We start from the raw sequence: 112816 nt of genomic DNA, 5'->3' as shown, positions 1-112816 counted from the left end.
TGTCTCCCGTGCGGAGCGATATGGAGCAACATTCATCGCCGATGGTCGTGATGAGGTCCTGACGGCAGTACGAGAGAATCTGCGATTCGGGGCAAGTCAAATTAAACTCATGGCAGGAGGAGGAACTTCTTCAGCATATGATCCTGTGGATGTTACTCAATATACGTTAGACGAAATGAAAGCAGCGGTAGAGGCAGCCGAAGACTGGGGAACTTATGTGACCGTACACGCGTATACGCCAAGAGCAATTCGAAGAGCGATCGAAGCTGGTGTAAAATGTATAGAACATGGACAATTGCTCGACGAAGAAACTTTGCAGCTAATCGCAGAAAAGAATATCTGGCTTAGTTTACAAAACCTAGTGGAAGATACACCCGATATGGATCCACAACGAAGAATCAAGCGTAAACCTGTTATTGAAGGTCAGGAAAGAGTATGGCCTATGGCTAAAAAATATGGAGTAAAGCTGGCTTGGGGGACAGACTTCCTTTTTGAACCGGAACTGAACAAAATGCAGAATGCTTTTATTTTGCGCCTTCAAAAGTGGTTTACAAATGCTGAGATCATTAAAATGATTACCCAAGACAACGGTGAACTTCTGCAGCTTTCGGGGTTAAGAAGTCCTTATCCTGGCAAGCTGGGAACAGTAGAAGAAGGAGCATTAGCAGATCTGATCCTCGTAGACGGAGATCCGCTTAAGAATTTAAAACTATTGGCAGATCCGGAAAAAAACTTCTTGTTAATCATGAAAGACGGTCAGATTCATAAAAATAGCCTCCAGAAGCATTAATATTTACATGGCTAAATTTATTGTATCTCGAAAATACCGCATCTTAAGATGATAAAATGTATTTTCGATGACATCAGTTAAAACGGTCTATTTTGGCTCGTCAAGGTGAAAAAGGAATCAAACAATTTTACCATCACATGGTGCAGGCGGTTGCATTACGGTATAATTTATTTGAAGAGTAAACACCTTTGCATTTAATTGATTAGTTTTGCGTTTAAACGATAAATCAAAGCATTCGGTGGCATTATTATTCAACGACGGGCGTCCAGTAGTAAGACTAAGAGCATTTCGGGCTATCGACGATCCCCAAACCTGTGAACGTTTCATAGAAGGACACGCGCATGTGTTAACTGCTATAGGCGTAAAAAAAGTAACTTCTTCCAAAAATGACTGGATGTACAATCCGGCATCATTTGTCCTGATCGTAGAATCCCTTGATGGTGATAAAGTCTATGGTGGAGTACGTATACACGTATCTGGAGGAAGCGAACCACTTCCGATTGAACAGGCCACGGGAGCGATGGATGCCAAAGTCTTAGATCTTGTTTATGATTATGCGCAACAGGGGACCGGTGAAGGTTGTGGCCTTTGGAACTCCAGGGAAATTGCTGGATATGGCATTGGCAGCATATTTTTGACGAGGGCTGGTGCTGCTATCAGCACACAGATTGGCATTAAATCACTCTTTGCGTTATGTGCTCCTTATACAGTGAAATTAGCAGAGAGTGTTGGCTATCGCATTGATACAAGCGTTGGAAATAATGGCACATTCTATTATCCGAAGCTGGATCTGCTGGCTACGGTAATGATTATGCGCAATCTAGACACCTTGACTGAGGCCGATGAAGAAAACAAAGATGCAATTTTGTCGCTTCGCAATAATTCCAATATTGTCCGCATAGAAACTTTGCGGAATAAGGAGATTGAAATTCACTATCAAATCGATATTCCGAATCTCAATCAATGGGATTTAAATGAAATTATTAAAAACCTGAAACATACATCATTAGATCACAAACCAGATGATCGTAATTTAAATATCTTGTAATGGACACTAAACATTATGGCGCCGGCTATTTAATGGATACCGGTGATTTTCTTAAACAATTAAAAATACATTCATATACTCCTTTTAATACGATTAAAGAAGGCGTTGTCGTCGATCTTGGTTGTGGAACTGGAATGGATGCCATCAATTTGGCCAATATGCTTGGCCATAACGTTCTTGTCGTTGGATTGGATCATGATAAGGCTTTAATCGAACATGCCAAAACAAGCAGTGTGGAGGTAAAGAACGTCGACTTTGTTCAGGGTGAAGTTAATCAACTCAGCTTTACAGATGATTCCATTGCTGGCATCAGAATGGAACGTGTTGTACAACATCTGCCGGAAGCACCGAAAATGTTTGCTGAGGTTCACCGTGTTTTGCGTGAAGGTCAACCCCTAGTCATCGTCGAGACGATCTGGAATAGCCTGACATTTTACAGCAAGCATGTGGGTATTGAGGCTAAGATATGCCATTATTTGACCGAAGAAAAAGTCAACAATGGCTGGGCTGGGAATAAATTAACTTCAGACCTATTGACTCAAGGCTTTAAACAAGTTCAATTGCAAACATTCTGTATGGTAGCCCGCTCGAAAGAAGAAGCCAACCGCTATCTTTTCTTAGATAAAATTCTTTTGGAGATGGTCGAAAAAGGGAAGTTGAGCACAGCCGAAATGGAGGAATTTCAAAACACATTGGACCAAGCTGATGAAGCGGGTTGTTTCCTTGTTTCTATGAATTTAGTTATTGCCGAAGCAAAAAAATAGCATATAGTGATGAAATGCTGGCTTAACTTGATCTTCTTATTTATTTTTACCTGCAGCTCAACTTGTTTTGGAGAGGTTATTATCGATCAACCAACGCAGCGTGTATTGATCGGATATGGTCTCGAGCGTTATATGGGGAGAGGAGAGCCTAACTTTGCGGATACTTCAGCTTCCTCCTTCCAGCCGTTAGGAAGCAAGGTACCCAATTTGGGCATATCACCCACTGACATCTGGTTCCGATTGCCTGTGACAAATAAGGGCAAAGAGAAACTTGAACTCTTGCTCGAAATTGCCTACCCTCTCTTGGATGAAGTCGAACTTTTTGTACCATCATCAAATGGGCATTATAAATCGGTCAAGCTGGGCGAACATCAATCTTTTTCGGCTAGAAAATATAAGGTTCCTAATTACGCATTCGACATCCAATTACCCGGAAATGAGAAGACCATCTTTTTTCTTCGCGTAAAAAGTACGGAACAGATTATTCTTCCGATCTATTTAAGTAACGAACGCAGTTTCTTAAAAGAGATGAATGACGACAGTTTGTTAAGTGGCATCTATATTGGTATTGTCGGTATTATGGCGATATACAATTTGTTCCTATTTTTTTCTGTCCGTGAAAGGGGGTATCTGTATTATGTCCTTTATGTTCTTTGTGCAGGAATAACACAAATGGGTATTAAAGGTTACAGTTTTCAATATTTATGGCCAAATTGGACTTATTTTGCGACAAAAGGTCCTATTATCTTCGGATGTTTATCAGGCTTATGCGCCCTGCTTTTTGCAGATTCATTTCTTCAATTACCGAAAAATGCTCCTCGGTCAAGGCGTGTGATTACTGTTTTTATCATCCTTTTTGTCGCGGGTAGCCTTCTTACACTGCTCAATCTCACACAACCAGCGTTCATGGTTATGCAGCTAACAACAGGAGCAGGGTCTTTATTTGTCCTTTACTTATCCTATCGGGTAATGATAAATGGCTATAAACCGGCTAAATATTTTGTTTACGGTTGGACAATTTTACTATTAGGTTCTGTCGTCTTTTTATTGAAAGATTATGGCATCTTGAAATATAACGATTTTACGAGTAACGCCGTACAAATTGCATCTGTCGTGGAGATGGCTTTATTGTCCTTCGGTCTAGCTTATAGTATCAATATCTTAAAAGAAGAGAAAGAAGCATCACAAGTCAGGGAATTAGCGATCTCATTAGAAAACGAAAAGTTGATACGCGAGCAAAATATCGTATTGGAACAAAAAGTAGATGAGCGGACACGTGAATTAACAGAATCCAATGAGTCTCTACAAACCACTCTTACTCACTTGAAGGAAACACAATCTCAACTTGTCGAAGCCGAAAAGATGGCCTCTCTTGGTCAACTGACTGCGGGGGTTGCGCACGAGATCAACAACCCAATCAACTTTGTTACATCCAATGTCGCTCCATTAAAGCGTGATATCAAGATGATCTGGGAAACGCTGGAGGAGGTAGAACGTATAGCTTTTAAAGAGGGGATATCCGATACGGAAAAGCAATTGCAGATCAAAAAATTCAAAGATGACCTGGATATTGATTATCTGAAAACAGAGGTAGATTTTCTTTTAAAAGGGATGCATGATGGGGCCCATAGGACTGCCGAAATAGTAAAGAGTTTGCGGATCTTCTCGCGCGTAGACGAGGATACATTAAAATTTGCAGATCTAAACGAGGGGTTGGAGTCAACAATGGTTATCCTCAATAGTTTATTAAATAACACGATTGAAGTTGATAAGATCTATGGTGATATGCCAAAGGTCGAATGTCATGCCGGCAAACTCAATCAGGTCTTTTTGAATATTGTGACAAATGCTATTTACGCCGTGAATAAGAAGTTTAATCACGATGTTGGTGGTAAAATCTGGATTGAGACCGGAGTTCATGCGGATAATACCTCCGTCTTTATCAAAATCGCAGACAATGGTATAGGTATTCCAAAAGAAATCCATGAGCGGATATTCGAACCATTTTTTACAACAAAAGACGTTGGCGAAGGTACTGGTTTGGGAATGTCCATAGCCTATAATACCATCGCGAAACATCATGGTAAAATTATTGTGGACTCAGAAGTGGGACAGGGTACAAGCTTTACACTCCTCATTCCAATTCAACAAAACAATTAATACCACTATAAACTTAAAATAGTTCAATTAACTATTATTTTTTCATATCTTTTGTAAGGGATAAAACCATATAATAAAATTATGCAGAGGGAGCTTGAAATATTATATATCGATGACGAAGTAAACAATTTGGTTAGCTTTAAAGCGAACTTTAGATACGATTATGCTATCCATACGGCATCCAATACGAGTGAGGCCGAAACGATCCTTCATGCTCATCCTGATATTCGTATTATCTTCTGTGACCAACGTATGCCGGATGAGATGGGCATCGATTTTTTGCACCGCATTAAAAAAGATTTTCCAAAACCAATCCGTATTCTTTTAACGGCTTATGCCAATATGGAAACTGTAATCGACGCCGTTAATAAGGGGCATATTTTTAGGTTTGTCCGAAAACCCTGGATGAATGAAGAGATCGTTTCCGCAATAGAAGAAGCCAATAAGTTTTATGTTGCAAACTCTATGCTAGAGGTTAAGAATCAAGAGCTACAAAAAGCTTATGATGAATTAGATAAGTTCGCTTATAGCGTTAGCCATGATCTTCGTGATCCATTGACTGGGGTTCTTTCTGCGGTGAAACTTGGATTAGAGTTTGACAGCATAGATCGTATCCATGAGTTGTTATCACTAATGGATAGTTCCTTGGTCAGCTTAGATGCTTATATTGACAGTCTGCGCGACTATTATCTTTTACGCAGAGGGGAACTCATGTTGTCAGCGATAAATTTCGAAGAGCTCTTTGGCAACATACGTCAGTTTTACAGCATGTATACGCAAAATAAAGATGTTGCTTTTGAAATTTCAGTGGAACAAAAAGAAATCTTTAGCGGAGACAAAGCGCTTCTAGAACTAATATTGCACAATCTTCTTTCTAATGCTTTTAAATACCAACGTAAAGGACAGGAAAACCAATACGTCAAACTTTCTGTATCCGTATCAGAACGCAAAGCTAAGATTATGGTGAGTGACAACGGAATAGGCATATCTCCAGAGTATGTTGAAGATATCTTTAAATTATTCTTTAGAGCCAGTGATCAAGCGAAGGGCATGGGATTTGGGCTCTATAATGTTCAGAATGCACTCCTAAAACTACAAGGGAAAATTGAGGTACAATCACAACCAAATCAGGGCACAACCTTTACCGTCGTCATACCGAGCAAATAAGCACCTCTCTTTCGGCAACCCTATACGATTGTAGCGAAGAGTATCACTAACAAACAGACATTTTAAATAAAAGTCGACTTTCCTAAAATGATAATCTTTTAGGAAAGTAGCTTTTGCCGAAGCAGAAACTCCAACTGATCATTTGAAGTCTCAAGTTGAGAATTAGTCTCCACAATCTTTTGACGCTCAGCATAGACATCATAAGCGCGTTGAATCGTTTGATCGAGCTCTTCTTCACTCCAAGGCTTATTGAGGTAATGAAAGATCTTTCCTTTATTGACCGCATCAACAACAGCCGCCATGTCTGTATATCCCGTCAAAAGGATACGCATTGGGGCTGCATTGATCTTAATAATCTCTTCCAAAAACTCTACTCCGGTCATTTCCGGCATCCGTTGATCAGTAATGATAATATGTATCTGGTTGTTTTTGACAATATCGATCGCATCGGCACCACTAATTGCCGTAAACACTTTATACTTTAGTCGAAATGTCGCTTTAAAAGAAAACAGATTGTTTTCTTCGTCGTCAACGTACAATATCGAAATCTTCTTGTCTTCCATAAGCTTATCGTATGAAATACAAATTTACATAATAAATTCGCTGAATTAATAACAGATTAAAGAGTTTTATGTTTTCCTAGCAGAAATAATACGTGACAGCTGATAAAAATAATGGATTAGTTGTCCGACAATTTTAGCATTCGACACTGAAAAACCATTTCAATTTGATACCTGCAAAACGGAAATAATTCAATTTGCATTAAGAATAAAAAAAGCCATCCTACTTACGTAAAATAGCTTTTTGCAAGTGACCCCGCTGAGGTTTGAACCGAAAATATCTTTAAAAATCTGTTACAATCTTTTTAGTGAAAAAATAGCTTATCAATATTCCAAATCAATTTAGCTAAAATATTTAGTAAATCTAATTGTATCAATTTGTATCTTTATAGTCCTTAAAAACTGTGTGCATTAACTGTGTGCAGTTAAAAATTTGATTATAACGTATGGCAATTCCGAAGATATATTTTAAGCAGAAAAAAAATGAACGAGATGGGCAATTGTATCTTTATTATTCTTTTTTTGGTGACCGTCTTGAATACTATACTGGCTTTCGAATTGAGGAAAAGTTTTACAATAACCAATACTTTAAAAACAATCAGAAAAAACCAATCAAAAATAATTACGGTTTTGCGATCCAGGTCAATGATACTCTAGAAGAAATGATGACTTTCTGCATGACTCAGGTCAATACAAATAAAGTTAGATCAAAGGATATTCTTCGAAGCTTACTAGATGAGGAGTTTAAGGATAAGATTATTGTTCTGGATTCTGAAACTATCGAAGTTCAGCACGATCTCATATCATATTTTGAATTGGTAATCAAAGAAAGAAGGGATGGTACCAGGGTAATAATTAAGGGGCCACGAAAAGGACAACGGTATAAGGCATCTTCAATCAAAAACCAAGACACTACTTTGTATAATCTAAAAAAATATATTGAGCTGCATAAGCTCAAGAATATTCCTTTTAATGAAGTAAATCTTACATTCTATAACAAATTCAAAAAAATGTGTTTTGATATTGAAAAGATGACAACAAGTACCTTCGCCACTAGAATTCGCGATATCAAAGCTATCATGAATGAAGCTGGAGAGTTTTTTGTAACAGAAGAGATCGGTCACAAGTCGAGCCGATTTATCAAGCCTGATTATGAATCCGACACGATATCGATCAGTATGCAAGATATTGAAAAACTACATAATCATGAATTTGTCGGAAAATACAATCGGGTGAAGGATCTATTTTTGATTGGGTGCTACAGCGCAATGAGATTCGAAGATTTTAGCAATTTCCAGATACTTAGCCTGGACGAACGTTTCCTTCGGATGAAGCAAAATAAAACCGAGGAACGGGTCACAATCCCTATCATGAAAAAACTTCGGGAAATATTGGAAAAATATGATAACAATTGGCCAAAGCCCGTTAGCAATCAGGAGTTCAATAGAACAATAAAAGAAATTTTCAGATCAAAGGCTTTAAAGATAGATAAGGAAATAACCATTAAGGTCGAAGGGGTATCTAAAAAAGTTATGATGAGTGATCTTGTAGGTAGTCACACCGGCCGCAGGTCCTATGCAACCAATATGTTCATGTTAGGCGTTCCAAATCTTTTGATTATGACAGCTACTGGTCACAAGACGGAAAAGTCATTTTTAAAATATATACGAGCAACTAACGAAGACAAAGCGCGGTTGCTCGCTGAGTGGATGGATAAGCTAGGTATATAGCTTACTCATCCTTTGCATAAACATCTTGCACAAGCTTATAGACGATTTTCTTTAATTGATCGTATTGCTTGGAAAGATCTTCGTAGTCTTTTTGAATAGTGCTCACATCGGATATTAGTGTACTTTTATTTTCGTCCGTAAACTGCATTGCGCCCATACCGGTACAATACCAATTAATATTGAAATTGAATTTTTTACGCAATATCCGTAGATGAGCAAATGTTAATGGCCGCTCTCCTTTTTCCATAAAAGAGATTACAGGCTGCGATGTCCCTAGGATTTTTGACATTTCCTTTTGGGACAAATTCATTTTAAGCCTGAATTTCATTAGCCTAGCGCCTTCACTTTTAAAACCTAATCCTTCTTTTTCTTCCTCCATTATTTTGAAAATTTGAATTTAAGGTTTTTGAAAAACAGTTCTTCAGAAACTTTAAATAGATGCTCGGTAGTATATTCAATTTTAAACCCATCAACTAACGATTGATCTAAAAATAAATTTATCAGCTCACTTAGGTACTCGATCCATAAGTTATCGGTATCTTGAATGTTGACGTTTAGATATCCATCAATATCGCCTGTATCATCATCTTTCATGGCAAATAAAGTATTTACCAAAATTAGCTTTGTGTTTGATGGCCTTTGATCCTTTCCCGATACAAAGAAAATTTCGTCCTCCTGGTCCGCGAAAAATTGTTTAGATTTTAAATAGTTGATAACACTTTCAGTAATGTTCAATTGCTCTTTAATGCTAGTAATGCTCATTATATTTCTACTTCTCTTTTGACTACGTTAAAAATGTATTCCACATCATCCAAACTTAATTCAAAATCAGGGTAAGTATCCTTATCCTCATTAAGAGAATGGAGCTTCACAATTCCGGTATCCACATCATGGGCCGTCAGCTCCTTAAATATAATTCCGTCCGACTTTGTTACAAATACATAAAATGGATATTTATGTGTATGAAACCTGGACTTCCAAAAATCTTTTTTTATTTCACGGGCGATCAATATATCGCCATGTACAAAGGTTACTCTCCGATCGACATCCATGCTATCGCCAATTACCTTAAAAGCTCGGTAATTACCTTTATGATATTTATAGACTGTGGTAAAAATGTATTCCTGATCTTCGATAAATTCAGCGTCCGCATATCCAGTTAGAGAGCCCGCTTTTGCCGTTTCAGCCATTAGGGGAACCTTCATGCGGTAAACTCCAGGAGAAATCTCGTAAAATTTTGTGTTACCTTCTTCGTCAAAAATCTGCATCTCATCATCTGGAAGGTAGCCTAAGGTATTGCCATTTGATTTACTTGGAGTGTATTGGGTTACGCCTTCTCGATACTTATGTTCATCGCCAACTTTTTCAGCTAACCAATCCATGTTATACTCACTAAACACAGCATTAATTTTTTCGTACCGCCCCTTCCGCATTCTATCAAAATAATTAGGCTCTTCTTTTAACATGCTTGAAAGATTGCCTTTATCCATTCCGAGAGCTGTTGCAGCTAAAGCGTCAAATACGAATTTTTCCTTAATTGCCTGTTTGAGATTTTTTAACATCTAATTATCAAATATGTACACATTAACAGTTGTAGTTTAGTTGTATTATTGTTATATTTACAATACTGTTATACAACTACTTATAACATTGTATAACATAAATATAACAAAATTAATACCGTTTTACAACATTCACTACTATGCATATTGTAGAAAAACCCATTAAGGAAAGCGCTAAAGACCTTCTTTTGCGTCTAGAGCTTAATAATCAGGCTTTGGAAGCTGATTTAAGTAAAAAAAATTATTTAAGAAATGTTATAGGTAAAATTAAAAAAGACTATCCTGATTACTATTTTACAACTAAAACAACTGACAAAAAGGTATATGTTTGGCGCACGGACCCAAAGCCGAAGAAAAAAAAGATAAAATAAAAGTTGTATTATAGTTGTATCTTTAAATATCAAGTTGTAACTTTGTGTATCAAATAACAACAAAGCCCCGTTAGAGCGGGGCTTCAAAAGTAACACACACCCTAAAGGATGTGGTTTAAACACAAATCAAAGGTATGAAAAATACAACAATTGTAGAAGGAATCAACGAGAACTTTGTTCTAATTGACCAAGAATCTGACAAAGCGTCATTAAAAGCCTATTATGTCATGCAATCTAAATATAATGACGGCTTCTTTGAAGAGGAAGACATTATATGTGTTGGTGTTGATTTCGTAACCCAAGGTGCAGATGTTATAACAGGTGGATGGGAATCGCCGAACATCGAAGAGAGAAAATTAAGACCAGGCGACGAAGCTTTTAATTATGACGAAGCGGAACAATCGGCTCTTGAAGTAGCAAACCAACTTATCTTAAATTATGAGTTCGCCAAAGTATGATGGAATGGTCTTTAAGACTGTTCCCCACGGTACCGAAGTGATATTTTTCAATATCGTTGATGGACACGAAATTATTTATGAAGATTTCTTTCCTCACCATGATACCGAACAGATCAAATTAGAGTATATCAAAATAGTTTAAACACACAAAAAGTAACACACACAAACATGAAAAAGGTAATCATTTTATTACGGTCAATTCGACTGAATCTTTCGGATGCTTGGATATCTGACATTAAAGAAGGCACTAATTTCCTTCTGCAAATATTCATTGTTGCAGCCTTCTTTACGGTAGTAATTCTTTTCACCATTATTCACTTTTAACCCATGTCAATCATGTCAAATTTAAATATCTATGATAACCTTAAAGAGGTTCCTGAAGAATACTTAAAGCCAATAACTGGCGGAAGACTCAAAGGCATGAGTGACATAAAACCGCAATGGCGAATTATGCGTCTAACAGAACAGTTCGGCCCTTGCGGAATTGGTTGGAAAATACAAAACGTCAATTTCACCTATCAAACTAAAGGTGAAGAGATCGTTTGTAATTGTTCCTTAGAATTCCTTTTCAAGCACGAAAATGAATGGTCTGAGCCAATTTTAGGCTTCGGCGGATCAATGTTTTCAACTGTCGAAAAGAATGGTATTTATGTTTCAGATGAAGCACAAAAGATGGCTTATACAGATGCTATTTCTGTTGCAACTAAAATGATCGGAATGGCATCCGATGTATACATGGGACACAGTGGAAAATACGAAGGCAGTTCGAACGAGTCGCAAAAATCAGAAGAAGTAGTGCCTATCGGTATTGCGCCAACTCTTAAGAAAGTTATTGACAAGACTACTGATTTAGAATCGCTAAATACTATTTGGAACAACAACACGTCATTACATGACAATTTGGATTTCATAAAATTAGTAGCCCTTAAACGAGCGGATTTAACAACCACCGTGGAAGGTCTTGCTAAAATTTTCAACTCTGTGCAAAAGCTTCACACAGATGGTGATTTCGTTTCTCAATTTACTGCGAAAAAGAAGTCATTAGTTGATGCTAAAAACCAAAAACAGACAGCGTAATGGACGAAAATTTAAAGAAAGTATGTGAAGGCGTAGAAGCTGCGCTTTCACTTAAACAATCGGATTTTGGTCTTGTTGCGACTCATTATTTTGAGCTGTTAGATGAGGGCATGATCGACGAGATTGATTTTTTTATCGCGTTCAAAAAAATGGAAAAATTCGTCGAAACTATCATACCTTATTTTAAAGAAAGGATCGATGAAACCAAACTAAAGCATGGTTATGAAAAACATTTTATTACCCTTGCTACGCGAGCTGGCCGACCGTCTTGGGATTTCAGCACTTGTGGCGACACAGAGTACGATTTATTGGTAAAGCAAAAACGCGAGGTTGACGAACTGCTAAAAGGTAAAGAAGCTTTCCTAAAATCAATAACAAAAGAGTTTACAGATGAGGAAACTGGAGAGATTATTAAAGCACCAGTCAAGCATCAGGGTGTTAATATAGTAATAACATACAATAAAAATGCATAATTTCTATATAACCCCGACATTGATCGACAGCTTTCTATACTTGAAAGATGGCGGTTTCCCCCAAGATAAGGTAAAGGAATTGTTCGATAAGATCAATAAGGTTAAAACTGTACAGGATGATTCTGCAAAACGAGGTGTTGCTTTTGAGTCTTGTGTAAATTTAACGCTTACAGGGAATCCAACATATCAATTTAATGATCTTGAATTTAATGGTGATTTGGTAAATAAAGTAGTCAGCAAACTGGTAGCCTATACCGGCATTCAAGTTTGGATTGAAAAAATTGTATCATTTTCTCATGGTAGTTTTAAAGTTGGCGGATTTGCTGATTTTACCTTGGATAAAAAGATCATTGACCTAAAGACTACCTTACATTATAAGCTTGGTAAATACCAAGACTATTCTCAGCATAAAGCATTTGGTTTGATGCTTCCAGAAAATGAGAGATTCGACTATTTAATTACTGATTTTGAGAATGTCTATTTAGAGCCTTACATGAACAAAAAATCTCTTCATGAAGAATTCATTTCAAATGTCGAACTGTTTTGGGACTACTGCCAAGAAAATAAACACTTAATTATTGATACTAAAATTTGGGGAAATGGCTAAGATACTATTTTACGATTTGGAAACAACAGGTGTCATGTACTGGAAGAACGGTATACACCAAATTTCAGGAATCATCGATATTGATGGGGAAATAAAAGAGACTTTCAACTTTAAAATGCAGCCAAATCCAAATGCTGTTATTGATGATAAAGCATTGGCTATCGCAGGCATTACACGCAAAGACCTTGAAAGTTACGATATTGGAATGAATCAAGGTTATAAAAAGTTCTATGATATCCTGGCGAAATATGTTGATAAATTCAATAAGGAAGATAAGTTTTTCCTTTGTGGTTACCGAAATACTGGCTTTGACGATCCATTCGCAAACGCCTGGTTTAAACAATGTGGCGATGATTATTTTTTCTCTTGGTTTTGGGGCAATAGCTTAGATGTAAGCGTCATCGCTTCCGACAAATTCAAAGATGACAGGTCGAAAATGAAAGATTTTAAACTTTCTACTATCGCTGAAAAACTTGGTATTGTCGTTGATCCCTCAAAATTGCATGATGCTTTGTATGACGTGGAATTAACTAGGGAAAGCTATTATAGATTATGTCAGATCAAATAACCGCCAGTACCTCCAGCTTATTAGATAATGCTGTTAGGCTTTCGGAAAAGGTCGAACGTGGCGCCATGGAAAACCTTTTACGTGGTGGTACCGACAAAGTAATTCACCTGGCTAACGTAAGGCAACTATCAAATATTGTTAAGCAATTAAATCACCAATACGATGGACAATCACAAAAAGGAACTAGAGAGACTGACCATAATGGTTACCCAGATTGGTGAAGCGATCAAGGAGCAGGTCGATAGAGATAATCCCGACGAACTAACTGGAAAACTTCAAGAACTAGCTTCGCTTCAAGGTACAGCATCTTGGTGCCTAGCGACAGCGAAAGCACTATATAACTCAAAAATCGCTTCTTTACTCGTTAGTGATTTATACAAAGGATATACGGCTACTGACCGAAAAACCATATTCCTAGAACTAGCAAAAGAGGAGCTTTTTATGCTGAACATTGTCGAAAGGTATGTTGCAAATATTAGTCACTCAATAGAAAGTTTTCGAAGCATACTTTCATACAAAAAGCTCGAATTTGAACAAAGTAAATATCAAACAACATAAAGTAACACACACATGGAAATTAGAGGAAAAGTACACGAAATCGGAGTTATTCAACAAGTAACTGAAAGCTTTAAAAAACGGGAAATGGTTGTCGCTTATGCAGAGAATCCCCAATTTGTCGAATACATTACGTTTCAGGCCACTCAGGATCGAACTACTATATTCGATAATTTACAGATCGGTCAAGAAGTATCTGTTGACTTTAATCTTCGCGGCCGTCCGTGGACAAATAGAGAGGGTACAACAACCTATTTCAATTCTTTAGTAGCCTGGAGAGTTACTCCATTAACCTCGCAAACTTCAGGTGGAAGCACTCAGCCGAACTATAACGACTATCCGGCCCCTGTCGATTTAACTGGTAGCGATGATGACGATTTACCTTTCTAAATATGGCAAAATTCAGGAGACACGTTTCTGTCAACCTGGTAGGGTTGATCGAAAACTACAAAGGTAGAAAGATCACTTTTTTTGAAGATGACGAAGGGAATAAGTTATCTGATAAAGAAGCAAGAGAGGAAATACAAAGGCACCTAGATTTGGGACATAAAATGTTACCAATTGAAGAATGTGAAGGTTTTGATCCCTTTGGCCGCGGATGTCCAGGACACTTAATTGAAGACTAAAATGAACGAAATAAATCATAACAATTTGCCGGAAGCTGTCGAAGCTATTTATAAAGAGCTGTTAGATACTAGAAAGTTACTCGGAGAGGTAATGATAAAGCTCGATAGCTATTCTTCAGCTCCACCTTTACCTGAGTATATCGACGAACTATTGACTATTTCACAAGTCTGCGAATATTTAAAGGTGAAGCCAAATACCATCCATAGATGGAAAAGAAATATGTCGATCCCATATCAAAAAATCGGAACAAAAACATATTTCAGAAAGTCCGATGTGGTAAACTATAATAAAATTGAAACCAAAAAACCGAGAGGATTGAGAAGATGATAAAAATACCGAAACCTGCAGCTAAGCAACAACTATCACCCGAAAGAAAGCATTCTCTTCTATGTGATGTACAGTTCATGGGATCAATTGCTCAAATGCTTGAAAATCGTTGGAGAAACAATCTATTCGACACAAACTTAGAAAGTGCAGCTTTAAGAAATTTTAGTGTACAGATTTATCGATCGGTCCAAGGAATGAAGATCGAAATGGCTAAAAAATTCAATGTTATAAATCAAGACGAATTGGAATATGATATGATCCCTGTATTAGATCGTGTTGTTTCCTTCTTTTGCCTTTTAGATGCTGAATTAGCTAACAAGATTATGGACGGTTTGGAGCAAGGACAAGTGGAACTTATAAAGGAATTAGGTTTAGCGCCAACGGAAGCATAACTTTTCGAGCAAATGTATATCGCATTTTTATAAATGATATATATTACTATTTGCATATATTAAAAATGATTTATACATTTGCTTTATATAAAAACACATACAGGTTCTTTTTGGACTAATTACCTGGAAAGGCAGTAGCATTGTCTTTACAGCACATTTTATTATAAAAGATAATACTATATCCCTTGCCCCTAGATGATGCTACCATCGTGGGTACAGGGATTTGTATTTAAAAAAAGTAACACACACATGGAAATTAAATCAAAATTATCATTAATCCTCAAAAGGATAAAACTGGTCCTGAAAAAGGACATCAAAACCAATTACAGCGATGATTACGCTAAAGGATTTCAACATGCTGCTCTCTTGTTTCAGGTAGCAATGGATAAAGAATTTGGTAAGTACGTCCAGATTGAAGAAAACAAATCATTGATCATTCGCGAAAAAGAATCCGAGATCGAGCAACTATCGGTTTTACTGTTATCAAAACAGCGGCATATTGACCACCTCGAAACTATTTTAGAAAAAGCTTCATTTGATAGCTTAAGCGCATCGAAAATGACTAAAGTGATAAATTTAATTGCTTTTGCCACTGGGCAGTCAACTAAAGTCGTAAGAGGAAAATTGTCGGACATTTTAGAAGGAAAGGTGGTGAAAAATGGATAAGCTCACACACTTCCGTATTGATTATACGGATGTAATCCTTCAAGATTACGAGGATGGAAAAGGTAAGATCATTATTTCAAATGATGACCGGGATATTAACCTGTCATATTATTGGAGTAGTATGGGCCAGGGGTATAACCTTTCAAAATTCATTCTGAAAACTAATGACGAATATTTGATTAGAAAATTGGGCGAAAGTGATGACGATGGCCCTATAAACATGAAAAAGACAATGGCCAGTGTCCGTAGTTTTATTAAGAATGAAACATCTTGGCGTTTTTACATGAACTTGGAAGCTGATAAAAGTCTTCGAACAGAATTAAATGATGTACAAGAATCATCCTTTGATAAAAATGATTTTGTTCGACGGATGCAAGACTTAGATCCCGATTTTCCAAAAAATACTAGATGGCATGAGTTTCAGTCAGAGTGGGATGAAATGCTTCAAGGAATAACTATTGAACCTTGGTATTTTATCGTAAATGATCCGCCAGAAACAAACGTTTGGCTATCTAAATTTCTTCCGAAAATTCGCGAACACTTAAAAAAAGAAAGCGAGGGAGCGAATGGGATATAGATACGGACACCCAGCAACAGCTTTGAACGGAATACTGAATTATATCCAAAATAAGTACCCTTCAAGCTACATTGTAGATTCGTTGAAGGAAAATGTACCGAAAGATCAAAGGCACGCTGTAATGAGCTTAAAAGGGCTAAATAAGTTTATGCAAGAATATCGCTCAAGTAGGGGAAGTAATCCCTCAAACAATTTGGATAAAAACGCTAAGTATATCCAAAAAGATTTCAAACCATTTGCAGAGTACTGCAAAGAAAAGTTAAGCAAAATAGATTGATATGAAAATATTGAAAACTGTGTTTCACTTAGTTGGAACAATTTTAATCTTAGGGCTATTTTGGGGAATTGCTATTGATAACATCTTCAAAAATGGAGATTTAAGCTTTTCAGCTTTCTTATTTATTTGGGGATTTATATGGACAGCATTTTATAATGCGGCGATAGATTAAAGAAGGAAATATAATGTCAAATTCACAGGGCTGGATCAAGCTACACAGAAGTATTTTAGATTGGGAATGGTACGACGATCCGAACACAAAAATTGTGTTCCTTCATCTCCTTCTTAAGGCTAATCATAAAGATAAAGCCTATAAAGGTGTATTGGTAAAACGTGGTGAAGTTGTTACCGGAAGGCTTGTTTTGTCTGCTGAATTACGCTTATCAGAACAACAGATTAGAACGTCGTTAAATAGGTTAAAATCAACCAATGAGATAACCATCAAAACAACCAACAAAAACAGTGTTATTACTATAGTTAACTATGATTTATACCAAGAAGCAGAAAACGATCAACCAGCAAATGAACCAACTGTCAACCAACAAACAACCAACAGTCAACCAACGGTTAACCAACAAGTAACCACAAACAAGAATGTAAAGAATAATAAGAATGAAAAAAATGTAAGAATGAAAGAAGATTTTTCTTTTAGCGCTGGCGCGCAAGAAAATATTTTCGATGCCACTTTAGGATTAAATGAAGATTTCGAAAAAGAAAAAAGTTCCGCTAAAAAAGAAAAGGAATTTGGGAAGCCTGAATTCCGTCAGACATTGATAGATCTTGGTTCGAATCCTCAACATGTTGAAGACTGGATTAAGGTACGCACAGCCAAGAGAGCTACATTCACTCAAACGGTGCTTCAAGCTTTCTTCAACGAATGCGCTAAAAACAACTTTCCAATTCCAGAAGCAGTCAAGATTTGCGCAGAAAGGAGCTGGCAGGGATTTAAATACGATTGGGTTTTAAGAGATATTAACAATGGAAAACAAGCAACAGTTACAGCAAGTAAAGACCGACAAGAACGAATTAGTAGCGTCAAGAGAATGGGGGAAATGGCTCGGGCAATTATCGCAGATGCAATTAACAACGGTTCGTCAAGCGATTAATTCAAATTTGCCTTCAATTGGTATTCTTGGTGAATCGGATCCAATTGTCACTAAATCGACGATAGCAATGGAATTTGAGAACCTTCTCGACTTTCTTAATATCGGAAAGGTTATGAACGACAGCCAAATTGCCCAAACTATTGAGATGATTTTGGCATGCTATCCCGACCTCAACTTGGCAGACATTAAACTATTCTTCATGTGGCTTAAAAGAGGGCAATATGGAAAGTTTTACGACCGTATTGATGGCAGCATCATCTTGGAAGCTTTAGAAGCTTACAACATCGCTAAGATTGAGGAAATAGAGAATATTCACAACGAAAGGAAATATCAATCCCAAGGCTCATTTCATCCAAAAGTAATCGAAGTGATGAACGCGGCAGTAAATGATCACAGAAAAAGGAAATTAGAGGAAAAAAAGTCTGAGCCACCAAGGATTTTATCAGAAGCTGAAAAATTCTATCAGCGTTCAATGAAACAATTTGATAACCTATTCCGAGGTAGCAAATTGCGGAAATTCAAACTGGAAGCAGGACTAAGAGCTTTGAAAATAGGCGAAACCATCTTCACTATAGACACATTTGTCGAAAGAAAAATAAATAACAAAATCAATTCACAACAATACTAAAATAGACATCATGGCAAACTTAAAAGAAAGATTAGTAAAAAGACTTCCTAGCATTATCACCACTAAGACTGGTTTTTTGAAATTGAACCAGGAGCAAAAGGAAGCCTTAGCCGAGCGTATGGAAATTTTCTTGAAACTCGAATCCGGTGTATTAATCGAATCCCAGGGCGAACATATAGGCCTTCGTGAAATTCCTTCCATCTCAATGAACTAGGAGATGATAAAGGCAAAGGAAGGTAAATGCTCCGACTGCCAAAATAAAACACGATTAATCGCCGGACGGTGCCAATTCTGTTATTGGAAAAATCGTAAAAAAGTCAAGGAGTCGGAAGCCAAAGAATTAGAACCGACGGAAGAAATAAAAGAAAAAAAGGTAATAACGGTTTCCCGTAATAAAAAGAAATATATTATTCCGAAGCAAAGTGCAAAAAGGAGGTCTCAAAATGTTTTGTATCTAAAAAAAAGGCGTATCTTTATGGAGCAATACAATACATGTCAAGCGAGATTATCTAATTGTACTATTCTGTCCACTGATTTACATCATAAAAGGGGACGAGTAGGCAACTTACTTACGAATGAGCGATATTTTTTAGCCGTATGCAGATCATGTCACAATTATATCGAAGCTCATCCAATATTTGCCAAGGAGAAAGGTTTTTCATTAAATAGGTTATAGATGGGAGCGGAGGGAACATTACAGAAAGCCTGCGTCGATTGGTTCAAGTACAAGTACGAAAATCGAGGATTGGGAGCTATTGTCTCTATTCCAAATGAGGGAAGGCGAAATTCCAGGACTGGAGGACATTTGAAAAAGATGGGCCTGAAAGCTGGGTTTCCAGATCTACAGGTTATAAAAAGGTCAGATATCCTTTTCATTGAAATGAAAACACTGAATAAAAGAAGTAAGACATCAGACAAACAAGATGCTGTACATTGTATTTTGCGTTATTTAAAACACAAGGTAGTTGTATGCCGGACAATTGATGAATTCATACAAATGGTGGATAAATTCATGGCCGGAGTATAGCGATATTTTATCACTGATATATTTTATTTTATGGAGTTCGTAAAGCTAATGAAACTTAAAGTTTTGGAAAAGATATCGCCAGAACTTTCCCAGCACATCGATAATGAAATCAAACGCCTTATTGACGAACGGAATAGGGAATATGATGTTTATAAGATCATTGACCAATATTCATTGCTTGAAAATACTCCTATTTCAATACTAAAGTCAAATGATATAAAAACGTCTGTTGTAGAGTCAAAAAGGGAGATATGTATTATTTTCTATCTGCTTAATTGTCCATTTTATCGCTTCTATGGTATAAATGAGAAGATGCAAAAAGAGGAAGTAAAGCAGCTTTGTGACGCACTTAATATATCCAAAGGGAAGTACTGCACCTATATAAGCAGCGCCAAACACTATTATCGTATCTATGCTGATTTCCGTAGAAGGATTGACAATTATTTGCTGACCGAAAATATATCACATTTTTATAAATGATATATATTATTATTTGCATATATCAAATATAGTACATACCTTTGAATTAAAGTAACACACACATTTTAATTTAAACACTCATGGAAAGAGATCACAGATTAGCAGTAGTCTATGCTGGTATGCCGATTTTTAAAAAATCCTATCGTCCTGTTTTAGCCAAAGACAGGCTTCCGGCCAACAAAGACAAAAAAGTTTTATGGTTTGATTCATCGGCTGTTATTACAGAAGAAGAATATGCTTCATACAATCAGGTGAAAGATATGATTGGATTTTTGTTCGATTCCTGGATGGAACTAGATATATCTATCGCAAATCCATTCAATTTAAAGTAAAGTAGGCCATGAAAACAAAGCAAGAAGTAATACAGGAAGCCAAAAACTGGGCTATGTGTATTGATTGTGATTGGGAAGGATATAGAAGCGAGTGCGAACAAGATGGTGAATATTCAGAATGGCATGGAAGAAGTTTCGAATATGATATATGCCCTATATGTGGTGGTGGCGTAGAATTACATCGAGTCAACGAACAACAACAGCAATTTAAATCTTAAAACAAATGAATAACGAAATTCAACAGCGAGCAAAAGAACTTTTGGAACAAGGCGCTGAAAGAAATAAAAAGCGATTTGAGGAAATAAATCGTGAAGAAGAAAAACAGCTTCGTGACCAATTTGCTATACAGGCGCTTAACGCTCTTATTATAGCTCATAAAGGAACCTACGCAGAAATATATGAAGAGTCATATAGCATCGCTGAAAAGATGCTAAAAGCAAGAAAGGAGGTATACGGTGAATAACGAAATGCCTCTACAATGGATCAATAACCACTATGGCCTAAATGCCCAAATCGGACAGGACATATTGCATGGCAACCGTAAAGGGACTATATCAAAAGATATGGGCAATTATATCGGTGTGGTTTTCCATGACGATACAGATAACACCTACCCATGTCATCCTACTAGCGGAATAACCTATTTGGAATCGCGCACCGATTTGAAAAAGTTTAGAAAAAAGAACTGGCGATCTAAGCAACGGTACCAAGATTATATAACGGCTTCCGAATGGTATGGTGGGACATTCTTCGATTATTTGAAGGATGAGAAATTAATCAAGAGCGGCAAATATTTCGATTAGGTATAAGATAAGCTATTTACCAATCGACTTTCCTAATTCTTCAATTAGGTAGGGAACTAAAAAGAGTGCGTTCGCAATCATAATAATAGTTCCAAGTAGGTAAATAATTGTATGCCTTTTCATAACACCAAAATAAGAAAAAGAAATGAACACTGAGGAACTAGGACAACTAATCGAGCTTGTTATCAGCGAGACTATGACATTGGAAGAAGCTGCATCGATAGAGCGTGTCGATCCTCGCGAACTATCCCGTGTGATAGATGAGGTGATGACTTTTCGGTCTCGCCACTCGCGCAGTAATGAGATTGTTGTCCGTATTTCCGACTTTAAAAGACTAGACAATGAGTAAACAAGAATTAACAGTGCTGTCATTCGGAGCTGGGCAGGATAGCTCTTTTATCCTCTATATGATAATTACTTTTAAGTGGTTCAGGGAAAAGTATGTAAAGGGACGTTTGATCGTGGTTTTCAGCGATACTGGTGATGAATTTAACCACACTTATGAACATATCTTATATATCCAACGACTTTGTAAAGAAAATAATATTGAGTTCTATTTTCTTAGCAAGTCTCCATACCACCCTAGAACTTGGAAATCTCTAACTGCACAATTTGAAAGAAATCAAAATATCATGTCAATGACTGGGTCGAGGTCATGCACAGATAACCTTAAGATAAAGGTTATATACAATTTCCTAGACCATTACATTGCGCAGGAATATTATGGGTACAGAGGCTCTAAGATTCCTAAGGGAAAACACTACATCAAAAAATTTGCAGAAGATCAGGGCAAGATACGAGTCATTATTGGAATTGCCTATGGCGAAGAAAAACGAGTAATGAAAGCATCGAAGAAACAACTTAAGAAGATGCAGCGCGTATTTGATAAAAAGTGGAGTCATCCGATACCATTATGGTTCAGAATGGGTATTGAGAAATGCTACTGTCTTATCGACGAAGCAATCGCTCGATGGGATATCCACGATCGTACTGAAGCTATGGGGTTTCAATTGCCTTTCCCCTCAAATTGCAAGAAATGTCCATATATAACAAAACAGGAATTGCTTTGGCTATACAGGTTCATGCCGCTAGATTATTATTTATGGGTCTTTTATGAAAAGAAGAAGATGGTTAAGTGGGAATGTAAAGGCGATAAAAACCATGGCGTTAAAGGCGAAGGCAAAACACTGGAAGATATCCTTGAAGAAGCAATTAAAGAATTTGGACACTGGACGGACGAGCAATTAACAGAATACAAAATGTCGCACGGCCACTGTGTGATGTCAACTTATTGAATTAACAAATATAAAACAAACCAATGGTACTATATAAAAGTAAAACACGCGGGAAGATCCGGCCAATGATACACCCAAGGTCGGTTCTAAATCCTGAACAAGTAAAGTTCTTGCTGGGAGACTTTTTTTGCGGCTTTGGTGGAGTCGGTTACGGTGCAAGGTCTGCAAAAAATACTATTGTTGTCAGTGGTGCAAACCATGACTCAGTAGCGATTGATTGCCATTCTCTAAACATGCCTGATACAGTTCATTTCAATGAAGATATCACAGAATTATATGGTCAGGTAATTCATGGAATCCTATTTAAGTCACCACAACTTCAACGTCTAATCAGATTATTCGACTTATATCGTGCATTCTACCCAAATGCAAAGGTTGTCATGCACTTTAGTCATGAATGTACTAATTATAGCATTGCTAAAGGTGGTCAACCCCGCGATGCAGACAGTAGATCCTTGCCAGAGCATTCAGATAGATATATCTATGCAATAGATCCAGACATTATCACAATTGAGAATGTTAAGGAGTTTATGTCCTGGGGGCCAATGAAAATAAAAGCAGTAAAGGAACATAAAGAGGATTTATCTAAAGGACAGTATGCCCACACCGAGTTGAAATGGATTTATAACAAGAAAAAGGATCGAGAAGAGCCCGCATATATTCCTATCTCCTCTCGTAAAGGTGAAGACTATCTCAGGTGGGTTGAAAGTATAAAAGAGATGGGGTACTCGTATGATTATAGAATCCTAAACGCAGCTGACTTTGGTGCATATACTTCTAGGAATAGATTATTCATTAATTTCTCAAAACCAAACATCCCTGTTGCATGGCCAAAACCGACACATTCAAAATATGGCTCAACTCAACCTGATCTATTTGGAGAATCACTAAAACCTTGGCGCGCCGTCCGAGATTTGATTGATTTCACTGACGAGGGTGAGAGCATCTTTACAAGAGAAAAGCGGTTAGCAGATAATACCCTCGACACTATAATAGCCGGTATTTTAAAATTTGCTCCAAAGAATGAAAACGATTTTATGTATAAGTATTATGGTAACGGGCACAACCTGAACTCAATGGATGAGCCTGCTGGCACAATACCGACTAAAGATCGTTTTGGCAAAATATGCTGTATTCTTCGTAATTACCGTACTGGTTTCACCACCTCAATAGATACAGCAATGGGAACACTTCCGACGGTGCCAAAGGCTAATTTATTGTCATTCATCCGCAATCCGTCGCATTTTGGACATACAACAAGCATAGACACCGCATGTCCAACTGTAGTAGCAAGTCAGCATAAGGCTCCTTTGTTAATTGTAAATACGATTGAAGGGAAAATTAATCCTGCTATTGTTGACTTTCTAGACAAAAAAGACTGGTCATATATTAATCAGGAACCAGGCGCTAAAAAAACGAAAGCAATCGAGCTTATCGAAGTAATGTTTGAATATGGCCTTTCGGACATCTTAATGCGTATGCTCAGAGTGGATGAGCTTTTAGTAATTCAAGGCTTTCCAGAAGATTACATTATGATTGGCCCTGAAACTAAACAAAAGAAGTTCATCGGAAATTCAGTCGTACCATTAGCTTATAAAGTTATTCTACAAGCTCTTGAACAGGAGATATTCTCATACCACGACGATTTCCATAATCATATAAAATTAGCGGCATAATGTTTAACCCCACCCCTATCATATTAGGCGTATAAAGAAGAAGAGAGATGGAAGATAAACAAATACCAAAAGTACAAGGTAGCGTACATATCAGCTATGACATTACATGTCCCCACTGTGGAAAAGAAATAGACGATTACTATGACAGAGAATGGTGGTGTAATAATATAGACCTTGGAGAAGGTTGGAATGTATCACATGATGTCCGATGTCCAAAATGTGAAAAGGAATTTGAAATAGAATGTTTTATACATTAACATGCCTAATATGACAACAGTAAGACAACAAGCCTACGACTTAGTTCATAAGTTCTACATTCAGCTTATTGACTATAAATTCGACGAAGACAGGCACCGATATGGACAAAAGAACCTTACCAAAGCTCGGCAATGTGCTTTAGTGCATTTGGAAGAAATAGGGCAAAGAGATTCAGAATTAGCCGGAGAAATTTCAGATAATAAAAACTGGATATGATTCAAGCAAACGAACTACGCGTCGGAAACTACGTAGCATCCGACCATTTCAAAGACCGTGATGTTATTGTCAAAGTAAGGTTGATAGGCCAAGAACAGGCTATCGTTGAGCATCCTAACGGATTAACAGAGCCTATGCTTTATCAATGTGAAATGCGGGCTATCAAGCTGACAGAGGAAATATTATTGAATTGTGGGTTTGAAGATGTTTCGACATACAAAGACTTTAGGTTAGTGATCAATGAAGATTTATACATTGAAGTATCTCTTCGGAAAAATATTAATGCGTATGTCAGCATATTCGATATTGATATCCTAAATGTAATATACCTCCATCAACTCCAAAACCTATACTTTGCACTTACTGGAAAAGAATTGGAGGTAAAGATATGAATCCATTAGATGACTACGGTTTCTTACTATTCATCTACCACACCAATGATGGTAGATGCCACCATGTCCAAGGTACTACAATAGAATATGAAGCTCGATTTATACTAAAAAGTTGGACTAACGAACAAATTGAAGCAGAATACAAACGCTATAAATTAAAGCGATGAACCTCACCAAACAACAAAGAGAAGCGCTCCGACTAAAGTATTCGGGGAAATTTTTTATTTCGCCACACTTTTGTGTAGAATTAACCAATAAGAACAGAAAATATACTTTAAATTAGTAAGCTTGCAAACTTATAAAGAAATGAAAAGATATTTAATGTTTATTGCGCTACTAGGGCTAGGCTTTAGTGCGTGTAAGAAAGAGCAGGCTGCTGAGCCTGAAAAGCCAACTGTTGAAACTATCAAAATTGCAGGCCACGATTATCCAAAAGATTCAACCTTTACAGTGTTTGCCCAATACTCTGGCTTACCAAAAGAAGATCTTAAATTTATCCAAGATGAGGAGGTCTTCATTTACAAGGACTATTTAAAAGTATTACCATCTGATTACCTAACACTTAAAAAATAATGAGGAAAATATTATTATCCGCTATCTATCTATTTGCTTCCGTTTTGACATTTGCGCAGACTAATCCTGTGAAAGTAACAGATTTTTTTGATGACTTCGAAATAAAACCATACAATGGGAATGTTATGGATACTGTATACAACACAGGTAATGATGTTGTTCTGCCAGTTTTTATGCGGTTTAAATTAAAAGGCCCATTCGGAAGTGGAAATTTCACGATGGTTCCACAAAAAAGTTTTGCACGTATTTTATTTGAGCTCACAAATGGATTCGATTATACACCTCATAGTAATGCTATCGATCTTAGTGGAAATGAATGGCGCCCAATGACAGGTAGTTTGTATTCTCCTTACGTAGTTGTTAATCTAACTTTATATAAAGAATATCTAGGATCAGGAAAATTAAAAACTCATTTTAAGTCTGATTATGATGCAGTGAACAATTCATGGAATCCAGGAATTGTTGCTGTCGCTAAATCAACAAGAAATATAACAGTTATAAATGTTCCTAATTTTATAGGCCCATCTCAATTATGTGGAGAAGCTACATATACCATTGAACGTCCAAGCGCTATAACACTTGAAAACGCGACTGGAATTGCTACTTTAACCGCCTTAGGCAACAATCAGTGGAAAGTAACTAAAATTGGATCAAATTCGGGTACCGTACAACTTGTTTCAACTTCCGGAGGTAAAAGGTATACAAAATCAATTACAGTTGGCACCCTTCCACCAAGAATATCGGGACCCCAAACTGTTACAAGCAACAACTCATACACTTATTCAGTATATAAGAGCGACCCCAACTCTACTCTTAGTATAGAGGCATATGCTGGTCCGGGAATGCCTTATACACTTAATGTCGTAGGTAATCAGATTACATTAAACACGAATTCTATAGGAGGAAATGTAAGGGATTATTATATTCAACTTAAAGCAACAGAAACTAACAGTTGTGGAACTTCTATCCAAACCGTATACAGCGTTCGCTTTAGAGGAGGAGACGGTCCTATAAATTAACATATTGTATCATTATTATAAACAAAGCCTAGACTAACAATCTAGGCTTTTTTGTCTCTAATGGTAATAATTAGTTCTTCTAAGGTGGAAGGGTTATAAGTTGAATTAGTTAAAACAAATGACTTCTCTAAAATTTCATTTCGTTCTATTTTCAATGCTATATCAAGGGCTTCATAATCAGTTAATCCGTATAACTCTTTTAATCCAGCGACTAAATATGAAATCTTACTCTTTACATAAGGGTTGTCTTGCATGAGAAATATAATTTGGTGAATAACTAATATAACGAAAATAATATCAATCTAGGCTTTTACTATTGGATCAACCCAATAAACAGAGTGATTAGTTAGTTTTAAAACGTCGTTTGGAGACACATTACATTGGATTAGATCCTCTATACCATCTCCAATAATAAACTGTAGATCTCCAGGTGGGACAACCGATCCGGTCAATATCGCACCCTCGTCTAATACATAAAGGTCGGAAGTGAGCATATTAACCCGATTCTTAGTAATCCATTCTCGAAACTCCTGCTTTGACATTTGTTTTATTCCCTTAGCTAATTCGCGCGATTCCTCCAATTCGGCATCTGCAATATCTGGGAACTCTTCCTTTACAGTAGATTCATACATATCCCATTTTCCGGTTCGAATAGCTTCATTTCTCAAATATAGCTTGCGCCCGTATTCTCCAGCTTCATTATAGTATTGCTGTAATGTTTTCATAATCTATTCCTCAATAAATACGCTTCCATAAAGATATGCTTCGTCAGCATTATCTAACACATCCTGAATAACCCAAATATTAGGCTCTTTGAACGGTATGTTCGTCCATCCCTCACAATCTAAAGCAACTAACCAGTCCATTACATTTGGCACCGTGATAGCCTTCCATGTTACATTTTCGTTGTCCTCGCAATCGCTTGGAGCTATAAGGACATTATAGCCCTGACTCTGCAATTTTCTCAATACGCCATGAGTAACCTTTTCAAATCGCATTTTATTTGTTACTTTTAATTAAATATACAAAATTATGTGTTACCATACTTCCACTCCGAGCACCAAGCAATTAGTAGACGCTTTACAAGGAAAAAACGTTCATTATCAAAATGAAGAGATTTTTCATGTGAGTGGCTTTACTCGGCCATACCTCCCAGTTACTTTAAACGAGGACCAGGACAGCGTGGTTCCGGCTCGGTGGAAGCTTATACCTTTCTGGGTAAAGACGGAGGACGATGCATCCAAATATGCTAACACATTGAACGCCGAATCTGAATCAATTTTTGAAAAGGCATCATACAAGAATTCCATCCTGAAAACACGTGGATTACTTTACGTCAATGGCTTTTACGAGCCGCACAAAGTCGCTGGCCAAAAAGACACTGAAAACTATTACATATACACTCCTACAAAGGAAATTTTCACTATAGGAGTTGTATACGCTAATTTCAAGGACTACGAGACGAATAACGTCTACCCTACTTTTTCGGTCATTACAACAGCCGCCAATCCTTTACTCGAGGAGATCCACAATGAGAAAAAACGTATGCCTTTAATCATTCCTCCCGATCGTCGCGATGCGTGGCTCAATGCTTCCAGTAAAGAAGATGTTCAGCAACTGATGATCCCTTATGAGGGTGAACTTGGCGCGCATAAAGTTTTCCGTGTTACAGGAGCCAAAGGTGACACTAACCGCCCAGATATACAAGACGCTATTTAAGTTTCTTCCTTTCCATAACAACCCATTTTATGGCGGCTTCCAGTTCGTCTGGCCACGCTTTTAATCCTTCTTCAAGTATCTTTGCACCTGTCTCAATTCCAACATTTTGAGCAGCAAGTAAAGCCGATTCTCTGACATGATTTACATAACCTTCCGGTGGTTGTTTGCTTAGTTTCATAAATCAAATTTAAAATAAATCTTGACATTTTGCTAATATTGTTAGTAATTTTGAAAAATGAAACCGTTAGAAGTCCACTGTCGAAATCGTGTATTGTATGTTCAAATCAGCATACACGATAAGAGTATGGGCATGAAAGACTACTACCTATACAATAAAAACGGTCATACGTTTTATATTTTCCGTAAGTCTGCCGGAGAATGGGAACTAGCATATGGTCAACTTGCCGACGATATAAAGGAGGCCTGTATTGATGCGTTGATAATCAAGTTTGATCACGATGTGCCCGAGCTATTTTATCACCAAGGCAAGCGCCAGGTAGTCGAAGTTCGCGCGAAGAAATATAGCCTTTGGCATATCTATCTTAACAACGCTTATGTTGGCAGCATTGAGCATGACAAGTATTCAAAGACTTTCGATTATCATATTGAAGATAATAGCCTTTTGACCGACGATCACGTGCAAAAATACATAGGCATGATCAAACGAGGCGAACTAAAATGGATAAAGGATGATATTCGATGAAAAAGTTTGCGACATTCGAATGTATGGTGGATGGTCAAAAGCAAGTTGTTCAGCTTTCAGTATTACATGGAGGTGGCACACTTCAAATTTTGATTGATAGATTTTTTATAATGGACGTAGATTTTCGTGGTGGTCAATGGGTAATGCTTTGCAATAACGATAGCTGGCTAACAACAGATGAGCTTACAATATTTCTTGAAGAATTGGGTTGGGAGGAATAAAAAAGCCTTGAGTGGGGAACACAAGGCTTTAGCCATTATTAACCTATATTTTTGAAAAGTATCTATAGTACAAATGCAATTCCACTTTAGTTTGAAAAAAAAAGGCCGAGACTAATCTCGACCTTGACATGTTTTATAGTTACCTAATAGTGGAGAACTTATATAACAAATGTATTTACATATTGTTTTCTGATTTTAGCTTTTTTGGTCTTATACCGAAATATAAAAGCAATCCAATCACGAAGACTAAAGCGCCTATTCCTAACCAAATCATCATTGAACCTTTTGGCTCCTTTTGGATATCCTCTATTTTAGTCGATTCCTTTTGCCGATGTTCCTGAGATGTGGCTACTTGCTTTTCAATATGTTTAGATCCTTTATTTTCGTGGGACTCATTCTTATTATTATATTCAGATTTTCTTTCCTTTTTGTTTTCGGTTTTTTCTTCCTGTGGAGCTTCTGACTTTATGGAAAGACGATTATTGACACTGTCCAATATCGCTGATATACGGAAGCCAGCGGAATCCTTCAATAGCATCTCCTCACCTGATTTCAATTTGTCTAAATCAACAGATGCGTTTAATTTACCACCAGGTTTCTTTGTTATGGTAGTCGTTTCTGTTTCAGTAATAGTTATGCCTTGATCAGTCTTAATCGTTCTTTGTAGACTGTCTTTTTGCGTTTTCTCAGACAAAGAGCTATCGCGCTTACTGACAACTTCCAAAGAATGTTTTTCTACATGTTTAGTTGACTTTCGAAACAACCCACAGGAAGCAAAGGCGGTCACTATGACCACCATTGCCAAAACCTTACTTAACCTTCCCATCCAATACAGCATTAACACTATCCAAATGATTGTTCCACTTCACAACGAACTCAGGCGGTAATGTCTTTTTCTTGCCCTGGTTGTAGCTTGATGCTATTACACCGAATAACAACAGCAATATCATAATAAGTCTTTTCATAGCGACTATTCTTTGTTTATCACTTTATTCAATACGGTATCCAGTTTTTGCATACCCTGTTCAACTCCTTCTTTCATTGGCTGCACAGCATCTTCAACGGCCTTTGGCAGAGCAGTTGAAACCTTAGAATCTACCGCCGGGTTAACCTGCTTGCGGACTTCTTCTGTAATTCTTGCATTCAAATCATTATTTTGTTTGATATATGCATAAAGCAACAATCCTGTTGTTACCATAAAAAACACAGCTACCATAGCAAGAATATCCCTATTGGCCCAGCCAGCAAGTTTACCAACATCATTTACTCGTTTGCCAACGAAATCGTCTTCTTTTCCCTCTGCCATTATTTTAAATACTGATTAGATACCCATCCTTTTAATCCTCCTACTTCAACATTTGACCATGATCCAGACTCCGACAATACATTAACTCGGGTACCACGCGGAAGCTCTTCCACTATGGAAAAGTTGGTTCCTGGACCTGATCGTAAATTCAAACCACTGGTGGTAACTTTCGTCACCACACCAAACACCTCGCGTCTCACTCGATCCATCGGGAACTTTGGCCCCGGATCATCTTTTCGGCCGGCTGGCGTTGCTACTTCTGAATGTGCAAGTATTTCAGTGATTGAAGGATATGCAGCCACCAATGCTTTGCAAACCTCAATACATTTTAGGATCTGTGTTTCCGTCCATTCACTTCTCGCATCTACGTTCTGCTGCTCGATACCAATCGCATACTTGTTCAATCCGGTCAAACCCTTCCAAGCACTAGCCCCAACGTGCCACGTGATCTGGTTGAATCTAGCCATCTGAATAACTTTCCCTGACTTAGCGATATGAAGATCACAGCTGACTTTCGATCGAGGGTCTGTGAGCCAATTTACCGCTGAGGTCTCATTACTCGCTCCATCGTAATGCAGGACAATAAAACGAATATCCTTTTTCCCTGAACTGACATTTGGAGATTGACGGAACTCCACCTGAGTCCCGTCGTTATTGTATAATAAATTGTTTCTTACTTGCATGATATTACCTTTCTAAATTTTACGATTCCCAAAATCTTTCTACCAACCATCCTTTTTTATATGTTAACCTGAGCGTTCTAAAATCTCCAACATCCTGTTTCCAAGCATTTACTTGAATAACCGTATCCAACCCAAGATCTCCACCTACTTGAACATTTCCCTGCGGCACCCTTAATGCTATATCATCGTCACTATTTGGAGAACCAAAAGCTTCAGTTGAGAACCCAACATTAGGAGCCCTTACTCCAGGATCGGTATTCACCGATTGGGACCTAAGCTGCATAGCAAGCTGCGAAGTTGGACTAACATTTACTAATACGCTTTTCCTTGATTTTACTGCTGTCGACCCTGCTTCATCAGCCATATTTGTGCGATAATAAAGAGACCGAGGTGTGAAATATAAATTTGCATCCATCTCATTTGTCGAACCAAAGTAGATTGCGTTTGACATCACATTGAATGCTCCTATTATACCTGCCAATGCTTTAAATGTACCGTCGTCCAATACTTGAAAAGGAGCTGTATATCTATCTTCCTCGTTAGCCCCTGCCCAAAAGCGAATAGACTTTTCATCTCTGTCGGTAACTCCACTTATACCAGCATTTACAAACCCATCAGAACCTACAGTAATGATCTGCGCAAACAATCCTATTACATCAATGAATTCAGCCCCAATCTTCCCTGTGCGAATCGTATCGCCGTTAATATAGGTCATACCATTGGTGAAAGCGTAATCCCTTCGTCCTTCCAAAACGTTATAAAGCAAGCCACAATTGAAGTGATAAAACCCAGCTTCTGCTTCTGTTTTGATAGGTGTTTCAGAAAGTACCCATTGGCCTGTGAGCTGTGTGCGTGAGCATTTCGCGGAGAGGTAATACGACTTCAGTGGGTCCAACCCTGACTGATTCAGTCCTCCCATCTCCCAGATATACCCCAATCCTTCGATTTGTACCTCACGATGAATCAATTTTCCTGCTGTTATCTGAATAGCATTCGGATCGTTGCCTACATTGGGTATTATACGAATGCCATCCAAATAGAAGTTTTGCGACTTGGCTCCAACCGATAACATTAGCGTTTCGATACTTAACGGTTTAATATTAGCAGGGTCGAAATAGTCTCCTTCCGGATCGAAAATCTTGCCTTGTAACTGGCGCATACGCAATGCCTGGCGACGTTGTTCCTCTGCCTTTTGACGGTTAATCGTTTTCACTTCTTCCTTCACCTTACCTGTATCGATCACGTTCTGTGTTTCCTGGGTATAAGTGATCTGATCAGATATTACAACTGTACATTGGTTCGGATTGACAAGCGGGAACGAGACGGATGTAACACGAATCATGTCGTCTATTCCCAACTTATCATCCTTTAAACGCACACGGTCTCCCGATTTTAAAGTAAAAGCATTTTCACGCATATACTTTTCATCAATTTCAACCCGGTATGGAGGTCGTGTGAGCGTTTTAAAGCTTTTCTCAACTTCTTTGAACAATCTGTTTTCAGCATCGGTGATATAAGATTGGGGCTGCTTAATTCCAACAAGCGTGTACTTATCTCCAACTTTTGGAGAAAAGGTCGCATTCGGAGTTTTATACCCATCCTGTTCGGTATTCGTTTTAATTCGGATTGTCTTAGTAGTGTTGTTGTAAGAGGAAATTTCAAATTCCTTTCCGCCCAGCTCACCTGTTTTGAAAACTACCTTTGCAGTTTCCCCTTCGATCAGATTACCGTTAAGGTCGAAATCAAGTGATGTATCAGTAAGGGAAAGCCAATCCGCAGAAACAGCGGTTAAGGTACCTGTACGCTCCGGATAGATATCATCAAACACGACGCTTGTTTCCCGACGGCGTTCACCAGGAGCCAAAGGCCGCTCTATCTTGCCTGTGTTGAATGTTAACCGTTTTGCTTTATTTCGATAGTCCGCAGGAATATTCTTGGTTCCACCAAATCCATAAATCCGATTGTACAACGGAGTCTCCAAGATACCACGCTCTACGGAATACAATCCTTTTGTGCGTCCATAGGAGAATCCGATTTTCGTTTGCTGGCCCGCCTGCTTGGTAAGGTTGATGGTTTTTCCATCACCGGAAAACCAAAACTCCAGCTCAAAATCCTCAGCAAATTTCTGTAGGGCTCCCTTACATGAATAGCCCTGACTATCGGCAAAGAAATCTATCAACTTTTCGTCGGCAACATCACATGCCCCAACCATCCAGCCACTATCGTCAACATTCATACAATCAACAACCAACTGTACAAACTGCACTGGCGTTCCGAAAAAAGAAAACTCTATTGCACCAAGATGCTTGAAAGTAATATCTTTCAGCCAGTATGAAGGATGCTCAAAAGTAATATTGTACTGAATTACCGCCGACCTTGTTACTTGGTAAGGAACATTGATCGTGTACCTTACGCCTTCATAATTGATATAATCGTCAACTTTAATATCCAACACAGTTGGCGAAAAGAATTGACATTGAATATCAAAACGGCCCATACACTCATCTAAGTAGACTGTGTTTTCGTCTATCGGAATGATTACTGTGGCAGCTCCACACCTATATAATTGAAGTGTATTCATAGCCTAGCAGTCCTCGCAGCCTTCAAATTCAGGCAAGGTTTTTAAGTATTCGTAACCCTGTTCAATGAAATTTTGCCCCTGCAGATCTGGAGAAAAACTATAGTTGCTCACAGGTACACGGATATTACGTGTATTATAAATCGGGATTTCCTCTTCCATTACTTCTGTTATAACACTCGCCATCAACGCCAATGTTATACTATCAGCATTTCCTGATATGTAATCTATTTTCAAATAGAGATACTCGTCTGTCTCTCTGATATCTATCAATTTTAATAACAACTTGGGTAAATTGATATTTCCAATATTTAGTTTTAAAGCCATATTATTTAGTTTTTTAAGAAGCAAGTATTCCTGCTGTTCTAAGCTTCGTTTTAAGGTCTCTTAGTTCATTTAGGATAGATTGGACTTCTGATTGCGTGTACGTTGCACTTGGCGAAGGTGCAGAATCTGTTGAGGCCAATGATTGGTTCACAATGCCTTTTAAGGCTGGTGTCGCTGTAACTGGAATGATATCAACCCAAGCTGTACCATTCCAGAAAATCCATTTATTATCGGTCTTATTAAACCAAGGGAGAGTTCCAGAGGTAATAGCTGGGCGGTTTGGCCATGTCGAAGCCCTCATAAAGTTGCCACCAATTAATTGCCAACCATCCTTTGTGGCTAGTAATCGAACACTTTGCCTAGGCTCCATTAGAACCAAGTGATTAGTTTTCGCACCATCAATTAAAATGGAGTCTCCGGCCTGACAAGCTACGCTTGTGGTATTAGCAATATTCTGTTCGAATTCCAATATATTTCCTATCCATTTTTGTGAACTAGGAATATTTTGTGGACCCGCAGTATTCATAAAAACCTTTCCCCCAAAGGTCCTTGAGACTTCTGCAAGGCTCATTAAGGCATTCACAGTGTAATCAGGCTGTTTTTTAAACGAAATACTTCCTGTTGTTGATCCGTTGTGGGAAAAAAGATCAAAATTGGAATATCGGCGCTGATCTGTATCTATTTCTATCTTAGTGTTCAGAATGGCACGAACATCGTTTGCCAGATAGACTCCAGTATAGTGAAGTGGTGTGGCCCTTGTATCTCTAATTTTCGCTTTAATATTATAATTACCAATATCAAATGTTGCATCATAACTAGCAAAAATAACAATAGGACTCCTTCTTAAATCTTGAGGAGCACCATCACCCTCTACATTATTGCCAGCGTCCTCTACATACACGTCGATATCTATTGTTGGAGCCTTATTCACGTCCCATGCCGCCAAATACATCCCCATCGTCTTCGACCTGACAATAGATCCTTGATATTTGATATAACCTGTTAATTTATTTACCCACGGATTAGCAGATCCAAAGCCGTTTAAATAAGCTCCAATGTCATCTTTAATTGATTGGTGGCCAGTTATGATAATATCAGCAGTTTTAGCTTTTAGTTTTGTAAAATTCCCCATTGTGAACAATAAACCAACAGAATTATCTTCAGTGATAGGATCAATGATCCTTAAGCCTGAAATCTCTTCGACAATTTCTTTATTTGCTTCAATGTCAATACCCGCCTTAGGTAACGTTCCTCGCGCGCTCTTGCATGTTGGTCTTATTATCGATACATCATGTCCATTTATGAAACTGATCCCATTTCTATAATTGCGAGTCGCTTTAACATCGGTTAATGTTACTTTAGTTGGTAATTGCCCAGCAACATCATTCCCTATATTCCATCCGTCTCCACCTCCACCTATACATTCTATACCTGATATTGATACATTAGTGCAATAAAGTAATGTTACAACATGCCTCCATTCTCCGGTCGTATAGTCCTCTGGTGAAACAAATTTCGCTCCCATTCCACTGATCGTAATATTAGATGCGCCACCTGATATTCTGAGTGACCTGTCTTGGGTATTGGTATATGACGGTTTGAAAATCAGGAAGCTACTTGCTGTAATAAAGATGTTCAGGTCGCTTTGAGTAATGGTAAATGATGATGAAAAAAACTTGCCATTTATATTTAGATCACCTTTTTTTCGGGAAATGTAATCCAGCGCACTCAATATTACCTGACGATTGTCTGTGCCTGAATAGGTGATTTCATTGCCATCGCTAACAGCGCCAAAATGAAAGAGATCAACTGATTTATCAACCATTTCTAACTTGATATCACCAACCTGAATGATACTAATTGCGTCAACTGGTAATGTTGTTGTACTAAGAAGATAAGTTACAGCGTATGGCGTATCTCCTTTGCTATAAAATCCATTCAATCGAACCCCTTTAAAGTATCCAATTTTTACGAGCAATTGATTATACTCAGAAAGATTACGTAAATCATTAATTGTATCAACCTCCAAAAATAGTTCCCCCCATTGAGGTTTATTTTCTCTTAGATACTCACCAGTAGGCTTATACTTCGAATATACACCCCATTGATCAATCTTTGAATCATCCATAGTGGTACCATCATACCAATTGAGTACAACTGTGTATGAAGTTGTTGAGTTATCAATAATGCTCTTAACATTACTTATTACTACTAATCCGTCTTTGTAAACCGACCGTATCGGTTGTTGTGATAATACTTCCTCCATTTTTACAATCCAAAAAAATCACCATATTCAGCTGGCGCGACCATTGAGTGAGGAGCAATAGTATTTCCCAAAACATCAAGATCAACTTGTTGCACCTCTTTTGTCGTTTCATTTACCAGCAGTAACTTGTCGTTAATGGACATATCAGTCCTTACCTCTGCCTGACTTACGTCCTTCGTTCCTTCTCCTAGTTCTGCCATATTAAAACCCTTTCAATAATTCGGTCAATGGTTGACCATGTTTGTCTACTAAAATTAAATTCGTGCTATCCGTAAGCTTATTCCAATTCTCAAGCATCCTTATTTCTGCAACTGCTAGGGAAAGGAATGCTGTCACCCTATTAGGTGTTACACGAACGTTCGTCACCTTGAACCCATCCTTTACAAAAAACTCACGTGTCGTATTATCATCCAATCTCAACGTCCTCGCATTGGGACGGGAAAACAAATATTGCAGGTTGTTAATACACGACTTAAAGCTGTTGTAGCTGGGATGATCTAAAAAGAAATCAATTGTAAACTCCCTCATGTTTCTACGAACTGGACCAATACGTTCTACTCCATACGCTGTTGTTTCCCATTGCTTAGACGCCGGACGGTTTGCCTGATCCTTAGTCAGCATCTTTGTAATCCCTAATTGAGCAAAACTGAAATTATCAATTCCAACACCGCTGGAAGCTGTAGCTGGTACTGTCCCTGTCATCTCCACGACCGGCTGACGAAATTTCAATTCAATATTACCATAGCCTTGATTGAGATATGAAACAGACGACGCTTCGATCAACTGTACATTCCAGGTTCCAAATTCACTTGACAATGGGAATACCGATCCTTGCAAAGTGTCTATGTAATCGTAAAGAGATTGGACTGTACCAATGAAGTTCCCACGGTCGCCTTGAGATAGCCAACAATACAGTGATATATCCCTACCGCCGAAGAAGATCTCATCCGCTCGCAAATATGGCTCTACTCCATTCTCATCCTGCCAATCGTGAAATACTTTACCTATACGAGAAGGCATATCCCAGCAACCAGCAATAGCGATGTTGCTATTACTTTGGCGGCCGGCTATAAGGCCAAGTTCTTCTATCGGTTTATTGTTGATTTTGTATTCCATACTATCCTCCGTATGCTCTATTTGATTGTGGAGATGTATTCTTCACTAAACTTGAAAGATGGCTAACAGCATTTTTCAATTCTTTTACTGTTTCCTCCGTATTCAGCTGAATAGCATTCAACGCATTATTGCTGTTTTGAGCAATAATGATATGTTTTGCAGCAAGGTCAGTACGCTTTAGACCATCTTCAAAAGTTCTCTTCTGATATTCGAATGTTGATCGATAAAGTCCAGTCAGTTCACTGGCAGTAGATTCGGTTAATTCCTTTTTAACAGAGCTATTGAGACCAGAAGAACTATCGTTGCCTATAATAATGCCTAATTCGTCAACACGCTTTTGACCATCCTTCTGAATCTTTTCCCAAGCATCCTTCAAACTTTTGCGTTCAGAACTAGTAATACCCCCTTCGGCCAAATTATCAAACAGATCATACCATTCTTGTGCAGCTTTTTCAAGGTAATCGCGAGAGAATTTTTGAATAGCATAATTTTTCATTACACTATCAAATCCCTTAGACCACGCATCTGCTGAATCCAAGCCTGAATTAAAAAATAGATCACTAAGATTCCCTAGAATAGACTTAAAAGAATTACCCGTGGTTTCTTCCTTAAGCTTATTTACAGTATCGGTATATAGATCGATTTGATTCTGGAGTTGATCAATTAATTTTTTTGTGTAATCGTCAACGTTACCTAAATCCGCCTGATATTGAAGTTTAGCAAGCTCTTCTTTTGCCTTATTGATATCTTTTGATAAATCAGCGATACTTGATGTTTTTGAAAAACGATCGAGGTGTTCAAGGACAGATAAGGCCTTAGCCAAACCAACGGCATCTCCACGGAAAGATTTTCTTATCTGCTTTTCAGTTTCTCCGTTGTTTAAGCGAGTAAGTATTTCGTCTTTTTCTTTATTGCCAGTCATTAGATAACGACCTTCCAATTGCCGATTGAGATCCTTATAATTATCCTCAATTTCTTTTAGGGTTTTACCGTATTTCTCTAAACGTTCCGCTCCGTAAATCTTATCCATAAGCTCCAATTGTCTTTCAAGCATCTTGGTTATGGCTTCTGTAGATTTTAATTGCCGATCATTCTGATAATCTAACTGATCCCGCAATTCCTTACTATTTCTCTGTGCTGATTCCCTAGAGGCATTTGTGATACTGGAAAGAACAGATACAGCAGATCCAAATATCGAAAAGTAGGGGCCAATGCTAGCAAGGGCATCTTTCATTTTTTTGTTATCGACTAGGTTTGATAAAGTGCTCGATAACTGTCCTGCAGAAAGAACCATACTGTTAAGGATATCCATTCCATTAGCTAATCCATTAGCCAGCTCTACGGCTGATTTAGCTAAATCAGCAAATCCCTTAGATGCTTGTGCTACATTTTCAAGTTGTCCCAAATCTGCACTCTTGGCACCGTCATCGAAGAATTTCCCAAATATCCGGCGCAGTTCTTCCTTTTGAGACTCGGTTGCTCCTTGGATGCCGTCTATTAATCCTAAAACAACGTTTTTCCCATGGCGGTAGGCACTTCCAACCATAGTTCCAACAGCTGTATCAATGTTTTTTAGGGCTTTTTGAAATTCAGGAGATGATTCAATTTCATTGGAATATTTTTGGGTCATCTCCAATCTTAATTGATCGTCTTTTTCCGAAGTAAATTTTCCGTTTTCACGGAGAGCAGCAACCTTCTCTTGGTAATCTTTTTCTACGTCAAAGAGTTTATCAGATAATGTTTTTGCTGACTTTAATGCTTCTGAAAACCTATCAGATTCTTTTTTCCTGATTTCGTCATAGTAGGCAATTTGCTTTTTATAATATCCATCTAGAGCCTCATTTTCGGCAGCTGTACGTAATGAAGGATCAATGGTTGCAAGCACTCCCATTTTTGATTCAAGTTCCTGGATATATGATGAATCGAGATTGATCAGATTTCGGTACCGATCCTTTGCTTTAGCTTCTCCTACTTGTTTCTTATATTCCTCATAGTCATCATATAGGGATTTTTGCCTATCCAATAAATCAACGTCGTAACGGGTTTGAATACGAATATTTGTCTCTGCTAACTCTTTTTGCTCAACACTTGATAAGGACGATGCATCTATTTTACTTTTATTACGTGGATCACGATTGAATTTATCAATCTCCATCCGCAAAGTACGATACTTGTCTTTGACGGACTCTATTTCCTGTTGATCTCGGTTCATCTGCGATCTCAAATAAGCATCTCCAGCCTTTTCGATATCATTCATCATAGACGTGTACCGCTCAGCTCTTTGGAAATCAGCGTTTGTCGTATCTTTATTATCAAGAGAATATTGCTTTTCAACCTCCGCAAGCTGTTTAAGCTTTGCCTTGTACTTGGCTATATCCTTATCACCTGGAGCTAGCGCTTCCATTTTTTCAGTCAATGCCTTTTTAAGGCTATCTAAGTCGGCTTTGCTTTTGGCTGACTTCAATATATCATTAAAGTTTTTGAATGGCTCAGCAAGTTTATCCACTACCTGTACATTTCCATCACTAGAAGATTGTCCGGTAATTATTTCTTGCCACTTATCATTATATTCTTTCTTTAGCTCATCCATTGCAGTAGATAAGGCGGCCTTTTCCTGATTGACTATTTGTTGGCTAGCAAAATCTCCATTAAAGAGCGATTTACCCCAATCAGAAAAATTAATGCCTTGAGATGTTGGCGCAAATGTGTTTTTTAAAGATCGTCCGAGCCTTGTCCAAACACCTATGCCATCAATGCCCTTTCGATTCAGTTCGTCCATCTTCTCTGCCATTGCATTGAACTCATCGAAAGACTTACGCGCTGAAGCAGCCTGTTGAATTTTTAAAATATATTCATCAAGTGTTTTAGTAGCCTTCCCAACGGCAATGTCCTCTTGGGAAAATGAAGCAAGTATACCTTTAGTTTGAGCTTGTAACTTATCATATGCAGCTTTCTTTTGCTCAACCGAAGCCGTATGGCTTTTTATTACCTCAACGAGTTGTTGAACGGATCTCTTTTCACTATCAGCTTTTGCCGCGCCAGCATCTTGAGCCTGATTTAATTTATCTTGCGCCACAGTTGCAGCATCAGTGACCTGCGTTAAACTGTATATGGCAGCTACGGATGCAGCTATTAGGGCAGTAAAAGCAACGATAGGGGAAGCTAACATAACAGCATTCAACACACGTAGTGCGGCTGTTTTTGCAACTATAGCACCATAGTGAATCATTTCAACGGCAGTCATACCAACGGTTGCAGCTGCAGATATTTGCTGAACAGCAGCAGTAACCAATAGTGCCGCTCGATAGGATCCATAAATGACAATTAAGGAGCCGATGACGTCAAGTACTTTTTCGTAATTATCTATGATAACAGTAGCGCCCGCAATTACTTCGTTAATAGTTCCTTCGGATTTTTTGCCCAGGTTGTTAAACATTACGTCAATCGCATCTCCTAAACGTTCCAAATTACCTTGGATTGTTTTTGACTGAGCATCCATCAACCCGCCAAACATCGACCCGGCGGCAGTCATATTTTTAAAAGCTTGTTCAACTTCGGCAAATCCAACTTTACCTGCACTTACAAGATCATTAACTTGGTTTTTATTAACTCCTAATACTTTCGCCAATTCTTGGTAAATAGGAATACCACGCCCTGCAAATTGACGGATATCAACTGCATAAGCTCTGCCCTGGGTTCTAAGCGTACCATAAAGATAAACCAACTCACCAATTGGCTGACTGGTACCGGCCGCTACGTCTCCAAGCATTCTTAATTCACTGGTTACTGTATTCGCACTTGAGCCATATGCAAGAAGCTGTTTGGCTGCATTAGCAGCTTCTTTCATTCCGAAAGGGGTTGTTGCAGCAAATTGAATTAAGTCCTTTGTTAATTGGTCCGCTTTTTCCTTGCTGGCCAACATCGTTGTGAATGATATTTCCAGTTGTTGGAATTCTGATCTAACCTGAATTAGTTTCTGTATGAACCCTTCTGCAGCATTAAGCGATAGAAATCCTCCTGCCACCTTCGCAAGTCTTCCAAAAACGTCCTCCATATCCCGGCCACGATTATTAACGTTTCTGGCAAGATCGTTTACACGTTGCTCTATTCGACGGATTGTTGCCATGAACTCCGTATCCCTAATGTATGCGTCCCAATCTAATCTCATTTCCTGCTTTTCTTTAAGGGTATGTCTATTGCATTATTTGCTTGATGAATTCATCTTCTTCCTCCTGAGTCTCCACTTGGTTGTTTTCTTTTTTCATTTCTGGGATGGCCATTAGCTCCATGTACATGTTGTCCCAGGATAATTCCCACAAAACGTATTCGCGGCTCTCACGATAATATTTTCGATAACTATGTATTCTAATCCACGGGCTATTATCTCCCGGGCTTCTAGGCTCATCTTCTATTGGTTCTCCGTCCGAATCAACTTCGCTGTTCCCGATATCAGGATGATAGATTTTAAGAAATTTTCAATATCGATAGAGCCGATCGACTTTTCTAAAATGTAGGAGAACTGCTCGTCATCAAGCCATTTAACGGCATCTAAAAGCTCCATTGTCGGCTCATTTCGATCGTTTTGAAGGGCAACAGCAACTACATAATTTAAACTTGCTTGCTGATCGACGGTTAACTCAAAAACTCTCTTAAGGATATATGTTTCATCCCGAACAAATTCAGGAAATTCGTATAGTTTCGGAGCAATGCGTTCACGGTTTCCGGTTCGCATTTTCCGTAATGTAAAAATGAGCTCCTTTTTCTTGAGCCCAACCTTTTGTAATATTTTATGAAACCAGTTCTTTGGCAAAAGAGGAATAATGATCTCCTCACTTTTGTCAATGAACGTTTCAATAGCCTTTTTCTTGATTTCTTCCATAAGAATGAAATAAAACGGCTAGACTAGCTAGCCGTTGTATTATGCTGCAGCATCAGTTTTCTTTATTGTTGCTACTCCTGCCTTGGTTGGTTTCAACGGCGTACCGGTGATAATAACCTTACCGTATTGTGCTTTCATGAAGTCGAATTGAGGTTTAATACGAACTTTCATACGAGGAATATCGAATTTAGCACCATTTCTAGTTTCGATTTGTACAGACAATTCGATTGCTTCTGGTACATCAATATCGATGCTATCTCCAGCGCCGGAAGCACCTGCTGTAAATTCACCACCTCCAAGATCACTTAGCGCTTTTGCGGAAACATTGTAAGATTCCAACTGGAAGGCCCATTTAGCAGGGGCGGTATCTACTTCGTCGAATGCTTCGTCGTATTCTTCAACCTCAACGGTTTCGGTAGTACCTTCATTTAATACCAATGAAGCGGAACCTTTTACTGTATCGCCTAGGATCTCTGTAAGAGCTGTACCCATACCGCCATCTTCCGCGATGGCACCCATCAACACGACTTTTAGGCCTAAAACATTTTTCTTTCTAGCCATCTTTTCTTTATTTAATTGTTGTAAACTCTATTTTAAAACTTGCATAATGTTGGTCGCCATCTTCTTCAATTGCATCAGATTCGACCTCAAAGCACACATCTTGTCCTAGCCATAATTCACCGTTATCTCCCTCAAGGACCTTCTGTGCGAGTTTTGATAAATATTTTAATCTTGCTGTATCACGGACATTTTTGCCTGTTCCGATGTCGGGAACTTTCAATGGATCTAAGTTGCTTACGTAGATATTGAGATAGATATATCCACTTTGAACAGGATTTCTATTAAGCCCCAAAATATTGATAACAACATCTTCAAGATTAGAATTTTCTTTCCTATCGCCTTTACACAGTTCTCCCGTAGGCCTCTTAGAGTCACTGAACAACTCTGAAGATTTCAGGTACACGTAAAGAATATCAACTGCTTCGCTACTTGTAATCATTTTTTAGTTTGTCTATAGCTTTCCTTAGCATTTCTTCAACAATGAGAGAAGATCCGGAGATCACGTCTTTACCTTTGCTTTCAACTTTCGTAGCGTAATCCATACCAGCGACACAGAGTAGGGCATATCCTTGGGAATATTGGCGTTTCATTTCATTGATCAGCTGCCTTGCTTGAGCTTTTCCGGTAGCGGTTCCATTGTTAGTATAATTACTATCCATGATTTTGCCACGGTAAACGACAGCATAGGCTATTGAGCTTCTAAGGTTGCGAGTAACGTCGTTGAATCCACCATCACTTGCCGTTTTACCTCTTGCGAGCTTTACGAACTCTTTGCCAGCTTTAGTTAATTCCTTCACAACAACACGATGGAATTTCATCTTTTCCATCTCTATCGCTTCCTTAATCTGGCTTTTAGTAAATCTAGCTCTCACACCCAAATCCTCCCATGGTGTTGAAATTCAAAAGGCATTATAACCTCTGCTGTCAAAATCACCTTTTCTCCTTTTAAAATTTCCACCTCCATACGCCTTTTCATAGTGTCTGGAATATGGTCAAGAAATATCTCAAATGAATACACAAAATCTTGCCCATCATGATTCTTGACTGTTTTCCCTGCACTGTTCACATCGGCCCGACAACTCAATGTAACTGTCGTCTCAATGGTTTCTCCTTCAATCCAATCCCCAAACTCATCACGATAACCATCGGTTGAAACAACTTCTTTGTATCTAAGCTTATGAACTCTCTTGCGTATCATTACCTTAATCGGCTAATGTTCGTAATTTTCGCTACTGTTGACAACTCCGAGACTATGTCCTTGAATCCGTATTTTTTAGCTAAAAAAAGAAGCCTTATTTTAATTCCTTCTCGATCTAGGCTCCATGAAGCAGCTCCTTCGCTTTGGGAATCAACTGCTAAAAGAGAATGGAGACACGGAACAGCACATTTTTCCAATTCAGCCAAATCACCCGTGTATTCATCATCGCCATTGATGTTCGAAGAAAGTAGGTACAGGAGGGCAGTGCTTTCATCTACTGTCCCAACCTGCACTACATTCAAAAAGGCTTCTTTTTTATTCATATCAAGTATAAAATATTGATATACTAAAGAGGAAAATTAAGCCCCTTTAGTGTTAAGGATTCCTATCTTCTTAGCTTGCTCCAAACCTGGGAAAGCATTGTACACACCTTCTGTAATCTCAGCTACTGGTTTACGAGTTCTCCAACGAGAAAGATGGACTCCATCGGCCAATAGATACTGAACACCATCAACAGGTGAGATTTGCTCATCTGCTAAAGCATTGTGAATTACACCAAGGTCTCCTGAAGGGATGAATACTGCACTATCAGGATTCCATCCAGCTGTATCAAGTTTTTCTTTCTTACCATCGTTTTCTACATAAGCTAAGTCGGATATAATCTCAAAAGTTGGGAATCGCTCTGCAGTAAGAGCAGCATTCACGTTTTCAAAATTCGTAGCAAAACGGGCATTGGATCCTGGATTAAAATAGCCTTTCAAGAAGTCACGCATTGACTTGTTCTTGATCAGTTTAAACCATAGTGTTTCATCGATTAGGACTTTATCGAAGCTTGTGCCTAAAGTTTGAGCTTTATTGCGCATAGTTTCGAAATCAGCAATAATATCGGTGTCTACATTACCCCAATCTCCACTAGAAACTGCTTTATTATCCGCTGTAACGATGGGCACATCAAAGAAAATACCTTTAGCATTATTCTCTACTGTCACGGTTACATTACCTGTAGATGTTACCTGTTTACACATAAAGTCTAAACGGCGTAACACAGAGTTACGACAATAAATATAATCCTCAAGTTCACGGCCCATAACCTCCAATAGTCGCTCAGGCAATCCTAATGCATTTGACCCAATAAGAATTTCGAGATTTCTCAGTTCTTGTGCATTAAATTTACGACCCACAAAAATAGGAGGGACCTCTCCCAATAGCTTTTCAAGACCTTCGCGTGTGTGTAATGGAACTTCAGATTCACGAGAACCCACAGTCGCCATAGCTTCTAAAGTTTCTGACTTTAAAATAGTCTTATACTCTAATGAAACCGTCGGATTAAGCGTTCTAAAGTATCGAGGGAACCATAACGGAGCGAAACGAGCTTCCGCTTGTTCAAGCATAACTTCTGGCGTGATTCCCTCATTCGCCAAAAATGCTAATAGAGCTGATCTTTGTAATTCCATCCCCTCAATTATTTAGTTTGTGAAAAAATAACGTTTGGCAAGTTGCTCTTAGTAGTCGCTGAAATAAATCCAATACGACGAGCATATACCAAACCTCCGACTACAGCATCAACAGGATGGGTATTACCTGTAATAACTTTGATTGAGTTATAAAGCAAAGCATTACCATCACCTGATCCGATAACAGCTCCGTTAGCTTCTGCTTTACCATATCCGGCAGCTAAAGTGATAACGTCATGTGTTGGATCGGTGGTAACGATATCAGAGATCGTTTTACCATTCAATTTATCTCCAACAACCAAGAAGTGTCCTTTTGCGACTTCGATAGAAGTATCTGCAGTAGCCACAGCTTTAGTCAATGTTGCTGATTTAACAGGGGTAGCGGTGCGCGCTAATTCATCAACTAAAATGGCTGTTCCCATTCGGATGATTGCACCATTTGGAAAACCTGTCACTTTCAATACGAAACCTCCAGTTAATAACTGAAGAGTTTTGTCGTGTTGAAACACTGGCGGCTCCGAGTTGTATGACTCTCTACGAATGTTCATTGTTTAAAAATTTAAATTACTACGCCTTTTTCGCATGGCGTTCTTGCGATTTTTTAAAACCCTCTAGAGCTGCTTTACCATTCGAGGTAAGCTCTTTAGGTTTTTTAGGATCAGGATCTGTAGGCGTTCCACTTCCAGGTCTGCCAGGCGATTTGTCATTTGCTGCCTTTTTCACGAATTCCGTGCTAAACGCTTTCAACTCCTCCATTGCGCTGTCAAAGTCTTCTTCTTTTGATGGCTGCCATTTTGAGATAAGAGTCTCGTTATTGATCCCGTTTGCTTCAGCAAGCTTGTTCCATTTCTCTTTCAATGAAAGTGATTGGTTTTGCTCCAAAAGCTTTTTGTAATTATTTTCCAACTCCGCAAGCTTAGCTTCAACGCTATTAGGCGCCGGCTCAGTATTTGTAGGATTTGGATTAGTTGGTTGTGGTGCAGGAGTTGGATTCGCTGGCGTAGGGTTCTTTTTCTTCCATTCATTTACGTATCGGGTGTTTTCCGATTGCATAATGTTGAATAAAGGCATAGCACCATTGATTGCCGTTGTGATATCCTCGTCCGTGCTTTCTTCTGACAGGCTTGCGCTGAGGTTTGTAGCCAACCCTTCTACTGTCGTTGCTCCGAACCCCTTACTTGCAACCAAGGGTTTCAAAGCTGTTAAAACTCGCTCTTGAATATTCATGCGTTACTTTTTTGTGTTTTTTCTGAGTTAACACAAAGGTCTCACATACAATTTTTCGTGACGATTATTTGAGTATGAATGAATAATAGAAAATATTTTCCTGTTCTATTTGTAATGAAGAAATGTAGGATAAAAAGAAAGCCCTCGTATGAGAGGGCCTTATATTATTTTTTTAGTTGCTTCACGATCTTACTTGTATAGACTTGGATCGGTATAGTCTTTTCGAGTTTTTTTCCATCCTGTTCAAAGACTAGGATTAGTTTATCCTCCCGTGGTTTACCATTTTGTTTGAAATAATCGTTAGCATCCCGATAGTCCCAGAACATTCCTTTCTTGGATCCGATTTTAAGATCAATCTTTGACCCATTTGCTATTTTAGCATTCGGAGCAACGGAATTCACTTCCTTGGTAGCCAATCCAAATGCAGCGGCACTACCGGCAGCATTATCAACAACGGGAACAGTTTCCTCATTCAGGATAAAGTAACTTTCGGACCAGTTGAAATAAATAGGGGAGCTAGACACATTCTTTGCCTGGACAGTAATTTCAGATATACTTTCTTTTGGTATAGAAAGCTCTACAAGGTCATCAGTATATTTGAATGTTTTACTTCCAGATCCATTATAGGTTACGCTAACCGCTCCCAAATTACGTCCGTAATCCTGGGCCTTTAAGGTTCCGACGGTGGCCAAGGCAAAAAATATGTAAATCAATCTCTTCATAATAATTCATTTTATAAACAAACTTAATCAAAAGCTGGGAGAAAGAAAAAGGCCCTCGTTTAAAGGGCCTAAACTATTAGTAACATCCATGCTGAATTGCCAACCTTCTGACAATTTCACAATTAATACTAAGCCTTGCCCAATACATTGTTTCCTCATGGGTATCTGACCATATCATCTTTTCTAAAAGGATGTGATCAAGTTTTTTCAATTCTTTTCTCATAATAAACAAAATAAAAGCTTTCATGAGAATGTATTTAAACGATAATTGCTTTTTTAATTGATAAGTCGCCTTTATCAAATTAATCAAGAATTAGTTCAACTAAATATTCGTTTTCAATTTCCCAAGCTTCTTTTAAAATTTTTAATAAGTGGTCTTTATAGGTCTCCCCAGCAAATGCTACCGCATGATTAAATTCGTTTGCATCTAAATATACTTCCAAAGTTCCTTTGTGATCATTTAAGCTATTGATAAGCTTTAGATCATATGGTGAAAGTTTTGCCGCTAAGTACCCTAAAACAGGTCTCAATCTTGTGGCTTCAAAATTGGTTGATGATAATTCAATGTGATCAAATCTTTCCATAAAATATTTGTTTAACACAAACGTAATGAAAATTAATATTGTTTAAAAATTCAGATTAAACTTGCTGTGTTTTAAATTTCCAATTCATTATATTTGAATTTAACCTATTTGATTAACGAAATTCCAGGAATATTATGAATGAATATGAATGTATTACAACTGTTCTAGCAACAGGAACACTTTTAACTGGTATTGGTACTATTGCTCTAGCTATAATTACTAATAAGAATAATAAGAAGATCGCGGAGCGCCAGCGTCAAACTGACATAAACATTGCTAAGAGACAAGGAGTTATAGATTTACATAATGCATGGGCAGTTGTAAATGATATTAATACCGCAAACTATATTGTACCTGATGTTATTAAAGCTATAAATGCTTTAAGTTTAACAGCATCACTTTGGATACATGATGTTATAGAAAGAGATTTGCTTTATCAATCATATTGGCAAGCGTACAAGGACCTATATGATAAATTAATCGGAATGAACGATGTGCTGAGAGGATTAAATTATACCCCAAAAAGTAAAATAACTGCTGATATAAAAAAGGCGTATCTAGAAATGAACCAAAAAGAATTATCACACATTAACTCAACTACTATTTAATTATGACAGAATTTGAATTATACAACAAACTCCAAGAAATGTCTAAATTATTGGATGACTATCAAAAAGGTAAAATTGAAAAATCAAAACATGATTGGGGCAAAGAAATTTTGAAAGAATCTCAAGAAATTCTAAGAAAAAGTCATGTAGTTGGGGCTATGGGCACACCATGTCCATGTTGCCAAGGAAGTGGACGATCATAACAAAAAAATTCCCCAAACATTACACGATGCTTGGGGATTTAAAAAAACAGGGCAAGGGTTTCACCTGCAAATGCCTTTCGCTGTATCGACCGATCAGGTGCAGGGCATGGCATTCGCCCACTCCGATTTCCTGAAAACAACTAAGCTATTTTCTAGCTTCCTGTTCCTTAATTGTCTTCCGAACTCAATTCATTGATCAAATCAATTTCTTTAATCACCTCCTGCCAATACTCGGAATTTTCAGAAATCATCCTAATTGATTCTTTTGCATTATCCTTTGCTGCATTAGTCGGATTCCAATAAATATCAGTTTCAGCCCAATAGTCAAAATAGTACTTTACTAGTTCAAAAGCTTTTTCCTTTGGTGTCTTTGCCATACTTCAAATATAATTAAATAAATGTTGGTGTAAACCCACCCTGATAAGTACCAGGCACTGGAAGCATAATATCTCCTGCATTATCGTGATCATCACTGTACTTATTTAGTATTTCCCTCATAGACTGGTACCAATTCTTTGAAAGGTCGCTTACAACTAAAGAAGGTCTAACAATAACATGGAAACCACCTCTAGTTTGGACAATGGATAATGCTTCTTGATTTACAACCCGATTTATTTCACCTTTGGCATATAAAAAATCATCAGGATGGCAATCAAAGTCAAAAGATACGAATTCAGATCGACTCTTAGCTTTTTGTATTTCGCTCATAACCTCCTGATATGGATGGAATCCATTATAAGGCTGCAAAGCCAAATCTAACAATTTACGAACGCTAGCCGTATTTGCCTTTGTAAAACTTCTAGGGTTTATTGTTATGTATAGCGCCAATGCTTCCTGCGGCACTACAATGTCCTTTTGCATATAAGCTCCGACAGGGCATTCCAATTGTCTGATTTTTGACAATAATCTTTCTTTATTGGATGTAAACCTTTTTAGCTGGGCCTTATCACTCCTAATATGCGGCAAATGTGTCGAATCCTTCACGTATTTACTTCTCGCGAAAAGACAACAATAAAATGTCTCGTCGGACTTTAGATCTGGCAACCAATCAATGAATTGTTTTAATACCGATTCATCAGTAATGACTTTGTAGTTTTTCATTTTATCAAGTATTATTAATCTTCCAATACTCCATCCGTATAACCAAAGATAAAACCATAGCTTTGATAGCTTTCCGTAATTATGGCCCGGTAAACAATAGATCCAAGACGTGCGTCAAACCCTTCTTCCTGAAATTTAACTTTTGCTCCTCTTAGCGCTAGTATTGCCCCTGACTTCAAAGCGATATTCAAAATATCCTTTTTGCTAGATACTTGGGTCATTGTATCCATGCTCTCCTTGAACGTCGCACGGTGTTCCCGAAAATTGACTGTTGTGATAGGCTTGGCGACTCCTTTGCCTTTGATCAATAGATCAAGAGAGGTATCTAGGACATTTGAAATTTTACACAAGGTCAAAGGGTTAGGGAATGCCCGACATTCTTCATAAGCTGCCAATGTAGCCCTCTTTATTCCCAGTTGGATAGATAGATCGTTTTGACTTAAATCTTTCTTCTTACGAAAGGATTTGAGGTTATTTGATAATCTTGTTAATATAGCACCTTCAGCGGTGTCTCTTGGTTTTGTACTCATGATTTTTACTAATTTAAAATTCAGCGAAACTGTATTCTATGTAATTCATATCATCTCTCCTTTCTATCACTGTTGCTTTTAATTTTCCTTTTATTAACAACATATGAACCCAATCATCATTCTTATTAATAGACTCATATTCGGTGAATGTGCTTGGATGCTTAGGGTCAATCTCAAGTCTTTTAATGATATCTTGAAAAAAATCCATCACGATATTTCCTTTATTGTGACCTGTAATTTCCCGTTGCTTTCTAGTGTCAAAAGAAACTCGACAAGTGCAATTATCTATACCTCTTGCAGCGCCTCCCATACATCCAGGTATATAGACTTTTCCGGCAATAGGGTCATTGACAAAGTGACAATACATATCTATTTACTCCTATCGGTGATTGTTACTTGTTTATATTCAGCTCTGCCTTGTTTATTGATATATTCAGTTCTGCCGCTGCAATCGCTCCAATAAACATATCTCTCGTCTTTGAATCGATACATCTTACACCCATTCTTTTCAAATAGAAGCTCTAACGTGATGTTATTAGAACGTGTCACCTCGGTTTGAATTGGATCAGACACACAAGAACTAAAGACAGTAAGTGCGACAGTTATAAATAATATTGATTTCATTTTTATTTTCTCCTATAATGCCGTTGGGCAAGTTTATGTTGTTGACGAATGTATTTAGGCTTCTTTTCTTTAGCTGGTTGATAGAAGGGAGCAAATGATTTGCCGGCCGCACTTATGACACTTTGTAAGTCTTCTTTTTCAATGATGGTCTTTTGAGCTACCCGCTGTAGACCTTCCATAGCATCAAATAGATCAAGCCCTATATTGTTTAAAACAATAATGTAATCTTGCAATTGTATTAGCTGGCATCCCGTTAGCCTAAGATTAGCACCTATAATCATTAACCTTCTCACAGCTATTTAATTTTATGCCAAAAATTGATCATAAAACTGCCCAGGAAAACATGTATTAAAATGAACATGATCTTTTCTAAGATGGATTTGCAGTCCTGTAAGCAGTCCAACATCAAATCTTTATGCATGGCCATTGAAGCCAAATTAAGTGCAATAGTGACTAATGAATAGACCATTGCAAAGATTCCCAAGGTTTCTTTAATTAATTCCATATCGTTTATACTTAATTGATTCAAAATTTTATTCCATAAGAGGTTTAAAAAAGATCCGCGAGAAGCTGGGAGAATCCCGCGGATAATAACCAATTACAAACCTAAATATGAAAAGGAGTGGAGAAGGGCGGACTTGAACCACCGACCCTAGGCTCTAACCAACTGAGCTACTTCCCCAAAAAACAGTATCGCAGGTAAAAAGGACGATGAAGTGGGACAAATTGTACAAAACCCGTGCGCCCTTGGGAAAGCATTTATTCCCCCCTTTTTGTTTCATTATTTACTCACCCCAGCCCGTGGGGAATACTGTTTTTTAATTCTTTCTTTCAAAAAACCGAAGGGGACCGGGCGATCCCCTCGGCTAGCCATATATTAACCTATTTTATGAAAAGAGTGGAGCGAGCAGGAATCGAACCTACCGGAAGTCCGCTGGTCTATGCATCAACCATCAGGCGCATCCTTCCTAAAACCTGACATTTAGTGTTCCTAACACTTTCGCCCCAGGTTCCCACGATCCAACCTCACGGCTGTAAGTGGGCTTTTCCCAATAAATGGGAGATTTAATGAAAACATCTTTAAAAGCAAGGGCAGGGTTTTACCTGCATATCTTCGTCACCACTTTACATCGGGTGCTGTCTCCGGTTTGTCGTATTTACCTCCAATAACCACAAATACGTTGCGTGCGTTTAATTCCGCCACCTTGCTTTATGTTTTTAAAAACCATCGGTTGGACTCCTACTCTGCATCTCGGAATCATTACCTATCACCAACCGATGGTTATATTTTCAAAGAACAATCTTTAGCGGTCTATACGGGATTCGAACCCGTGATCTCTCGGCTGACAACCGAGCACTCTAACCAACTGAGCCAATAGACCGTTTGCATTTTTATTATTACTCTGGAATGCTAACCACGAGGATTCGTACAATGTACCAGAATCGAACTGGTGTTTTTAGGCTGAAAACCTAACGTCCTAACCCCTAGACGAACATTGCGTTTGGCATACTTTACAGATTTCAAAGCCGATTACTGGAAGGCTCGCCGCCTGGTCCAGATCTTACATCAGAACGTTCTTCACGTTGTGGTATGCCAGCACTTTAGATTTCAAAGAAAAACGACTGTCGCAGGCTAAGAGGATGATGTGGTCACCCTTGACCGAGCATTTACGGTCGCCTTATCGTGTTTTGATTCACTCACCATGTTTCAGGAACAGTCGTTTTAATATCTTACCCAAACCGATTACGTATCGTTAATCTTCTCGAACATTTGGTTATCGTTTCAGTATTTCAAAGGTAAAAACAATATTTCATATATGCAAATAAAACTATATATCATTTATAAAATTATGATATATTTTTTTCGACACGTTGATTAGGTAGCTCTAAATCCTGTTTGGACTCTTCCAGGATCTGCGCCATTTCAGCATCTACATCGGCAACCTCACCTAATAAGGTCATGGCTGTCTTACGGCTCATAAGCTTTGCAGCTACTTGTTTCGTGATATTACCGATCACCTCGCCTTTATCAACTGGTAGAGCATCTTTAAATTTAACATTGGGACGCACATTTATCATATCCGCCAATTCTTCCGGGCTAAACTCGATCAACATCTTTTTGATTACGTTTAATCGGCGAATGATCATTTCTTTGAAACGCTTTTGGGCTTTATTACCTTTCATCTGTGGCCCCATAAACAGGAGACGTAAAGCAATGCCGCTCGTACCGTTGCTCATAAGCTTAGACATGGTGTTAAAACCAATATCCGGAGTGTTGGTAATGTCGAACTGCTCCTGCTTGATACGATCGAATTCAAGTGTTTTAGATTCGACCATGGATTCGGGCTGAGCAAAGGAGATACTACCTCGGCCACCGTTTTCGCCTTTGACCTGGATAACCTTTGCAACTTCTCCTTTAGAAGGAAGACTATCGGCATCACCTTCAACAACCATGGCAGGATCGCCGTAATAATCATTTGTATCGGAGAGGTTGGAGAGGTTATTCTCTTCCCGATCAGAAAGCGGCTGCACATCGGCCCATTCTGGACGCTTTTGGCTGTGATAAACGATTGAGACAAACTTATATCCCTCTTTCGTTTCAACCTCCCATTTACCGCCGTCCGGCTGTTTACCAAGAATAATCGAGTCAGCTGTATAAAGTTCAAAATGAAGCGTATTAATATCGGTAATAGGATCTTTTGATGAATATTTTCGTCCAAGGCCGATGAAGTCGTCATGTTCATCCCAAATCGGGTAAATATCGTCTCCATTCTCTTTACAAAGCAACATCATACCAGGCCGGCGGGTACTTCCTTCAAGTATGGTACCGTTCCAGTAGTTTTCATCAGGATAATCATACCAAAGCTCTGCACAATGAGTCTCAACCATACGGCGCTCAACAATATCCTCATTTTTAAAGGATAGCTTATTGTCGTCCCAAACCTTTTTTATAAGATCAAAGAATTCATTTTCCTGATCATTCTCACTTGTGTATTCTATAGCGATATCAGCCCCGCATTCGAAAAAGATCGCAGATTGGACTATCTGTTTTTGTCGGGCAAGCTGAAGCCTGTTGACCTGGACTTCATCATATTGAATACTTGTCTTAATTTGACCAGTAATTTCATCAGTATATTCTTCTCCCTCAAGCTCCAATTTACGATTCTCGCGCTTGGTTGGATCGTTTACATCGTGGAGAAACGGATCATATTGCATTAGGGCCTGATCAACACTTATTATGCTGCTTCCTAATTTAATTCTTCGCTCTGACTTACTGATAACCTCATACGTTTTCGTGAAATCACCGCTGTCGATCAATGTTTTTAACTGTTCTCTTGTCATCGTTTTACTCTTCTTTTTGCTGGTCCAGTCTTAAGTTTTGATACTGCATTTGTTGTCTTTCTCAATGCGTCAGGATCTTTGCTTGTAAGGCGATCAAACGCATATCGTATTGCATCTATTGTATGGTTCCATTTATCAATGGGTATACCTGCTTTTTTATCATTCCAGATGTAGTTCTTGAGTTCCGTTCTAACGTTATTGCTCCGCGAGGTGTAGACTATGGTATAATCCTTCATTTTCAAGAGGGATGCCGCAACCGATCCGGGAGCCTTCCAACATTCGATTATGTTTAATTTACCAAGCTTCTTTATATCTGCGATTAACCTGTCTTCCGAGCTATCCCCAACGATCAAATCATTAGGATGCTTAATCCTAGATTTGTTTATTTCGATAAGCTCATTGGTTCCAAGGTCCTTTTTATCGCAATACTCCTCGTCTACATAAATTCGCATCTTCTTTCTATCGACGGCAACACGTATGAGTGTATCCGGATCGACAGAGAAACCGTAATCCTGTCCATAACAATAGGGGAGGTATTCATCAAATTCACCTTCCTCAGTTTTAGGAAGAATAACACCTTCTTTGATATCTGCCCAGCGACCAATAACGACGTTTGCATACTTCGTCATTTGGAACTTCGCCCTATCAAATTTACCCAACGCATCAGTGGCTTGTCTAATCGACTCCTGCTTTATCTGCTCGATACGCTCAAGGAAGTTGTCCGCAAGATTCTCCAAGTTATCCAAATAACTTGTATGTATATGCAGCACATTTGGGTGAGTCGAAATCTGAACATCTACTCCGTCAATCGTTACAATCTTGTGGGTGTCCTTGATATACTGCTCATAAACGAAATGGGAGTCGTCCGTAGGGTTCATGATCAGAATTATTCTGTTTTGAATACCCTTTTGACGAATGGAGAGCATTAGCTTTTCGTAGCTATCGAAATCGGTCCACTCCTCCATCTCATCACCGACAAATGTCGTAAGCCCTTGTATTGACTTTAGCTTTGCTGTTTGATTGCCGGATCCTGTCTTGATACCACGGAACATGATCGGCACCTTGGAGAACTTATTTATGATATTGTTCTTCTTGACTTCAAAGAAATTCGAGGTACCCTCAAGGTCGATTTTCTCCTGGAATTCTGGAATAACAGAATCGGCAGCAGATGACATCGTATAACGCGAAAAAAGTATACTATGACCTTTTTCAAAACTCAATCTTTCAAGGAACAAGGAGCCGTTAAAGGATTTACCCGAACCACGGCCACCGGTTATGAGGATAATGAACTTATCCGTGTTTTCGTACAATGGTATGTACGGAGGAGCAATTTTGATCTTAGGACGTGTCCTAGTTATCTTCTTCCTCTTCGTTGTCGAGATCTTCGGTGTTATCTTCTCCCTCGTTACCGTCATCTTCATTATTTGCTTGTAACCACGACATAATATTGATACTACCATTAAGCTCCTTACCGTTCGACGTTACATCTAGCTTCTTACCGTCAATAACTTTTTTACGCCATTCCTCATCGTAATTGAAAAGGAGGGTAGCTAAAGCTTGAGCATTCGGGGCCAGTTCCTCGGTAGTTTCTAAAACGATCATCCCATCTGGGTGAATGTCAGATTCATCATCGAAGCGACTAGGGATCTTTCTTGTAACTGTTTTACGCTTTAGACCTCCCAAGGCAACGCCAATGTACTTTTGACGAACTGCTGAAATGATCTTGGATCTTCCGCGCGCTAAGGCTTCGGATATGTTATCATACTTTGATTTAAGTTCACAGAAGTAAGTAACATTCAATCCCAATTCGATTGCAATCTCTTTATCCGTCAATCCCTTCAAAGCATAATTCTCGCAGGCATTGGAAAAACTCTCGCTTTCATATTCGTACTTGCAATCTGCCATGGGAATTAATCTAACTGATACCAAATAGTTGCTGAGATTCCAGCTTCTTTTAAAACTTTCTCTGCAGCACTTTGTGCCGCTGTTCTAGCATTTGCGTTCACTGAGTCTGTTTGAAAAAACGCGAACCGATATCCTGAAAAGACACCTTTCATAGGTTCGCCGAAAGAGACTTGACTATGTAATTGAAGCCATCTGTATTCTCGTCTTCGCCATCCATCCACTTTAAAGACAACAGTATCCATATTGATCGGGCCAACATCTTTTGTTTGCTCTGCGGCTTCATTTGCTGCCAATTTTGCACTTTTAAAAGCTTCTAAAATTTGTTCTCTATCCATATCACTTTCTATATTTTAAACGGTTAGTCTTTTTGTTCCTACTGGCACCGGTCCCGAAACGTTCGCCGTATTCTTTGGGAGTCAATGTCCGAGCAATGATCTTAACTGGCTCGGGATATTGAAAGTGAGTATTTTTAATTTCAAATACCGGATTAGTTGAAAATTCAGGCGATTGGCCATTATCGTCGACAGCCTTACTTAGCCTTGACGAAAGCATATAGCCCACAATGATAAAAGCTATTGCTAATAGATTAAATCCTGTTACCACCATACTATACCTAGGTAAATAAGCCATAAGATGATTAGGATTGCCAAGCCAAGGCAGCTGCTGAAGAAGTCTCCTATATCCCCAGAACCTTTAAATAGTGCAGCGATGATGAATATCGAAATAAATATCATTATCACTAGGTGCCATGTTAGAGTTATAACCATAATTTAATATCTTTTAGTAACTAATTATATCATTATCAGATAGTGAGTGTATCACAATCCAAGTTTTTTGCTTTCATTTGGTAGCGTGGACAATTCGAAGTCATAACCGGTGTATGTTGAACTTCCGCATGCAACCGTGTAAATACATACGCCATTTGGTCTGAGCTCTATATCGGTAACTATCCACTGTTCCTGATTGACATCCGTTTTCAAGTAAACAAAATCCCCAAATGTGAATGCGGTATAGTGAACGTGTTTTTTATGTATATCATTCATAAATTTTTGATATATATCTAGCCAAATTTTTAACTAAAAATGCGCTCTGCAACCTCTTCACCCTTGATTATCTTGTCGTATAGATCTTTTCCAAGGGCTTCCATAAATTCAGCTTTGTTCTGGAAACTATCAAACGATAGTATGACGGTTGGTTCGCCTTCCCATTTTTCATCAACTTCCTGGCTGTATTTTTCCTTTTTTGCCTTAACTTCTTCTTTTGTCAGCGGGGCAGAAGGCGGCGTTAGCATATCAGCTTTCTTAATGATGTCAGTGAAGTCAACACTAGGCGTATCAAGCGATAGCATTGTCAAATCATATTCATCCAATCCAGCCAAAATAGGATCGATGTCTGTGATGATATTGGCCATTAGATCGCTATCGAATTCACCTTGAACAGATTTAGAGTTGAGAAATATGTTTTGCTCTTTTTCTTCTTTGTCTGTTAAATTTACTTTTTCTACAGTGATATCGTAATCGTTTGCCGGATATTTATTGATCTCATCCAGGATTGAAACCTTTTGATGACCACCAACGAGATTGCCTGTTGCTTCATTCCAAATTACACCGCCCATCATTCCGAGTCGTTTGATATTAGCCTTTAGCTGCTTTCTAGCTTCAGCTGATATTTTCCTTGGATTATAATGCGCTAGTGTGATCTGTGATCTTTTTAGCGTTATTGGTTCCGATGATTTATGCTTGTTCGTACTCATATTCAAATACTATTGCTTCCGCTTCCGGATATTCATTTAAGACCTTTCTATAATCTTCTGGGGAATGCCGTTTACACCAAAGGAGAAAATTGATATCCCCCGGGGTTACACCTTGAGATTGATGCCTAGGATCATATACAGTCGGTCTCGGCAATTTCATTTTATCAATGTAAGCCAGTACATGTCCGTTCTTCCAATTTTCAATCGGGTAGACATTTTTTGTTTTTGCATTATATCCAGGGGCGCCCTCTTTTTCCAACCCCATCATCATCAATCGGCGCTGCAGACCGTCGGTTCGCTTAAAGCCGAAACACGCCCATTCAATACCAGTTTCCTTTTTTACATCTTTGGCGATCTGTGACAGAGTGCGTCGCTTCAATTGCTCACCACCAGTATAACCCAAATAGTTTTGCTTTTGATATCCATACAAGGCAAAGTGCGGCCGATCAATGAAAGTTATATTTTTATAACGCGCTTTATGGGCTTTCTTGAAAGCTTCTATATGAGAAAGGTCTTTGACCGTGTAGAGGTAAACGCTTACCACTCGATCAAAGACCTTACAACACAAATCAGTAAGCAAAATAGAGTCTTTCCCATTCAAAGAGCTGAATAGGATAATCTCGCTTGTTACTGAACGAATTTGTTTCAATATGGTGATAGGCGAACTCATGCAAATTATCTACGCACTCGCCTAAAACCACTGTCTTGAGATCTAGAATCTCGTCTTGCCGCTGCATTTGATGGTGTGACAGTTGTAACACCACTGTTGGACCTACGAATTTGATACCTAGGCCTTGCGCTTCGTCTTCGTTGTTCTGCTGTTTCTGCCATGTTCGGAAGTATTAAAATTAGTTTCTAATACCTCGCCTAATTCCAGAACAAAACATTCATCACCTTTTTGAAATCCTTCAGGAATATCATTCCAAAATTCAACAATATAGATGTCTTTGAGTTGTATTCTCATCGTCTTTCTATTTGTCGAATATCCAACCGCTAAAATGATTTCTTTGATCTCTTTCAAATGGGCATATTCACCCTGTTCATTTTTAGTGCTGAACATTTTGAAATAATGCTCACTCAGACTTCTGTATTCCTCTTTCTTAGTACCAGCAAGTATTTCATTGAAATATTCTTCCTTGATAATGAGGATAGGTATTTTTTGCGTTTTTGCCATCATAAAAATTAAGCAAGGCTTTAAAGTCCAAATTTACCCTAAAGCCTCTTTTATATTGGATTTATAAAGATCAATGAATGATCGAAAATATTTTCTATCGCTATTATAGCCGTTGTCTAAATGTAACTAGAGATTGCAAATTCGTAAGATACGCGCGCAAGAGGGGATAGGCATTTTGATTAAATTTTAGTTGCCTGGAACTAAATGGCCGATCAGCCAAAAAATAAGGGCTGCTTATAATTTGTGTTTTCATACTTTGTGTGTGTTACCTTCACGAAAGTACAAATCAATATTTATATATGCAAATTATAATATATAACTATTCTTCAATGAATTCATTAATGTTATTCCGTAACTCTCGAAGAACATTCTTAGCGGATTCTAAATCGCTATCCAAAATTCGTTGTGTACCGGTCCCGGACTCTACGCCCCCAAGTTTATTTTGAAGTTTGTTCCGAGCAACGTTAGTCGAAAGATTTGGATACATCTGTTTCGCTAATTCCGATTTTACTAAGATTGGATTGTTATTCAAAAATTCTTTTAACTCCATAAGACAAATATATGCATTTATAAATATATAGTACAATGTTCTTGCTAACACTGTGTGCAAAAACGTGTGCAGTTATTTTCAACTAAATAAAAAAGCGCTGAAATTCAAGTATTTAAACTTAATTTTTCAACGCTTTTGTGACCCCGCTGAGGCTCGAACTCAGGACCCACAGATTAAGAGTCTGTTGCTCTACCAACTGAGCTACGAAGTCATTCGATAAATCAAATGTAAGATTCACCAAAGAGAAAGTCAAGTGGAAAAGAATATTTTTTTGACTTTTATGACATTCAAGCGAGATTTTTGGCAGCTGCTTTATAAAAAAACAGACTCAAATAAGTCATTTAAACTAATTATTTTTTCGCTCTATAATGTCTTGTTTCCTTGCCACAGCAATCTTTCCCATAATCATTGGTTTAACTTCCATTTTTATTGGTTTATCCAGTTGTATTTTACTCCCCTTTTTGATTGGAATCACAACAGTTTTATAGCCTAACATCTGTGCACGGAGCTCTTGATCTACCCGAAACAGAGCTTGCGGTACCCAAAGTTGAAAATTTCCATTTTCATCCACTTGCGTACGGTAATTTCCTAAGGACACCTCTGTTCCCATCATACTTACATCGCTTCCAGCACAAACTACTTTTCCTTTTATGCTTACTTTTGTGCTATCGGGGCTTCCTTTTAATGTTGAATTATCATTTGTTGATGAGCTAATCTGCCCCTGCTGCTTTATCTGATCATTTTCTGTTTTTGTTTGGACAACGACAACTTCTCCAGTCAATTTGTTTTGTGCTTGAGCAGCATGAAAGTTCAAGGATCCAACCAACAAGAGTCCCGCAGCGATCCCCGGCCATCTTCCTTGCCAAATAGGGTTTTTAGAAAAAGAAAAAGGGACATCCAATTCACGCATCAACTGATCTTCATAAAATCGACCACATAGCCCTCTACCGGCTTTTTTTATTTGATCCACAATTTCCTGATCATCCATCTGTGAAAAATCTACAACCATCTTCTCACATTGACCACAAAAACGCCCTTGTTCTTGTGGCGTCATCTTATCCCAATCTGCAGAGCAAGAGTCCTTCACTTGTAATATAATCTTTTCCATGTTGCCTCCTTTTTATATTTTGAGAAGGGATGCAGGAAAATCTACAATTGCATAATGAAACAGCAAAAAAAATCACTACATACTGATAAACAGGCAATTAATAATACAACTTGAAATTATATGTTGACTCTTTAGGGAAAGGATGTCCCGAATGAAGTACATCATACGCTGAAGGGCAATGTGGCGGAAATCGGAAGATCAGGTTCATAAAAATGCCCCCAGAAAGTATCTAACTTTTTGGGGGCACTGCAACTTTGGACAGTTTATTTAAAGTAAGTAATGCTAGCGCAAACTTCTTTATTTTATAGTGTCAAGAATTTCTTTTATAGCTCTTTCCAACTGCGGATCTTTATTTTCCATCCGATCTTGCACGGTATTTTTTACAAGAATATCTGGGGCAACTCCAGTTTGTTCGAGATCCTGACCATCAAGCGTATAACATCCCCAAGACGGAAGTCGATAGTTTGATCCATCGACTAAGCCTTTAGCAGAAGTAAAAATAATCCAGCGATAGGTCTCATTACCGATGATTTTCCCCAACTTAAGTGCTTTAAAGCCCGCTGCAGTCATTTCAGCATCACTCAGCGATTGCTCATTAATCAATAAAACAATAGGCTTGGCAGATGGTGCAAAATTACTTTGTGGCGCACGTTTACCACCTCGGTATTGCCATTGTAAGTAAGGGCGTTGTGACAGGAATCGTAAAACTTCATCGTGTACATTTCCGCCTGTATTATAACGTAAATCTAAAATAATCCCTTGTTTGTTATTCTCCTGTTCGGCCATGTCGATCAAGAACCGCTGTAACTCAGTATCCGACATATTTTTCATATGTGAATATGCTATCTTATTGCTACTCAACTGATCAACTCGACTTCGGTTTTCTCTAATCCATTGGTCGTAGAGGAGGTCTCTAAACATGGCGCTTGATACCGGACGAATGTTTGTCTGAATTTCCTTGCCATTACGATTCAAGGTCAATTGAATTTCTTCTTCCAGTGAAGGCCAAGTAAAATAACTATCGCGGTCTGCCTGCGTATTCAATTTTGTTCCATTAATCGCTATGAGGATATCACCAGCCTGAATATCAGCTTCTTTCTTTGCGGCGGGGCCATTCGGAACAATATAGCTGATCTTGTAAGGATTGCTGGAATCATAGGTCACACCGATTTCATTCGTTACAAAACCAAACGGCTTACGTTCTTCCTGTCCCATTGAACTGAAACCCAGATGCGACGAATTGAGCTCGCCCAACATATCATTTAAGAGGATGCGCAAATCTGTCCTATCGTTGATACCTGGAAGATATTTTTCATATTTCTTTTTTATCGCAACCCAATCCACTCCATGGAAGTTGCTATCGTAGTAATTTTCCTCCAGATTGGCCCATGTTTCATAAAACATTTGATTGAACTCTTTCTCGAGATCCCGATTGAATTTAAAACTCATTGTAACCGCATCAAGCTTATTCAAGTCAAGATTGTATTTCTGAATCGTTCCTCGGGTCAATACGAAATATTTTCCCGCCGACTCTACAAAATGCTCCATGCCTCCGTCAGCGACTTTTTCGGTTTTGGCTGGTGTAAATAACTCATATACGGTACGATATGTACTATATTTCCCTTCATGATTGGATGAATAGAACAAATAGGATTTATCCCCCTTTTGTATCACCAAAGGATCAGATTGTGTTCCAAATGCAGGACTCACTTGCTCAATTCGATCACGCAGTCCTTCTAAATCCAATTGGACCAAACCAGCTTTCTTGGGTTCGGCTACTGGTATTGCGGTTGGCTTGCCCTTATCGGCATCATTTTTCTTTTTATCCTTAGCGCCAGCTTCCTTCTTAGCTGTACCAGTTTTATTTACTGTTGTATCTTTCTTTTCGGGTGTTACAAATAATTCATCAAACTTTGCACTACGGTAAGGTTGGTCAAAGTTGGTCAATGCCATTCGGAAAATGCTGGAGTTTTGCATACCGGTAGGATAAGAAGGCTTAGTCCTATTACTCGCAAAATAAATATATTTACCATCAGGAGACCAATATGGTGCTGCTTCTGTAACTCCTGTATTTGTCAAATTAGTCGTTTGCTCATTTTTCAGGTTATACACAAAGATATCCTGTTCAAAATTGCGCATAGCTGTGAATAAAAGATAGTTTCCATCAGGGGAGAATGAGGGCGAAGAATTTTGAAATGCCCAGATTTCATCTTTAACAACTGTTTGGCTCTTCAAACTTGTCAAATCCAATATACGTACTTCATCACGACCACTGAGGTACACAGCTTTTGTCCTATCTGCATTGCATGTAATATCACGGTTGTTACGCAGATCTTGTGTCAATTGCTTTACCTCACCTTTACCGTCTGCTGTGCGTGAAAACCAGTTTTGATAGCCTTGATACGTTTGGCTATAGAGTAATGTTTTACTGTCTTTAAGCCATTTAACCTCCATGACACGTTCTCCCTGACCAGGCATCTGACGAACAAACTTTCCTTCAATATCCGAAACGAACAATTCGCCACGTGATACAAATGCCATTTTCTTTCCGTCCGGAGAAACGTCGAAATTACTGATGTTACCTGAAATGTTAAACTCTTTCAGCTTGCCTAGCACCTGATTGCGGTTAAGTGCGATGTTGGGCTGTACGGTTTTCTTTCCATTGACATCATAAATATAAAGCTGATAGCCCTTTTCAAATGCAACTTTAGTACCGTCTGCTGCGACAAACGGACGTTTGATTGATTCTTGGAAAGAAGTCAATTGGGTTTTCGACTTTCCCGTTAGTTGATAAAGGTTGTACTCACCATTGTTTTCGTCGGACACATAGAATATGTTTCCTTTTTGGTCCACAGTGGGCCAAAAATCCTTACCGATATAATCTGTATACTGTTGAAAAGCCTTTGTTTTGGGATCATAAGACTTGATATCTGGATTGAAAGCACCTTTATATCGCTTGCGGTTCGCCGCGCTATAGCCTTCCCAGCTGTCATTGAATAACAATTCTCCCGAAGGAGTTGGCACCACGTTACTGATATAATTAAAGACATGTGGAAATAACCTTGTCGCCGTACCTCCATCCAAAGCAACTTGATAAGCGCTCATTCTATTGTAACGCGATGATGTGAAATAAAGCGATTTGCTATCCCAGCTCCAGCTGTCCACTTCGTCCGAAGCATCATGCGATGTCAGCTGCCGTATATCTCCACCCGCCAAGGGCATTACATAGACATCCATATTACCGTTTTGATTGGCTGAAAAAGCCAACCATTTTCCATCTGGGGAAATTCTTGGATTGATCTCATTTCCTTCCATTCCTGTCAGCCGTACGGCAACACCACCTTGACTTCCAACTTTCCAAAGGTCACCTTCGTAGCTGAAAACCATTTCCTTTCCATCGGGACTTAAAGTCGGATGGGATAAAAACGTGGGTTGTTGGGCAATAACACAGGTTGCTCCAGCATAGGCTAGAACTGTACTTAAAATTAGTTTCTTTATCATGTTATCTAGGAGGCTAATAATTGTTTGCCAATACAAAGGTAGAATAGGTATTGAACAAATTACCATGAAAAAGTGAAGAATTTTATATTTTTATTCCCTCACTATATCAGCATTTAATTGTTGACTTCCTCCCGTTATTTCACTGCTATTATTTTCTAATGAAATGGAAGCCCAAACCTCTCCTATTTTTGACCACCATACCGAATATCTTTTTAAATTAAAGTATGCATAAAAATAAACTGAAACAAATGTGTCTATTTTCGGTTCCTATACAAGGAATGATTATGTACAATATATGATATTGAATAAATAGGTTTAGCCGAATTCAAAAAGCACATCGTATTATTTTCTTACCGGAAGATTGAGACAGAAGATAATTATCGAAACTAGCGCATATAATTATCATCACGCCGATATGCTATTTAAATATAGGCATATTTCGTATCCTTATTGCAACCTAAACGTTCAAATATTTTTTGAATCATTATATTTTTTATGGGATACTTATCCTTAACTTTGCACCCTCAAATCAGAAACTATGGACGCAACGTTAACTCACTCAGAAGAAGACCTTTATAAGAAAAGAAATCGCATAAGAATTGCGGTATCGCTTTTCTTTTTTTGCCAAGGGATCGCTTTTGCCTCTTGGGCAAGCCGCATCCCCGTTATTAAAGCTCATCTCAACTTAAGTGAGGGTCAATTGGGGACAATTTTACTAATGCTTCCAGTCGGACAACTTGCAACGATGGCTCTTTCAGGAAAATTAGTTACAAAATATGGAAGTGCTTCCGTTTTGCGTATCGTACCGATCGCTTATACCTTGGTCTTGTGCTCCATCCCCTTTGCACAGAATGCCTGGCAGCTAGGGGGTATACTATTTCTATTTGGCGTAACAGGCAATATGTGCAATATATCCGTTAATACCCAGGGCGTTGCAACGGAGCAGATTTTCAAAAAATCTATAATGACTTCTTTTCATGGGGCCTGGAGTATCGCTGGTTTCACCGGCGCACTAGTAGGCCTGTTAACGATGAATTTTGGCATGAATACCTTTTACCATTTTTTAATCATATTAGTCATTGTCGCAGTGAATACACTGATCAACCAAAAGTATTTGGTACCGGGCAAATCTCCTCAAAAGGAAAAGCGTAGTTTTTTCTCTAAGCCGGAAGGTGGCTTACTTCAACTCGGTATTATCGGATTTTTCAGCATGGCAACGGAGGGGGCAATGTTTGACTGGAGCGGGGTGTATTTCAAAGAGATCGTTCAAGCGCCAGAGAAATTTGTTGTCGTTGGCTACGCTTCTTTTATGATCATGATGGCTACGGGGCGTTTTGTTGGTGATGTTGTCATTCGGAAATTGGGCCGAAAAAGAACCCTGCAGTACAGTGGCCTGCTGATGTTCATCGGGATGATGACATCGGTTATTTTTCCTGAATTTATCATCTGTACCCTAGCTTTCATGTTGGTCGGAATCGGTGTAGCATGCAATGTTCCTTCCATCTACAGTATTGCCGGACAGAACAAAAATGTGCCCTCTGGGGTGGCTTTAGCCATGGTTTCAAGCATTAGCTACTTGGGCTTTTTAATGGGACCTCCTTTAATTGGGTATATTGCTGAAGCTTTTAGCCTACGCTATTCCTATGGTGTTTTTGCCTGCTTCGGACTATTGATGTTTATAATGGTTGGACGATTATCTTTATTCAAAGATACAAGCCAAACCTAATCGAGCTATGAAAGTATTTTCTTACTGAATTTAAATTTTGACCTGAAGAAATCTCGTGCTAAATGACATGCGTTTATTTTTCAAGACATAAGGCATTGCAAGTAAATAAAAACAAGCCGTACCAGTTCCTAAAATTGATCCAAACCAAACATCTTCTACAAAATGTTGTCCTAAATACACGCGAGAGTAGGCTGTCAATGCAGCGAGAAAAAATAAAGTTAGACCAAAAGCTTTATTTTTTGAGAGAATAGCTAACGTAGCCGCCAGCGCAAAGGCCGAAGTTGTATGTCCGGAAGGGAAGGAGTTAAAGTGCGCTACACGCAACCAAGAAACAACATGGAATGTAGGATCTCCATGAAATACGGTTGCCGGTCTATCGGCATCGAAAAGGTTTTTCAGAACACAGCAGATCAGTCCCGAGAAAATATAGGTCCCGAGGATAGCTCGAGCAAAATTCCATTGCTGTGTACAGCAGTAGGCAATAAAAATACCAATAACAAACAGACCGTCCCCAAAATAAGTCTGTATTGTAAAAAGAATATCGGCCCAAAATGCATGATGTGCATTTATAAAATGGAATGCATCTCCTTTCGGAATAAATACGACAACAGCTGTCATTAAGGCCATCCAAATGCCAAAGCAAGCAAAAAAAGCAGGGTTAGCTGCATATACCTTTCTAAATTGGTATAATAAAAATTTTCCCATTCAATCTATATTACCGGATTACAGGCCAAAAGTAAAATTGCTGTAAATAATTATCCGAAAATAATCATTCCATTAAAAATTTACAATTCTATTACCTATTTATTTTGATAAGAAAAGGAAAAGCTTTATTAATAAACAAAAAAAGCGATGGAAATCCATCGCTTTTCTCAGTAGCCCCGAGCAGAATCGAACTGCTATCAAATGTTTAGGAAACATCTATTCTATCCGTTGAACTACGGGGCCCTTTCAGAAGCCAAACTTAGGCTTATTTTATATATAAGTCAAGAGCTAGTCTAAAATCCTGTTATATTTTTTTAAAAAAGAAAGGCAGCCACTATATAGCCCCGTTATGCCAACGCGATTAACATTGACCATAGCCAAAATATATATCAAAATCGTTTCACGTACGATGGAATAGTCACGATCAACCGCAAATTTAGAACCTGTAAAATAGACTGGATTTAGAAAAGAAAAAATGGTGGAGGGAGAAGGATTCGAACCTTCGAAGCCGAAGCAACGGATTTACAGTCCGTCCCATTTGACCGCTCTGGAACCCCTCCAGCATTGTGCTGTTCTAGAATTGAACGTCGCAAAAGTAGCTTTTGATTTGCAAAACTGCAATAATTTTTGGGTATAAATCTGTAACTAGCGCAGTATGAATTCATTTATTTTCAAGCAACATATAAATGGTCTGTTAATCATCAGATCAACCTATCATTATTATAATAAAAACTTATTGTTATAATCTAGTCATAATAGATTTTGACGATAGTGTATTGGTAAAATCAATTCGCTTTTTGGATCGAGTTGCTGTATCTTTGTGTCAACAAAAAAAAGAAAGATATATTATGAGTTTCACAGGTAAAAGTTTTCCAAGCATTACAGTAGATGCAATTGATTATTTAGGCGACAATTTACAGATCAACATTTTTGAAAAAGCAGTTAAAGAAGGTAAAAAAGTGCTTTTATTTTGGTATCCAAAAGATTTCACTTTCGTATGTCCTACTGAATTACACGCTTTTCAAGAAGCAGCTGCTGAGTTTGAAAAACGCAATACAGTCTTAATCGGCGCTTCTTGCGATACAAATGAAGTACACTTTGCTTGGTTAAACACAGCAAAAGATAACGGTGGAATTGAAGGTGTTGAATATCCTATTTTGGCAGACACCAACCGCAACTTATCAAGTATATTGGGAATCTTAGATGTTCAAGAAGTTGAACATCCTGAATACGGAACATTGGCACAAGGTTCTGCAGTTACTTATAGAGCAACATATTTGATCGATGAAACTGGCCGTGTATTCCATGAATCAGTAAACGACATGCCTTTGGGCCGTAACGTTAAAGAATACTTACGTTTGATCGATGCTTACGCTCACGTACAGAAATTTGGCGAAGTGTGTCCTGCAAACTGGGAAGAAGGTAAAGATGCAATGAACGCAGATAGAAAAGGTGTAGCTGATTATTTAGCTAACCACTAACAATACAAGACCACAGCGTCTTTTCGACAGGAGCTTTTCCCGGCTCCTGTTGATTTCTCCAACAATCACCTTAAAAATAAAATCATGTTACAAGAATTAGAAAACGATAATTTACAAGAAATTGTAAACAATAACGATATTGTAATGGTTCAGTACTCCGCAACTTGGTGTGGTAACTGTAAAATCATGAAACCGAAATTCAAAAAACTGGCTGGCGAAAATGATAGCGTACCTTTTGTTATTGCTGATGCAGAAAAATTTCCTGAATCCCGCAAACTAGCAAATGTCAATAACCTACCCACTTTCGCTGCTTTTAAAAACGGTAAATTAGTCAATCAGGTACAAACAAATAAGTTAGACGCATTAGTAGAATTATTCAATGAAACTACCAGTAATTAAGCATTTGACAGAGTTCATCGAGCAGAATGATGTAGATTATGTCTTGGAAACAATCGAGACACTGGAAGCTTTAACCGAAGCTCCTTTGAAAGATGAAGAACTTGACGTTCTTGGTGAATTGATTTCAAACCTATACGGAGCTGTAGAGGTAGATAAATTAATTAAAGAAGGTAACTCCAAAAAAGACGCATTAAATATGTTTATGAAGCGTGTTCTAGGCGCCATTGATAAATAGTGTTTGGCCCCAAAAATATTCGTGTGAAACTTTCTTTAAAGGTTGTTCCTGTCGTTTTTGAGCATTTGAAACATAGAAACTAAAATCAATTGAAGTTTGTCAAACAAATATGCAATTGGATTTAGACCAATACAGATTTTTTTGAAGGTAGCGGAAAACCTATCTTACCTTAAATATCATTGTATTGCAGCATCTTAAACGCATGACGCCACTATATTATATGTTTTCCAAAAGCTAAAATGTTGACAAAATTTAGCAATGTGGAAAACTAATTAAGGTAATCTGACAGAACTAAATATTTTCTACATATATTTACTTATGTTAAAGGTTGCCACTTGGAGCGAAGCGACAAAATAACTATTCTCTAAAAATTCGTTTCAGGAAAAAATATTTTAATTGTTAAACGGAAATTCCAGCTTGATTGGGATTTCCGTTTTTTATTTATACCTATATTTTAATATTTAGCGATCTATCCCTTTACATCGTCACTCAAACTAGCTTCTTTTTATGGCCCTAAGTTTAATTAGCCTAATATCCGTAAGTCAAAGCAATATACCAACGTCACAAGTGGGCTAATTAAAGATTGTCAATAATAAAGACACGCAATAAAATTACAATCTCCAACAATCCGTTGTTCATCAAAATTTTTATCTTTAAATATGCGAAGACCTTTTCTCTCTGTTATCATTATTTTGGCTGGCATCTTGTCAACTTCAATCGTTAAAGCACAGAATCCACAGTGGAACGCTGCTGAAATTAAACTTCATCTAGAAAAACTGAACGTACTGGGGTCGGTACTCTATTTTGCAGCACATCCTGATGATGAAAATACCCGGCTAATCGCTTGGCTAGCACAAGAAAAAAAATATAAAACAGGCTATTTATCCCTAACGCGAGGTGATGGGGGACAAAACCTCATCGGAACAGAACAAGGTATTGAACTCGGATTGATTCGAACGCAGGAATTACTGGCTGCTCGAAAAATCGATAAGGGTGAGCAATTTTTTTCCTCGGCATACGATTTTGGATTCTCGAAGACTCCAGAGGAAACTTTCGAATTCTGGGATAAACAGCGTGTTCTCCGCGAAGCCGTATGGATTATCCGCAAATTTAGGCCCGATGTTATCATCACACGTTTTCCTCCCGATCCAAGGGGTGGACATGGTCATCATCAAGCTTCTGCGATTCTAGCACACGAAGCCTTTAAAGCTGCTGCTGATCCAAATCAATTCTCAGAGCAACTTCAATTTGTACGCCCCTGGAAAGCTAAGCGCCTCCTTTGGAATACAGCTAATTTCGGAGGTCAAAACAATACCCGTGAAGATCAGTTAAAAATAGATATCGGGGATTACAATGCTCTTCTAGGAGCCTCTTATGGTGAAATCGCCGCACACAGCCGTTCATCACACAAAAGCCAAGGCTTCGGTTCGGCTAGCCAACGCGGCTCATCAATCGAATACTTTGAATATGTAGATGGCGTACCTGCAGAAAATACACTCTTGGATGCTGTTGACACCTCATGGAAAAGAATGCAAAACAGCAGTAAAGTCCAGTCATCCATTGATCACATCAATCAAACATTTCAAATCGATAAGCCCGAATTGATCATTACTGAATTGATCCAACTTTACAAAACATTGGATCAAATTGATGATGAATACTGGAAGTCTGAAAAGAAAAAAGAGGTTGAAAAATTAATTCTTGCCTGCGGCGGAATTTGGTTCGAAAGTATCGCCAAAAATCCATCTTATGCCTTGGAAGATCAGATCAAAGTGGAACATGCCATTATTGTTCGACGTCCAAATGTAACCGTAGAGCTGACCCAAATAAATGGAAATAGCATTCATGAAACACTACAAATCAACAAGCTACACAGAGACTCTGTTCTTATACATGCCGACAGGACGACACAACCCTACTGGTTGATTGAACCGCATGGGAAAGGTAAATTTAACGTCAGCGATTTCAACCTGACCGGCTATCCCGAAAATCCCTACGTTCCAGAGGTATCATTTCAGCTCCGTATCAATGGAGAAAATATCACACTCAGTCAACCCATCAAATATAAATATACCGATCCTGTCCGTGGTGAAATCTACGATCCCATTGTGATCGTCCCACAGTTGACGGCTAAAAGTTCCAGCCCTTTGGCACTTACACAAAATGCTGCTGGCGTCAAAGTAAATTTAACCTTTCAAAAAAATGGACAGGCAGAGACAGCGACTTTTAATGTCACACCTAATCTACCTGAAGGCTGGGAAATTTCGCCCAATTCCTTTTCGCTCTCTTTTAATAAAGGCGACCGTACAATTTCAAAAGAGATCAGCATAAAACCCTTAAACGCCTCGAGATCTTCTATCGATACGCTTGGATTTCTGCTGGCGCAAAATGAAAGTTTGAAAGAGATAAAAGCCATTGATTATCCGCATATCCCCAATATTGTGTATTTCCCAGATATCGCTATAAAAATGAGCAATATCAATCTGATCAACGACGTAAAGCGAGTGGCATACGTCCATGGAGCAGGGGATCTAATTCCGGAGTCGTTGGCTGCCATTGGCATCAAAGTCGATGTGTTAAGTACCGAACAAGCTGTAAAAACAGATCTTTCTAGCTATGACGCGGTAATTCTGGGTGTCCGAATATTCAATGTTAACAAACAAATTGCGCAGCTCCAAAACAAACTACTGCCGTATGTAAAAATGGGTGGAACAGTCGTAGAACAATACAATGTAAACAATGGGCTGATCTCAAAAAACTTTGGTCCCTATCCCTTCAGCATCGGCAGAAGCCGCGTAACGGATGAACTTGCAAAGGTGCACTTCGATAAAAATGATCCGATTTTCAACTACCCAAATAAGATCAGTGAAGCGGACTTTGATCACTGGGTACAGGAGCGGGGGCTCTACTTTGCGGAAGATATTGATAAAAAGTACCGCACTCCGATCACCCTGCAGGATCCCGGCGAACCGTTACATAATGGCTCATTACTCATTGCGCAATATGGAAAAGGTAAATTTGTTTATACATCTTTGTCTTTTTTCAGACAATTACCTGCCGGAATTCCCGGAGCTTACAGATTATTTGTAAATTTGTTATCAAAATCAAAATAATATTATAATGGAAAATCAGATTGACAACAACTGCACTTCAATAGATGCTGGCAAAGCAAAAGGAATTATTCTTTTAGTTGCTGTAGTATTTGGTGCATTAATTGGATTCACTGCAAACGAGACATTTCTAAGCATCTTCGGTGGTGCTATTGTCGGATTGATTATCGCTGCTATTTTTAATAGCGTTATCTATCCCCAAAAGCCTTCAGATAGATAAGAAAGATGAATAGCTGGAAGCGTATCTACTGGTTGGTCGTCATCTGGCTATTTGTATTCATCCTTTTTCTGTACATTTTCACGAACCACTATTCATGAGTACAGCAGATTGGGTCGTTTTATTTCTGACACTCTTAGTTATTTTCGTATATGGCGTTTATAAGAGTAGGGGTATAAAAAATATTGATGGATATCTTCTAGGTAATCGTTCTTTACCTTGGTATCACGTCGGATTATCGGTAATGGCGACGCAAGCGAGCGCCATTACTTTTTTGTCCGCCCCCGGACTGGCCTATTCTTCTGGAATGAGTTTTGTCCAATTCTATTTTGGCCTTCCGTTGGCCATGATTGTGCTCTGCATTACATTTGTCCCTATTTTTCATAAGCTAAAAGTATTTACAGCGTACGAATTTCTAGAAAAACGTTTTGACGTCAAAACCAGAGGGCTCACTGCCATTCTTTTTCTGATGCAACGGGGTATATCAACGGGTATTACCATCTTTGCACCAGCTTTAATTATATCGACCATCCTTCATATCGATCTAACATGGACCACGTTGGCCATAGGAAGTTTCGTTGTTATCTATACGACCTATGGAGGAACCAAAGCCGTATCTCATACACAGTTGCTTCAGATGAGCATAATTTTTGGATCATTACTCGTAGCAGGCATATTAGTTATCCATCTCCTGCCAGCGTCTATTGGATTATCAAAAGCACTTCATATTGCAGGAAAATCGGGAAAAACCAACGCTTTGGATTTTACTTTTGACCTCAATAATAACTATACGCTTTGGACAGGACTAATCGGTGGTTTTTTCCTACAGCTTTCCTACTTCGGAACCGACCAGAGTCAAGTAGGCCGTTATTTGACTGGGGCTTCGATCAAAGAAAGTCGCATAGGGTTGATTATGAATGGATTAATGAAAATTCCCATGCAATTTGCTATCCTATTGATTGGAGTCCTGGTATTTGCCTATTATCAATTCCATCAGCCGCCCATTTTTTTCAATCAGGTCGAGATCAAGAAGCTCAAGGAAAGCAAATATGCTCCTGACTACCAGATTCTCGAACAAAAGCATAGTGAGCTATTTAAAACACGTGAATCTGTGGTTCAGCAGCTCAATACAGCATTGGATCACGACGATGAAAAAAGAATTGCTGATTATCGATCCTCACTGGGTCAACTTAATGGAAAAATGCAAGCGGTAAAAGAAGAGACCTTGGACTTAATCAAAAAGAACAACCCCACAGCAGAAACGAACGACAATAATTATGTCTTTCTTTCTTTTGTGACAAGTGTCTTTCCGAAGGGCCTAATTGGGCTACTCATAGCGGTCATTTTCCTCGCATCGATGGGGTCTACGGCAAGTGCTATAAACTCATTGGCCTCAACAACGACCATTGATATTTACAAAAGATTTATTAACCGCAATTCATCTGAAAAACAAGACCTTTTATGGTCGCGTTTATTTACATTGATCTGGGGTATATTTACTGTTATTGTTGCTTTGTATGCTAACCGATTGGGCAATCTCCTCGAAGCGGTCAATATCTTAGGCTCATTATTCTATGGTACTATCCTGGGGATTTTTATCGTCGCCTTCTACATGAAGAAGATCCAAGGCAAAGCTGTTTTTTCTGCGGCCATTCTTTCCGAAATTATCGTGATAGCAATATGGACTATGAATAAGATTCCTTTTCTCTGGTTAAATCTTATTGGCTGCGTAGCTGTCATGTTAATCGCTTATATATTACAGCTGGGAATGAAAGCGCCTCGGTCTATTAAAGACAAAATGGATCTTGAGTAAAATAAAAAAGCCTGATTGATCAGGCTCAGTATTTTTTATAGATATTGTACAATACGCTCTTATCGTATATGGTCAATTCGGGGGTTGTATCCCGAACGACAAACTTTCGTTTAAAGGCAACGATAGCGGCTTTTAAATTGGAGGTGTCATAACCAATAATTTTAAGCGCGTCTATCGCATTAAAGCTATCAGGAGGGGCCACAAGCTGTCCTTCATCATACCATATTCCAAAACCCCGTTCTGCAAGCTTTTTCCATGGGAAAAAAACGCTTGGATCATTCTTGCGTGATGGAGCGATATCGGCATGGCCAATAAAATTATTTGCTGGAATTAAATAACGCGATTTCAAGGTATCAAGCACAGTCATCAATGAATTAATTTGTGCCTCAGGAAAAGGCTCCCTACCATTGTTATCCAATTCGATACCAATAGAACAGGAATTCATGTCGACAATAGAACCCCATTTTGCCACCCCTGCATGCCAAGACCGAACATAATCGTTCAACATTTGTATAATCTCCCCATTCCGGCCAATAACATAATGTGAACTCACTTTAGTTCTTGGAATCTGAAAGGTTTTGATCGTCTGCCCAATACTATCTTGTGCTGTATGATGAATGATGACAAAGTTAGGTTTACGTACATCATAATGTATGGCCTCCTCTTGGCGCCAATAAGGATGGCTTCCAGACTTCTGTAAAAACACAACCTTTCTTTCCTCTGGTGTCAATAAATTGGTATCTGGCTTAGCTTCGACCTTTTCTTCCACAACCAATGCAGAAGCAAATGACGCCACTAGCGGTTTTGCAACCACCGGCTGTATCTTTGACTTGCAGCTTGCCAGAGACAGCAATGAACAAAGCAATATCCCTATTGACACAGGCCTAAACATTATTTTGGCAAACTATAGACTATACCCATCGCCAATGACTGGCTCAACTGTACTCTTGAAATGACATCCGGATCATAGATCATAATACCATTTAAGTTCACATTGATGACTCTAGTGACTTTTGCTGTTACAGTTACATCTAAACGGTGCGTAGGATTGGAAAGTTTCTCGTAGTCAGCAAAAAGGTTATAACGAGCCTTGACATTCAGTTTATCTGTGAAGTTTTTGTCCAAGTTACCCGTTAGCTGAAATGCCAGTGCATTGGCAAAAGAACGGTCTTCCTTTACACCAAATCGTTCACCAGTACCCGCACTTGGATTGTTAGGATCTCTATAATATCCATATTTCTCGAAAAAACCTGCTCCAGAACGAGGCTTAACACGTTCATCCAAGATAAAAGTCTGGCGCGCAGTACCCGTACCGAAACGTAGAGAAAATTCGTTATTAGGCTTATACTCAAGACCGAAAGATTCTGTCAGATAAGCTGGTGCCATAAAAGCATTCTCAATATAGTCGATTGTATCTCTGCCGTTAACTGTTTTATACTTATAACCCGCATCAAATTGCGACTCAAATGTGACAGACGTAAACAATGCCCAATTGGCAGACAATTTATAAGAAAGCTTATTATCCCAAAATATACGGTCATTATTCTTCTTCGCAATATTATTGGTATTCTTTATCTTTCCATACCGCAAATCAACTTCGGTCACAAAGTTGAAATTGTCCTTCGTATAATCCGATTTATGATTAGCATTCAATCCTACAGCAATAGAACCAACACCACCACCTTTCCAATTATCATTAAATGACGCCTGGTTTAAATTTATCCCGAATTTTGTCCAATGTTTCCAATAGTCTACTTCCAGGTCTAGTTTTGGAACTATAGGACGAATCGTTTTAATATTTAACGGTTGTTCTTTCTGTACAGAAATTACGGTATCTGGTTTTGCTCGAAGATCTTTCAGATCCTGTGCTTTTAAGCTGGTAATAGAAAGGCAAAGCATAACTATGCCGGCAAAATTGAATAACTTCATTCTGAAAACGTCTATTTTTTGTTTACGGTACTAATTTATAATTAATTGTTGGAAAAGGCTCAATAAAATATTGCGAAGGGTTCAATTGATACCGTGAATAACAATCCTTGATATAATTCGCCAGTTCATAATCACTCGCTGCGAGTATAAAGAAATAGGAGGGTCTAAATATCCTTCTAAATCGTTCAGCTTCTTCGCTATTTAAGCCTGTAATCTTGCTGATAAGCTCTTTCGTAAATTTATAATCGATCACATTTTCCTTATAATCATTCTCAATGGTTTTAGTTAGTCGACGTGCTCTTTTAGCCTCCTTGCTAAATAAACTATAGATTGAATTAATGCTTAATCCAGCACCATTTTGACCAACAGAAAATACGTCACCATACCCCGCAAGACGATATGCCTTCTCATAATCCTCTTTCGCTTTTTTCAAAATTTCTTCAGGCGTCTTGCGTGCAAAAACCTGAACTTCATCAATATAAAAAGATTCACGCACCAGATGAAACAGCAACACTCCACGGTTATCCACCTGAAGTGTATCTGGAAAATAGCCCTTACATAGCGCAACAATATGATCTCCCTGCTGGGCATTAAAGACAAATTCTCCTTTAATGGTATTATAATTGACCTCCCCAGTACGTAAGTTGGCCAGCTTTACATTTCCGATACGTTGTTTGGTATTTTTATCAAAAACGATACCCTCAACTTTTTTATCTTGGCAAAAAAGTGGAGAAGTAAAGCCCACAAGGGCAATAAGTAGAAAAATATATCGCAATAGTATCACTTTCGTAAAACTACTATATCGCTGTACAAAAGCGAAATATTTAACATCTTTTAAAGCGTAACTATTTAGATATAACCAATAGCTGACCTAAAGATAGGGCATCATCGGCAAGACCGTTTAGGGATTTGATCTGATCAACGGATACATTGTATAGCTTACTAAGCGAATATAACGTATCCTGAGCTTTAACCTCATGAATACGCATCGCCACAGGGCTCTTGATTTCTTCTGTTTTTACAACGGCAGGAGGTGTTTCTTGTACATTTTGTACGATCTCGACCTGTACAGTCTCTTCCCGTACAACTTTTTCACGCGGCGATTCACCACGGTCATATTGATCAAGATGGTATCTTTCGATCATTTCGATCAACAATTCCGGATAACGCGGATTGGTGGCGTATCCAGCCGCTTTCAAGCCTTTGGCCCAACCTTTATAGTCGTTCTTATCCAACTTAAAAAGTGCCGCATATCGTGGTCGCAACAGAAACTCTGAGTGATCCCGAAAAGATTGTTCGGGATTTTCATAAACACGAAAGCAGTCATTGATATTATCATCGGGACGAGTCACGGATTTTCCTTTCCAAACTCCGCCACATTTAATACCGAAATGATTATTAGCCTCACGCGCAAGATAACTGTTACCATTACCGGATTCCAGTAAAGCCTGAGCAAGTTTAATGCTCGCAGGAATACCATATTTATTCATTTCTGCAACGGCCACGTCTTTGTAATGAGCAATATAGTCGTTGCCTGCCATGGTCGGCCTTCCCACAGAAGAGGATGAAGAAGTTTTTGAATTGGAGCCAGATTTAGAGGAGGATATTGTACCTCTTCGGCTTGAACATGATGTAATCAACATCATGAATACAAACATGCCATAAAAAAACTTCTTCATGCAATACTATCGCGCTTATTTTTTTGTTGACGAGAATCTATTTTGCTTAGCATCATTATCAAACATATCCAAATGATATTGTCTAATAGTAGCGAGTACTTTTGCTGTCCAACCTTTACTCGTAGAGTAACCCGAACGAGCAATCGCTTTTACCCAAGCTTCGTATTTTTCACCAGGATGTTTTTCAAAAAGACTCTGAGTAGTCTTTTTTCTTTTTACTATTCCTACAAAATCATCATAAGAGTCCATTACAGACCGATAACCTTTGTAAGCTGACCGAATAACGGTACTGTTGTTTTTTCCTTTGACACCAAAATGGTTATTCAAATTCTTTGCTACCCTGCTACCACCATTTCCGCTTTCATGCATAGCGATGGCTAAGATAACCGATGCTGGAACACCGTGTTCCTCCATCATTTCTTTTGCTATTGGACTGTACTTATCGACATATGCCGCATTACTTTGAGCTGAAACTTTTGTCAATCCAAAAGTTCCCAAAGCTAGTAACAGTACAAAGCTTTTTAATTGTTTTAAATTCATGAAGAATGTTTTAGTTCACAAATTACTTCTTGCGTAAGGCAAAAAGTCCGTCTCGAATCGGTAATATTACCTTTTCTACGCGCTTGTCCTGAGCTAAACGTGCATTCAAATCAATGATCTGCTTTGTTTGGTTGTCTGGTTTTGAATCTAACACCTTACCTTTCCATAAGACATTGTCAATCAAAATAAGTCCCCCAGACGGAACTTGATTTATTATCGTTTCGAAATAATATAAATTTCTCTTCTTGTCCGCGTCGATAAATACCAAATCAAATGTTTCATTTAATGTAGGTAATATGACCGCTGCATCTCCAATATGATAGCTGATTTTATCTGCAAATGCCGATTCATCAAAATACCCTTGTACACGTTCTTGTTGTTCTGCATTGATATCAATGGTGTATAATATCCCATCTTCTTGCAGCCCTTCTGCGAGACATAATGTAGCATATCCCGTAAACGTTCCTATCTCCAAGATACGTTTCGGAGCAACCAATTTACTCAATAAAGAAAGAACTCTTCCCTGGTAGTGACCAGATAACATATGGGGCATTGTTTCCTTCAAATAAGTCTCCCGATTTACCCTTTTCAGTAACGAATTTTCTTCGTCTGTAGTATGTTCCAAATAGGACTCTAAATCGTCGGCAACAATTTCCATAACCACAAAGGTACCAAAAAACTTTTTTATGATAAAAACTTTTTTTTACAAAAAACTGAATATCAGTCAAATACAATTACAACTTTGTAAAGAACATTTTTCGTAAATCGCGTCAGATGCGTAAAAAAGCGCTATTGCCATTTTTTGATTTTCTATTTTGCTTCCAAATTTTATCAAAAAAATAACCCACTAAAAGGTGATATTTTAGCGGGCTATTTTTTATTATTAAACAACAAATATATTAAGCAAGATCAGCAGTGATCAAGCGTAAAAATTCGGATCTTGTGACATCATTTTGAAATGCTCCAGTAAATGCAGAGGTAGTCGTTACAGAATTCTGTTTCTGAACACCACGCATGGCCATACACATGTGCTTACATTCCATGACCACAGCTACGCCACGAGCGCCCAAAGTTTCTTGAATACAATCTCTGATCTCATTGGTAAGACGTTCCTGAACCTGCAGACGACGCGCAAAAATATCAACGACACGTGGTATTTTGCTTAAACCTACAATATGACCATTGGGAATATATGCGATATGTGCTTTACCAAAGAAAGGCAACATATGATGCTCACAAAGAGAATATACTTCAATATCCTTGACGACGACCATTTGACTGTAGTCCTCCTCAAACATAGCTCCCCGTAACACTTCCGCAGCATCGATATCATATCCATGTGTCAAAAATTGCAATGCCTTTGCAACACGTTCTGGTGTTTTCACCAAACCTTCGCGTTTTGGATCTTCCCCCAGACATTCCAATATATCTGTATAATGAGCAGCGATGCGATCTACCTTTTCAGTATTGTATTTGTCGATCTTAATATATCCATCCAACTCTTCGTTGTCAAATGAGTGTTGACTCATAGTTTCTACTATTTAAATGTATTAAAGATTAATCGCCAAAATATTCGACGTAATTATTTTCTGTTTCATGCAAACGGACACTATGCAAGATCACACCCTGTTCATCAAACAGCGGTTTTAAGATCTTAAATATTTCGATTGCGATATTCTCCGTAGAAGCCATGACTCCTCTCATAAAATCAACATCTAAATTGAAATTACGGTGATCGACTTTGTCAATGATACTGCGATTGATTATTTCTTTCATAATCTTTAAATCGATCAAAAAACCAGTCTCCGGATTGACCTTTCCTTTAACTGTTACATAAAGATCATAATTGTGCCCATGCCAATTTGGATTGGAGCAAAGACCAAATACCTGTTCATTCTGCTCCTTACTCCAGTCTTCACGATAGAGCTTGTGCGCGGCACAAAAACGTTCACGACGAGTTATAAATACCATAATAGTACAAAGATAAGGCTTTAGCGGCAATTTTAACATCTCCTTTTAACCAATGCCGTCAGAATATAGTAATATAATGAAGTGCGCCTCCCTTTTGTTATCACACAGGGACAAAAAACTCGTCTTAGCTGTAATGTGATGTCGGTAATTTAATCTGCTAAGACTTTTGCAGCGCGTGTTTGTATGCATCCTGTTGACAAAAGCGTTGCCGATAATATCGACTCTTCAGTATACTTTTATTTTCTTTTTAGATAGGGTTTAGTTAGGGTTAGTTTAGGGTTTAGTTAGGGTTAGTTTAGGTTCAACCTATACTAACCCTAAACTAACCCTAGGCTAAGAATATATAAAAGCTAAGTTAATATATAGGAGATCCTGGGTGTTTCTGATTTCAGTCAGACAAAAACGAGACAGTTCAGACATGATGATCAGAAATTAGTTCGTAGCAAGGGATCAGCTAACCTTTATTATATACTCCTAGTTGACATTTATAAGAAGGACTTCCTGCAAGCGAGATGTTTTTATTCTAAAAAGAGGTCTGCGTACAAGATAATTTGTAATTTACCATCAAAACGAACTCGTTATGCAAATATTAGTGATTGCGGCTACTTCATTTGAATTGCAGCCTTTTCTCGAGGTGATATCAAATTACGATCAATGTGATACCCTAGTTACTGGTGTAGGCATGGTTGCCACAGCCTTTGAGCTGGGGAGAGTGCTGCACGAAAAAAAATATGATCTGCTCATTAATATCGGGATAGGCGGATGTTTGGATCGTACTATTGAAATAGGCTCGGTTGTCCAGGTCGTTACAGAATCATTCGTTGAACTAGGAGCGGAAGACGGTCATAATTTCATTCCAATAGATCAATTGGGCTATGGAAAGTCTTCATTTACCTCCTGTTTATGGAAAGATAAGGACCTTAGGCTTCCTTTTCTAAAGCAGGGGGAAGGAATTACCGTTAACAAAGTCCATGGCAGTACAGAAAGTATCGAAAAAATTCAAAACCTGCATCCCGATAGTCTTGTCGAAAGTATGGAGGGAGCTGCTGTTTTCTATGCTGCCGATAAAATGACAGTTCCCGTGATCGAGATCCGCGGCATTTCAAATTACGTGGAGAAAAGGAACCGTGCCACGTGGAACATTCCACTAGCGATAATGAATAGTAATAAGGCACTTATAAAAACATTGGAATATCTGAACAACTTATATTCAAAAATTTAATACAAAAGTCATTTACTTATTAAAAAATGACATAAAACTATAGAATTAGCGGGTTCAAATCTTCAAAATATCAATTTTAAATAGTAGATTTGTAATCTAAAAATTGACACTATTTTACAACTGATGAGAGAAATACAATTCAGAGAAGCACTTCGTGAAGCAATGAACGAAGAAATGCGTAAAGACGACAAAATATTTTTATTAGGAGAAGAAGTTGCTGAGTATAACGGAGCTTACAAAGTAAGTCAGGGTATGCTTGATGAATTCGGCGCAAAGCGTATCATTGATACACCTATTGCCGAACTTGGTTTTGCTGGTATTGCTGTTGGTGCTGCAATGAATGGTTTGAAGCCAATTGTTGAATTCATGACATTCAACTTCTCACTTGTTGCAATTGACCAAGTAATTAATGCAGCAGCTAAAATTCACTCAATGAGCGGCGGGCAGTTCTCCATTCCAATGGTCTTCCGTGGCCCTACAGGAAATGCTGGTCAACTTGCAGCCCAACACTCTCAAAACTTCGAGAACTGGTTTGCAAACACACCTGGTTTAAAAGTTGTGGTGCCTTCTAATCCATATGAAGCTAAAGGTTTATTGAAATCAGCTATTATTGATCCAGATCCTGTTATCTTTATGGAATCTGAGGTAATGTATGGTGATAAAGGGCAAGTTCCTGAAGAAGAATATTACTTGGAAATCGGAAAAGCTAATATTATCCAAGAAGGTACGGATGTAACAGTTGTATCTTTTGGTAAAATGCTCCCTCGCGTTGTCATTCCTGCAGTTGAAGAATTGAAAAAAGAAGGTATCAGCGTTGAATTAATCGACTTGCGTTCGGTACGTCCTATCGATTACCCTACAATCATCGCGTCTGTTAAGAAAACAAACCGTTTGGTAATCGTGGAAGAAGCATGGCCACTAGCGTCTATTTCTACCGACTTAGCATTCAATGTACAACGTAATGCATTTGATTACTTAGATGCCCCAGTTATCCGCGTAAATTGTGCAGATGTACCTCTTCCTTATGCTCCAACATTGATCGAAGCTGCTTTACCTAGCGTTGAGAAAGTTGTTAAAGCTGTGAAAGAAGTATCTTATATCAAGAAGTAATACGAATTACATTCTTAAAAAAATTAAAATCCCTTTTACTGTGTAAAAGGGATTTTTTTTTATATTTAAACTGGCCAATTGTTGCTTACTAAAAAAATTAAAATTCCATATATGAAAAAATTAAGAATTGCCTCTTTAATGGCTGTATTTGCATTTCTAGTGATATCTGCTTCCGCACAAAAGAAATACACATTACGCGTAAATCCCGATTCAGGAAAAAAAATATCACAAAATCTTGTGATGACCATGGATATTGACGCTGCTGGCCAAAAAATGGTGACAGACCTTAATATGGGCTTTGATATCACCAATACGACGAAAAAAGACAACATATTTGCGTTCGATCTTAAATATACTGGAATCAACATGAAAATGAATATGGCAGGGATGGACATGTCATACGACTCCAAAAATCCCGAGGCTAATGAATTTTCTAAGCAGATGCATGCTACCTTAGGTAAGTTACTCGAAAATAGCATCAGCTTTAATGTTGATCAACTTGGTAAATCTTCAGATATCAAGTTACCTGAGGGTATCAACTTGCCATTTGATAAAAGTATGTTCGAAAATATAAGTACTGTATTACCTGAACAACCAATTAAAATAGGTGATTCATGGACATCTAAAACTGAATCAGATGATTCAGGCATTTCGGTGGAAAGCAAAATGACTTTAATAGAAGCAAATGAGCTAGGCTACAAAGTAAATGTTGAAGGAAAAATGTTCGGTCCGGATGCAAATCAGGTCGGAAACGTACAGGGTTTCTATGTCTTGGATAAAAAGACCTGCCTTACCAAGATAACAGAAATGACAAGTGCGGTGGATATGCCTGAAGCGAAAATAAAGACCACCTTAAAAAGTCAGTAAACGACTGGAAAGAAAAATAAAATAGGGGCTAAAGCCCCTATTTTATTTTTTTATATATCAAAATTATGCGTTGATCTCTTCTTTATATTGATCAGCAGATAACAAAGCGTCTACATCAGCAGCGTTGTTCAATTTAATACGAACAATCCAACCTTCACCGTAAGGATCAGAATTGACCAATTCAGGAGATGCATCAATAGCTTCATTCACCGATAAAATTGTAGCTGATACAGGTAAAAACAAATCCGAAACTGTTTTTACGGCTTCAATTGTACCGAAAACTTCATTAGCGGCTACTTCTTCACCTACAGTGTTTATGTCAACAAAAACGATGTCACCCAATTCACGTTGAGCGAAATCGGTAATCCCTACAACTGCTTCATCACCTTCAACACGAATCCATTCGTGATCTTTGGTGTATTTCAATTCTGCTGGAAAATTCATTGTATTTAATTTTTTGATTTTTAATGCCGTGAAGTTACAAAATATCTTTAATTGTCAAAAATGATATTCATCATAACATTTTTGTGTTTATTTTTAAGCTATGAATCCTCAAATCGAAAGACTTTACCAAATTTCACAAAAGAAAGAACGTCGTATTATTGGCCTGATGTCCGGAACATCCCTGGATGGTCTTGATATCGCCGTGTGCCGCATAGAAAATGCAGGTAAAACAACGAAAATACAGCTCGAGAATTTTACTACAATGGATTATGAGGATGATTTTAGAGAACGGGTGCGTGAAGTTTTTGCAAAACGAAATATCGACCAGCAATTATTTTCGGGACTTCATGCTTATATTGGAGTCACGCATGCCAAATTAATCAATACAGCATTGCAACAATGGAATATATCAAGCAGCGATATTGATTGTATAGCCAGCCATGGGCAAACCGTATACCATGCTCCTCAATCGTTGACCAAAGACCGCAATTGGCCCAACAGCACCTTACAGATTGGAGATGGAGATCATATCGCGGTAGATACAGGTATCATAACCCTATCTGACTTTAGGCAAAAACATATTGCTGCAGGAGGAGAAGGGGCACCTTTGGCAGCGTATGGCGACTACCTTCTTTTCTCGCATGCAACAGAAAATCGATTCTTACTGAATATTGGCGGTATTTCTAATTTCACATTTATCCCAAGCCATCAAACAAAGGCGAAAGCTTATGCAACAGATCTCGGTCCAGGCAATACAATGATGAACCAATACATGAAGGCGAATTTTGATCAGGAAATGGATAAAGATGCCTATATGGCTAAAAAGGGCCACGTAAATGATGCGCTATTGAATCAATTATTAACGGAGGAGTTTCTAACGCTGCCCTTTCCAAAAACCACCGGACCGGAACTATTTAATCTCGCTTATCTCGAAAGGGCACAGGATTGTTCGAAAACAAACCATATCCCACATGAGGATGTTATGGCTACCCTCAATCGCTTTGCTGCTCATGCGATGGTCAATGGCATTCGCAAGCAGTCAGAAGGGCTATCTGATGTAGCGGTGTACATTAGTGGTGGTGGACTACACAATCCATTGCTATTCGATTACATCAAAAGAGGCTTACCTACCTGTAATGTTAAAAGTTTTGCAACATTGGGTATCAACCCAGATGCAAAAGAGGCTGTTCTTTTTGCGCTATTAGCAAATGAGACTTTGGTAGGTAACAAATCCAATGTAGCACAAATTAAAGACTCTCCCGCTGTCTGTATGGGCAAAATCAGCTTACCTGAATAATTATTCTGTATCGATGGCTTCTTGTAAAAACTCTTTAAAAGGAAGCATACTTTTATAGGAAGCCACGATATTATCCAGTGCATTTTTTGAAGATAACTCCTTTGTAGTTAAAGATCTATCCAACACAAAACTTTTCAATTTGATAAAGTCAATAAACGGATTATCTTCACTATAGCCGGCCGGCGCACGTTTCAGTAAATCTTCTTTGAAAAGCGCAATATTACTGCCAGTCAATACTGTTTTTAAAATTTCATCCAATTTATCACCACTGTAATCAATTTCTTGTCTTATTGCCTCTAAATGTTGCTTTTCAGGACGCCAATACCCACAGGCGATAAATGAATTTTCTGCTCCAATATGAATATAGTACTCTGGTCCCTGCAACTTTCTTCCATCAACAGAAATTCCTGCCCCAAACCAACTTTTATAAGGAGTTTTATCATTTGAAAAACGTGTATCTCGGTAAATACGAAACAAACATTTACTTGCTTGAATGGAAGTATTAATTTTAGGGTCAAACTCGCTCAATGCAGCAATTAAATCTGTCAAAAAATTTCTCACATCAGCCAATGCAGCTTCATATTTAGCTCTGTTATCGGCAAACCACTCCCGAGAATTATTGGCTTTCAATTCCGTTAAAAAATCAAATGTAGATTTTTCAATGTGACTCATAATACAATCAATTGATTAAAATTAAGAAAACATAGACCATAGGTGCCGCTAATAACAACCCATCAAATCTATCTAAAAAACCGCCATGTCCAGGCAATATATTTCCGGAATCCTTTACGTGCAAACTACGCTTTAACATCGACTCTACTAAATCCCCCAATGTTCCAATAATACTGATAATTGCCGCAATACTTACCCATTGCCAAAGTGGAAGATAACCAAAATATTTTTCCAGATTTACAGCAGCAACAATAGCCAAGATTAAGCCCCCAAAGAAACCTTCCCATGTTTTCTTTGGTGAGATCCGTTCGAATAATTTACGTTTTCCGAAACTTCGTCCAGCGAGATATGCCCCGGTATCGTTTGTCCACAATAAGATCAAAAAACCTAAGGGTAGTACATAGTTAAAAGTACCTTGCATAAACCCTAATTTGGAAAATAGGAAGAAAGGCAATGTAACATAAGCTATACCCAAAAAAGTATAGGCAATGTCATTGAAAGGAAAAGTTCTCTTCTGAAAAAGTGAAATAATATAAGTCGCACTTATAAATGGGATAATTAGTGCTAAAAATTTTACCGCAAGCAGGTCCATCGAAACTAATGAGCCCAAAACAAATAGGAGTAAGGCCAGTGTTATGCCTATCCACTTATTTGGGGCGCGTTCTTCGGATGAAACTATTCCATAGAATTCATAAAGACACCATGTACTGAGCAGTGTAAAAAAAATGGAATAGACATAAGCGCCCAAAAGAGTGGCAGCTATCATGACAGCCACAAAGATTACCCCCGTTATTGCTCTTGTTTTCATCTCTTAAAGCCCTCTTTCTGCTTCCTCAATTAATGTTTCGGCCACATCAATAGATCCTTCACTGACATAGAGTTCAATTTTCCCAAATAAATAAGAAGAATCTTGTTTATTCATTGCGACAGTAGGAATACCATTTTCTTCCAGCATTTGCTTGACTATCTCGGCCTGAATAGCATTTGTATATGTTTTAATTTTTTTCCAATCGTTCTCCATTATTTTCTTTTTGCGTTGATCTATAAAATAAGAATACAAAAATAAGAGTAAAAATGAAGCCTACAAGATATATCCACCAAGATTGTAATTCAAATGCATTGAATTCATCATAACTCTTTCCCTCTCTTACGTAATAAAATGCCCCGATTGTGGCTCCGGCATTGTTGACAAAGTGTCCAAAGATGGGCAGTACGATGTTCTTGCTCCATACATAAAGATAGCCAAAAAAAGCGCCCAATAACATGCGGGGAACAAAACCAAAAAATTGCAGATGTATCGCACTGAAAATAATGGCAACAAGCCATATAACCACATGCTGATTGCTCAACCATCTTCCTATTATTTTTTGCAAAACACCGCGGAACAACAATTCTTCACCTATGGCCGGCATCAAAGCCAGTACAACAATATTATACAAAAAGCCGGCTACACTCGACTCCATAATAATACCCTTGATTAAATCGGCCGATTCCTTTTCACTACGCTCCATCCAACGCTGCAAAGATTGCATATTATTGGGCAATTGTAAGGATTCATTCCAATGACCGATCAGACTCATCAAAGGCATAAAAGAAAGCATTGCTAAAAATATATAGCCAAATTGCATTCCGCTAGGCCAATTTTTCAATTTAAAATAGGTTATACCATATCCTTCGCGTGTATTCATCAGATAAGCTGGCACAACAAAAGATCCCAAGCTACTCATTAACAACATAAATCGCATATCATTAGCAGAGCCATTCAGTATAGACTCCAAGGAGAAGACCTGCGCTGTAAATGAATAATAACTTGCAATAATCAGAATGGCAATAATCTGCGAAACAATGGAAAAACCAATAACCATTAAGATCAAACGTAACAAAGATTGAAACGGATGGGGTGTTTGTTCAGGAAACATATCTAGTAAATATCAGTTAAAGATAACAATAAAAGCAAGATTTATTAAAATCGTCATGTCCAATCAAATTTTAGCATCTGGTTTGTATTGGCCTAATGAAAACGAATGATATGATCTAATTACGATAAAAACCACACGAGATATATTCAATCATCTCGGATATGGATGCAGTTACATACAAACTATATGATCAAAAAAGGGCTTTGAATTTCATCAAAGCCCTTAGATTTATACTCTTTTAATTCACCCGAATAGGATCGGCTGGTTTTTGTAAATTTTTGTAAGGATACGTTTTCATTTCTTCCAACAATATCTTCACAGTTCTTTCAAGTTGGGGATCACGACCCTCCAAAAGATCTTTAGGCAACTGTTCGATAAATACATCAGGAGCCACACCTTCATTTTCAATAATCCAATTTCCTTTTAGGTCATAGACACCGAAGTTTGGCGAAGTAATACGGCCGCCATCCAACAAAGGAGGATAGCCACTTATACCAACCAAAATCCCCATGGTCGTACGACCGACCAATTTGCCCAGCCCTTTAAAACGGAACATATATGGCATCATATCGCCACCTGAGCCTGCATTTTCATTAATGATCATGGCTTTCGGTCCATAAATACCATTTCCTGGTGTAGTAAATCCTTTTCCATCACGAATTCCCCAACCAGCAATCAGTTCACGGGACAAAAGATCAATGACATAATCGGCTACCCAGCCACCACCATTGTTTCTTTCATCCATCAGAAGAGCCTTTTTATCCATCTGAGCGAAATAATAACGATTGAAATAGGTATATCCTTCAGCACCGGTATTTGGCATGTATACATAAGCTATTTGCCCATTACTCAATTCATTTACTTTCTTACGGTTCCTTTCGACCCATTCCATGCTACGCAAATTCATCTCATCGCTAAACGAGATCGGTTTAACAATTACTTCACGAGCGCCGACCAATGAAGGTTTTGAATTGACCTTCAACGTAACTTGTTTACCAACAGTATTGTCAAATAAACTATAGATATCCTTATCTTCAGTCAATTCAGCACCATTAACAGCAACAATATAGTCTCCTTCTTTGATGTTTAATCCCGGTTCAGCCAATGGGGCTTTGAACGATGGATTCCATTCAAGACGCGTAAACAATTTAGCAATCTGATAGTAACCATTCTTTACGGTATAATCTGCTCCCAACACACCAACTGAAACTGACGGCGTGGAAGGTTGATCTCCAGGATAGATATAATTGTGTCCCACGACCATTTCTCCCATCATTTCATTCAATAAATAACCAAGATCAGAACGATGGTTTACAAAAGGCAGGAATTTTTCATATTTGGTTTTCATCGCTTTCCAGTCAGCACCATGCATGTTTTCAACATAAAAATAGTCTTTTTGCATTGACCAAACTTCGTTGAATACCTGTTTCCATTCTGCAGCAGGATCCACCAATTGCTGAATTCCGCCTAGCTTAACTTCGCCGGCAGTAGGAGAGGCCACTTTTTGCCCAGCCGTTACAATATTGAATCCATTTCCCGTTTGATATAACATCTTCTTACCATCGGCACTAATAACAAAACTGCGGGCATTTTCGACTAAGGTTTTGTTTTCGAGATCTTTAAAATCATATGCTCCGATTGTTCCCCCACGTTGGTAAGTCAATTGATTTGGCACTAAACCATTCAAATTCCAGTAAGGACCAGCAGGCAAAGGGAGGGCAACTATTCGGTTTTCTATACGATCGAAGTCAACTTGAATAGATTTATCAATGGGCTTACTTGCTACTGCCTCTTCCTTTTTATCCTTTTTAGGTGATTTTTTATCGTTTTCTTTTACACCATCTTTTTTATCACCATCTCCTTCTTCCTTTTTATCCACCTTATCCTCACGGATTTGTTCCTCATCACTATCATTCTTAAAGAATGATGGCGTTTTGCTGGATAAAATAAAGGCATATACGGCATAATCAACATTACGCTGTACAGCAGCCATATGTAAGCCAGAATTTGTCAACCCTGTATTTGTACTCGCTGTAAAAAATAGATATTTACCGTCCTGAGAAAAAGCTGTACTACGTGCAGAGCTCATACCATCCGTAATTTGCTGAGTTTTCTTTGTATCTAAGTTATACATAAACACAGCGGGTACCCCGTTTTCCAGTGTACGTATAAAGGATATCCATTTTGAATCTGGAGACCAGCTTGGTTGGAAATGATTGGATACACGGCCAGTTTGACCGCTCAATTTATCGTCTGCAACTTTAACAATGGCCTTTGAAGCGATATCAATATAGAACAGATTAAGATGTGCATCATTGTAAAACAACTTCTTTGAATCCGGTGACCATGTTGGTTCGAAATAGAAGTTCGTTTCCCCTAAGTTAAAGTACAGGGGTTTATCTTTTCCAAATTGATCCATCAGCACCAACTGATAAGATCCATTTTTGTCTGAAATATAAGAAATCCATTTTCCATTTGGAGACCAATCCGGAAAACGCTCATGAGAACCCGGAGAATTAGATAAATTTCGGGCTTCACCTTTCTCCTTAGGTACCGTAAATATCTCTCCGCGGGCTTCTAATAATGCCCGTTGGCCTGTTGGCGATAGGGTAGCATAACGTATATCGTCCTTAATGTCTTTATAATACGGTCTTTTATACATTACATCTGTATTCACCGTAATATGCAAAGGAGTGACTTTATTATCGTTGAGATTGAGCGTATTTAATACGCCAGCATATTCAAAGATCAACTCAGTCCCATTTCCATTCAGCGAACGCACATCGTAATCTTTAAAATCCGTTAGCTTTTCTACCTTTTTGGTTTTGGTATCATAGCTATAGATGTTAACAATTTTATCACGATCGGAAAGGAAGTAGATCTTATTTCCCAACCACAATGGTTTAACATCATTACTTTTAACCTGCGGAATAGCTTCTATTTCTTTGGTTTTCGTATCGAAGATCCAAATTGTCGGCATACCACCACCCCGGTAACGTTTAAAGGCAACTCGATCTCTTTCAGTAGGGTCAGTGTTCTTGATGTAAGCCCAGTAACGACCATCGGCAGAAGGGCTTCCCTGAGTCGCCTCAGGCATAATAAGCGCCTTGTCCATTCCCGACATTTGAATATTGGAGCTGTATAATCGTGGACTTAAAGCATAGGTGAAATCACGAGATGTCGTATAATATACTTCATCATTATTGAGCCATCCCCGCAATACATCCGACGAAGGGTGATAAGTGATCCGTTTGGGCTCACCACCCGTCACAGGGATGACATACACATCTGTATTTCCGTCATAATTTCCTGTGAATGCAACTTTCTTGCCGTCTGGAGAAAACATTGGATTCTGTTCCACACCAGGATTTGTTGTAAGGCGTCTCGGATTGGCTCCATTTTTTTCGGCAATCCAAATATCTCCACCATAGACAAAAGCAATATTGTTGGCGCTGATACTTGGGTTTCGAAGCAATAGGGTTTCTTGCGCTTTTGTTTGCAGAAAGGATGTACCGAGCAAAAAGGCAGCAAATAACTTGAAATGAGTTTTATTCATAAACGTTTAAAGGTTAAATTTACCACACACAAAACTACACTTTTGTAAAGTGGACCTTGTTAGTATATCAACAAAGTTGCATAAAAAATATGACAAAAAAAAAGTCCCACTTTGCAGCAGGACTTTCTTTTATCTATTGAGGATTAGAAACCGTATTCTTGTTCGATTTCTAACACAATTCCTTCATCAACCAAAACGCGACCACAGTGTTCACAAATGATGATTTTCTTACGTTGACGTATTTCTGATTGCATTTGAGCAGGAATCTTATTATGACATCCTGAACAGCTATCCCGATCAATCGAAACAACGGCAAGTCCGTTTTTGAATGAGTTACGTAAACGGTAATATACCTTTACCAAACGTTCTTCGATATTAGCCTCGGCCTCAGCAGCTTTAGCCAACAATGCATCTTCTTCTTTTTGAGTTTCAGAAGTAATTGTTTCCAATTCTTTCTTTTTTCCCTCAAGCTCATTTTTGCTATACTCAAGATTACCTACAGTAGTATCGTAGTTTTCTGTTTTGTTGCGAATCTCAAATTCAGCTTCTTTGATTCGTTTCTCACAAACCTGAATCTCAAGACCTTGGATTTCAATTTCTTTCGAAATAGCGTCGTACTCACGATTATTTTTTACCTCATTCAACTGCGACTCATATTTTTTGATCGCAGCTTGGGCATCTTTAATCATGTTTTTACGCTTAACGATCGAATCTTCTAAATCGTCTAAGTCTATTCTGATCTTCTCAATACGAGTTTCTAAACCCGCAATCTCATCTTCAAGATCTGCAACTTCCATAGGCAATTCTCCACGAACTTGGCGAATCTTGTCTATTTTAGTATGTATGGCTTGTAAAAGCCATAATGCTTTCAATTTTTGTTCTACGGTTTGTTCCATCAACTGTAGTATTTTATAGGATTTGTATCTATTTCTGTTGTTAAGGTTGCAAAGTTAGGAAATTTTTTCGTAATAATGTCGTACAATAATTCTTGCGTAAATTGTTCGCTCTCAAAATGTCCCGTATCTGCAATCACGATTTCACCTTCAGCATCAAAAAATTCATGATATTTATAATCTGCTGTAACAAAAAAATCAGCGCCTGAACGTTTGGCTGCAGCGAGTAAAAATCCACCCGAGCCACCACAGACGGCTACACGACTAACTTTTTTATCTAATAAGGCTGTATGACGAATGACATTCAACCTCAGTTTGTCCTTAAGATAAGCTAAAAATTCCAATTCAGCCATTGGTTCAGCCAAATTTCCAATCATTCCAGCACCAATTTCAGCAGCCGTGTTTTGAATATCAAACAAATCATAAGCTACTTCCTCATAAGGATGAGCTTCATAGAGTGCCAAGAGTAACTTTCTTTCAATAGATTTCAGGTAGATAACCTCAATTCGTGTTTCCTCAACACGCTCTTGAACACCAATCTCTCCAAGAGTAGGATCGGCCCCTTCTAATGGTCTAAAACTACCATAACCCGCTGTGTTAAAACTACATTGATCATAGTGTTTTCCGATTTTACCTGCGCCCGCATCAAACAATGCCTGTCGGACATCTTCAACATGACTCCTAGGTACAAAAACGACCATTTTTCGCAATACATTTGTTTTAGATTGCAGTATAGCCTGATTTTCTAATCCCAATTTATCGGCAATTTTCGTATTCACTCCACCGGTAACATTGTCTAGATTCGTATGAATGGCATATAATGCAACTTTATGTTCAATTGCTTTAATAACCGTACGCTCGACGTAATTTTTTCCATTAAATTTTTTTAGCCCCCTAAATACAATAGGATGATGCGAAATAATTAAATTACATCCCTTATCAATGGCTTCTTTTACAACATCTTCTGTGCAGTCCAACGAAATGAGCACCTTTGTAATCTCTCTATTGGCGTCGCCCACAATAAGGCCAGCATTATCATAAGACTCTTGCAAATCTAAAGGAGCCAATTGCTCCAAATAGTCAATGACTTCTTTAATTTTCATGGTCTACAATTACCTCCTTTTCTCTAAATTTATTATGTTCCTCTAAAATTCTTCTATTCGCGTTAATTTCAAACCAATAATTAGCCAATGTCACAAAATGCATAATGATCAGTACACCGGAAATAGAAAGTGGAAGCGGAATATTTGTCGCCAGGTAAATCCATGCATATAGCGATCCTTTTCTAAAGGTAGGGTTTTCTTCCACAGCTATTTTTCGATCATAAAATTCATTGATCAAAGAATCCCTTAGACGGGAGGCTACCTGAAAATTCCAATAAATATTGACCAGCGGAATGGCAACTAACCACGATTGGTTAGGCGTCATTAATCTATTTTCTTTGGCGACCAATTTTAGTGTCTTTCGAATTGTATTTGCAAATAGAAGCCATACAATAATACGTATAGCAACAATACCCATAGCGGTATAAATTACTTCAGGCTTACTTAACTCTCTTATTAATTCCTCTTGCGTCATTGAACTATCTATTGCTTATTTATTATTCCTGTTCCAACAAATCTACTAATTCTTTCAACTTTTTTATTTGTGGATTATGATCTCCAACAAATTCGACTGTTTTAAAACCTATATTTTTTGCCTTCCTATAAAACGGGTAAAAATCATCATCCTCAATTGTTTTGCCATCCTCATAAGTCAAAATATAAGTACCTGGAATTTTAAGTCGTTTCGGATTTTTTAAACTGATCTTGTCTGTCATTGTTCTTAACGGGTGGGGGACATCCCTAGGAAGCTTCTTAATGTCTCTCACCCAGAAAGGAAAAATATAACCATCCTTTTCTAATTTTAACAGTCCATTTGCTGCACTAGATTTACCCATTAAGTTCATTACAGATTGTTGATCCTCCGGAAGTATAGCATCCAAGTAAACCAATTTACGGATTCTATCCGGAAGACTATCAGCCACAGCCGTGATAACCATACCACCATAACTATGTCCCACCAGTATAATATCATGGAGGTCCTCAAACAGGATCGTATTCACAACATCATCAATATGGGTTTGCAATCGGATAGAAGTATCTGCTAAATGATAACGCTCCCCCAAACCAGTTAGTGTGGGACGGTAAATCTTGTTCCCTTTTTTCTCCAATTCGCTGGCCGTATTTTTAAACTGCCAGGCACCGCCCCATGCTCCATGAACTATTACGTAAGTAGAAGACTGTGCATAAAGACTTTTACCTAAAATAGATAATGAAAAACAAAACATTAAACGCAATAATCTACAGTAATTCATTGTGTTATATATTCAATTATTTTAACACTTAACAAACGCTATTCAGCTCTTATTTTGATAACGCAGTCTACATATTTACTTAAAAATAAAATGTAAGCGCTCACTTACTTTATTAAAACACATTTACCTCGAGTAAAAACAGCTTTTAATCCCTTAACTAACTTCATCATGAAGATAGGGTAGGGGAGAGCTCTAAAAAAAATCATGCGTAAAGTAAAAAAATAGTAGGCTTTTTATGAAAATCATACGATCGTTTTCGCCATTCAGCAATTGTCAAACTTTGTATATTTTCGTCGGCAGCTGTTACATTTGACGCAACACAGAGTAAGCTGGAAGGTTTACATATTTTGAATAGATCGGCTAAAAGCTGATTATTTCTAAATGGAGTTTCAATAAAAATCTGTGTCTGCTTTTCACGTGCTGATTGCTGTTCGAGATTTTTAATTTCCTTAGCTCGATCAATTTTATCGATAGGTAAATAACCATGAAAAGCAAACTTTTGACCGCTAAACCCCGAAGCCATAAGTGCCAGTAGAATTGAGCTTGGTCCAACAAGAGGAACGACCTTAATACCCAATTGATGTGCCCGTGCTACAATAGAAGCTCCAGGATCAGCAACACCAGGACATCCTGCCTCGGACATTAAACCAACACTTTTGCCATGTTTCAAGCCTTCAAAAAAATCATTTATATTTCCCTTGTCTCGCACATGTTTCCCATAATCATGGATTTTTAGCTCACTCTGCGGAATCTTTAAACCTGCAAGTTTTAAAAACTTGCGAGCCGTTTTTTCATTTTCTACAATATACTCATCCAATGAATTGATTGTTTCCACTAAATACGGAGTAAATGACTGGTAAGCTGCGTCGTCACTCAATGGAACAGGAATTAAATATAAGATACCATTTGCCATAATACAAACCTACTAATTAAGGTCCATTTGGCTATACTAATTTTACACTTAGCATTATTTAACCTTTTAAAATGATTATAATTTAGATTTTTAAACTCATTATTAGTATTTTAGCGTAAATATTCATTGCAACAATAAACATCATTCAAATGATCACACAAATTACAGAAGGCGTAAAAATCTCGGTTGAAACCATCTATCAATCGGAGTATTCGAATCCGGACCGTGAACATTTCATGTTTGCTTATCACATCAGCATAGAAAATCTCAGCGATTACACGGTTCAATTGATAAGTCGCTATTGGAAAATTTTTGATGCAAAAGGAGACTATAGGGAGGTATCTGGAGAAGGAGTAGTAGGCGAACAACCTATTATAGAACCTGGTCAGACGCATCAATACACCTCCGGTTGCAATCTCAATAGCGAATTCGGATTCATGGAAGGATATTACAATATGATCCGAACACTGGACAACGGCAGCTTTCAAGTTGAAATACCACGTTTCAATCTGATAGCGGATTACGCATTGAATTAATTTTATTAAGGCAGTATCATTATTGCCAATTAATCAAATAACGAAGCTTTTTCGCATCGAATAAGAAACTATTTCTTTATTTTTGCGAGCATTTCAAATGAACAAGCTAACCTCGGGGTCCGCGAATTATCATTTCACCGAACGGCAAAGGCTATTATTTGATCGTATGCCATCCAATAGATTACATTAGTCAGCAATCAAAACGATTATTGATTCAATATATAAATAACTGATAATCAGCAATAATACAGTTAAAATACTGATTATCAACACAATAGAAGCTATCAAAAGAAGAAACCTTTTGGTCGTGTTTTGGCGTGTAAATTGACTGAATATAATTTAGGGTGATATAACGTGAGTATTTTAGCTACAGAACAAGTAAGCCATTCCTTCCATGATCGATGGCTTTTTAAAGATTTACATTTCGGTCTCCAGAAGGGAGAACGTGTGGCCTTGGTCGGAATCAACGGCACAGGTAAATCAACCTTACTCGCTATTTTAGCAGAGCGAATCTTACCAACCTCAGGAAAAGTTGTAAAAGAAAAAGGTATAAAAATTGGTTTCTTAGAACAGGATCCTGATTTCACAGGATTAAAATCAATCAACGATTTTATTTATAGTACAGACAACGATCAACAACGTCTTATCCGCGAGTACGAGGAGCTGTTATTGGAAACTGATATCGATCAGAAAAAATTAGAAGATCTTACAGAAAAAATAAGTTCATTGAATGCCTGGGAGTATGAGCATAATATTAAGACGATTCTTAATCGTTTAAACATTATGGATTTCCATCAAGACATCAAAAGTCTATCAGGAGGTCAACGAAAACGCCTTGCACTAGCCAAGCTTTTGATAGACGAGCCGGACATTTATATATTGGATGAGCCCACTAACCATTTGGATATAGAAACAATTGAATGGCTTGAAAAACTATTAACAACAGGTAACAAAACCGTTCTCTTAGTAACACACGATCGCTACTTCCTGGATAATATCTGTACGGAGATTAGAGAGCTGGATCGGGGCAATCTCTTTACCTATAAAGGTAACTATTCTTATTTTCTAGAAAAGAAGTCCGAACGCGAAACCATTGATGCGGTTATGGTAGAGAAAAGCAGAAATTTACTCCGTCGTGAATTGGAATGGATGCGCCGTCAACCACAGGCACGCGGCACCAAATCCAAATCACGTATAGAAGCATACTATGACTTAGAAGAAAAATCTAAGGCCATTAAAGGAAACGACTCGGTACAACTCAGTGTTAAAGTAAGCAGACAGGGCTCAAAAATACTCGAACTAGAACATGTTGCCAAACGTTATGGAGCAAAAGAAATCATACATAATTTTTCATACACCTTTAAAAAAGGTGATCGTATTGGTCTAGCTGGAAAAAATGGTACTGGAAAATCAACCTTTCTTAATTTAATCACGGGAGAAGAAAATCCTGATACAGGGTCTATAGCGGTAGGGGAAACCACTGTATATGGATACTATAAACAGGGTGGGTTAGAAGTAAACGAAAACGACCGAGTATTGGATGTTGTAAAAAATATAGCAGACTATATCGAAATGGCAAATGGGGAAGTAATCACAGCTTCACAGCTGCTAACTCATTTTTTATTTCCTCCAGAAAAACAATTTGGTTTTGTCAACAAATTAAGTGGAGGAGAGAAAAAAAGACTTCAGCTTATGCGTGTTTTAATGAAGAATCCAAATTTTCTTATTCTGGATGAGCCATCCAACGATTTGGACATTGATACGTTAAACGTACTAGAAGATTTTCTTGACAACTACAAAGGAGTACTCATATTGGTATCACACGACAGGTATTTATTAGATAAATTAACCGATCAACTTTTCATTTTTGAAGGTAATGGGAATATACAGGTGTATAATGGAAATTATGCCGACTTCAAAAGTGAGCAAGACGAAATCCAAAAACTAGAAAAAGAAAAACAAAAAAAGAATATCCAAGAACAAGTAAAACCTATTGTAAAAGAGGAGAAGAAAAAACTTTCGTACAAGGAGCAACTGGAGTATAATAAACTAGAAGAAGAAATAGAAAAACTAGAAATACAAGTAAGATTAAAAACAGAGGAATTAAGCCAGGTAACAGATCATCTAAAACTTTCTTCCTTAGCAGAAGAAATTCAATCAATACAAAAACAGATAGACGACAAATCCGAAAGATGGCTTTATCTTGCTGATTTTATGTAAAATTTCACAAGGGGTTTCACGTGGAACACAAAGAAAAACGTAAATTTACAAAGAAATAAAAACACCACGTTTCACGTGGAACAAGAATAGAAAAATGTTTAAAAAATATAATGTAATTGTAGTTGGTGCAGGGCATGCCGGATGCGAGGCGGCGGCAGCGGCAGCCAACTTAGGTTCGTCCACTTTACTCATCACAATGAATATGGGGGTAATAGCTCAAATGAGTTGCAACCCCGCTATTGGTGGGGTAGCCAAAGGACAAATTGTAAGAGAAATTGATGCCATGGGAGGATATACCGGTATCATCGCAGATAAATCAACTATTCAATTTCGAATGCTAAATCTTTCGAAAGGTCCTGCTATGTGGAGCCCCCGCACGCAAAATGACAGAATGAGGTTTGCAGAAGAATGGAGACTACAACTAGAGTCTCTTCCAAATTTAGATATGTGGCAAGATACCGTAAAAGAAGTTATCGTCAAAAATGGAAGAGCTTGTGGTGTCATCACTTCAATGGGAATAGAAATAGAATCAGATGCTGTGGTACTAACCAATGGAACGTTTCTAAATGGTGTGATTCACATTGGCGACAAGAAATTTGGAGGCGGTAGAACAGGAGAGAAGGCAGCCACAGGTTTAACCGAACAACTTGTTTCTCTTGGCTTCGAGTCCGGTAGAATGAAGACAGGAACACCACCACGTATAGATGGAAGAAGTCTCAATTATGCGTTAATGGAAGAACAGTGGGGCGATGAAAAAAGAGGGCGGTTCTCCTATACAGATGTAGAAATACCAACTGAGCAACGCTGTTGTTGGATTACCTATACAAATGATAAAGTGCACGAAATGCTACGCACAGGGTTTGAAAAATCACCCATGTTTACAGGACGCATCAAAGGATTAGGACCACGCTATTGCCCTTCAATCGAAGATAAAATAAATCGTTTTGCCGAGCGTGAAAGGCATCAGATATTCGTGGAGCCAGAAGGCTTTAAGACAGTAGAAATATATGTCAATGGATTCTCTACCTCATTGCCAGAAGATGTACAATTGAAAGCTTTGCAATTAATTCCAGGTTTTGAAAATGCGAAGATGTACCGACCAGGGTATGCCATAGAATACGATTACTTTCCACCAATGCAATTGGATCTAACCCTAGAAACCCAACTAGTGAAACATTTATTTTTTGCAGGACAAATCAATGGGACAACTGGCTATGAAGAGGCCGCCGCCCAAGGTTTCCTAGCCGGGATAAATGCGCATCAACGTATCAATGATGATAAGGAACTTATTCTAAAACGATCCGAATCATATATAGGTGTATTGGTGGATGATCTCGTAACAAAAGGAACTGAAGAGCCGTACCGCATGTTTACATCAAGAGCAGAACACCGTCTACTTTTACGCCAGGACAATGCTGATATTCGCTTAACCCCCTTAGCTTACAAATTGGGATTGGTAGGAGAAGAAAGACTCAAAAAAGTCCAAGAAAAAATTGATAACTCCAATAAAATAATCGAGTATCTAAAACAAAATTCAACCAATGTCGAAAAGATGAATACCGTACTAGCCGAAGTAGGCTCAAGCCCACTTCCACAAAAAACAAGGTTGAGTAATGTACTTGCGAGACCACAAGTTGGTATCCAAGATATTCTGAAAGGAGACGAAGGCTTTGCACACTATGTATCCCAATTCGATAACGATACCATCGAACAAGCAGAGATCAATCTCAAATATGAAAGCTATTTCGATAAAGAAATGGAAATTGTCAATCGTATGAAGAAGATGGAAGATAGAGAAATTAATCCTGAGTTCGACTACAGCCTATTAACATCTCTATCCATTGAGGCAAGACAAAAGTTATCTAAAGTTAAACCACGTACACTGGGGCAAGCTTCAAGAATTTCGGGCGTTTCACCCTCTGATATCACCGTATTGATGGTTCACATGAGTTAAACAACTGAAAAACAAATACTTACATATTAAATATTACATAGCTTGAAATAAGCGATTTAAGACAATATTCTATTTTTTATGACAACTTCTTTAAGAGAAAATAAAAGTGGTTCAGAAAGGCTAAAAAGTAGCTTAAAAACAAGATTACTTATTTTAAGCATGTTTATTATGCTTATTGGCTTATCTATACAATGTGCAAGCATACAACAGCCCACGGGAGGGCCAAAAGATTCCATTCCCCCGAAAATACTATTGGAAAGTCCTACGAATTTTTCGAAGAACTTTACAGCTAAAAAAATAGTGATCACGTTTGACGAATATATCAAACTAGCGAATCAACAAAAGGAATTCAGTATTACGCCAGACATGGGAAGCAATCCAGAATTCAAGGTGAAGAAAAAAAATCTAGAAATTACCTTACCTGATTCCCTAGAAAAGAATACAACTTACAGCATATACTTCGGTAAAGGACTAGTTGATTATAACGCTGGAAATGCATTGGTCAATTATGCTTACATATTTGCAACGGGAGATAAAATAGATTCACTCAGTATATCCGGTAATGTAAAAAGCGCTATAACCAAAGAGGTTCAAAAAGATGTTAAAGTCTTGTTGATCCCCATCAGCCAAGATTCCATTTTCGGCAAAAAGAAGGCGAATATATTTACGACAACAGATACCGCAGGTAATTACAAACTAAACAATCTAAGAGAGGGAACTTATCGCATTTACGCACTTCAAGAAAAAAATAACGATAGAATCTATAATGGTGCTGATGAAGAAATAGGTTTCCTAAAAGACTCTATCGTGCTAGAGCGAGACTTAAGCAATATCAACTTGGAGATCTTCAAAGGAATCCCAAAAAAGTTTAGAACTCAAGAGAAGAAATTTGAAAAAAATGGAAGTATACTTCTTGTTTTTAATAGAAGAGTCGACAAACCCAAACTTGATATCCTAAATGACGAAGTAAATAACAAGGATAAAAAAGTACGTTTTTCAAAGACATCAGACTCGGCTACTTTGTTTATTCCAAATTTAAAAATAGACTCCCTAAAGCTTGTTCTGACAGAAAATGAAAGACCATTGGATACCATTCTCATTAGAAAAGGGAATGTAAAAATAGAGCAGACAATTGAGCCTATTTTTACGCCAAATAATGGACGAGTCGATCGCATTACACACCTTCAGGTATCTGCTTTCACACCGATCAAAAATATCGATAAAACCAAGTTAAAATTCAAAGAAGACTCATTGGTCCGGACCAATTACCAACTAGCCGTAGATACAGCAAATACCAATATCTACCATATTCGCTATAATTGGAGAAAAGAGAAAAAGTACCAAATCGAGTTTACAGAAGGCGCTATAACAGGCTATTTTGGCGAACAAAACAAAGAGAAAAAGCTCGATTTAACCTATGACGATAGTGAAAACTATGGGGATCTTACATTTGATTTTACAGATCTAGATAGCAATACAACCTATTTGGTTGAGTTAATCAATGAGAAAAAAGATAAGGTCTATCGCGTCGACAAAATAAACATGAACAACCCGGCTGTTGTATACAAACAGTATCCTGGAGGAAAGTATAGTATACGTGTGATACGCGACGACAATGATAATGGAATCTGGGACACTGGAGATGTCGAAAAGAAAACGTTTCCTGAGCCTGTTGTATATCTGAATAAAGTATTTACAATACGTGCTAATTGGGAACAGAAAGATAGTTTTTCATTGAGTGGCCTCAAAAAAAATTAATTGAGGCCATTCTAAAATAACTTATTTAGTATTGCTAATTCGATTAAGCTAAAACCAGGAACTGTACAGAACATAATTATCTGGTAGCTTCTGCAATAGATCTTTCTGTTCTTCAGTAAGTGCTTTTATCTTTTTGGCAGGTACTCCAGCATATAGAAATCCCGATTCACAACGAGTATTTTCCAAAACTACTGCACCAGCTGCTACAATAACATTCGATTCAACAATCGCATTATCCATAACGATAGCTCCCATACCGATGAGTACATGATCTTCCAAAATACATCCATGTACCATAGCCTGATGCCCTATACTTACATAATTTCCGATCGTAGTACCGCATTTCTTATAGGTACAATGTATAACAGCTCCATCTTGAATATTAGTATAATTACCGATACGAATATAATTGACATCTCCGCGTATGACAGCATTAAACCATACCGAACAGTGATGTCCAATCTCCACATCGCCTACAATCGTTGAATTGGGTGCTAAGAAGCATTCTTCGGCTATCACCGGAGATTTATCCAAAACAGGTAAAATAAGTGCCATATTCCTTAAAAAATTGTATCCTGTAGTACTTCCGAATGTTTCGGATAGTCCGTTGTATAATGCAATCCCCTACTTTCTTTCCGTAACATAGCTGATTTTGTCACGATATAAGCTACTTGAATAACATTACGTAATTCACACAATTTAACAGAAAGCCTTGTATTTCGATAAAATTCTTCGGTCTCCTCATACAAGAGATGTAGCCGTTTAAGAGCTCTTTCAAGCCTAAAATCGGAACGGACAATACCAACATAGTCACTCATAATCTTTTGGCATTCGCGCAAATTATGACTTACCAAAATATCCTCATTTGAAAGAGAGGTTTTAGAGTCATCCCATTCGGGGACGTCAACAATATGGTTAATCAATCCTATCGACTTTGTGGCGTCCAGGAAAATACGATGTGCATAAACAAGTGCTTCAAGAAGTGAATTAGAAGCTAATCGGTTTGCCCCATGTAGGCCAGTAGAAGAACACTCTCCGCAAGCATATAAGTTAACGAGGCTACTGCGTCCAAAATCATCTACATAAATGCCTCCACAGAGGTAATGCGCAGCCGGTGTAACTGGTATAAAATCCTTCGCCATATCCAGTCCGATCGAAAGACACTTTTCATAAATATTTGGAAAATGCTTGATAATATCTTCCTTATTCCGATGTGTGATATCAAGGTACACATAATCTATACCGGATTTCTTCATCTCGGCATCAATAGCTCTAGCAACGATGTCTCTTGGTGCCAAAGAAGCACGTTCATCGTACTCCTCCATGAAAGATTCACCATTGATCCTTCTTAAAATACCCCCAAATCCACGGACGGCTTCAGATACCAAAAATGCAGGAGAGTCCTTTGGATTGTATAAAGAAGTAGGGTGAAATTGCATAAACTCCATATTACGTACCTTACCTTTTGCCCGATACACCATAGCAATACCATCTCCAGTCGCAATAGTTGGATTTGTTGTACTTGAATAAACATGCCCTGCTCCTCCAGAAGCCATCACAGTAACCTTACTTAAAATCTTATCTACTAAATGTGATGAGGTATTAAAAGCATAAATTCCATAACAGGTAATGTCTTCCCTGTTCTTATCCACGTATTCACCCAAATGATGCTGTGTAATCAAATCAATGGCAAAGTAATGCGTTACAATTTCAATGTTGGGATCACTATGTGCTTGCGCCAATAATGCACGCTCAATTTCATAGCCGGTTATATCTTTATAATGTAAAATACGATGAGCGGAATGTCCTCCCTCTTTTGCCAGGTCATATAACCCCGACTCCTCTTTGTCAAATGATGTTCCGTATGAAATAAGTTCTGCAATCCGTTCCGGTGCTTCTCTCACTACGTTTTCCACAATTTCAACATCGCATAAACCATCCCCAGCAATCTGAGTATCAATGATATGCTTTTCAAAGCTATCTGACTTATCCACAACGGCAGCCACTCCCCCTTGCGCATATTTTGTATTAGACTCATCCTCATTGGACTTAGTGACTATCAATACTTTACCGAATTTCGATGCTTTTAAAGCAAAGCTTAATCCAGCAATACCTGATCCAATGACCAAAAAATCTACCTTTCTATCTGCCATATAAATTAAAATTCACAAACTATCCCCAAAAGTGACGATTCAAATTAACGAAAAATGTGGAAAACGTGTAAATAAAAGGTTAAATAAAAATGAAAAGTATTTAACAATTCACAAATCCCCTATTTTCTAGTCTTATTTCTAAAATTTTTCCGCATAAAAATTCAGAGATTTCCACATTTTCTAAACAAAAACTATTCAACAAAAATATATGGAAAATAAAAAATACGATAAATTAGAATTTTAAAAATCAACTATTTAATAGATAAAACCTGTTGAAAAATTGTTGAAAACTCTATAAAAACCTAAAATCAAAATCGAAATAAGCTAATTTATACCACTTTTCCACACCATAATAAACAATAAGAGATTTTCTATTTTAAATAATTAGTATTTATTGAAAAAAAAGATTGTGGAATACGTTCGAAAATCTTTGTTTAGTTTTGTCAAGTTCGATTAGAGGCCATTAGATTTCGATATCTAGGAATTATAAAGTCCCCTATTGAAATATTTAATTCTAATTGAGTTTATTTTATTTTTTCAATTTCCTATTGACTTTTAAAGAGCTTTAGGATTGAATATTTATTTTTTATTTTTCTAAAAATGGATTTAAAGTAGTTTCAGCGCGTTATTTATAAATTTTTTAAAAAAATATTGGTTTGAAGTGTTTTATACTTGCATATTTTCTCTTGTGGGATCTTATTTCAATTTTATCGCTTTGTAATCGATAGAAATCGGCTAAGAAAAGTTTTTAATTCTACTTTGGATGCTATGAGATTTTGATATTTCTGTCTTTAGAACAGATAAATTCTTTTATTGAATTCTAATAGTTGCTAATCGTTGCTTTTAAAATTTATATGAAAAAGGCAATTTAGTTGATATTGATATTAGGATTTTAAACCGTTTTAGGTTTGCGTATTTGCGTATTTTTTTCAAAAATATGTGAATTTTGCCTTTTCAACGAGGTAAAATTGAAGTGCAAAATTTTTGTAACTTTATTAGCAAATCTTTCAAAATTAAAATTGAAACGTATTTGGTTATTGGAATTTTTTATTCCTGGATCTGCTGATTATATTCAGATTTGGCTACGATATTTGTTTGGTTTTCGCGGGATTGAATTTTAAACAGAATCTCAAGGTGATTGTTTAAAAATATACCCGTTTAGAATTGGATATTTTTTTAAAATTTGTTTTCAGAGCTTTTTAATACATTCTATGGCTTTAAATAGCAAATTTTTTAAGATCTAAGTGAAATTTGAAGATTAGCTTGTTAATAATTTTGGATTGCAGATAATTTCTTCAAATAATTTATTGCAGAACAAACAATCTTACTATATTTGCAGCCCAACATCGGTTGGATGGAAGAATTGCCCAAATTAAATCAGTGACATTAGAATATTTTGGATCATTGCCATTTGGCATTTTTTTAAATCATTCTCAGGACTTATTTTTCTAAAATGAAGCTCTTATAGATTGAATATATTTTGTTGATTCGTTATTTGTATGGAATATTTAATTCTAAGCGACTTTGTTGTTTTTAAAGCGCTTTATCACTTGCATATTTAGTATTTTTTTTAATATTATCTATATATTTGAATCTCAAGTGTTATAATCCGGTAATTTTAATGCGAATTTTAAAAATAGCTAAATTTTAAATAATTTATTTTATATGATTACTATCTTTTAAGTTATCTATTTTGAGTTTTTTATAATTTATACGATAATTATTGCCAGATGATTATTTTAGCGGGATATACGCTCCGATTGTGTTATATTGAGTTTAGAATAGCGCTATTTACAGGATTTTTATCCAGATACAAGGTATTATTAACTTTATTTTGTGTTATTTCGACTGAATTTGTGATTGCTATAAAATTTCCTGTAATTAGATAGCAAAAAAAGTTTTATTAAGCTTCTTAGAATTAAATAAAAGCACTATTCTAGATCACAGCGGTCAATTTTTAATTCTCATCCAGTTTATTTTGGATACTATACACATTATTTTAGTCGTATTTCAATTTGCGGAAATAGTGCCTTTTAAAGTCGCTTCTACTCGACTCATTTAATTTTTTTTATAAATATCCAATTCTTATCGTGTTTATTCTGAATTATTTTATTCAACCCTATTGGACCTGATCCGCTAAATTTGTCCCTGTTATATTCCTATATTCATTTTTACAGGCTAATAATACTTATATATGCTATTCTCAACGGGTTTATTTTGGAAATAATGCTATCTATTGAATATTTGCGGCGTATTATGATTTAGGAAAATTGATTTTGGCCCCACGCTGGTCATCGTTGCTGTATGCGTTGGTAAATGGAGAACATATGAACTTCAGCTACTCGCGATTAGAATGCCATATATTGGTTAGGCAGTGATAAAATATGCTATAGACGATTCTAAGAGCGTTTATTTCATTTTCGGTGCTATTTTTATGCTTTCAGTTGCAGCACGTATACACAGTTCTCTCAAAATTTGCCAAAATAAACCCGCTGAGATTTTGATATAAAATTATACATCAATCCAAGATTTATTAATCTATCCTATACGACCTCAAAAACGTTTTCTTATCTGAAATGTTAATAAATAGAGCTTCCTTTTGTGCTATATTTTTCATTGTTTTGTAATATGCCTAAAAACGTTTCTTAGGCTAGGAAATTAAGTTATGGATGAAACTGATTTTCGAAGGTCGAAATAATGTGAAATAAACCCTTTCACGTTTTGGTATAAACGAAGAGCTTAAATAGTTTCCCAAATATCCAACTCTAAAAGAGTTTATATGGGCATAATACTGTATGATTAAACTGTGTATAAATTAATTTAACTATTAATACTTGTAAATGTTTATTTTGCATGATCAAATACATATTTTGCTGTCAGTTCTACAAGATCATGGAATTGGACAAAAGTCGCCATTGTTCGATCAAATTTACAAACTGACATTATCCAATGAGCTCGACTTAGCAAACACGTTGTAATCTGTTACTAATTAATAATAGGTTTTATATCAGTGTTTTATTTATTATTATCTACTAATGGATCAAATGCAAGCGAGAGGTATATTACCACGACTTTATTAATTTGCTTTTAATTGACTTTTATATATATAACAATGCTTATTTTTGCTGTTCATAAAAGTTGAAACTACTCGCATGGAAATTGTAAATTATGAGCTTCAAGCAAAAGGTTATATCGATGCTCCGATTGATCCCTCACTGGATTTGATTAAAGAGATCCAACGCTTAAAGAAAGAAAAGAAGGCTGTCATCTTGGCTCACTATTATCAAGAGTCTGAAATACAAGATATAGCAGATTATATAGGAGATAGTCTTGGCTTATCGCAGGAAGCTGCGAAAACCGATGCAGATGTAATTGTTTTTGCTGGAGTACATTTCATGGCTGAGACGGCTAAAATACTTTCACCGACGAAGAAGGTTCTTTTGCCAGATGCTAAAGCCGGTTGTTCATTGTCAGATTCATGCCCACCACATCTTTTTGCTAAATTTAAAGAGCAATATCCTGATCATTTGGTGATTACCTATGTAAATTGTACGGCTGAATTGAAAGCTCTTTCAGATATTGTATGCACATCAAGCAACGCTGTTCAGATTGTTGAGAGTCTTCCGGAGGATCAGAAAATCATTTTCGGTCCAGATCGCAACCTGGGTGCATATGTTAAGAAGAAAACAGGACGTGACCTGGTACTTTGGAATGGAGCTTGTATGGTGCATGAAATTTTTTCTCAAGATAAAATTGACCGTTTGAAAAGCGAGCACCCCGAGGCTAAGTTTATTGCCCATCCAGAGTGTGAAGATCATATACTCGCGATAGCTGATTATGTGGGATCGACTGCTGGAATGCTTAAATTTACCCAAACAGATAAAGCCCAGGCTTATATTGTTGCTACAGAATCAGGTATTCTTTACCAAATGCAAAAAGCAAGTCCACATAAGACGTTTATTCCTGCTCCTCCTAATAATGCCTGTGCATGTAATGATTGTCCGCATATGAAGCTTAATACGCTTGAAAAGCTATACAACTGTCTAAAGTATGAGTCCCCTGAAATTCTTCTTCCTGAGGATGTGATTCTTCGTGCACAACGTCCTATTGAACGTATGTTGGAAATATCAGCGCGCTTAGGACTATAGATTTGTTGTATTTTTGCTACGATTAGCTATCGTAGATTATTGATTTTTAATGTAATACAAACAATTTTTATGAATGTTTGTCCTAGCTTGTAATCAAGACGCTTAGCTGGATAAGCATATAAATTCATTGGACTTATAGCTATACTTGTTTTGTAATGCCATCTTAATGCATCAGTCAAAGATGATTATCTGGCATTACCTATATTAAACTTTTAAACTTTTTAGCATGTTTGATTTTGATAATACCGAGCGGACCAATCTAGAGGAAATGGGCGAGTTTGGACTGATTGATTATATAAGTAAGGCTGTTGAATTGACAGAGAAATCCACTTTGAAGGGGATTGGTGATGATGCGGCTGTTTTAGATTTCGAAGGTAAGAAGACTTTGGTATCGACTGATCTATTGTTGGAAGGGATTCATTTTGATCTTCGATATGTACCATTAAAACATTTAGGTTATAAAGCTGTTCAAGTCAATTTGAGCGATATTTATGCGATGAATGGAATAGCTTCTCAAATTACCTTTTCAATCGGTATGTCCTCTAAATTTCCATTAGAAGCTGTAGAGGAAATTTATCAAGGAGCTTTGATTGCCTGTAAGAAGTATAATGTCGATTTAATCGGGGGTGACACTTCGGCTTCAGCACAGGGGCTGGTTATTTCTGTGACAAGTATAGGCTATGCTGATGCAGATCAGATTGTTTATCGTAGTGGAGCACAGGAAGGAGATCTATTGTGTGTGTCCGGTGACCTCGGTGCAGCTTATATGGGCTTACAACTCTTGGAACGGGAGAAAGAGATTTATTTAGAAAATCCGAATGTACAACCTGATTTGGAAGGAAAGGATTATATCGTTGAACGCCAATTGAAACCTGAAGCCCGGAAAGACATTGTTGAATTATTTGCCAAGCTAGGGATCAAGCCCACAGCGATGATGGATATTTCGGACGGGCTTGCATCTGAAATTCTCCATATTTGCAAACAATCTGACAAAGGTTGTAGATTATATGAGGAAAAAATTCCGTTAGATCAGATGACTTATGATACGGGGCGGGAATTTGGCATTGATCCAACTGTAGCAGCGTTGAACGGTGGTGAGGACTATGAGTTATTGTTTACCATAGCGCAAGCAGATCACGATAAGATTAAGAATCTACCCGATATTAGTATTATTGGTTATATGACGCCAAGATCTGAAGGTTGTGAGATGATTTCCAAATCTGGGAATCTTTATCCGATAACAGCCCAAGGTTGGAATGCGTTTAAGAAAAAAGATTAATACGAAAAAGACCTGTTCAAAACAGGTCTTTTTTATGCTTCTTCCTCCTCAAACAGGAGTTCCTCCGTCTCATTTGGATCTCTTTCACCTACATTGAAATTGTTATAGCCTAAGCCCACTTCGATCTGTAATAATCGCTGCTGGAGCATTTCGAGAATCGCTAAAAAGTTATAGACGAACTGTATTTTATTTTCTGAGTTTTTAAGAATTTCTTGAAAATCTAATTTTTTATTGATTTCAATCAGTTCAGCAATTGCTTTCTTCTGTTGTTCAATGGTGTATGGATATTTGACAACTGTATGGGTTACTTCAGGGGGGCGATTACGGAATTGATACATCATTTGCTCGTAAATCATCATTAGACCATAGAGGTCGAAGCTATCCAAATTTTCTCCGGTAGAATCTAATTTTAGTCTTTGTTGGATATCATAGCGTATGTTGCCTCGGCTGTATAGTTTGAGACGATTCTCTTCCAAGACTCTCAAGTCTTCACAGGTCTCTTTAAATTGCTTATAGAGAATAAGTTTTTGAACAAGATCTTCTCTAAGATCGATTTCATTCTCGTTTTCGTCCAGATCTAGACGTGGCAACAGCATTTTAGCTTTAATACGCATCAATGTAGAAGCAACAAAGATAAACTCGCTTGCCATTTCCATATTGAGCGCTTGCATTTGGCTCACATACGATAAAAAATCATCTGTAATCTTTGAAATCGGTATATCGTGGATATTTAGTTCATCCCGTTCGATAAAAAATAATAATAAATCAAAAGGTCCCTCAAATTGAGGAAGCTTGATTTCGTAGCCTTCTTCTACTTGCATATCTTATACAAATTTACATATAAAATCTTTTGGAATAACTTCGATACAAACTATTCATTATTTTATTTGTTGTTCATCAATATGTAAATGCGATTTATTTTAAAGATTAAATAAAATTGTCGTTACTTTGTACGAACATATCATGTAAATAGCAGTACTATGCAGTTTGAGGCTGGAGAACTATTAAGTAAAATAAACGATCCCTCTGATCTTAAAAAGCTAAAGGAAGACCAATTAGAACAGTTAAGTCAGGAATTACGTCAATTTATTATTGATCAGGTTTCGGTTAATGGTGGTCACTTTGCAGCAAGTTTGGGAGTCGTCGAGTTAACGGTAGCGTTACATTACGTAATGAATACCCCATACGATCAATTGATCTGGGATGTAGGTCATCAGGCTTATGGGCATAAAATCCTAACGGGGCGTCGCGATATATTTCATACCAATCGAATTGAGAACGGAATTTCGGGTTTTCCCAACCGTTTTGAATCTCAATACGATGCATTTGGCGTTGGGCACTCGTCTACATCTATTTCTGCAGCATTAGGCATGGCGGTCGCTTCCCAAATAAAGGGTGAAAAAGATCGTCAGCATATCGCAGTTATTGGTGATGGTGCCTTGACTGGTGGAATGGCATTTGAAGCATTGAATCACGCCGGCATTTCCAAATCCAATCTTTTGGTTATTTTGAATGACAACTGCATGTCCATTGATCCTAATGTAGGTGCATTGAAGGAATATTTGACTAGTATTACAACCTCAAAACGCTATAATCGTTTTAGAGACGATATCGCAGCTGTATTAACCAAAATTTCGGAAGTTGGTCCAAATGCACTTGGTATTGCCAAAAAATTGGAAAAAAGTATAAAGGGAACTTTATTAAAAAATGCCAATCTCTTTGAATCTTTAAATTTTAGATATTTTGGACCGGTTGATGGGCATGATGTCAAGAAATTGGCTAAGACCCTTGAAGACCTTAAACATATACCAGGGCCCAAATTATTGCATGCCGTCACCATTAAAGGAAAAGGCTTCGCGCTAGCTGAAAAAGATCAGACGAAATGGCATGCTCCAGGTTTATTCGATAAAATTACGGGTGAGATCAAGAAATCTTCGAATGATAAACCAGTAGCACCTAAATTTCAAGATGTTTTTGGACATACTTTAGTTGAGCTTGCGGAAGAAAATGATAAGATTGTCGGTATAACGCCCGCGATGCCTTCAGGCTCTTCTATGAACATTATGATGAAAGCTATGCCTGACCGCGCATTTGACGTTGGTATTGCTGAGCAGCATGCGGTTACGTTCAGTGCGGGACTTGCAACACAGGGGCTATTACCTTTCTGTAATATCTATTCGTCGTTTATGCAACGCGCTTATGATCAAGTCATCCATGATGTCGCATTACAAAATCTGAATGTTGTTTTCTGTTTAGATCGTGCGGGAGTGGTCGGCGCGGATGGTGCGACACACCATGGCGCTTATGATATAGCTTTTATGCGTTGCGTTCCAAACATGACGGTTTCTGCGCCGATGAACGAGGAAGAGTTACGAAATTTGATGTTTACTGCGCAGTTGCCTAATAAAGGTCCTTTTGTTATCAGATATCCAAGAGGAAATGGTGTTATGCCGGATTGGCGTCGTCCATTTACAGAAATAGAAATAGGAAAAGGACGTCTTATAACAGCTGGGGAGGAACTTGCTATCTTAAGTTTTGGAGCGATAGGAAATGAAGCTGTTAAAGCGGTACAGCAGTTAAATGAATTGGGAATACATCCAGCACATTATGATCTTCGATTTGCTAAACCATTGGATGAAGCTTTACTTCATCAGGTCTTTCAGAAGTTTGATAAAATTATCACGGTTGAGGATGGAAGTTTGCAGGGGGGAATAGGTTCGGCTGTATTGGAATTTATGGCTGATCACGGATATCATAGCCAGGTTGTTCGTTTGGGTATTCCGGATAAGATCATTGAGCATGCTGAACAAAATGCACAGTGGAAGCATGCACACTACGATGCTGATGCTATCGTATCAGAAGCCAAAAAACTTTGCAATGGAAAATTGACCAGCTCAATGGTCGGATAAGAGCTATACATTTGAAAAATGAAAAAGGAGATAAATTTTGATCTCCATTTTCAATTTTCAGGACTAGTCAACGTGTTGGTCTGTTTAAGTTTTACAATCATCTCTTCTGTTACAATTTGTTTTTTTATGTCCTATAATTTGAGCTTATTTTTGGTTTGTGGTTGTACATTAATAAGTTTAATAGTCCTTTGGCAATGATGTTAAGTTGGCTTTAAATTCTTATAAATTTAATATTAAAAATATATGAACTAAAGATTGTAATTGGCTATTATTTTGGTTAATTTAGATCTAGACCTTAAAG

General features: G+C 37.8%; 131 protein-coding genes and 6 tRNA genes (1 of these 137 cut by a window edge). 62 read left to right on the top strand and 75 right to left on the bottom strand.

Features of this window, described 5'->3' with window-relative positions; all coding sequences use genetic code 11:
* From AAW12_RS09035 to AAW12_RS09015, 5 genes are all read left to right on the top strand, one after another.
* Positions 1-790 carry the 3' portion of a metal-dependent hydrolase family protein gene (locus tag AAW12_RS09035; protein ID WP_046673287.1) on the top strand. Its footprint begins 545 nt before the window's first position, so only the last 790 of its 1335 coding nucleotides appear in the window; its start codon lies beyond the left edge, outside the window; it ends in the stop codon at positions 788-790.
* Between the two features lie 238 nt (positions 791-1028).
* Entirely contained in the window at positions 1029-1838 is an 810-nt protein-coding gene (locus AAW12_RS09030) for a hypothetical protein (protein WP_046673320.1), read from the top strand.
* Positions 1838-2602, top strand: a complete 765-nt coding sequence (locus AAW12_RS09025) for a methyltransferase domain-containing protein (protein ID WP_046673286.1) — start codon at positions 1838-1840, stop codon at positions 2600-2602. The genes AAW12_RS09030 and AAW12_RS09025 overlap by 1 nt, the downstream gene beginning before the upstream one ends.
* 9 nt (positions 2603-2611) lie before the next feature.
* Positions 2612-4762, top strand: coding sequence for a 7TM diverse intracellular signaling domain-containing protein (locus AAW12_RS09020; protein ID WP_046673285.1), 2151 nt, complete (start codon positions 2612-2614; stop codon positions 4760-4762).
* An 81-nt stretch (positions 4763-4843) separates the two neighbouring features.
* Positions 4844-5929 carry a hybrid sensor histidine kinase/response regulator gene (locus tag AAW12_RS09015; protein WP_046673284.1) on the top strand — a complete coding sequence of 362 codons (1086 nt, stop codon included), beginning with the start codon at positions 4844-4846 and terminating at the stop codon, positions 5927-5929.
* 98 nt (positions 5930-6027) lie between these two features.
* Here the strand turns inward: AAW12_RS09015 and AAW12_RS09010 are convergent, their stop codons facing one another.
* Entirely contained in the window at positions 6028-6492 is a 465-nt protein-coding gene (locus tag AAW12_RS09010; RefSeq protein ID WP_046673283.1) for a response regulator, read from the bottom strand.
* A gap of 443 nt (positions 6493-6935) precedes the next feature.
* On the opposite strand from AAW12_RS09010, the gene AAW12_RS09005 reads away from it, so the two are divergent.
* Entirely contained in the window at positions 6936-8219 is a 1284-nt protein-coding gene (locus AAW12_RS09005; RefSeq protein WP_046673282.1) for a phage integrase SAM-like domain-containing protein, read from the top strand.
* A gap of 1 nt (position 8220) precedes the next feature.
* Here AAW12_RS09005 and AAW12_RS09000 read toward each other — a convergent pair whose 3' ends face one another.
* From AAW12_RS09000 to AAW12_RS08990, 3 genes are read right to left on the bottom strand one after another with little or no spacing between them, the layout of a single operon-like run.
* Positions 8221-8598, bottom strand: a complete 378-nt coding sequence (locus tag AAW12_RS09000; RefSeq protein WP_046673281.1) for a helix-turn-helix domain-containing protein — start codon at positions 8596-8598, stop codon at positions 8221-8223.
* Positions 8598-8981: a hypothetical protein gene (locus AAW12_RS08995; RefSeq protein WP_046673280.1), complete on the bottom strand. Its 384-nt coding sequence runs from the start codon at positions 8979-8981 to the stop codon at positions 8598-8600. The genes AAW12_RS09000 and AAW12_RS08995 overlap by 1 nt, the downstream gene beginning before the upstream one ends.
* Positions 8981-9781 carry a helix-turn-helix transcriptional regulator gene (locus AAW12_RS08990; RefSeq protein WP_046673279.1) on the bottom strand — a complete coding sequence of 267 codons (801 nt, stop codon included), beginning with the start codon at positions 9779-9781 and terminating at the stop codon, positions 8981-8983. Before AAW12_RS08990 ends, AAW12_RS08995 begins: the two co-directional genes overlap by 1 nt.
* 140 nt (positions 9782-9921) lie before the next feature.
* Here AAW12_RS08990 and AAW12_RS08985 point away from each other — a divergent pair, with 140 nt between their 5' ends.
* The 33 genes from AAW12_RS08985 to AAW12_RS08830 all read left to right on the top strand — a co-directional run bounded on the left by AAW12_RS08985 (position 9922) and on the right by AAW12_RS08830 (position 26561).
* Positions 9922-10152 carry a hypothetical protein gene (locus AAW12_RS08985; protein WP_046673278.1) on the top strand — a complete coding sequence of 77 codons (231 nt, stop codon included), beginning with the start codon at positions 9922-9924 and terminating at the stop codon, positions 10150-10152.
* 134 nt (positions 10153-10286) lie between these two features.
* Positions 10287-10610, top strand: coding sequence for a hypothetical protein (locus AAW12_RS08980; protein ID WP_046673277.1), 324 nt, complete (start codon positions 10287-10289; stop codon positions 10608-10610).
* A complete protein-coding gene (locus AAW12_RS26225) occupies positions 10591-10752 on the top strand; it encodes a hypothetical protein (protein ID WP_156167599.1) in 162 nt (53 codons plus the stop codon). The genes AAW12_RS08980 and AAW12_RS26225 overlap by 20 nt, the downstream gene beginning before the upstream one ends.
* A gap of 194 nt (positions 10753-10946) precedes the next feature.
* Positions 10947-11687 carry a hypothetical protein gene (locus AAW12_RS25415; RefSeq protein ID WP_156167598.1) on the top strand — a complete coding sequence of 247 codons (741 nt, stop codon included), beginning with the start codon at positions 10947-10949 and terminating at the stop codon, positions 11685-11687.
* A complete protein-coding gene (locus AAW12_RS08970; RefSeq protein WP_046673276.1) occupies positions 11687-12160 on the top strand; it encodes a hypothetical protein in 474 nt (157 codons plus the stop codon). Before AAW12_RS25415 ends, AAW12_RS08970 begins: the two co-directional genes overlap by 1 nt.
* Complete coding sequence (locus AAW12_RS08965; protein ID WP_046673275.1) at positions 12153-12767, top strand: hypothetical protein; 615 nt, start codon at positions 12153-12155, stop codon at positions 12765-12767. The genes AAW12_RS08970 and AAW12_RS08965 overlap by 8 nt, the downstream gene beginning before the upstream one ends.
* The gene (locus AAW12_RS08960) at positions 12760-13335 is read left to right on the top strand and encodes an exonuclease domain-containing protein (protein WP_046673274.1); all 576 of its coding nucleotides are present in this window, start codon (positions 12760-12762) and stop codon (positions 13333-13335) included. Before AAW12_RS08965 ends, AAW12_RS08960 begins: the two co-directional genes overlap by 8 nt.
* Positions 13320-13556: a hypothetical protein gene (locus AAW12_RS26220; RefSeq protein WP_156167597.1), complete on the top strand. Its 237-nt coding sequence runs from the start codon at positions 13320-13322 to the stop codon at positions 13554-13556. The genes AAW12_RS08960 and AAW12_RS26220 overlap by 16 nt, the downstream gene beginning before the upstream one ends.
* Positions 13498-13893: a hypothetical protein gene (locus tag AAW12_RS08955; protein ID WP_046673273.1), complete on the top strand. Its 396-nt coding sequence runs from the start codon at positions 13498-13500 to the stop codon at positions 13891-13893. The genes AAW12_RS26220 and AAW12_RS08955 overlap by 59 nt, the downstream gene beginning before the upstream one ends.
* A 12-nt stretch (positions 13894-13905) precedes the next feature.
* Positions 13906-14280, top strand: coding sequence for a DUF3127 domain-containing protein (locus tag AAW12_RS08950; protein WP_046673272.1), 375 nt, complete (start codon positions 13906-13908; stop codon positions 14278-14280).
* A gap of 2 nt (positions 14281-14282) precedes the next feature.
* Entirely contained in the window at positions 14283-14516 is a 234-nt protein-coding gene (locus AAW12_RS08945; RefSeq protein WP_046673271.1) for a hypothetical protein, read from the top strand.
* Between the two features lies 1 nt (position 14517).
* Positions 14518-14844: a helix-turn-helix domain-containing protein gene (locus AAW12_RS08940; protein ID WP_046673270.1), complete on the top strand. Its 327-nt coding sequence runs from the start codon at positions 14518-14520 to the stop codon at positions 14842-14844.
* On the top strand, positions 14841-15236 hold the full coding sequence (locus AAW12_RS08935; protein WP_046673269.1) for a hypothetical protein: 396 nt from the start codon (positions 14841-14843) through the stop codon (positions 15234-15236). The genes AAW12_RS08940 and AAW12_RS08935 overlap by 4 nt, the downstream gene beginning before the upstream one ends.
* A gap of 249 nt (positions 15237-15485) precedes the next feature.
* Complete coding sequence (locus AAW12_RS08930) at positions 15486-15902, top strand: hypothetical protein (RefSeq protein WP_046673268.1); 417 nt, start codon at positions 15486-15488, stop codon at positions 15900-15902.
* Positions 15895-16479, top strand: coding sequence for a hypothetical protein (locus AAW12_RS08925; RefSeq protein ID WP_046673267.1), 585 nt, complete (start codon positions 15895-15897; stop codon positions 16477-16479). The genes AAW12_RS08930 and AAW12_RS08925 overlap by 8 nt, the downstream gene beginning before the upstream one ends.
* The gene (locus AAW12_RS08920; protein ID WP_046673266.1) at positions 16469-16756 is read left to right on the top strand and encodes a hypothetical protein; all 288 of its coding nucleotides are present in this window, start codon (positions 16469-16471) and stop codon (positions 16754-16756) included. The genes AAW12_RS08925 and AAW12_RS08920 overlap by 11 nt, the downstream gene beginning before the upstream one ends.
* A 1-nt stretch (position 16757) precedes the next feature.
* A complete protein-coding gene (locus AAW12_RS26215; RefSeq protein WP_156167595.1) occupies positions 16758-16928 on the top strand; it encodes a hypothetical protein in 171 nt (56 codons plus the stop codon).
* Between the two features lie 13 nt (positions 16929-16941).
* On the top strand, positions 16942-17862 hold the full coding sequence (locus AAW12_RS25410) for a hypothetical protein (protein WP_053003592.1): 921 nt from the start codon (positions 16942-16944) through the stop codon (positions 17860-17862).
* Complete coding sequence (locus AAW12_RS25405; RefSeq protein ID WP_053003591.1) at positions 17831-18490, top strand: DUF6633 family protein; 660 nt, start codon at positions 17831-17833, stop codon at positions 18488-18490. Before AAW12_RS25410 ends, AAW12_RS25405 begins: the two co-directional genes overlap by 32 nt.
* A gap of 10 nt (positions 18491-18500) precedes the next feature.
* Positions 18501-18704 carry a hypothetical protein gene (locus AAW12_RS08905; RefSeq protein WP_046673265.1) on the top strand — a complete coding sequence of 68 codons (204 nt, stop codon included), beginning with the start codon at positions 18501-18503 and terminating at the stop codon, positions 18702-18704.
* A gap of 462 nt (positions 18705-19166) precedes the next feature.
* On the top strand, positions 19167-19517 hold the full coding sequence (locus tag AAW12_RS25400; protein ID WP_053003590.1) for a VRR-NUC domain-containing protein: 351 nt from the start codon (positions 19167-19169) through the stop codon (positions 19515-19517).
* Between the two features lie 48 nt (positions 19518-19565).
* Complete coding sequence (locus AAW12_RS08890; protein WP_156167594.1) at positions 19566-19997, top strand: hypothetical protein; 432 nt, start codon at positions 19566-19568, stop codon at positions 19995-19997.
* Between the two features lie 80 nt (positions 19998-20077).
* Positions 20078-20329 (top strand): hypothetical protein, encoded by a 252-nt coding sequence (locus AAW12_RS08885; protein WP_046673262.1) that lies wholly within the window; start codon positions 20078-20080, stop codon positions 20327-20329.
* 8 nt (positions 20330-20337) lie between these two features.
* Positions 20338-20547 (top strand): hypothetical protein, encoded by a 210-nt coding sequence (locus AAW12_RS08880; protein ID WP_046673261.1) that lies wholly within the window; start codon positions 20338-20340, stop codon positions 20545-20547.
* 5 nt (positions 20548-20552) lie between these two features.
* On the top strand, positions 20553-20792 hold the full coding sequence (locus tag AAW12_RS08875) for a hypothetical protein (protein ID WP_046673260.1): 240 nt from the start codon (positions 20553-20555) through the stop codon (positions 20790-20792).
* Positions 20785-21132 (top strand): hypothetical protein, encoded by a 348-nt coding sequence (locus AAW12_RS08870; RefSeq protein ID WP_156167593.1) that lies wholly within the window; start codon positions 20785-20787, stop codon positions 21130-21132. The genes AAW12_RS08875 and AAW12_RS08870 overlap by 8 nt, the downstream gene beginning before the upstream one ends.
* A gap of 145 nt (positions 21133-21277) precedes the next feature.
* On the top strand, positions 21278-21481 hold the full coding sequence (locus AAW12_RS08865) for a hypothetical protein (RefSeq protein WP_046673258.1): 204 nt from the start codon (positions 21278-21280) through the stop codon (positions 21479-21481).
* Complete coding sequence (locus AAW12_RS08860; RefSeq protein ID WP_046673257.1) at positions 21474-22427, top strand: hypothetical protein; 954 nt, start codon at positions 21474-21476, stop codon at positions 22425-22427. Before AAW12_RS08865 ends, AAW12_RS08860 begins: the two co-directional genes overlap by 8 nt.
* Positions 22428-22450: 23 nt before the next feature.
* Positions 22451-24103, top strand: a complete 1653-nt coding sequence (locus tag AAW12_RS08855; protein WP_053003589.1) for a DNA cytosine methyltransferase — start codon at positions 22451-22453, stop codon at positions 24101-24103.
* A gap of 267 nt (positions 24104-24370) precedes the next feature.
* Positions 24371-24577 (top strand): hypothetical protein, encoded by a 207-nt coding sequence (locus tag AAW12_RS08845; protein WP_156167592.1) that lies wholly within the window; start codon positions 24371-24373, stop codon positions 24575-24577.
* Positions 24574-24969, top strand: coding sequence for a hypothetical protein (locus AAW12_RS08840; protein WP_046673254.1), 396 nt, complete (start codon positions 24574-24576; stop codon positions 24967-24969). Before AAW12_RS08845 ends, AAW12_RS08840 begins: the two co-directional genes overlap by 4 nt.
* Positions 24970-25275: 306 nt before the next feature.
* Complete coding sequence (locus AAW12_RS08835) at positions 25276-25542, top strand: hypothetical protein (RefSeq protein WP_046673253.1); 267 nt, start codon at positions 25276-25278, stop codon at positions 25540-25542.
* On the top strand, positions 25542-26561 hold the full coding sequence (locus AAW12_RS08830; RefSeq protein WP_046673252.1) for a hypothetical protein: 1020 nt from the start codon (positions 25542-25544) through the stop codon (positions 26559-26561). The genes AAW12_RS08835 and AAW12_RS08830 overlap by 1 nt, the downstream gene beginning before the upstream one ends.
* Before the next feature lie 41 nt (positions 26562-26602).
* Here the strand turns inward: AAW12_RS08830 and AAW12_RS08825 are convergent, their stop codons facing one another.
* From AAW12_RS08825 to AAW12_RS08815, 3 genes are read right to left on the bottom strand one after another with little or no spacing between them, the layout of a single operon-like run.
* The gene (locus AAW12_RS08825; protein ID WP_046673251.1) at positions 26603-26815 is read right to left on the bottom strand and encodes a hypothetical protein; all 213 of its coding nucleotides are present in this window, start codon (positions 26813-26815) and stop codon (positions 26603-26605) included.
* A gap of 48 nt (positions 26816-26863) precedes the next feature.
* Positions 26864-27286, bottom strand: a complete 423-nt coding sequence (locus tag AAW12_RS08820) for a hypothetical protein (RefSeq protein ID WP_046673250.1) — start codon at positions 27284-27286, stop codon at positions 26864-26866.
* 3 nt (positions 27287-27289) lie between these two features.
* The gene (locus AAW12_RS08815) at positions 27290-27559 is read right to left on the bottom strand and encodes a hypothetical protein (RefSeq protein WP_046673249.1); all 270 of its coding nucleotides are present in this window, start codon (positions 27557-27559) and stop codon (positions 27290-27292) included.
* Between the two features lie 34 nt (positions 27560-27593).
* On the opposite strand from AAW12_RS08815, the gene AAW12_RS08810 reads away from it, so the two are divergent.
* Positions 27594-28280 carry an SOS response-associated peptidase gene (locus tag AAW12_RS08810; protein ID WP_046673248.1) on the top strand — a complete coding sequence of 229 codons (687 nt, stop codon included), beginning with the start codon at positions 27594-27596 and terminating at the stop codon, positions 28278-28280.
* Here the strand turns inward: AAW12_RS08810 and AAW12_RS08805 are convergent.
* Positions 28273-28458, bottom strand: a complete 186-nt coding sequence (locus AAW12_RS08805) for a hypothetical protein (protein WP_046673247.1) — start codon at positions 28456-28458, stop codon at positions 28273-28275. The genes AAW12_RS08810 and AAW12_RS08805 overlap by 8 nt on opposite strands.
* 57 nt (positions 28459-28515) lie before the next feature.
* Here AAW12_RS08805 and AAW12_RS08800 point away from each other — a divergent pair, with 57 nt between their 5' ends.
* Positions 28516-28983, top strand: a complete 468-nt coding sequence (locus tag AAW12_RS08800; RefSeq protein ID WP_046673246.1) for a hypothetical protein — start codon at positions 28516-28518, stop codon at positions 28981-28983.
* Positions 28980-29204, top strand: coding sequence for a hypothetical protein (locus tag AAW12_RS08795; RefSeq protein ID WP_046673245.1), 225 nt, complete (start codon positions 28980-28982; stop codon positions 29202-29204). The genes AAW12_RS08800 and AAW12_RS08795 overlap by 4 nt, the downstream gene beginning before the upstream one ends.
* A 175-nt stretch (positions 29205-29379) precedes the next feature.
* Here AAW12_RS08795 and AAW12_RS08790 read toward each other — a convergent pair whose 3' ends face one another.
* From AAW12_RS08790 to AAW12_RS08690, 21 genes are all read right to left on the bottom strand, one after another.
* A complete protein-coding gene (locus tag AAW12_RS08790) occupies positions 29380-29928 on the bottom strand; it encodes a hypothetical protein (protein WP_156167591.1) in 549 nt (182 codons plus the stop codon).
* 85 nt (positions 29929-30013) lie between these two features.
* Positions 30014-30169: a hypothetical protein gene (locus AAW12_RS26210; RefSeq protein ID WP_156167590.1), complete on the bottom strand. Its 156-nt coding sequence runs from the start codon at positions 30167-30169 to the stop codon at positions 30014-30016.
* 5 nt (positions 30170-30174) lie between these two features.
* Entirely contained in the window at positions 30175-30510 is a 336-nt protein-coding gene (locus tag AAW12_RS08785) for a hypothetical protein (RefSeq protein WP_046673243.1), read from the bottom strand.
* Complete coding sequence (locus AAW12_RS25395) at positions 30510-31193, bottom strand: N-acetylmuramoyl-L-alanine amidase (RefSeq protein WP_053003588.1); 684 nt, start codon at positions 31191-31193, stop codon at positions 30510-30512. The genes AAW12_RS08785 and AAW12_RS25395 overlap by 1 nt, the downstream gene beginning before the upstream one ends.
* A gap of 19 nt (positions 31194-31212) precedes the next feature.
* On the bottom strand, positions 31213-33774 hold the full coding sequence (locus AAW12_RS08775) for a phage tail protein (protein ID WP_046673242.1): 2562 nt from the start codon (positions 33772-33774) through the stop codon (positions 31213-31215).
* A gap of 3 nt (positions 33775-33777) precedes the next feature.
* Entirely contained in the window at positions 33778-34098 is a 321-nt protein-coding gene (locus AAW12_RS08770) for a hypothetical protein (protein WP_046673241.1), read from the bottom strand.
* A 13-nt stretch (positions 34099-34111) separates the two neighbouring features.
* Positions 34112-36364: a hypothetical protein gene (locus AAW12_RS08765; protein WP_046673240.1), complete on the bottom strand. Its 2253-nt coding sequence runs from the start codon at positions 36362-36364 to the stop codon at positions 34112-34114.
* 2 nt (positions 36365-36366) lie between these two features.
* Positions 36367-36564 (bottom strand): hypothetical protein, encoded by a 198-nt coding sequence (locus tag AAW12_RS08760; protein ID WP_046673239.1) that lies wholly within the window; start codon positions 36562-36564, stop codon positions 36367-36369.
* A gap of 1 nt (position 36565) precedes the next feature.
* Entirely contained in the window at positions 36566-37480 is a 915-nt protein-coding gene (locus AAW12_RS08755) for a hypothetical protein (RefSeq protein WP_046673238.1), read from the bottom strand.
* A 1-nt stretch (position 37481) separates the two neighbouring features.
* Positions 37482-41606 carry a tape measure protein gene (locus AAW12_RS08750; protein ID WP_046673237.1) on the bottom strand — a complete coding sequence of 1375 codons (4125 nt, stop codon included), beginning with the start codon at positions 41604-41606 and terminating at the stop codon, positions 37482-37484.
* Between the two features lie 282 nt (positions 41607-41888).
* Positions 41889-42359: a hypothetical protein gene (locus tag AAW12_RS08745; protein ID WP_046673236.1), complete on the bottom strand. Its 471-nt coding sequence runs from the start codon at positions 42357-42359 to the stop codon at positions 41889-41891.
* Positions 42360-42398: 39 nt separating this feature from the next.
* Positions 42399-42920: a hypothetical protein gene (locus AAW12_RS08740; protein WP_046673235.1), complete on the bottom strand. Its 522-nt coding sequence runs from the start codon at positions 42918-42920 to the stop codon at positions 42399-42401.
* 7 nt (positions 42921-42927) lie between these two features.
* A complete protein-coding gene (locus AAW12_RS08735; RefSeq protein ID WP_046673234.1) occupies positions 42928-43359 on the bottom strand; it encodes a hypothetical protein in 432 nt (143 codons plus the stop codon).
* A complete protein-coding gene (locus AAW12_RS08730) occupies positions 43346-43747 on the bottom strand; it encodes a hypothetical protein (RefSeq protein ID WP_156167589.1) in 402 nt (133 codons plus the stop codon). Before AAW12_RS08730 ends, AAW12_RS08735 begins: the two co-directional genes overlap by 14 nt.
* Before the next feature lie 41 nt (positions 43748-43788).
* Positions 43789-44118 (bottom strand): hypothetical protein, encoded by a 330-nt coding sequence (locus tag AAW12_RS08725; RefSeq protein WP_046673232.1) that lies wholly within the window; start codon positions 44116-44118, stop codon positions 43789-43791.
* Positions 44118-44441, bottom strand: a complete 324-nt coding sequence (locus tag AAW12_RS08720) for a DUF6706 family protein (RefSeq protein ID WP_046673231.1) — start codon at positions 44439-44441, stop codon at positions 44118-44120. The genes AAW12_RS08725 and AAW12_RS08720 overlap by 1 nt, the downstream gene beginning before the upstream one ends.
* A 36-nt stretch (positions 44442-44477) precedes the next feature.
* A complete protein-coding gene (locus AAW12_RS08715; protein ID WP_046673230.1) occupies positions 44478-45572 on the bottom strand; it encodes a major capsid protein in 1095 nt (364 codons plus the stop codon).
* 8 nt (positions 45573-45580) lie between these two features.
* Complete coding sequence (locus tag AAW12_RS08710; protein ID WP_046673229.1) at positions 45581-46120, bottom strand: hypothetical protein; 540 nt, start codon at positions 46118-46120, stop codon at positions 45581-45583.
* A 19-nt stretch (positions 46121-46139) separates the two neighbouring features.
* Complete coding sequence (locus tag AAW12_RS08705; protein WP_046673228.1) at positions 46140-46799, bottom strand: hypothetical protein; 660 nt, start codon at positions 46797-46799, stop codon at positions 46140-46142.
* Positions 46800-46963: 164 nt separating this feature from the next.
* Positions 46964-47521 (bottom strand): hypothetical protein, encoded by a 558-nt coding sequence (locus tag AAW12_RS08700; RefSeq protein WP_046673227.1) that lies wholly within the window; start codon positions 47519-47521, stop codon positions 46964-46966.
* Between the two features lie 302 nt (positions 47522-47823).
* Complete coding sequence (locus AAW12_RS08690; RefSeq protein ID WP_046673225.1) at positions 47824-48105, bottom strand: hypothetical protein; 282 nt, start codon at positions 48103-48105, stop codon at positions 47824-47826.
* A 134-nt stretch (positions 48106-48239) separates the two neighbouring features.
* Here AAW12_RS08690 and AAW12_RS08685 point away from each other — a divergent pair, with 134 nt between their 5' ends.
* Both AAW12_RS08685 and AAW12_RS08680 read left to right on the top strand, forming a co-directional pair.
* Positions 48240-48713 carry a hypothetical protein gene (locus tag AAW12_RS08685; RefSeq protein ID WP_046673224.1) on the top strand — a complete coding sequence of 158 codons (474 nt, stop codon included), beginning with the start codon at positions 48240-48242 and terminating at the stop codon, positions 48711-48713.
* 2 nt (positions 48714-48715) lie between these two features.
* Entirely contained in the window at positions 48716-48916 is a 201-nt protein-coding gene (locus AAW12_RS08680) for a hypothetical protein (protein WP_046673223.1), read from the top strand.
* Positions 48917-49083: 167 nt separating this feature from the next.
* Here AAW12_RS08680 and AAW12_RS08675 read toward each other — a convergent pair whose 3' ends face one another.
* From AAW12_RS08675 to AAW12_RS08570, 21 genes are all read right to left on the bottom strand, one after another.
* Complete coding sequence (locus AAW12_RS08675) at positions 49084-49293, bottom strand: hypothetical protein (RefSeq protein ID WP_046673222.1); 210 nt, start codon at positions 49291-49293, stop codon at positions 49084-49086.
* Between the two features lie 13 nt (positions 49294-49306).
* A complete protein-coding gene (locus AAW12_RS08670) occupies positions 49307-50017 on the bottom strand; it encodes a hypothetical protein (protein ID WP_046673221.1) in 711 nt (236 codons plus the stop codon).
* A 14-nt stretch (positions 50018-50031) separates the two neighbouring features.
* Positions 50032-50547, bottom strand: coding sequence for a helix-turn-helix domain-containing protein (locus AAW12_RS25390; RefSeq protein ID WP_053003587.1), 516 nt, complete (start codon positions 50545-50547; stop codon positions 50032-50034).
* A 13-nt stretch (positions 50548-50560) separates the two neighbouring features.
* Entirely contained in the window at positions 50561-50857 is a 297-nt protein-coding gene (locus AAW12_RS08660; protein WP_156167588.1) for a hypothetical protein, read from the bottom strand.
* A gap of 316 nt (positions 50858-51173) precedes the next feature.
* Positions 51174-51464 (bottom strand): hypothetical protein, encoded by a 291-nt coding sequence (locus AAW12_RS08650; protein ID WP_156167587.1) that lies wholly within the window; start codon positions 51462-51464, stop codon positions 51174-51176.
* Between the two features lie 2 nt (positions 51465-51466).
* Positions 51467-51676 carry a hypothetical protein gene (locus AAW12_RS08645; protein ID WP_156167586.1) on the bottom strand — a complete coding sequence of 70 codons (210 nt, stop codon included), beginning with the start codon at positions 51674-51676 and terminating at the stop codon, positions 51467-51469.
* A 118-nt stretch (positions 51677-51794) separates the two neighbouring features.
* Positions 51795-51853 (bottom strand) — tRNA-OTHER (locus AAW12_RS08640).
* A 626-nt stretch (positions 51854-52479) separates the two neighbouring features.
* Positions 52480-52553, bottom strand: a tRNA-Asp gene (locus AAW12_RS08635).
* A gap of 46 nt (positions 52554-52599) precedes the next feature.
* Positions 52600-52671: transfer RNA gene (locus AAW12_RS26205), tRNA-Glu, on the bottom strand.
* Positions 52672-53019: 348 nt separating this feature from the next.
* Positions 53020-54513, bottom strand: a complete 1494-nt coding sequence (locus tag AAW12_RS08630) for a phage portal protein (RefSeq protein WP_046673217.1) — start codon at positions 54511-54513, stop codon at positions 53020-53022.
* Positions 54510-55928 carry a PBSX family phage terminase large subunit gene (locus AAW12_RS08625; protein WP_084823117.1) on the bottom strand — a complete coding sequence of 473 codons (1419 nt, stop codon included), beginning with the start codon at positions 55926-55928 and terminating at the stop codon, positions 54510-54512. Before AAW12_RS08625 ends, AAW12_RS08630 begins: the two co-directional genes overlap by 4 nt.
* The gene (locus AAW12_RS08620) at positions 55864-56418 is read right to left on the bottom strand and encodes a hypothetical protein (RefSeq protein WP_053003585.1); all 555 of its coding nucleotides are present in this window, start codon (positions 56416-56418) and stop codon (positions 55864-55866) included. Before AAW12_RS08620 ends, AAW12_RS08625 begins: the two co-directional genes overlap by 65 nt.
* A 5-nt stretch (positions 56419-56423) precedes the next feature.
* Positions 56424-56753, bottom strand: a complete 330-nt coding sequence (locus AAW12_RS08615) for a hypothetical protein (RefSeq protein ID WP_046673216.1) — start codon at positions 56751-56753, stop codon at positions 56424-56426.
* A 1-nt stretch (position 56754) separates the two neighbouring features.
* Complete coding sequence (locus AAW12_RS08610; protein ID WP_156167585.1) at positions 56755-57048, bottom strand: hypothetical protein; 294 nt, start codon at positions 57046-57048, stop codon at positions 56755-56757.
* A 188-nt stretch (positions 57049-57236) separates the two neighbouring features.
* Positions 57237-57461: a hypothetical protein gene (locus AAW12_RS08605; RefSeq protein WP_046673214.1), complete on the bottom strand. Its 225-nt coding sequence runs from the start codon at positions 57459-57461 to the stop codon at positions 57237-57239.
* 29 nt (positions 57462-57490) lie between these two features.
* Positions 57491-58171, bottom strand: a complete 681-nt coding sequence (locus AAW12_RS08600) for a hypothetical protein (protein ID WP_046673213.1) — start codon at positions 58169-58171, stop codon at positions 57491-57493.
* Positions 58152-58841: a phosphoadenosine phosphosulfate reductase family protein gene (locus tag AAW12_RS08595; RefSeq protein WP_046673212.1), complete on the bottom strand. Its 690-nt coding sequence runs from the start codon at positions 58839-58841 to the stop codon at positions 58152-58154. The genes AAW12_RS08600 and AAW12_RS08595 overlap by 20 nt, the downstream gene beginning before the upstream one ends.
* 117 nt (positions 58842-58958) lie before the next feature.
* Positions 58959-59348: an ASCH domain-containing protein gene (locus AAW12_RS08590; protein ID WP_156167584.1), complete on the bottom strand. Its 390-nt coding sequence runs from the start codon at positions 59346-59348 to the stop codon at positions 58959-58961.
* A gap of 685 nt (positions 59349-60033) precedes the next feature.
* Positions 60034-60106: transfer RNA gene (locus AAW12_RS08580), tRNA-Lys, on the bottom strand.
* A 135-nt stretch (positions 60107-60241) separates the two neighbouring features.
* Positions 60242-61003 carry a hypothetical protein gene (locus AAW12_RS08575; protein ID WP_046673209.1) on the bottom strand — a complete coding sequence of 254 codons (762 nt, stop codon included), beginning with the start codon at positions 61001-61003 and terminating at the stop codon, positions 60242-60244.
* Between the two features lie 297 nt (positions 61004-61300).
* Entirely contained in the window at positions 61301-64504 is a 3204-nt protein-coding gene (locus AAW12_RS08570) for a S41 family peptidase (protein ID WP_046673208.1), read from the bottom strand.
* A gap of 538 nt (positions 64505-65042) precedes the next feature.
* Between AAW12_RS08570 and AAW12_RS08565 the strand changes: the two genes are divergently transcribed.
* Entirely contained in the window at positions 65043-66230 is a 1188-nt protein-coding gene (locus AAW12_RS08565) for an MFS transporter (protein ID WP_046673207.1), read from the top strand.
* 30 nt (positions 66231-66260) lie between these two features.
* Here the strand turns inward: AAW12_RS08565 and AAW12_RS08560 are convergent, their stop codons facing one another.
* From AAW12_RS08560 to AAW12_RS08545, 3 genes are all read right to left on the bottom strand, one after another.
* Positions 66261-66935 carry a phosphatase PAP2 family protein gene (locus AAW12_RS08560; protein WP_053003584.1) on the bottom strand — a complete coding sequence of 225 codons (675 nt, stop codon included), beginning with the start codon at positions 66933-66935 and terminating at the stop codon, positions 66261-66263.
* 171 nt (positions 66936-67106) lie between these two features.
* Positions 67107-67178 (bottom strand) — tRNA-Arg (locus AAW12_RS08555).
* Positions 67179-67411: 233 nt separating this feature from the next.
* Positions 67412-67495: transfer RNA gene (locus tag AAW12_RS08545), tRNA-Tyr, on the bottom strand.
* Positions 67496-67783: 288 nt separating this feature from the next.
* Between AAW12_RS08545 and AAW12_RS08540 the strand changes: the two genes are divergently transcribed.
* The 6 genes from AAW12_RS08540 (at position 67784) to AAW12_RS08515 (ending at position 74190) form a co-directional block, all read left to right on the top strand.
* Positions 67784-68416 (top strand): peroxiredoxin, encoded by a 633-nt coding sequence (locus AAW12_RS08540; protein ID WP_046673205.1) that lies wholly within the window; start codon positions 67784-67786, stop codon positions 68414-68416.
* A gap of 84 nt (positions 68417-68500) precedes the next feature.
* Entirely contained in the window at positions 68501-68815 is a 315-nt protein-coding gene (locus AAW12_RS08535) for a thioredoxin family protein (RefSeq protein ID WP_046673204.1), read from the top strand.
* Positions 68796-69050, top strand: coding sequence for a DUF6952 family protein (locus AAW12_RS08530; RefSeq protein ID WP_046673203.1), 255 nt, complete (start codon positions 68796-68798; stop codon positions 69048-69050). The genes AAW12_RS08535 and AAW12_RS08530 overlap by 20 nt, the downstream gene beginning before the upstream one ends.
* A 659-nt stretch (positions 69051-69709) precedes the next feature.
* Positions 69710-72163 (top strand): PIG-L family deacetylase, encoded by a 2454-nt coding sequence (locus AAW12_RS08525; protein WP_046673202.1) that lies wholly within the window; start codon positions 69710-69712, stop codon positions 72161-72163.
* 7 nt (positions 72164-72170) lie between these two features.
* Positions 72171-72380: a hypothetical protein gene (locus AAW12_RS08520; protein ID WP_046673201.1), complete on the top strand. Its 210-nt coding sequence runs from the start codon at positions 72171-72173 to the stop codon at positions 72378-72380.
* A 94-nt stretch (positions 72381-72474) separates the two neighbouring features.
* A complete protein-coding gene (locus AAW12_RS08515; RefSeq protein ID WP_046673200.1) occupies positions 72475-74190 on the top strand; it encodes a sodium:solute symporter in 1716 nt (571 codons plus the stop codon).
* Between the two features lie 25 nt (positions 74191-74215).
* Here the strand turns inward: AAW12_RS08515 and AAW12_RS08510 are convergent, their stop codons facing one another.
* The 8 genes from AAW12_RS08510 to AAW12_RS08475 form a co-directional block, all read right to left on the bottom strand.
* Positions 74216-75004 carry an N-acetylmuramoyl-L-alanine amidase gene (locus AAW12_RS08510; RefSeq protein ID WP_231585236.1) on the bottom strand — a complete coding sequence of 263 codons (789 nt, stop codon included), beginning with the start codon at positions 75002-75004 and terminating at the stop codon, positions 74216-74218.
* Positions 75005-75081: 77 nt separating this feature from the next.
* Positions 75082-76119: a DUF3078 domain-containing protein gene (locus tag AAW12_RS08505; protein ID WP_046673198.1), complete on the bottom strand. Its 1038-nt coding sequence runs from the start codon at positions 76117-76119 to the stop codon at positions 75082-75084.
* 22 nt (positions 76120-76141) lie between these two features.
* Positions 76142-76894, bottom strand: a complete 753-nt coding sequence (locus AAW12_RS08500) for a hypothetical protein (RefSeq protein WP_231585235.1) — start codon at positions 76892-76894, stop codon at positions 76142-76144.
* A 70-nt stretch (positions 76895-76964) separates the two neighbouring features.
* Positions 76965-77798 carry a glucosaminidase domain-containing protein gene (locus tag AAW12_RS08495; RefSeq protein ID WP_046673196.1) on the bottom strand — a complete coding sequence of 278 codons (834 nt, stop codon included), beginning with the start codon at positions 77796-77798 and terminating at the stop codon, positions 76965-76967.
* Between the two features lie 15 nt (positions 77799-77813).
* Positions 77814-78338, bottom strand: a complete 525-nt coding sequence (locus AAW12_RS08490; RefSeq protein WP_046673195.1) for a glucosaminidase domain-containing protein — start codon at positions 78336-78338, stop codon at positions 77814-77816.
* A gap of 22 nt (positions 78339-78360) precedes the next feature.
* Positions 78361-78996, bottom strand: a complete 636-nt coding sequence (locus AAW12_RS08485) for an O-methyltransferase (RefSeq protein WP_046673194.1) — start codon at positions 78994-78996, stop codon at positions 78361-78363.
* Between the two features lie 241 nt (positions 78997-79237).
* Positions 79238-79867: a GTP cyclohydrolase I FolE gene (gene folE / locus AAW12_RS08480; protein WP_046673193.1), complete on the bottom strand. Its 630-nt coding sequence runs from the start codon at positions 79865-79867 to the stop codon at positions 79238-79240.
* 28 nt (positions 79868-79895) lie between these two features.
* Complete coding sequence (locus AAW12_RS08475) at positions 79896-80309, bottom strand: 6-pyruvoyl trahydropterin synthase family protein (RefSeq protein WP_046673192.1); 414 nt, start codon at positions 80307-80309, stop codon at positions 79896-79898.
* A gap of 580 nt (positions 80310-80889) precedes the next feature.
* Here AAW12_RS08475 and mqnB point away from each other — a divergent pair.
* The 3 genes from mqnB to AAW12_RS08460 all read left to right on the top strand — a co-directional run bounded on the left by mqnB (position 80890) and on the right by AAW12_RS08460 (position 83508).
* Positions 80890-81531: a futalosine hydrolase gene (mqnB, locus tag AAW12_RS08470; RefSeq protein ID WP_046673191.1), complete on the top strand. Its 642-nt coding sequence runs from the start codon at positions 80890-80892 to the stop codon at positions 81529-81531.
* A 123-nt stretch (positions 81532-81654) separates the two neighbouring features.
* Positions 81655-82641 carry a pyruvate dehydrogenase complex E1 component subunit beta gene (locus AAW12_RS08465; RefSeq protein WP_046673190.1) on the top strand — a complete coding sequence of 329 codons (987 nt, stop codon included), beginning with the start codon at positions 81655-81657 and terminating at the stop codon, positions 82639-82641.
* A gap of 111 nt (positions 82642-82752) precedes the next feature.
* Positions 82753-83508 carry a DUF6263 family protein gene (locus AAW12_RS08460; RefSeq protein WP_046673189.1) on the top strand — a complete coding sequence of 252 codons (756 nt, stop codon included), beginning with the start codon at positions 82753-82755 and terminating at the stop codon, positions 83506-83508.
* A 63-nt stretch (positions 83509-83571) separates the two neighbouring features.
* Here the strand turns inward: AAW12_RS08460 and gcvH are convergent, their stop codons facing one another.
* Positions 83572-83952: a glycine cleavage system protein GcvH gene (gene gcvH / locus AAW12_RS08455; protein ID WP_046673188.1), complete on the bottom strand. Its 381-nt coding sequence runs from the start codon at positions 83950-83952 to the stop codon at positions 83572-83574.
* 100 nt (positions 83953-84052) lie between these two features.
* Here gcvH and AAW12_RS08450 point away from each other — a divergent pair, with 100 nt between their 5' ends.
* Positions 84053-85249: an anhydro-N-acetylmuramic acid kinase gene (locus AAW12_RS08450; protein ID WP_046673187.1), complete on the top strand. Its 1197-nt coding sequence runs from the start codon at positions 84053-84055 to the stop codon at positions 85247-85249.
* Here AAW12_RS08450 and AAW12_RS08445 read toward each other — a convergent pair whose 3' ends face one another.
* The 10 genes from AAW12_RS08445 to AAW12_RS08400 form a co-directional block, all read right to left on the bottom strand.
* On the bottom strand, positions 85250-85921 hold the full coding sequence (locus tag AAW12_RS08445) for a DUF2461 domain-containing protein (protein ID WP_046673186.1): 672 nt from the start codon (positions 85919-85921) through the stop codon (positions 85250-85252).
* Between the two features lie 7 nt (positions 85922-85928).
* Complete coding sequence (locus AAW12_RS08440) at positions 85929-86729, bottom strand: phosphatidate cytidylyltransferase (protein WP_046673185.1); 801 nt, start codon at positions 86727-86729, stop codon at positions 85929-85931.
* A 3-nt stretch (positions 86730-86732) separates the two neighbouring features.
* Positions 86733-86942, bottom strand: coding sequence for a DUF2007 domain-containing protein (locus tag AAW12_RS08435; RefSeq protein WP_046673184.1), 210 nt, complete (start codon positions 86940-86942; stop codon positions 86733-86735).
* Positions 86917-87840 (bottom strand): CPBP family intramembrane glutamic endopeptidase, encoded by a 924-nt coding sequence (locus AAW12_RS08430; protein ID WP_046673183.1) that lies wholly within the window; start codon positions 87838-87840, stop codon positions 86917-86919. The genes AAW12_RS08435 and AAW12_RS08430 overlap by 26 nt, the downstream gene beginning before the upstream one ends.
* Positions 87841-88078: 238 nt before the next feature.
* Positions 88079-91396, bottom strand: coding sequence for a S41 family peptidase (locus tag AAW12_RS08425; RefSeq protein ID WP_046673182.1), 3318 nt, complete (start codon positions 91394-91396; stop codon positions 88079-88081).
* 143 nt (positions 91397-91539) lie between these two features.
* On the bottom strand, positions 91540-92292 hold the full coding sequence (locus AAW12_RS08420) for a zinc ribbon domain-containing protein (protein ID WP_046673181.1): 753 nt from the start codon (positions 92290-92292) through the stop codon (positions 91540-91542).
* Positions 92292-93392: a Nif3-like dinuclear metal center hexameric protein gene (locus tag AAW12_RS08415; protein ID WP_046673180.1), complete on the bottom strand. Its 1101-nt coding sequence runs from the start codon at positions 93390-93392 to the stop codon at positions 92292-92294. Before AAW12_RS08415 ends, AAW12_RS08420 begins: the two co-directional genes overlap by 1 nt.
* Complete coding sequence (locus AAW12_RS08410) at positions 93382-93867, bottom strand: hypothetical protein (protein WP_046673179.1); 486 nt, start codon at positions 93865-93867, stop codon at positions 93382-93384. Before AAW12_RS08410 ends, AAW12_RS08415 begins: the two co-directional genes overlap by 11 nt.
* Positions 93868-93889: 22 nt before the next feature.
* The gene (locus AAW12_RS08405; RefSeq protein ID WP_084823116.1) at positions 93890-94645 is read right to left on the bottom strand and encodes an alpha/beta fold hydrolase; all 756 of its coding nucleotides are present in this window, start codon (positions 94643-94645) and stop codon (positions 93890-93892) included.
* Positions 94646-94847: 202 nt separating this feature from the next.
* Complete coding sequence (locus AAW12_RS08400) at positions 94848-95558, bottom strand: SAM-dependent methyltransferase (RefSeq protein ID WP_046673177.1); 711 nt, start codon at positions 95556-95558, stop codon at positions 94848-94850.
* 149 nt (positions 95559-95707) lie between these two features.
* On the opposite strand from AAW12_RS08400, the gene apaG reads away from it, so the two are divergent.
* From apaG to AAW12_RS08380, 4 genes are all read left to right on the top strand, one after another.
* Positions 95708-96094 (top strand): Co2+/Mg2+ efflux protein ApaG, encoded by a 387-nt coding sequence (apaG, locus tag AAW12_RS08395; RefSeq protein ID WP_046673176.1) that lies wholly within the window; start codon positions 95708-95710, stop codon positions 96092-96094.
* Positions 96095-96448: 354 nt separating this feature from the next.
* Complete coding sequence (locus AAW12_RS08390) at positions 96449-98314, top strand: ABC-F family ATP-binding cassette domain-containing protein (protein WP_046673175.1); 1866 nt, start codon at positions 96449-96451, stop codon at positions 98312-98314.
* Between the two features lie 94 nt (positions 98315-98408).
* Positions 98409-100268, top strand: coding sequence for a tRNA uridine-5-carboxymethylaminomethyl(34) synthesis enzyme MnmG (mnmG, locus tag AAW12_RS08385; RefSeq protein WP_046673174.1), 1860 nt, complete (start codon positions 98409-98411; stop codon positions 100266-100268).
* A 168-nt stretch (positions 100269-100436) separates the two neighbouring features.
* Positions 100437-102026 carry an Ig-like domain-containing protein gene (locus AAW12_RS08380; protein WP_231585234.1) on the top strand — a complete coding sequence of 530 codons (1590 nt, stop codon included), beginning with the start codon at positions 100437-100439 and terminating at the stop codon, positions 102024-102026.
* A gap of 48 nt (positions 102027-102074) precedes the next feature.
* Here AAW12_RS08380 and AAW12_RS08375 read toward each other — a convergent pair whose 3' ends face one another.
* Both AAW12_RS08375 and nadB read right to left on the bottom strand, forming a co-directional pair.
* The gene (locus tag AAW12_RS08375) at positions 102075-102581 is read right to left on the bottom strand and encodes a gamma carbonic anhydrase family protein (RefSeq protein WP_046673172.1); all 507 of its coding nucleotides are present in this window, start codon (positions 102579-102581) and stop codon (positions 102075-102077) included.
* A gap of 5 nt (positions 102582-102586) precedes the next feature.
* Positions 102587-104179 (bottom strand): L-aspartate oxidase, encoded by a 1593-nt coding sequence (gene nadB, locus AAW12_RS08370; protein ID WP_046673171.1) that lies wholly within the window; start codon positions 104177-104179, stop codon positions 102587-102589.
* A gap of 3152 nt (positions 104180-107331) precedes the next feature.
* Between nadB and nadA the strand changes: the two genes are divergently transcribed.
* The gene (gene nadA, locus AAW12_RS08365) at positions 107332-108327 is read left to right on the top strand and encodes a quinolinate synthase NadA (RefSeq protein ID WP_046673170.1); all 996 of its coding nucleotides are present in this window, start codon (positions 107332-107334) and stop codon (positions 108325-108327) included.
* A 226-nt stretch (positions 108328-108553) separates the two neighbouring features.
* Positions 108554-109606, top strand: coding sequence for a thiamine-phosphate kinase (gene thiL, locus AAW12_RS08360; protein ID WP_046673169.1), 1053 nt, complete (start codon positions 108554-108556; stop codon positions 109604-109606).
* Positions 109607-109638: 32 nt separating this feature from the next.
* Here thiL and AAW12_RS08355 read toward each other — a convergent pair whose 3' ends face one another.
* On the bottom strand, positions 109639-110427 hold the full coding sequence (locus AAW12_RS08355) for a segregation and condensation protein A (RefSeq protein WP_046673168.1): 789 nt from the start codon (positions 110425-110427) through the stop codon (positions 109639-109641).
* 159 nt (positions 110428-110586) lie between these two features.
* Between AAW12_RS08355 and dxs the strand changes: the two genes are divergently transcribed.
* Complete coding sequence (gene dxs / locus AAW12_RS08350; protein WP_046673167.1) at positions 110587-112515, top strand: 1-deoxy-D-xylulose-5-phosphate synthase; 1929 nt, start codon at positions 110587-110589, stop codon at positions 112513-112515.
* The last annotated feature ends 301 nt before the right edge of the window (positions 112516-112816 follow it).

Source organism: Sphingobacterium sp. Ag1 (genome assembly GCF_000988325.1).
GTDB lineage: Bacteria > Bacteroidota > Bacteroidia > Sphingobacteriales > Sphingobacteriaceae > Sphingobacterium.
The sequence above is the reverse complement of the archived record's forward strand: the minus strand, read 5'-3'. Positions and strand labels throughout refer to the sequence as shown.

Excerpts from the sequence above, each read along its gene's own strand:
- AAW12_RS09025 (WP_046673286.1), top strand. The coding sequence starts at position 1,838 with ATGGACACTAAACATTATGGCGCCGGCTATTTAATGGATACCGGTGAT.
- AAW12_RS09020 (WP_046673285.1), top strand. The coding sequence starts at position 2,612 with ATGAAATGCTGGCTTAACTTGATCTTCTTATTTATTTTTACCTGCAGC.
- AAW12_RS09015 (WP_046673284.1), top strand. The coding sequence starts at position 4,844 with ATGCAGAGGGAGCTTGAAATATTATATATCGATGACGAAGTAAACAAT.
- AAW12_RS09010 (WP_046673283.1), bottom strand. The coding sequence starts at position 6,492 with ATGGAAGACAAGAAGATTTCGATATTGTACGTTGACGACGAAGAAAAC.
- AAW12_RS09005 (WP_046673282.1), top strand. The coding sequence starts at position 6,936 with ATGGCAATTCCGAAGATATATTTTAAGCAGAAAAAAAATGAACGAGAT.
- AAW12_RS09000 (WP_046673281.1), bottom strand. The coding sequence starts at position 8,598 with ATGGAGGAAGAAAAAGAAGGATTAGGTTTTAAAAGTGAAGGCGCTAGG.
- AAW12_RS08995 (WP_046673280.1), bottom strand. The coding sequence starts at position 8,981 with ATGAGCATTACTAGCATTAAAGAGCAATTGAACATTACTGAAAGTGTT.
- AAW12_RS08990 (WP_046673279.1), bottom strand. The coding sequence starts at position 9,781 with ATGTTAAAAAATCTCAAACAGGCAATTAAGGAAAAATTCGTATTTGAC.
- AAW12_RS08985 (WP_046673278.1), top strand. The coding sequence starts at position 9,922 with ATGCATATTGTAGAAAAACCCATTAAGGAAAGCGCTAAAGACCTTCTT.
- AAW12_RS08980 (WP_046673277.1), top strand. The coding sequence starts at position 10,287 with ATGAAAAATACAACAATTGTAGAAGGAATCAACGAGAACTTTGTTCTA.
- AAW12_RS26225 (WP_156167599.1), top strand. The coding sequence starts at position 10,591 with ATGAGTTCGCCAAAGTATGATGGAATGGTCTTTAAGACTGTTCCCCAC.
- AAW12_RS25415 (WP_156167598.1), top strand. The coding sequence starts at position 10,947 with ATGTCAAATTTAAATATCTATGATAACCTTAAAGAGGTTCCTGAAGAA.
- AAW12_RS08970 (WP_046673276.1), top strand. The coding sequence starts at position 11,687 with ATGGACGAAAATTTAAAGAAAGTATGTGAAGGCGTAGAAGCTGCGCTT.
- AAW12_RS08965 (WP_046673275.1), top strand. The coding sequence starts at position 12,153 with ATGCATAATTTCTATATAACCCCGACATTGATCGACAGCTTTCTATAC.
- AAW12_RS08960 (WP_046673274.1), top strand. The coding sequence starts at position 12,760 with ATGGCTAAGATACTATTTTACGATTTGGAAACAACAGGTGTCATGTAC.
- AAW12_RS26220 (WP_156167597.1), top strand. The coding sequence starts at position 13,320 with ATGTCAGATCAAATAACCGCCAGTACCTCCAGCTTATTAGATAATGCT.
- AAW12_RS08955 (WP_046673273.1), top strand. The coding sequence starts at position 13,498 with ATGGACAATCACAAAAAGGAACTAGAGAGACTGACCATAATGGTTACC.
- AAW12_RS08950 (WP_046673272.1), top strand. The coding sequence starts at position 13,906 with ATGGAAATTAGAGGAAAAGTACACGAAATCGGAGTTATTCAACAAGTA.
- AAW12_RS08945 (WP_046673271.1), top strand. The coding sequence starts at position 14,283 with ATGGCAAAATTCAGGAGACACGTTTCTGTCAACCTGGTAGGGTTGATC.
- AAW12_RS08940 (WP_046673270.1), top strand. The coding sequence starts at position 14,518 with ATGAACGAAATAAATCATAACAATTTGCCGGAAGCTGTCGAAGCTATT.
- AAW12_RS08935 (WP_046673269.1), top strand. The coding sequence starts at position 14,841 with ATGATAAAAATACCGAAACCTGCAGCTAAGCAACAACTATCACCCGAA.
- AAW12_RS08930 (WP_046673268.1), top strand. The coding sequence starts at position 15,486 with ATGGAAATTAAATCAAAATTATCATTAATCCTCAAAAGGATAAAACTG.
- AAW12_RS08925 (WP_046673267.1), top strand. The coding sequence starts at position 15,895 with ATGGATAAGCTCACACACTTCCGTATTGATTATACGGATGTAATCCTT.
- AAW12_RS08920 (WP_046673266.1), top strand. The coding sequence starts at position 16,469 with ATGGGATATAGATACGGACACCCAGCAACAGCTTTGAACGGAATACTG.
- AAW12_RS26215 (WP_156167595.1), top strand. The coding sequence starts at position 16,758 with ATGAAAATATTGAAAACTGTGTTTCACTTAGTTGGAACAATTTTAATC.
- AAW12_RS25410 (WP_053003592.1), top strand. The coding sequence starts at position 16,942 with ATGTCAAATTCACAGGGCTGGATCAAGCTACACAGAAGTATTTTAGAT.
- AAW12_RS25405 (WP_053003591.1), top strand. The coding sequence starts at position 17,831 with ATGCAATTAACAACGGTTCGTCAAGCGATTAATTCAAATTTGCCTTCA.
- AAW12_RS08905 (WP_046673265.1), top strand. The coding sequence starts at position 18,501 with ATGGCAAACTTAAAAGAAAGATTAGTAAAAAGACTTCCTAGCATTATC.
- AAW12_RS25400 (WP_053003590.1), top strand. The coding sequence starts at position 19,167 with ATGGGAGCGGAGGGAACATTACAGAAAGCCTGCGTCGATTGGTTCAAG.
- AAW12_RS08890 (WP_156167594.1), top strand. The coding sequence starts at position 19,566 with ATGAAACTTAAAGTTTTGGAAAAGATATCGCCAGAACTTTCCCAGCAC.
- AAW12_RS08885 (WP_046673262.1), top strand. The coding sequence starts at position 20,078 with ATGGAAAGAGATCACAGATTAGCAGTAGTCTATGCTGGTATGCCGATT.
- AAW12_RS08880 (WP_046673261.1), top strand. The coding sequence starts at position 20,338 with ATGAAAACAAAGCAAGAAGTAATACAGGAAGCCAAAAACTGGGCTATG.
- AAW12_RS08875 (WP_046673260.1), top strand. The coding sequence starts at position 20,553 with ATGAATAACGAAATTCAACAGCGAGCAAAAGAACTTTTGGAACAAGGC.
- AAW12_RS08865 (WP_046673258.1), top strand. The coding sequence starts at position 21,278 with ATGAACACTGAGGAACTAGGACAACTAATCGAGCTTGTTATCAGCGAG.
- AAW12_RS08860 (WP_046673257.1), top strand. The coding sequence starts at position 21,474 with ATGAGTAAACAAGAATTAACAGTGCTGTCATTCGGAGCTGGGCAGGAT.
- AAW12_RS08855 (WP_053003589.1), top strand. The coding sequence starts at position 22,451 with ATGGTACTATATAAAAGTAAAACACGCGGGAAGATCCGGCCAATGATA.
- AAW12_RS08845 (WP_156167592.1), top strand. The coding sequence starts at position 24,371 with ATGACAACAGTAAGACAACAAGCCTACGACTTAGTTCATAAGTTCTAC.
- AAW12_RS08840 (WP_046673254.1), top strand. The coding sequence starts at position 24,574 with ATGATTCAAGCAAACGAACTACGCGTCGGAAACTACGTAGCATCCGAC.
- AAW12_RS08835 (WP_046673253.1), top strand. The coding sequence starts at position 25,276 with ATGAAAAGATATTTAATGTTTATTGCGCTACTAGGGCTAGGCTTTAGT.
- AAW12_RS08830 (WP_046673252.1), top strand. The coding sequence starts at position 25,542 with ATGAGGAAAATATTATTATCCGCTATCTATCTATTTGCTTCCGTTTTG.
- AAW12_RS08825 (WP_046673251.1), bottom strand. The coding sequence starts at position 26,815 with ATGCAAGACAACCCTTATGTAAAGAGTAAGATTTCATATTTAGTCGCT.
- AAW12_RS08820 (WP_046673250.1), bottom strand. The coding sequence starts at position 27,286 with ATGAAAACATTACAGCAATACTATAATGAAGCTGGAGAATACGGGCGC.
- AAW12_RS08815 (WP_046673249.1), bottom strand. The coding sequence starts at position 27,559 with ATGCGATTTGAAAAGGTTACTCATGGCGTATTGAGAAAATTGCAGAGT.
- AAW12_RS08810 (WP_046673248.1), top strand. The coding sequence starts at position 27,594 with ATGTGTTACCATACTTCCACTCCGAGCACCAAGCAATTAGTAGACGCT.
- AAW12_RS08805 (WP_046673247.1), bottom strand. The coding sequence starts at position 28,458 with ATGAAACTAAGCAAACAACCACCGGAAGGTTATGTAAATCATGTCAGA.
- AAW12_RS08800 (WP_046673246.1), top strand. The coding sequence starts at position 28,516 with ATGAAACCGTTAGAAGTCCACTGTCGAAATCGTGTATTGTATGTTCAA.
- AAW12_RS08795 (WP_046673245.1), top strand. The coding sequence starts at position 28,980 with ATGAAAAAGTTTGCGACATTCGAATGTATGGTGGATGGTCAAAAGCAA.
- AAW12_RS26210 (WP_156167590.1), bottom strand. The coding sequence starts at position 30,169 with ATGAAAAGACTTATTATGATATTGCTGTTGTTATTCGGTGTAATAGCA.
- AAW12_RS08785 (WP_046673243.1), bottom strand. The coding sequence starts at position 30,510 with ATGGCAGAGGGAAAAGAAGACGATTTCGTTGGCAAACGAGTAAATGAT.
- AAW12_RS25395 (WP_053003588.1), bottom strand. The coding sequence starts at position 31,193 with ATGCAAGTAAGAAACAATTTATTATACAATAACGACGGGACTCAGGTG.
- AAW12_RS08775 (WP_046673242.1), bottom strand. The coding sequence starts at position 33,774 with ATGAATACACTTCAATTATATAGGTGTGGAGCTGCCACAGTAATCATT.
- AAW12_RS08770 (WP_046673241.1), bottom strand. The coding sequence starts at position 34,098 with ATGGCTTTAAAACTAAATATTGGAAATATCAATTTACCCAAGTTGTTA.
- AAW12_RS08765 (WP_046673240.1), bottom strand. The coding sequence starts at position 36,364 with ATGGAGGAAGTATTATCACAACAACCGATACGGTCGGTTTACAAAGAC.
- AAW12_RS08760 (WP_046673239.1), bottom strand. The coding sequence starts at position 36,564 with ATGGCAGAACTAGGAGAAGGAACGAAGGACGTAAGTCAGGCAGAGGTA.
- AAW12_RS08755 (WP_046673238.1), bottom strand. The coding sequence starts at position 37,480 with ATGGAATACAAAATCAACAATAAACCGATAGAAGAACTTGGCCTTATA.
- AAW12_RS08750 (WP_046673237.1), bottom strand. The coding sequence starts at position 41,606 with ATGGCAACAATCCGTCGAATAGAGCAACGTGTAAACGATCTTGCCAGA.
- AAW12_RS08745 (WP_046673236.1), bottom strand. The coding sequence starts at position 42,359 with ATGGAAGAAATCAAGAAAAAGGCTATTGAAACGTTCATTGACAAAAGT.
- AAW12_RS08740 (WP_046673235.1), bottom strand. The coding sequence starts at position 42,920 with ATGGCTAGAAAGAAAAATGTTTTAGGCCTAAAAGTCGTGTTGATGGGT.
- AAW12_RS08735 (WP_046673234.1), bottom strand. The coding sequence starts at position 43,359 with ATGATTACAAGTAGCGAAGCAGTTGATATTCTTTACGTGTACCTGAAA.
- AAW12_RS08730 (WP_156167589.1), bottom strand. The coding sequence starts at position 43,747 with ATGGAAAAGATGAAATTCCATCGTGTTGTTGTGAAGGAATTAACTAAA.
- AAW12_RS08725 (WP_046673232.1), bottom strand. The coding sequence starts at position 44,118 with ATGATACGCAAGAGAGTTCATAAGCTTAGATACAAAGAAGTTGTTTCA.
- AAW12_RS08720 (WP_046673231.1), bottom strand. The coding sequence starts at position 44,441 with ATGAATAAAAAAGAAGCCTTTTTGAATGTAGTGCAGGTTGGGACAGTA.
- AAW12_RS08715 (WP_046673230.1), bottom strand. The coding sequence starts at position 45,572 with ATGGAATTACAAAGATCAGCTCTATTAGCATTTTTGGCGAATGAGGGA.
- AAW12_RS08710 (WP_046673229.1), bottom strand. The coding sequence starts at position 46,120 with ATGAACATTCGTAGAGAGTCATACAACTCGGAGCCGCCAGTGTTTCAA.
- AAW12_RS08705 (WP_046673228.1), bottom strand. The coding sequence starts at position 46,799 with ATGAATATTCAAGAGCGAGTTTTAACAGCTTTGAAACCCTTGGTTGCA.
- AAW12_RS08700 (WP_046673227.1), bottom strand. The coding sequence starts at position 47,521 with ATGAAGAGATTGATTTACATATTTTTTGCCTTGGCCACCGTCGGAACC.
- AAW12_RS08690 (WP_046673225.1), bottom strand. The coding sequence starts at position 48,105 with ATGGAAAGATTTGATCACATTGAATTATCATCAACCAATTTTGAAGCC.
- AAW12_RS08685 (WP_046673224.1), top strand. The coding sequence starts at position 48,240 with ATGAATGAATATGAATGTATTACAACTGTTCTAGCAACAGGAACACTT.
- AAW12_RS08680 (WP_046673223.1), top strand. The coding sequence starts at position 48,716 with ATGACAGAATTTGAATTATACAACAAACTCCAAGAAATGTCTAAATTA.
- AAW12_RS08675 (WP_046673222.1), bottom strand. The coding sequence starts at position 49,293 with ATGGCAAAGACACCAAAGGAAAAAGCTTTTGAACTAGTAAAGTACTAT.
- AAW12_RS08670 (WP_046673221.1), bottom strand. The coding sequence starts at position 50,017 with ATGAAAAACTACAAAGTCATTACTGATGAATCGGTATTAAAACAATTC.
- AAW12_RS25390 (WP_053003587.1), bottom strand. The coding sequence starts at position 50,547 with ATGAGTACAAAACCAAGAGACACCGCTGAAGGTGCTATATTAACAAGA.
- AAW12_RS08660 (WP_156167588.1), bottom strand. The coding sequence starts at position 50,857 with ATGGGAGGCGCTGCAAGAGGTATAGATAATTGCACTTGTCGAGTTTCT.
- AAW12_RS08645 (WP_156167586.1), bottom strand. The coding sequence starts at position 51,676 with ATGGAATTAATTAAAGAAACCTTGGGAATCTTTGCAATGGTCTATTCA.
- AAW12_RS08630 (WP_046673217.1), bottom strand. The coding sequence starts at position 54,513 with ATGACAAGAGAACAGTTAAAAACATTGATCGACAGCGGTGATTTCACG.
- AAW12_RS08625 (WP_084823117.1), bottom strand. The coding sequence starts at position 55,928 with ATGACGGTAACGAGGGAGAAGATAACACCGAAGATCTCGACAACGAAG.
- AAW12_RS08620 (WP_053003585.1), bottom strand. The coding sequence starts at position 56,418 with ATGGCAGATTGCAAGTACGAATATGAAAGCGAGAGTTTTTCCAATGCC.
- AAW12_RS08615 (WP_046673216.1), bottom strand. The coding sequence starts at position 56,753 with ATGGATAGAGAACAAATTTTAGAAGCTTTTAAAAGTGCAAAATTGGCA.
- AAW12_RS08610 (WP_156167585.1), bottom strand. The coding sequence starts at position 57,048 with ATGGCTTATTTACCTAGGTATAGTATGGTGGTAACAGGATTTAATCTA.
- AAW12_RS08605 (WP_046673214.1), bottom strand. The coding sequence starts at position 57,461 with ATGAATGATATACATAAAAAACACGTTCACTATACCGCATTCACATTT.
- AAW12_RS08600 (WP_046673213.1), bottom strand. The coding sequence starts at position 58,171 with ATGAGTACGAACAAGCATAAATCATCGGAACCAATAACGCTAAAAAGA.
- AAW12_RS08595 (WP_046673212.1), bottom strand. The coding sequence starts at position 58,841 with ATGAGTTCGCCTATCACCATATTGAAACAAATTCGTTCAGTAACAAGC.
- AAW12_RS08590 (WP_156167584.1), bottom strand. The coding sequence starts at position 59,348 with ATGATGGCAAAAACGCAAAAAATACCTATCCTCATTATCAAGGAAGAA.
- AAW12_RS08575 (WP_046673209.1), bottom strand. The coding sequence starts at position 61,003 with ATGGAAAAGATTATATTACAAGTGAAGGACTCTTGCTCTGCAGATTGG.
- AAW12_RS08570 (WP_046673208.1), bottom strand. The coding sequence starts at position 64,504 with ATGATAAAGAAACTAATTTTAAGTACAGTTCTAGCCTATGCTGGAGCA.
- AAW12_RS08565 (WP_046673207.1), top strand. The coding sequence starts at position 65,043 with ATGGACGCAACGTTAACTCACTCAGAAGAAGACCTTTATAAGAAAAGA.
- AAW12_RS08560 (WP_053003584.1), bottom strand. The coding sequence starts at position 66,935 with ATGGGAAAATTTTTATTATACCAATTTAGAAAGGTATATGCAGCTAAC.
- AAW12_RS08540 (WP_046673205.1), top strand. The coding sequence starts at position 67,784 with ATGAGTTTCACAGGTAAAAGTTTTCCAAGCATTACAGTAGATGCAATT.
- AAW12_RS08535 (WP_046673204.1), top strand. The coding sequence starts at position 68,501 with ATGTTACAAGAATTAGAAAACGATAATTTACAAGAAATTGTAAACAAT.
- AAW12_RS08530 (WP_046673203.1), top strand. The coding sequence starts at position 68,796 with ATGAAACTACCAGTAATTAAGCATTTGACAGAGTTCATCGAGCAGAAT.
- AAW12_RS08525 (WP_046673202.1), top strand. The coding sequence starts at position 69,710 with ATGCGAAGACCTTTTCTCTCTGTTATCATTATTTTGGCTGGCATCTTG.
- AAW12_RS08520 (WP_046673201.1), top strand. The coding sequence starts at position 72,171 with ATGGAAAATCAGATTGACAACAACTGCACTTCAATAGATGCTGGCAAA.
- AAW12_RS08515 (WP_046673200.1), top strand. The coding sequence starts at position 72,475 with ATGAGTACAGCAGATTGGGTCGTTTTATTTCTGACACTCTTAGTTATT.
- AAW12_RS08505 (WP_046673198.1), bottom strand. The coding sequence starts at position 76,119 with ATGAAGTTATTCAATTTTGCCGGCATAGTTATGCTTTGCCTTTCTATT.
- AAW12_RS08495 (WP_046673196.1), bottom strand. The coding sequence starts at position 77,798 with ATGAAGAAGTTTTTTTATGGCATGTTTGTATTCATGATGTTGATTACA.
- AAW12_RS08490 (WP_046673195.1), bottom strand. The coding sequence starts at position 78,338 with ATGAATTTAAAACAATTAAAAAGCTTTGTACTGTTACTAGCTTTGGGA.
- AAW12_RS08485 (WP_046673194.1), bottom strand. The coding sequence starts at position 78,996 with ATGGAAATTGTTGCCGACGATTTAGAGTCCTATTTGGAACATACTACA.
- folE (WP_046673193.1), bottom strand. The coding sequence starts at position 79,867 with ATGAGTCAACACTCATTTGACAACGAAGAGTTGGATGGATATATTAAG.
- AAW12_RS08475 (WP_046673192.1), bottom strand. The coding sequence starts at position 80,309 with ATGGTATTTATAACTCGTCGTGAACGTTTTTGTGCCGCGCACAAGCTC.
- mqnB (WP_046673191.1), top strand. The coding sequence starts at position 80,890 with ATGCAAATATTAGTGATTGCGGCTACTTCATTTGAATTGCAGCCTTTT.
- AAW12_RS08465 (WP_046673190.1), top strand. The coding sequence starts at position 81,655 with ATGAGAGAAATACAATTCAGAGAAGCACTTCGTGAAGCAATGAACGAA.
- AAW12_RS08460 (WP_046673189.1), top strand. The coding sequence starts at position 82,753 with ATGAAAAAATTAAGAATTGCCTCTTTAATGGCTGTATTTGCATTTCTA.
- gcvH (WP_046673188.1), bottom strand. The coding sequence starts at position 83,952 with ATGAATTTTCCAGCAGAATTGAAATACACCAAAGATCACGAATGGATT.
- AAW12_RS08450 (WP_046673187.1), top strand. The coding sequence starts at position 84,053 with ATGAATCCTCAAATCGAAAGACTTTACCAAATTTCACAAAAGAAAGAA.
- AAW12_RS08445 (WP_046673186.1), bottom strand. The coding sequence starts at position 85,921 with ATGAGTCACATTGAAAAATCTACATTTGATTTTTTAACGGAATTGAAA.
- AAW12_RS08440 (WP_046673185.1), bottom strand. The coding sequence starts at position 86,729 with ATGAAAACAAGAGCAATAACGGGGGTAATCTTTGTGGCTGTCATGATA.
- AAW12_RS08435 (WP_046673184.1), bottom strand. The coding sequence starts at position 86,942 with ATGGAGAACGATTGGAAAAAAATTAAAACATATACAAATGCTATTCAG.
- AAW12_RS08430 (WP_046673183.1), bottom strand. The coding sequence starts at position 87,840 with ATGTTTCCTGAACAAACACCCCATCCGTTTCAATCTTTGTTACGTTTG.
- AAW12_RS08425 (WP_046673182.1), bottom strand. The coding sequence starts at position 91,396 with ATGAATAAAACTCATTTCAAGTTATTTGCTGCCTTTTTGCTCGGTACA.
- AAW12_RS08420 (WP_046673181.1), bottom strand. The coding sequence starts at position 92,292 with ATGGAACAAACCGTAGAACAAAAATTGAAAGCATTATGGCTTTTACAA.
- AAW12_RS08415 (WP_046673180.1), bottom strand. The coding sequence starts at position 93,392 with ATGAAAATTAAAGAAGTCATTGACTATTTGGAGCAATTGGCTCCTTTA.
- AAW12_RS08410 (WP_046673179.1), bottom strand. The coding sequence starts at position 93,867 with ATGACGCAAGAGGAATTAATAAGAGAGTTAAGTAAGCCTGAAGTAATT.
- AAW12_RS08405 (WP_084823116.1), bottom strand. The coding sequence starts at position 94,645 with ATGAATTACTGTAGATTATTGCGTTTAATGTTTTGTTTTTCATTATCT.
- AAW12_RS08400 (WP_046673177.1), bottom strand. The coding sequence starts at position 95,558 with ATGGCAAATGGTATCTTATATTTAATTCCTGTTCCATTGAGTGACGAC.
- apaG (WP_046673176.1), top strand. The coding sequence starts at position 95,708 with ATGATCACACAAATTACAGAAGGCGTAAAAATCTCGGTTGAAACCATC.
- mnmG (WP_046673174.1), top strand. The coding sequence starts at position 98,409 with ATGTTTAAAAAATATAATGTAATTGTAGTTGGTGCAGGGCATGCCGGA.
- AAW12_RS08380 (WP_231585234.1), top strand. The coding sequence starts at position 100,437 with ATGCTTATTGGCTTATCTATACAATGTGCAAGCATACAACAGCCCACG.
- AAW12_RS08375 (WP_046673172.1), bottom strand. The coding sequence starts at position 102,581 with ATGGCACTTATTTTACCTGTTTTGGATAAATCTCCGGTGATAGCCGAA.
- nadB (WP_046673171.1), bottom strand. The coding sequence starts at position 104,179 with ATGGCAGATAGAAAGGTAGATTTTTTGGTCATTGGATCAGGTATTGCT.
- nadA (WP_046673170.1), top strand. The coding sequence starts at position 107,332 with ATGGAAATTGTAAATTATGAGCTTCAAGCAAAAGGTTATATCGATGCT.
- thiL (WP_046673169.1), top strand. The coding sequence starts at position 108,554 with ATGTTTGATTTTGATAATACCGAGCGGACCAATCTAGAGGAAATGGGC.
- AAW12_RS08355 (WP_046673168.1), bottom strand. The coding sequence starts at position 110,427 with ATGCAAGTAGAAGAAGGCTACGAAATCAAGCTTCCTCAATTTGAGGGA.
- dxs (WP_046673167.1), top strand. The coding sequence starts at position 110,587 with ATGCAGTTTGAGGCTGGAGAACTATTAAGTAAAATAAACGATCCCTCT.